General features: G+C 69.7%; 100 protein-coding genes, 3 tRNA genes and 1 pseudogene (2 of these 104 only partly in view). 46 read left to right on the forward strand and 58 right to left on the reverse strand.

Annotated features, from left to right (window positions below):
• The 3 genes from JJL56_RS06765 to JJL56_RS06775 all read left to right on the forward strand — a co-directional run.
• On the forward strand, positions 1-483 hold the end of the coding sequence (locus JJL56_RS06765; RefSeq protein WP_145622874.1) for a PAS domain-containing sensor histidine kinase. It extends 1,824 nt beyond the left edge of the window; 483 of the gene's 2,307 nt are visible here — the last part of the coding sequence; the start codon falls outside the window, past its left edge; its stop codon occupies positions 481-483.
• The gene (locus JJL56_RS06770) at positions 480-3,410 is read left to right on the forward strand and encodes a hybrid sensor histidine kinase/response regulator (protein WP_200484669.1); all 2,931 of its coding nucleotides are present in this window, start codon (positions 480-482) and stop codon (positions 3,408-3,410) included. Before JJL56_RS06765 ends, JJL56_RS06770 begins: the two co-directional genes overlap by 4 nt.
• A gap of 84 nt (positions 3,411-3,494) precedes the next feature.
• On the forward strand, positions 3,495-4,835 hold the full coding sequence (locus JJL56_RS06775; protein WP_200484671.1) for a DUF1329 domain-containing protein: 1,341 nt from the start codon (positions 3,495-3,497) through the stop codon (positions 4,833-4,835).
• 22 nt (positions 4,836-4,857) lie between these two features.
• Here JJL56_RS06775 and JJL56_RS06780 read toward each other — a convergent pair whose 3' ends face one another.
• Together JJL56_RS06780 and JJL56_RS06785 are read right to left on the reverse strand one after the other, a co-directional pair.
• Positions 4,858-5,073 (reverse strand): hypothetical protein, encoded by a 216-nt coding sequence (locus JJL56_RS06780; RefSeq protein WP_247889225.1) that lies wholly within the window; start codon positions 5,071-5,073, stop codon positions 4,858-4,860.
• Positions 5,074-5,078: 5 nt separating this feature from the next.
• Positions 5,079-5,549: a Fur family transcriptional regulator gene (locus tag JJL56_RS06785; protein WP_247889226.1), complete on the reverse strand. Its 471-nt coding sequence runs from the start codon at positions 5,547-5,549 to the stop codon at positions 5,079-5,081.
• Between the two features lie 462 nt (positions 5,550-6,011).
• On the opposite strand from JJL56_RS06785, the gene JJL56_RS06790 reads away from it, so the two are divergent.
• A complete protein-coding gene (locus JJL56_RS06790; protein WP_200484673.1) occupies positions 6,012-7,448 on the forward strand; it encodes a DEAD/DEAH box helicase in 1,437 nt (478 codons plus the stop codon).
• Positions 7,449-7,470: 22 nt separating this feature from the next.
• Here the strand turns inward: JJL56_RS06790 and JJL56_RS06795 are convergent, their stop codons facing one another.
• From JJL56_RS06795 to JJL56_RS06835, 9 genes are all read right to left on the reverse strand, one after another.
• Positions 7,471-7,980, reverse strand: a complete 510-nt coding sequence (locus JJL56_RS06795) for a hypothetical protein (RefSeq protein WP_200484675.1) — start codon at positions 7,978-7,980, stop codon at positions 7,471-7,473.
• A gap of 241 nt (positions 7,981-8,221) precedes the next feature.
• Positions 8,222-8,851 carry a calcium-binding protein gene (locus JJL56_RS06800; RefSeq protein ID WP_145622879.1) on the reverse strand — a complete coding sequence of 210 codons (630 nt, stop codon included), beginning with the start codon at positions 8,849-8,851 and terminating at the stop codon, positions 8,222-8,224.
• Positions 8,852-9,298: 447 nt separating this feature from the next.
• Positions 9,299-9,733, reverse strand: coding sequence for a VOC family protein (locus JJL56_RS06805; protein ID WP_145622880.1), 435 nt, complete (start codon positions 9,731-9,733; stop codon positions 9,299-9,301).
• Between the two features lie 48 nt (positions 9,734-9,781).
• Positions 9,782-10,855, reverse strand: a complete 1,074-nt coding sequence (locus tag JJL56_RS06810) for a sn-glycerol-3-phosphate import ATP-binding protein UgpC (RefSeq protein WP_145622881.1) — start codon at positions 10,853-10,855, stop codon at positions 9,782-9,784.
• A gap of 3 nt (positions 10,856-10,858) precedes the next feature.
• Positions 10,859-11,731, reverse strand: coding sequence for a sn-glycerol-3-phosphate ABC transporter permease UgpE (gene ugpE, locus JJL56_RS06815; protein ID WP_145622882.1), 873 nt, complete (start codon positions 11,729-11,731; stop codon positions 10,859-10,861).
• A complete protein-coding gene (gene ugpA / locus JJL56_RS06820) occupies positions 11,728-12,612 on the reverse strand; it encodes a sn-glycerol-3-phosphate ABC transporter permease UgpA (protein ID WP_145622883.1) in 885 nt (294 codons plus the stop codon). Before ugpA ends, ugpE begins: the two co-directional genes overlap by 4 nt.
• A gap of 200 nt (positions 12,613-12,812) precedes the next feature.
• On the reverse strand, positions 12,813-14,150 hold the full coding sequence (gene ugpB / locus JJL56_RS06825) for a sn-glycerol-3-phosphate ABC transporter substrate-binding protein UgpB (protein ID WP_145622885.1): 1,338 nt from the start codon (positions 14,148-14,150) through the stop codon (positions 12,813-12,815).
• Positions 14,151-14,464: 314 nt separating this feature from the next.
• Positions 14,465-14,857: a hypothetical protein gene (locus JJL56_RS06830; RefSeq protein ID WP_145622886.1), complete on the reverse strand. Its 393-nt coding sequence runs from the start codon at positions 14,855-14,857 to the stop codon at positions 14,465-14,467.
• 207 nt (positions 14,858-15,064) lie between these two features.
• The gene (locus JJL56_RS06835; RefSeq protein WP_200484677.1) at positions 15,065-16,195 is read right to left on the reverse strand and encodes a sensor histidine kinase; all 1,131 of its coding nucleotides are present in this window, start codon (positions 16,193-16,195) and stop codon (positions 15,065-15,067) included.
• 198 nt (positions 16,196-16,393) lie between these two features.
• Between JJL56_RS06835 and JJL56_RS06840 the strand changes: the two genes are divergently transcribed.
• Both JJL56_RS06840 and JJL56_RS06845 read left to right on the forward strand, forming a co-directional pair.
• Entirely contained in the window at positions 16,394-17,200 is an 807-nt protein-coding gene (locus JJL56_RS06840; protein WP_145622888.1) for a M48 family metallopeptidase, read from the forward strand.
• A 63-nt stretch (positions 17,201-17,263) separates the two neighbouring features.
• Entirely contained in the window at positions 17,264-18,448 is a 1,185-nt protein-coding gene (locus tag JJL56_RS06845) for a multidrug effflux MFS transporter (RefSeq protein WP_145622889.1), read from the forward strand.
• Here JJL56_RS06845 and JJL56_RS06850 read toward each other — a convergent pair.
• Positions 18,432-18,917 (reverse strand): MgtC/SapB family protein, encoded by a 486-nt coding sequence (locus JJL56_RS06850; RefSeq protein WP_145622890.1) that lies wholly within the window; start codon positions 18,915-18,917, stop codon positions 18,432-18,434. The genes JJL56_RS06845 and JJL56_RS06850 overlap by 17 nt on opposite strands.
• 442 nt (positions 18,918-19,359) lie before the next feature.
• Here JJL56_RS06850 and JJL56_RS06855 point away from each other — a divergent pair, with 442 nt between their 5' ends.
• Positions 19,360-20,496, forward strand: coding sequence for a type III PLP-dependent enzyme (locus JJL56_RS06855; protein ID WP_145622891.1), 1,137 nt, complete (start codon positions 19,360-19,362; stop codon positions 20,494-20,496).
• Positions 20,497-20,661: 165 nt separating this feature from the next.
• On the opposite strand, the gene JJL56_RS06860 is transcribed toward JJL56_RS06855, so the two are convergent.
• Positions 20,662-20,880 (reverse strand): DUF1127 domain-containing protein, encoded by a 219-nt coding sequence (locus JJL56_RS06860; protein ID WP_145622892.1) that lies wholly within the window; start codon positions 20,878-20,880, stop codon positions 20,662-20,664.
• 311 nt (positions 20,881-21,191) lie between these two features.
• Between JJL56_RS06860 and JJL56_RS06865 the strand changes: the two genes are divergently transcribed.
• Both JJL56_RS06865 and JJL56_RS06870 read left to right on the forward strand, forming a co-directional pair.
• A complete protein-coding gene (locus tag JJL56_RS06865) occupies positions 21,192-21,878 on the forward strand; it encodes an HAD family hydrolase (RefSeq protein ID WP_145622893.1) in 687 nt (228 codons plus the stop codon).
• 13 nt (positions 21,879-21,891) lie between these two features.
• Positions 21,892-22,248: a cupin domain-containing protein gene (locus JJL56_RS06870; protein WP_145622894.1), complete on the forward strand. Its 357-nt coding sequence runs from the start codon at positions 21,892-21,894 to the stop codon at positions 22,246-22,248.
• 7 nt (positions 22,249-22,255) lie between these two features.
• On the opposite strand, the gene JJL56_RS06875 is transcribed toward JJL56_RS06870, so the two are convergent.
• The 6 genes from JJL56_RS06875 to JJL56_RS06900 all read right to left on the reverse strand — a co-directional run bounded on the left by JJL56_RS06875 (position 22,256) and on the right by JJL56_RS06900 (position 25,828).
• The gene (locus tag JJL56_RS06875; protein ID WP_145622895.1) at positions 22,256-22,633 is read right to left on the reverse strand and encodes a hypothetical protein; all 378 of its coding nucleotides are present in this window, start codon (positions 22,631-22,633) and stop codon (positions 22,256-22,258) included.
• Between the two features lie 147 nt (positions 22,634-22,780).
• On the reverse strand, positions 22,781-23,185 hold the full coding sequence (locus JJL56_RS06880; RefSeq protein WP_145622896.1) for a gamma-butyrobetaine hydroxylase family protein: 405 nt from the start codon (positions 23,183-23,185) through the stop codon (positions 22,781-22,783).
• Positions 23,185-23,421 (reverse strand): Trm112 family protein, encoded by a 237-nt coding sequence (locus JJL56_RS06885; protein ID WP_145622897.1) that lies wholly within the window; start codon positions 23,419-23,421, stop codon positions 23,185-23,187. Before JJL56_RS06885 ends, JJL56_RS06880 begins: the two co-directional genes overlap by 1 nt.
• Before the next feature lie 48 nt (positions 23,422-23,469).
• The gene (locus tag JJL56_RS06890) at positions 23,470-24,159 is read right to left on the reverse strand and encodes an LON peptidase substrate-binding domain-containing protein (RefSeq protein ID WP_145622898.1); all 690 of its coding nucleotides are present in this window, start codon (positions 24,157-24,159) and stop codon (positions 23,470-23,472) included.
• Between the two features lie 97 nt (positions 24,160-24,256).
• Positions 24,257-25,207, reverse strand: a complete 951-nt coding sequence (locus JJL56_RS06895) for a thioredoxin family protein (protein WP_145622899.1) — start codon at positions 25,205-25,207, stop codon at positions 24,257-24,259.
• Between the two features lie 54 nt (positions 25,208-25,261).
• The gene (locus JJL56_RS06900) at positions 25,262-25,828 is read right to left on the reverse strand and encodes a prolyl-tRNA synthetase associated domain-containing protein (protein ID WP_145622900.1); all 567 of its coding nucleotides are present in this window, start codon (positions 25,826-25,828) and stop codon (positions 25,262-25,264) included.
• Positions 25,829-25,992: 164 nt separating this feature from the next.
• On the opposite strand from JJL56_RS06900, the gene JJL56_RS06905 reads away from it, so the two are divergent.
• The 5 genes from JJL56_RS06905 (at position 25,993) to JJL56_RS06925 (ending at position 31,765) form a co-directional block, all read left to right on the forward strand.
• Positions 25,993-26,067, forward strand: a tRNA-Gly gene (locus tag JJL56_RS06905).
• A 614-nt stretch (positions 26,068-26,681) separates the two neighbouring features.
• Positions 26,682-27,359 (forward strand): RraA family protein, encoded by a 678-nt coding sequence (locus JJL56_RS06910; RefSeq protein ID WP_200484679.1) that lies wholly within the window; start codon positions 26,682-26,684, stop codon positions 27,357-27,359.
• Between the two features lie 81 nt (positions 27,360-27,440).
• A complete protein-coding gene (locus tag JJL56_RS06915) occupies positions 27,441-28,370 on the forward strand; it encodes an AEC family transporter (protein WP_145622902.1) in 930 nt (309 codons plus the stop codon).
• Positions 28,371-28,915: 545 nt separating this feature from the next.
• Positions 28,916-29,899: a tripartite tricarboxylate transporter substrate binding protein gene (locus tag JJL56_RS06920; RefSeq protein WP_145622903.1), complete on the forward strand. Its 984-nt coding sequence runs from the start codon at positions 28,916-28,918 to the stop codon at positions 29,897-29,899.
• A 237-nt stretch (positions 29,900-30,136) separates the two neighbouring features.
• Complete coding sequence (locus JJL56_RS06925; RefSeq protein ID WP_247889227.1) at positions 30,137-31,765, forward strand: methyl-accepting chemotaxis protein; 1,629 nt, start codon at positions 30,137-30,139, stop codon at positions 31,763-31,765.
• Between the two features lie 118 nt (positions 31,766-31,883).
• Here the strand turns inward: JJL56_RS06925 and JJL56_RS06930 are convergent, their stop codons facing one another.
• Positions 31,884-32,855, reverse strand: coding sequence for a Bug family tripartite tricarboxylate transporter substrate binding protein (locus JJL56_RS06930; RefSeq protein ID WP_200484682.1), 972 nt, complete (start codon positions 32,853-32,855; stop codon positions 31,884-31,886).
• 247 nt (positions 32,856-33,102) lie between these two features.
• Positions 33,103-34,770 carry an HD-GYP domain-containing protein gene (locus JJL56_RS06935; protein WP_145622906.1) on the reverse strand — a complete coding sequence of 556 codons (1,668 nt, stop codon included), beginning with the start codon at positions 34,768-34,770 and terminating at the stop codon, positions 33,103-33,105.
• Between the two features lie 220 nt (positions 34,771-34,990).
• On the opposite strand from JJL56_RS06935, the gene JJL56_RS06940 reads away from it, so the two are divergent.
• The 5 genes from JJL56_RS06940 to JJL56_RS06960 all read left to right on the forward strand — a co-directional run bounded on the left by JJL56_RS06940 (position 34,991) and on the right by JJL56_RS06960 (position 43,550).
• Positions 34,991-39,847: an NAD-glutamate dehydrogenase gene (locus tag JJL56_RS06940; RefSeq protein ID WP_200484685.1), complete on the forward strand. Its 4,857-nt coding sequence runs from the start codon at positions 34,991-34,993 to the stop codon at positions 39,845-39,847.
• A gap of 128 nt (positions 39,848-39,975) precedes the next feature.
• Positions 39,976-41,610, forward strand: a complete 1,635-nt coding sequence (locus JJL56_RS06945; protein ID WP_145622908.1) for a tetratricopeptide repeat protein — start codon at positions 39,976-39,978, stop codon at positions 41,608-41,610.
• Between the two features lie 69 nt (positions 41,611-41,679).
• A complete protein-coding gene (locus tag JJL56_RS06950) occupies positions 41,680-41,895 on the forward strand; it encodes a hypothetical protein (RefSeq protein WP_145622909.1) in 216 nt (71 codons plus the stop codon).
• A gap of 8 nt (positions 41,896-41,903) precedes the next feature.
• Entirely contained in the window at positions 41,904-43,214 is a 1,311-nt protein-coding gene (locus tag JJL56_RS06955) for an MFS transporter (protein WP_145622910.1), read from the forward strand.
• An 81-nt stretch (positions 43,215-43,295) separates the two neighbouring features.
• A complete protein-coding gene (locus tag JJL56_RS06960; RefSeq protein ID WP_200484688.1) occupies positions 43,296-43,550 on the forward strand; it encodes a hypothetical protein in 255 nt (84 codons plus the stop codon).
• Positions 43,551-43,681: 131 nt separating this feature from the next.
• Here the strand turns inward: JJL56_RS06960 and purH are convergent, their stop codons facing one another.
• The 6 genes from purH to htpX all read right to left on the reverse strand — a co-directional run bounded on the left by purH (position 43,682) and on the right by htpX (position 51,577).
• Entirely contained in the window at positions 43,682-45,286 is a 1,605-nt protein-coding gene (purH, locus tag JJL56_RS06965; protein WP_145622912.1) for a bifunctional phosphoribosylaminoimidazolecarboxamide formyltransferase/IMP cyclohydrolase, read from the reverse strand.
• A gap of 219 nt (positions 45,287-45,505) precedes the next feature.
• Entirely contained in the window at positions 45,506-47,137 is a 1,632-nt protein-coding gene (locus JJL56_RS06970) for a heparinase II/III family protein (RefSeq protein WP_200484691.1), read from the reverse strand.
• Between the two features lie 148 nt (positions 47,138-47,285).
• Entirely contained in the window at positions 47,286-48,602 is a 1,317-nt protein-coding gene (locus JJL56_RS06975; RefSeq protein ID WP_200484694.1) for an RsmB/NOP family class I SAM-dependent RNA methyltransferase, read from the reverse strand.
• A gap of 87 nt (positions 48,603-48,689) precedes the next feature.
• Positions 48,690-49,439 carry a hypothetical protein gene (locus JJL56_RS06980; RefSeq protein WP_345772550.1) on the reverse strand — a complete coding sequence of 250 codons (750 nt, stop codon included), beginning with the start codon at positions 49,437-49,439 and terminating at the stop codon, positions 48,690-48,692.
• 8 nt (positions 49,440-49,447) lie between these two features.
• Positions 49,448-50,380, reverse strand: a complete 933-nt coding sequence (locus JJL56_RS06985; protein ID WP_145623338.1) for an exopolyphosphatase — start codon at positions 50,378-50,380, stop codon at positions 49,448-49,450.
• 306 nt (positions 50,381-50,686) lie between these two features.
• A complete protein-coding gene (gene htpX / locus JJL56_RS06990; RefSeq protein ID WP_200484696.1) occupies positions 50,687-51,577 on the reverse strand; it encodes a zinc metalloprotease HtpX in 891 nt (296 codons plus the stop codon).
• A 154-nt stretch (positions 51,578-51,731) separates the two neighbouring features.
• On the opposite strand from htpX, the gene JJL56_RS06995 reads away from it, so the two are divergent.
• The 3 genes from JJL56_RS06995 (at position 51,732) to JJL56_RS07005 (ending at position 53,046) form a co-directional block, all read left to right on the forward strand.
• Complete coding sequence (locus JJL56_RS06995) at positions 51,732-51,947, forward strand: DUF1674 domain-containing protein (protein WP_200484698.1); 216 nt, start codon at positions 51,732-51,734, stop codon at positions 51,945-51,947.
• Positions 51,948-52,171: 224 nt separating this feature from the next.
• Complete coding sequence (locus JJL56_RS07000) at positions 52,172-52,609, forward strand: thermonuclease family protein (protein WP_145622918.1); 438 nt, start codon at positions 52,172-52,174, stop codon at positions 52,607-52,609.
• Between the two features lie 80 nt (positions 52,610-52,689).
• Positions 52,690-53,046, forward strand: a complete 357-nt coding sequence (locus tag JJL56_RS07005; RefSeq protein ID WP_145622919.1) for a hypothetical protein — start codon at positions 52,690-52,692, stop codon at positions 53,044-53,046.
• Positions 53,047-53,115: 69 nt separating this feature from the next.
• Here the strand turns inward: JJL56_RS07005 and acs are convergent, their stop codons facing one another.
• Positions 53,116-55,056 (reverse strand): acetate--CoA ligase, encoded by a 1,941-nt coding sequence (gene acs / locus JJL56_RS07010; RefSeq protein ID WP_145622920.1) that lies wholly within the window; start codon positions 55,054-55,056, stop codon positions 53,116-53,118.
• 311 nt (positions 55,057-55,367) lie between these two features.
• Between acs and JJL56_RS07015 the strand changes: the two genes are divergently transcribed.
• On the forward strand, positions 55,368-55,703 hold the full coding sequence (locus tag JJL56_RS07015; RefSeq protein ID WP_145622922.1) for a hypothetical protein: 336 nt from the start codon (positions 55,368-55,370) through the stop codon (positions 55,701-55,703).
• Between the two features lie 42 nt (positions 55,704-55,745).
• On the opposite strand, the gene JJL56_RS07020 is transcribed toward JJL56_RS07015, so the two are convergent.
• The 5 genes from JJL56_RS07020 to tsaD form a co-directional block, all read right to left on the reverse strand.
• Entirely contained in the window at positions 55,746-56,159 is a 414-nt protein-coding gene (locus JJL56_RS07020) for an EVE domain-containing protein (RefSeq protein WP_137103966.1), read from the reverse strand.
• Between the two features lie 16 nt (positions 56,160-56,175).
• The gene (locus JJL56_RS07025) at positions 56,176-56,460 is read right to left on the reverse strand and encodes a YciI family protein (RefSeq protein ID WP_200484701.1); all 285 of its coding nucleotides are present in this window, start codon (positions 56,458-56,460) and stop codon (positions 56,176-56,178) included.
• A 379-nt stretch (positions 56,461-56,839) separates the two neighbouring features.
• Complete coding sequence (locus tag JJL56_RS07030; protein ID WP_145622924.1) at positions 56,840-57,850, reverse strand: NAD(P)H-dependent glycerol-3-phosphate dehydrogenase; 1,011 nt, start codon at positions 57,848-57,850, stop codon at positions 56,840-56,842.
• Between the two features lie 84 nt (positions 57,851-57,934).
• Positions 57,935-58,402, reverse strand: a complete 468-nt coding sequence (locus tag JJL56_RS07035; RefSeq protein ID WP_145622925.1) for a GNAT family N-acetyltransferase — start codon at positions 58,400-58,402, stop codon at positions 57,935-57,937.
• Positions 58,403-58,415: 13 nt separating this feature from the next.
• Positions 58,416-59,489, reverse strand: a complete 1,074-nt coding sequence (gene tsaD / locus JJL56_RS07040; protein ID WP_145622926.1) for a tRNA (adenosine(37)-N6)-threonylcarbamoyltransferase complex transferase subunit TsaD — start codon at positions 59,487-59,489, stop codon at positions 58,416-58,418.
• Positions 59,490-59,561: 72 nt separating this feature from the next.
• Here tsaD and JJL56_RS07045 point away from each other — a divergent pair, with 72 nt between their 5' ends.
• From JJL56_RS07045 to JJL56_RS07065, 5 genes are all read left to right on the forward strand, one after another.
• Positions 59,562-60,398, forward strand: coding sequence for a class I SAM-dependent methyltransferase (locus tag JJL56_RS07045; protein WP_200484704.1), 837 nt, complete (start codon positions 59,562-59,564; stop codon positions 60,396-60,398).
• Between the two features lie 87 nt (positions 60,399-60,485).
• On the forward strand, positions 60,486-61,412 hold the full coding sequence (gene hemC, locus JJL56_RS07050; protein WP_145622930.1) for a hydroxymethylbilane synthase: 927 nt from the start codon (positions 60,486-60,488) through the stop codon (positions 61,410-61,412).
• Between the two features lie 13 nt (positions 61,413-61,425).
• Complete coding sequence (locus JJL56_RS07055; RefSeq protein ID WP_145622932.1) at positions 61,426-62,181, forward strand: uroporphyrinogen-III synthase; 756 nt, start codon at positions 61,426-61,428, stop codon at positions 62,179-62,181.
• Positions 62,182-62,242: 61 nt separating this feature from the next.
• A complete protein-coding gene (locus JJL56_RS07060; RefSeq protein WP_145622933.1) occupies positions 62,243-64,102 on the forward strand; it encodes a COG4223 family protein in 1,860 nt (619 codons plus the stop codon).
• The gene (locus JJL56_RS07065) at positions 64,099-65,508 is read left to right on the forward strand and encodes a heme biosynthesis protein HemY (protein WP_145622935.1); all 1,410 of its coding nucleotides are present in this window, start codon (positions 64,099-64,101) and stop codon (positions 65,506-65,508) included. The genes JJL56_RS07060 and JJL56_RS07065 overlap by 4 nt, the downstream gene beginning before the upstream one ends.
• Before the next feature lie 85 nt (positions 65,509-65,593).
• On the opposite strand, the gene JJL56_RS07070 is transcribed toward JJL56_RS07065, so the two are convergent.
• Positions 65,594-66,832, reverse strand: coding sequence for a pentapeptide repeat-containing protein (locus tag JJL56_RS07070; protein WP_247890968.1), 1,239 nt, complete (start codon positions 66,830-66,832; stop codon positions 65,594-65,596).
• Between the two features lie 43 nt (positions 66,833-66,875).
• The gene (locus tag JJL56_RS07075) at positions 66,876-67,859 is read right to left on the reverse strand and encodes a protein phosphatase CheZ (RefSeq protein ID WP_145622939.1); all 984 of its coding nucleotides are present in this window, start codon (positions 67,857-67,859) and stop codon (positions 66,876-66,878) included.
• Positions 67,860-68,383: 524 nt separating this feature from the next.
• On the opposite strand from JJL56_RS07075, the gene JJL56_RS07080 reads away from it, so the two are divergent.
• Both JJL56_RS07080 and JJL56_RS07085 read left to right on the forward strand, forming a co-directional pair.
• Positions 68,384-69,433 (forward strand): Do family serine endopeptidase, encoded by a 1,050-nt coding sequence (locus JJL56_RS07080; protein ID WP_345772551.1) that lies wholly within the window; start codon positions 68,384-68,386, stop codon positions 69,431-69,433.
• A 34-nt stretch (positions 69,434-69,467) separates the two neighbouring features.
• Positions 69,468-70,205: a hypothetical protein gene (locus tag JJL56_RS07085; protein WP_247889230.1), complete on the forward strand. Its 738-nt coding sequence runs from the start codon at positions 69,468-69,470 to the stop codon at positions 70,203-70,205.
• Between the two features lie 10 nt (positions 70,206-70,215).
• Here JJL56_RS07085 and JJL56_RS07090 read toward each other — a convergent pair whose 3' ends face one another.
• Together JJL56_RS07090 and JJL56_RS07095 are read right to left on the reverse strand one after the other, a co-directional pair.
• Positions 70,216-70,485 carry a DUF2934 domain-containing protein gene (locus tag JJL56_RS07090; protein ID WP_137139772.1) on the reverse strand — a complete coding sequence of 90 codons (270 nt, stop codon included), beginning with the start codon at positions 70,483-70,485 and terminating at the stop codon, positions 70,216-70,218.
• A gap of 77 nt (positions 70,486-70,562) precedes the next feature.
• Complete coding sequence (locus JJL56_RS07095; RefSeq protein WP_145622942.1) at positions 70,563-71,228, reverse strand: NnrU family protein; 666 nt, start codon at positions 71,226-71,228, stop codon at positions 70,563-70,565.
• 220 nt (positions 71,229-71,448) lie between these two features.
• Between JJL56_RS07095 and JJL56_RS07100 the strand changes: the two genes are divergently transcribed.
• The 4 genes from JJL56_RS07100 to JJL56_RS07120 all read left to right on the forward strand — a co-directional run bounded on the left by JJL56_RS07100 (position 71,449) and on the right by JJL56_RS07120 (position 75,023).
• Positions 71,449-71,973, forward strand: coding sequence for a hypothetical protein (locus tag JJL56_RS07100; RefSeq protein WP_145622943.1), 525 nt, complete (start codon positions 71,449-71,451; stop codon positions 71,971-71,973).
• Positions 71,974-72,202: 229 nt separating this feature from the next.
• Positions 72,203-72,673, forward strand: a complete 471-nt coding sequence (locus JJL56_RS07105) for a DUF4398 domain-containing protein (protein WP_145622945.1) — start codon at positions 72,203-72,205, stop codon at positions 72,671-72,673.
• Between the two features lie 26 nt (positions 72,674-72,699).
• Positions 72,700-73,440, forward strand: a complete 741-nt coding sequence (locus tag JJL56_RS07110) for an OmpA family protein (protein ID WP_345772552.1) — start codon at positions 72,700-72,702, stop codon at positions 73,438-73,440.
• Positions 73,441-73,715: 275 nt separating this feature from the next.
• Positions 73,716-75,023 (forward strand): methyl-accepting chemotaxis protein, encoded by a 1,308-nt coding sequence (locus JJL56_RS07120; protein ID WP_247890969.1) that lies wholly within the window; start codon positions 73,716-73,718, stop codon positions 75,021-75,023.
• A 21-nt stretch (positions 75,024-75,044) separates the two neighbouring features.
• Here the strand turns inward: JJL56_RS07120 and JJL56_RS07125 are convergent, their stop codons facing one another.
• A complete protein-coding gene (locus JJL56_RS07125; protein WP_200484711.1) occupies positions 75,045-76,628 on the reverse strand; it encodes a phospholipase D-like domain-containing protein in 1,584 nt (527 codons plus the stop codon).
• A 317-nt stretch (positions 76,629-76,945) separates the two neighbouring features.
• Between JJL56_RS07125 and JJL56_RS07130 the strand changes: the two genes are divergently transcribed.
• Positions 76,946-77,383, forward strand: coding sequence for a hypothetical protein (locus tag JJL56_RS07130; protein WP_200484714.1), 438 nt, complete (start codon positions 76,946-76,948; stop codon positions 77,381-77,383).
• A 59-nt stretch (positions 77,384-77,442) separates the two neighbouring features.
• Here the strand turns inward: JJL56_RS07130 and JJL56_RS33900 are convergent, their stop codons facing one another.
• The 4 genes from JJL56_RS33900 to JJL56_RS07150 form a co-directional block, all read right to left on the reverse strand.
• A complete protein-coding gene (locus tag JJL56_RS33900) occupies positions 77,443-79,761 on the reverse strand; it encodes an ATP-binding protein (RefSeq protein WP_200484717.1) in 2,319 nt (772 codons plus the stop codon).
• A gap of 122 nt (positions 79,762-79,883) precedes the next feature.
• Positions 79,884-80,597, reverse strand: coding sequence for a gamma-glutamyl-gamma-aminobutyrate hydrolase family protein (locus JJL56_RS07140; protein ID WP_145622950.1), 714 nt, complete (start codon positions 80,595-80,597; stop codon positions 79,884-79,886).
• Positions 80,598-80,607: 10 nt separating this feature from the next.
• Positions 80,608-81,636 carry an amidoligase family protein gene (locus JJL56_RS07145; protein WP_200484719.1) on the reverse strand — a complete coding sequence of 343 codons (1,029 nt, stop codon included), beginning with the start codon at positions 81,634-81,636 and terminating at the stop codon, positions 80,608-80,610.
• A 65-nt stretch (positions 81,637-81,701) separates the two neighbouring features.
• Positions 81,702-83,381: an ATP-binding protein gene (locus tag JJL56_RS07150; protein ID WP_200484722.1), complete on the reverse strand. Its 1,680-nt coding sequence runs from the start codon at positions 83,379-83,381 to the stop codon at positions 81,702-81,704.
• A gap of 577 nt (positions 83,382-83,958) precedes the next feature.
• Here JJL56_RS07150 and JJL56_RS07155 point away from each other — a divergent pair.
• The gene (locus tag JJL56_RS07155) at positions 83,959-86,916 is read left to right on the forward strand and encodes a PAS domain-containing protein (RefSeq protein ID WP_200484725.1); all 2,958 of its coding nucleotides are present in this window, start codon (positions 83,959-83,961) and stop codon (positions 86,914-86,916) included.
• 24 nt (positions 86,917-86,940) lie between these two features.
• On the opposite strand, the gene JJL56_RS07160 is transcribed toward JJL56_RS07155, so the two are convergent.
• Positions 86,941-87,162, reverse strand: coding sequence for a hypothetical protein (locus JJL56_RS07160; protein WP_145622954.1), 222 nt, complete (start codon positions 87,160-87,162; stop codon positions 86,941-86,943).
• A 289-nt stretch (positions 87,163-87,451) separates the two neighbouring features.
• Between JJL56_RS07160 and JJL56_RS07165 the strand changes: the two genes are divergently transcribed.
• The 3 genes from JJL56_RS07165 to JJL56_RS07175 all read left to right on the forward strand — a co-directional run bounded on the left by JJL56_RS07165 (position 87,452) and on the right by JJL56_RS07175 (position 90,156).
• Positions 87,452-88,402, forward strand: coding sequence for an ABC transporter substrate-binding protein (locus JJL56_RS07165; RefSeq protein ID WP_145622955.1), 951 nt, complete (start codon positions 87,452-87,454; stop codon positions 88,400-88,402).
• A gap of 167 nt (positions 88,403-88,569) precedes the next feature.
• Positions 88,570-89,358 carry an ABC transporter permease gene (locus JJL56_RS07170; RefSeq protein ID WP_145622956.1) on the forward strand — a complete coding sequence of 263 codons (789 nt, stop codon included), beginning with the start codon at positions 88,570-88,572 and terminating at the stop codon, positions 89,356-89,358.
• Positions 89,359-89,367: 9 nt separating this feature from the next.
• Entirely contained in the window at positions 89,368-90,156 is a 789-nt protein-coding gene (locus JJL56_RS07175; RefSeq protein WP_200484728.1) for an ABC transporter ATP-binding protein, read from the forward strand.
• A gap of 92 nt (positions 90,157-90,248) precedes the next feature.
• Here the strand turns inward: JJL56_RS07175 and JJL56_RS07180 are convergent, their stop codons facing one another.
• Complete coding sequence (locus JJL56_RS07180; RefSeq protein WP_200484730.1) at positions 90,249-90,482, reverse strand: hypothetical protein; 234 nt, start codon at positions 90,480-90,482, stop codon at positions 90,249-90,251.
• Between the two features lie 576 nt (positions 90,483-91,058).
• On the opposite strand from JJL56_RS07180, the gene JJL56_RS07185 reads away from it, so the two are divergent.
• A complete protein-coding gene (locus JJL56_RS07185) occupies positions 91,059-91,286 on the forward strand; it encodes a YMGG-like glycine zipper-containing protein (protein WP_014238634.1) in 228 nt (75 codons plus the stop codon).
• Between the two features lie 112 nt (positions 91,287-91,398).
• Here JJL56_RS07185 and JJL56_RS07190 read toward each other — a convergent pair.
• Positions 91,399-91,472 (reverse strand) — tRNA-Gly (locus JJL56_RS07190).
• 35 nt (positions 91,473-91,507) lie between these two features.
• The gene (locus tag JJL56_RS07195) at positions 91,508-92,167 is read right to left on the reverse strand and encodes a GNAT family N-acetyltransferase (RefSeq protein ID WP_200484732.1); all 660 of its coding nucleotides are present in this window, start codon (positions 92,165-92,167) and stop codon (positions 91,508-91,510) included.
• Positions 92,168-92,583: 416 nt separating this feature from the next.
• On the opposite strand from JJL56_RS07195, the gene apaG reads away from it, so the two are divergent.
• A complete protein-coding gene (gene apaG, locus JJL56_RS07200; protein ID WP_014238636.1) occupies positions 92,584-92,976 on the forward strand; it encodes a Co2+/Mg2+ efflux protein ApaG in 393 nt (130 codons plus the stop codon).
• Between the two features lie 333 nt (positions 92,977-93,309).
• Positions 93,310-93,942: a GTP cyclohydrolase I FolE gene (gene folE, locus JJL56_RS07205; protein WP_186452795.1), complete on the forward strand. Its 633-nt coding sequence runs from the start codon at positions 93,310-93,312 to the stop codon at positions 93,940-93,942.
• Positions 93,943-93,954: 12 nt separating this feature from the next.
• On the opposite strand, the gene JJL56_RS32970 is transcribed toward folE (JJL56_RS07205), so the two are convergent.
• The gene (locus JJL56_RS32970; RefSeq protein ID WP_145622961.1) at positions 93,955-94,542 is read right to left on the reverse strand and encodes a helix-turn-helix domain-containing protein; all 588 of its coding nucleotides are present in this window, start codon (positions 94,540-94,542) and stop codon (positions 93,955-93,957) included.
• Between the two features lie 236 nt (positions 94,543-94,778).
• On the opposite strand from JJL56_RS32970, the gene ybaK reads away from it, so the two are divergent.
• The gene (gene ybaK, locus JJL56_RS07215) at positions 94,779-95,261 is read left to right on the forward strand and encodes a Cys-tRNA(Pro) deacylase (protein WP_200484735.1); all 483 of its coding nucleotides are present in this window, start codon (positions 94,779-94,781) and stop codon (positions 95,259-95,261) included.
• A gap of 50 nt (positions 95,262-95,311) precedes the next feature.
• Here the strand turns inward: ybaK and JJL56_RS07220 are convergent, their stop codons facing one another.
• From JJL56_RS07220 to JJL56_RS07235, 4 genes are all read right to left on the reverse strand, one after another.
• Entirely contained in the window at positions 95,312-96,226 is a 915-nt protein-coding gene (locus JJL56_RS07220) for a DMT family transporter (RefSeq protein WP_200484738.1), read from the reverse strand.
• The gene (folE, locus tag JJL56_RS07225; RefSeq protein WP_200484741.1) at positions 96,207-96,896 is read right to left on the reverse strand and encodes a GTP cyclohydrolase I; all 690 of its coding nucleotides are present in this window, start codon (positions 96,894-96,896) and stop codon (positions 96,207-96,209) included. Before folE (JJL56_RS07225) ends, JJL56_RS07220 begins: the two co-directional genes overlap by 20 nt.
• Before the next feature lie 72 nt (positions 96,897-96,968).
• On the reverse strand, positions 96,969-98,513 hold the full coding sequence (locus JJL56_RS33905; protein ID WP_200484743.1) for an ATP-binding protein: 1,545 nt from the start codon (positions 98,511-98,513) through the stop codon (positions 96,969-96,971).
• A gap of 11 nt (positions 98,514-98,524) precedes the next feature.
• Complete coding sequence (locus tag JJL56_RS07235) at positions 98,525-98,959, reverse strand: putative pterin-binding protein (protein WP_247890970.1); 435 nt, start codon at positions 98,957-98,959, stop codon at positions 98,525-98,527.
• Positions 98,960-99,266: 307 nt separating this feature from the next.
• Here JJL56_RS07235 and JJL56_RS32980 point away from each other — a divergent pair.
• A pseudogene (locus tag JJL56_RS32980) lies at positions 99,267-99,590 on the forward strand (2-amino-4-hydroxy-6-hydroxymethyldihydropteridine diphosphokinase); the annotation flags it as partial.
• A gap of 183 nt (positions 99,591-99,773) precedes the next feature.
• Here the strand turns inward: JJL56_RS32980 and JJL56_RS07240 are convergent.
• A complete protein-coding gene (locus JJL56_RS07240) occupies positions 99,774-100,502 on the reverse strand; it encodes an SDR family oxidoreductase (RefSeq protein WP_200484748.1) in 729 nt (242 codons plus the stop codon).
• Positions 100,503-100,549: 47 nt separating this feature from the next.
• Positions 100,550-100,626, reverse strand: a tRNA-Arg gene (locus JJL56_RS07245).
• A 161-nt stretch (positions 100,627-100,787) separates the two neighbouring features.
• Between JJL56_RS07245 and JJL56_RS07250 the strand changes: the two genes are divergently transcribed.
• Entirely contained in the window at positions 100,788-102,500 is a 1,713-nt protein-coding gene (locus JJL56_RS07250; protein WP_200484751.1) for a hypothetical protein, read from the forward strand.
• A 25-nt stretch (positions 102,501-102,525) separates the two neighbouring features.
• On the opposite strand, the gene JJL56_RS07255 is transcribed toward JJL56_RS07250, so the two are convergent.
• The 5 genes from JJL56_RS07255 to JJL56_RS07275 all read right to left on the reverse strand — a co-directional run bounded on the left by JJL56_RS07255 (position 102,526) and on the right by JJL56_RS07275 (position 108,171).
• Entirely contained in the window at positions 102,526-103,812 is a 1,287-nt protein-coding gene (locus tag JJL56_RS07255; protein ID WP_200484754.1) for a bifunctional folylpolyglutamate synthase/dihydrofolate synthase, read from the reverse strand.
• A 7-nt stretch (positions 103,813-103,819) separates the two neighbouring features.
• The gene (gene accD / locus JJL56_RS07260; RefSeq protein ID WP_145622971.1) at positions 103,820-104,815 is read right to left on the reverse strand and encodes an acetyl-CoA carboxylase, carboxyltransferase subunit beta; all 996 of its coding nucleotides are present in this window, start codon (positions 104,813-104,815) and stop codon (positions 103,820-103,822) included.
• Positions 104,816-104,850: 35 nt separating this feature from the next.
• Positions 104,851-105,705, reverse strand: coding sequence for a tryptophan synthase subunit alpha (gene trpA / locus JJL56_RS07265; RefSeq protein WP_145622972.1), 855 nt, complete (start codon positions 105,703-105,705; stop codon positions 104,851-104,853).
• Complete coding sequence (gene trpB / locus JJL56_RS07270; RefSeq protein WP_145622973.1) at positions 105,702-106,919, reverse strand: tryptophan synthase subunit beta; 1,218 nt, start codon at positions 106,917-106,919, stop codon at positions 105,702-105,704. Before trpB ends, trpA begins: the two co-directional genes overlap by 4 nt.
• Before the next feature lie 208 nt (positions 106,920-107,127).
• Entirely contained in the window at positions 107,128-108,171 is a 1,044-nt protein-coding gene (locus JJL56_RS07275) for an amino acid ABC transporter substrate-binding protein (protein ID WP_200484756.1), read from the reverse strand.
• A gap of 192 nt (positions 108,172-108,363) precedes the next feature.
• Between JJL56_RS07275 and JJL56_RS07280 the strand changes: the two genes are divergently transcribed.
• Positions 108,364-111,921 carry the 5' portion of an ATP-binding protein gene (locus tag JJL56_RS07280; RefSeq protein WP_200484759.1) on the forward strand. The gene runs 57 nt beyond the window's last position, so the window shows 3,558 of its 3,615 coding nt (coding positions 1-3,558); its start codon is at positions 108,364-108,366; its stop codon lies beyond the right edge, outside the window.

Consider the following 111,921-nt stretch of genomic DNA (forward strand, 5'->3'; position numbering starts at 1 on the left):
CTGGACGAGATCATCACCTCGCTGGGACCGCGCCTGCGCAAGAGCCCGCACCGCATGACCGTCGCCTGCCCGGACGGCATCACCATGGACGGCTATCCCGGCGCGCTCAGCCAGGTCATCACCAATCTGGTCATCAACGCGCTGACCCACGCCTTCCCCGACGGCCGCGAGGGCACGATGGCGCTGAGCGTGGAGGAGTTGCCGGACAGCGAGCTGGACATCCGCTTTTCCGACGACGGGGTCGGGATCGCCCCGGACAATCTGCCCAAGGTGTTCGAACCCTTCTTCACGACCAAGCGCGGCACCGGGGGCAGCGGCCTCGGCCTCCACATCGTCTTCAACCTCGTGACGCAGTCGCTGGGCGGCCGGATCTCGGTGGACAGCCCGGCCCCAAACTCTCCCATAGGCGGGGGCACCAGCTTCCTCCTGCGGGTTCCCGTGACGGCGCCCCGGATGGCCAGCGCCCCGGAGGACGCAGCATGACCGACGAGCTGATCGTGCCCGACTCGGATCCGGACACCGACGACGAGATCTTGTTCGCCGACGAGGAGGGCGAGGACGGGGACGAAACCCCGCCCTGGCCGATCCTGGTGGTCGACGACGAGGACGACGTCCATTCCATGACCGCCCTCCTGCTGGACGACGTGGAATTCCAGGGCCGCCGGCTGGAGCTGATCGGCTGCCGCTCCGCCGCCGAGGCCCGCGCCGTCCTGCGCGCCCGGCGGGACATCGCCGTCATCCTGCTGGACGTGGTGATGGAGGAGGACGACGCCGGGTTGACGCTGGTCCGTTGGATACGCGGCGTGCTGGGAAACCTCGACGTCCGCATCATCCTGCGCACCGGCCAGCCGGGGCAGGCGCCGCAGCGCGACGTGATCGTCGGCTGCGACATCAACGACTACAAGTCGAAGGCCGACCTGTCGGCGGAGGGGCTGTTCACCGCGGTGATCGCGGCGCTGCGCGCCTACGACCACATTCGCTTCATCGAGACCAAGGTGGCCGAACGCACGCACGAGCTGCGGCAGAGCCGCGAGCAGATGCGCGCCATCCTGGAATCGAGCCCGGTCGGCGTCTGCGCCTACACCCACGACGGCGTCCTCCTGACGTGCAACGACCGGCTTGTCCATCTGCTGGGCGTGCCGAAGGAGCGGCTGGTCGGCGTCTCCATCGCCGACCTGTTCATCGAGCCGGACAACACCGAGGCGCACGAGACGCACTGGACCTTCTTCCGGCGCTCGCTGCGCGACGCCGAGGTGCGGGTGCGGCGAGCCGACGGGTCCATCTTCTGGGCGCTGGTGTCGGTGGACCCGACGCTGCTCGACGGCCGCCCGGTCCATCTCGCCTGGGTCTACGACATCACGCGGCGCAAGCTGGCCGAGCGCCAGATGGAACGCGCCAAGGAGCAGGCGGAGCAGACGACCACCGCCAAGTCCGCCTTCCTCGCCACCATGAGCCACGAGATCCGCACCCCGATGAACGGCGTGCTTGGCATGCTGGAGTTGCTGGAGCGCACGCCGCTGGACGGCGGGCAGCGCGACACCGTGGCGACCATGCGGGAATCGGCGACCTCGCTCCTGCGGATCATCGACGACATCCTCGACTTCTCGAAGATCGAGGCTGGCAAGATGGACCTGGAGCAGGTGCCCGTCTCCGTCCCCGCCCTGGTCGAGGGGGTGGCCGACACGCTGGCCCCGGCGGCGCGGGCCAAGGGGCTGGCGCTGCTGACCTACGTGGAGCCGGCGATTCCGCCCTCGTTGATCGGCGATCCGGTGCGGCTGCGCCAGATCCTGTTCAACCTGTGCGGCAACGCCATCAAGTTCACCGAGCGCGGGCGCATCGTCGTGCAGGCCACCCTGGCCACAAGGACGGATGGCAACCGTCAGGGCGGCACCCGGCTGCGCATCGAGGTGGCGGACACCGGCATCGGCATTTCCGAGACGGCGCGCCGCCAGCTCTTCCAGCCCTTCACCCAGGCGGAAAGCTCGACCGCCCGGCGCTTCGGCGGCACCGGGCTGGGCCTGTCGATCAGCCGGCGGCTGGTCGCGCTGATGGGCGGGACGATCGGGGTGGACAGCGCGCCGGGGGCGGGTTCGACCTTCTGGGTGGAACTGACGCTGAGCGACGCGGCCGACCCCGCCCCGCCCGAACTCATGGCGGTACCGGAAGAGGCGGATCTCTCCGGCCTGACCGTCCTGGTCGGCCTGCCGGGCACGGAGGAGCGCCGGATCGTCGCCCGTTATCTGGAAGCCGCAGGGGCGCGCGTTCTGGCCGCCGGGGAACCGGACGCGCTGGCCGAACAGGCCCGCATGGCCCAAGCGGACCGCGGCGCGCTCAGCGTCGTGGTGGTGGACGAGGCGCTGCACACCCCCGCCGCCGCCCAGGCGCCGCAACTGCTGGGCCGCCGCGTCGGGGAAGCGCAAGTGCCGACGGTGCTGCTGCAGGACTCCCCGGCCATCGGCGGCCGCCCCGCCGACGGGTCGGTCCCGGTGAGCCGACCGGTCCGCCGCACGTCCCTGGTGCGCGCCGTGGCGGTGGCCGCCGGGCGCACCCTGACGGACGCCACGTCCTGCGAAGGTCGACCGCCCGCAGCCCCCTGCGCCCCGGCACCGCTGAGTCCGGAGCACGCCATCGCCGAGGCGGAGGCCCGCGGGCGGCTGATCCTGGTGGCGGAGGACAACGCCATCAACCGCAAGGTCCTGCAGATGCAGCTGACCTCGCTGGGCCACACGGCGGAGCTGACCACCGGAGGGGCGGAGGCCCTGGCCGCGCTGGGGCGGCGGCGCTACGCCCTGCTGCTGACCGACGTCCAGATGCCGGAGGTGGACGGGTTCGAGCTGACCCGGCGCATCCGCGCGGCGGAGCGCGCCACCGGCGCCCATCTGCCGATCGTCGCCCTGACCGCCAACGCCGCCCCGGCGGACATCGAGAGCTACCGCGCGGCCGGCATGGACGAGGCGTTGAGCAAGCCGCTGGATCTGGCGAAGCTCGACGCCGCGCTGTCCCGCTTCCTGCCGCCCGCGGTGGCGGACCCGGTGACGCCGCGCCCTTCCTCTCCACCGTCGGAAACCCCGCCCCCGATCAAGTTGGATGTGCTGCGCCAACTCTGCGGCGAAGACCAAGCGTTGATGGTCGAGTTGCTGAACGACTTCGTCGGCATCGGCCGCCACATCGCGGACGAGGTCGCCGACGCCGTCGCCGCGCGGAACGGAACGGCGATCCGCGCCGGCGCCCACAATCTGAAGGGCTGTTCCCGCAACGCCGGGGCGACACCGCTCGGCGATGCCGCGCAGGCGCTGGAGCAGGCGGTGATGCAGGACGCCCCCTGGGAGCGGGTGACCGAACTGGCCGCGGCGCTGGAGCAGGCGATACGGGAGGTCGAACGCTTCATCGCCGCGGCATCGGACCTCTGAACGTCCTCAAAACATCCTTTGTCCGTTCGAACCGGCGCGCGATTGGGGTATCGTCCCCGCGACCCGCCACGCCGCGAGACGCGCATGAACCGCCGCCAGTTCTCCAGCCTGCTGCTCTCCCTGCCGGTGCTTCCCTACGCCGCCCCGATCGCCGCGCAGGAGAAGGTTCCCGCCCTGGGGGAGGAGCTGACCCCCTTCGGCGCGGTGCGCGGCGCCAGCCGGACGCGGGCCATCCCGCCTTGGAAGGGGGGGCTGACCCGTGTTCCCAACGGCTGGAAGCCGGGCAGCCATCTGCCCGACCCCTACGACGAGGATGGGCGCTGGTTCACCGTGGGTCCCGCGGACATCGACCGTTACAAGGTCCGCCTGTCCGCCGGCCTCCAGGCGATGCTGACCAAGTATCCGTCCTTCGAGATCCCGGTCTTCCCCAGCAACCGCAGCGCCGCCGCTCCCCAGCGCGTCTACGACGAAACGATCGGGAACGCCAAACGCGCCAAGCTGGGCGAGAACGGTCTGGCGCTGAGCGGGGCGCGGGTGGGGGTGCCCTTCCCCATCCCGGCCAACGGCGTGCAGGCGATGTGGAACCACATCCTGCGCTGGCGCGGCAATTCCTTCAGCCGCACCGGCGCCACCGTCCTGCCGGAGGCCGGCGGCATCTACACCGCGGCGGTCTACCGCGAGGACTGGCAATCCAGCTACGCCGCCGGGATCGACGGCGGCCGTCCCTTCCACTACCGGCGCACCACCCTGATGCCCAAGGCGGAGGCCGGGACCACCCTGCTGCTGCACGGGACGCTGAACCCGATCCAGTCCGGCTTCGCCGCCTGGTTCCGGCAGGGAGAGACCGGCAAGCCGGTCCGCGCGTCCGACTTCGCCTACGACACGCCGGACCCGGCCAGCGGCGGCATCCGCACCGCCGACATGCTGGACATGTTCGGCGGCCCGCTGGACCGGTTCGATTTCGCCCTGGTGACGCGGCGGGAGATGTATGTGCCCTACAACGCCAGCCGGATGAACACGCCCGGTCTGGCGCCGGTGGATTTCCTATGGCTGGGCCACCCCAACCCGCAATTCCTGCGCTACGAGATGCACCGGGTGTGGATCGTCGAGGCGCGGTTGAAGTCCGGCTTCCGCCACGCCCTGCCGGAGCGCACCTATTATCTGGACGAGGATTCCTGGCAGATCGTCATGGCCGACCATTACGACGCCAAGGGCGATCTGGTCCGCTACGCGGAGGCGCACGGGATCGCCTATCCCCAGGTGCCCGTCTTCGCCCCGGCCTTGGAGATCACGTACGACCTCGCGGGCGACCGCTATGTGGTGAACGGCCTCGACAACCAGCTCGCCCCGCCGGACTTCGCCAAGCCCCTGCGCTCCGAGGACTTCGCCCCGGAAACGCTGGAACGCAAGCGCCGGCCCTGGTGAGAAGACGGGAGGAGGACGGCGGTCAGTGGCGGACCGGACCGGCCACCCACTGGCTGACGATGGTTTCCGCCTGGAAGGGCGGGGTTTCCGGATGGTGGTAGCGGAAGACGGTCACCGCCGCTTCCAGCGCGTAACGCTCCGGCTGGCCGCAGTCGCACAGGCCGGCGTAGCAGCGCTGGACCGCGTCGCGGCAATTCAGGGTCACCGCCGGGTAGGGGTCGATCGTCAACCAGCGCATGCTTTTCATCGACGCTCCCCGCCATCCGCAGCGTTGCCGTCCAGGGTGTTGCCGCCGTCGAGAGACTCGCCGTCGAGCGGAACGCCGTAGATTTCCAGCCGGTGACCGACGATGCGGTAGCCCAGCTCCCGCGCGATGCGCTCCTTCAGCGCCTCCAGCTCCGGGCTGGCGAATTCGATGATCCGCCCGCTGCGCGTGTCGATCAGGTGGTGGTGATGGTCGGTGGACGCCTCTTCATAGCGGGCGCGCCCGTCGCCCAGGTCCACCTTCTCGATCACCTGCGCGTCTTCGAGAAGGCGCATGGTCCGGTAGACCGTGGCGATGGAGATGCGCGGGTCGATCAGGACGGCGCGGCGGTGGACCTCCTCCACGTCGGGATGGTCCTCCGACTCCGACAGGACCTGGGAGATGACCCGGCGCTGGCCGGTCATCTTCAGTCCCTTTTCCAGGCACAAGGATTCGAGACGCGACGTCATTGCCCCACCGCCTTTGCCATCCGTTCCGGCACCGCCCCCCGCGATCCGGGGCGCCATGCTGCAGCGCCAACCATAATACTGAAATTCATTCGCAATCCTATACCCCGTTTTTTTGTCCGGGAATTCACGCGGCAAAAAGCCGCACTTCGTGCAAAGCGGCGCCCCCGCCCCCACTCTCCTCCGCCACGGCAGCCCGGCACAGGGACATTTCCGGTCCGAAACCCGGCCAAGGTCCTTGTTTGCTTGCCAAAAGCCGCCCCACCGCCTATGTGTGGTCGGTCGATTTTGCTTTGGGGCTGCCGGCTCCTCGTCGTCCCGGTACCGGCGCCGCTTGCGCCTTCCCACGGTGAATTGATGGCTCCGCGCACTCCCGCGGCGGAGCGCCCCAAGCCACGCCGCCCCGGCAATGTCCGGGCACGGCCCAGGTGCAGCCTCTGTTCACGTGACCAGGACCCTCCCCGTATGACCGAATTCAGTGGCCTCGGCCTGATCGAGCCCCTTCTGCGCGCCGTCGCCGAAGAGGGTTACCAGACCGCCACGCCGATCCAGGCCGGCGCCATCCCCGTTCTTCTGGAAGGCCGCGACGTGCTCGGCCTCGCCCAGACCGGCACCGGCAAGACCGCCGCCTTCACCCTGCCGATCCTCCAGCGGCTGTTCCAGAACAAGAAGCGGACGCAGGCCAAGGCGCCGCGCACGCTGATCCTGACGCCGACGCGCGAGCTGGCGCTGCAGATCGGCGAGAGCTTCCGCACCTATGGCCGGCACCTGCCGATCCGCCGCACGGTGATCCACGGCGGCGTCGGGCAGAGCCCGCAGGTCGCGGCACTCGCCCGCGGCATCGACGTGCTGGTGGCGACGCCGGGCCGCCTGCTGGACCTGATGGCCCAGAAGCAGTGCGTGCTCGACCAGGTCGAGATCTTCGTTCTCGACGAGGCCGACCGCATGCTCGACATGGGCTTCATCCGCGACGTGCGGAAGGTGGTCGCGGTCCTGCCGAAGCAGCGCCAGACCCTGCTGTTCTCCGCCACCATGCCGGAAGCCGTGGTCGAGCTGGCGCACAGCATCCTGACCGACGCCGAGCGGATCGAGGTGGCGCCGCAGTCCACCACGGTGGAGCGCATCGCCCAGCGCGTGCTGTTCGTGGACCGCGCCGACAAGCGCCGCCTGCTCGCCGACCTCCTCCAGGAGGGCGCCATGGAGCGGACGATCGTCTTCGCCCGCACCAAGCACGGCGCCGACCGCATCGCCGACCATCTGAAGAAGGCCGGCGTCCCGGCCGACGCGATCCACGGCGACAAGTCGCAGTCGGCCCGCGTGCGGGCGCTGGAGTCCTTCCGCAGCGGCGACCTGAAGGCGCTGGTGGCGACCGACATCGCGGCGCGCGGCATCGACATCGACGGCATCACGCACGTCATCAACTTCGACCTGCCGAACGAGCCGGAAAGCTACGTCCACCGCATCGGCCGCACCGCCCGCGCCGGCACCGACGGCAGCGCGGTGTCCTTCTGCGACGCGGAGGAGGTGGCCTATCTGAAGGCCATCGAGAAGACCATCCGCCAGCCGGTTCCGGCGGACCACGACCACCCCTACCACGCGTCGGTGGTCGCGGCGATCCACGCCTCCTCCGCCAAGCCGCCGAAGCCGGCGCCCAAGCAGCCCCGTCCGGGCCGCGGCCAGCCCCAGCAGCAGCCGGGTGGCGGCAAGCCGCAGGGCCAAAGGGCTCAGGCACCGAAGGCCCAGGGCGCGAAGCCGCAGGCGCCCCAGGGCGCGCGGGTTGCCGGCGCCACCGGCGACCAGCCGCTGAAGGCCAAGGTGTCGGCCAACCAGCAGAACCGCCACAACCGCCGCCCCGCCCCGCACGGCGGTCAGCCGGGCGGGAACAAGCGGTCCGCGGCCTGATCCTGCCGGGCGCGCGGCGGGGTCACCGCCCGCCGCGCGCCGTCCGATTCGCCGCGGCCTGCTCGTCGATCACCGCGCCACGGGTCGGCGCGGCGCCGCTGTCACCGTAGCGCTGGATCTGGGCGCTTCCTCCAAGCTGTTTCGCGATGGCAGCGGCGATCACATCCCGCCGCTGCGCTTCGGACAGGGCCGCGGTCTGCCGCTCCAGCGCGGTCCAGTCGAGCCGCGCCGCAAGCCCGTTGCTCATCTGCGTCTGCCCGTCCCGCCAGACGGCGGCGACGACCTGACCGCCCTGCCGGAACACGGTGTGGGCCTGCACGGCGCGGCTGCGGGCCGCGACCGCCGGGTCCACGGCGTTCGGGTCGCCGGCGATCCTCATCTGCTGCTGAAAGGCGGAATCGCCGACCCCGACCCGCGCCATCATGTCCGGCGTGGCCTTGGTCGCCGCCGAAAAGCGGGTGACCGCGCCACCGTTCAGTGCGTACGCGCCCGACGGACCATATCCCGGCGCGGAGACGGACAGGCTGCTCATGAAGCACTCCCTGGTTGATCTTCGATCCCTTTTCGACAACCTTCTCTGTAGCAGTTTCCATGCCATCCCCAGCGACGCCTGACCGCAGGCGCTCGCCGAAGCGGAAGGGGGAGGGGCGTGGGCCGAATTTTCCCGGCAAGGGTGAAGGAAATGCCGATGGCATCGAACCATTTCCTTGCCCATCGAACAAAAGCCGCCGCGATCGCCGCGGCGGCTTTGTCGTTTCGTGGCGATGGCCCGGTCAGAGCAGCGTCGTCAGATTGGCTGCGTAGGAGTCGGAGCTGTACAGATACTCGATGGTGTTGTTGCCACCCAGATAGAAGTCCTGGATGATCACGCCATCATTCAGATAGCCGTCGCTGAAATCGGCCACGCTGGAGATCCACAGGTCGTTGCTTCCCGTCGGGCGGAAGAAGGCGAGATTGGCCATCGTCACATCGGTGAAGTACACGACGTCGGACGTGCCGCCGCCGTAGCCTGGCATCCCGGCTTCCGACTTGTCGTCGTTGATGAGATCGACGCCGCCATTCGCCGAATGATAATAGACGTCGTTGCCCGCCCCGCCGTACAGCGTGTCGTCACCGGCTTCGCCCAGCAGGTGATCGTTCCCCGAGCTGGCCAGAAGGCTGTCGCTCCCGTTGCCGCCATACAGCGTGTCGTTGCCGTCGTCGCCGACCAGAATGTCGTTTCCGTTGAAGCCGTAGAGAAGATCGGCTCCGCTCCCGCCCTGGATCAGGTCGGGATAGCTGCTGCCATACACGGTGTCATTGCCGGCGCCCGCCGCGGAGCCGTTGGCGTTCTCGTACGGCCCAGGAACCAATCCCCGCAGATCGATCACTTCGGACGCGGACGTTCCATTGATAACGCTCATGTCGAATCCCCACTTATTTTATGCATCTTTCAATGAATGTCCGGAAAATTTCTTCATTTGACTGACCGCTGGTTTTCACCGGATCGGTCGATCATGGTCTCCGAACAGAGGCTTCCCAGCTTGCGCTCGGTTCTGCACACAACAGCACATGATTGAACACAATACGTGGAATGCTCTCCCTACGAGATCTGTCACGGGACAAATAAAGAGTCAACAACAATAAATTACACACAAGAGCACGAATTTCGTTACTTACCTATCTAATCAAAATCAAAATACGAAATCAGCGAAGAGAACAACATGCCTATGTCGGCGATTTTCATCCTGCTTTCTATTGATACACGAACGAAGCGAGGAACCGGCCGCGTGTCGACATGAAAAGGCCCTCCACCCGATGGGGAGGAGGGCCAGCGTTCCGTTGAAAGACGATAAATTCCTACGCGGCCATCACCGCGCGAAAATCTGCCCCATGTCCTGGAAGCTCTTGAATTCCAGGGCGTTCCCGCTCGGGTCGAGGAAGAACATGGTGGCTTGCTCGCCCACCTGGCCCTTGAAGCGGATCTGCGGCTCGATGAGGAATCGCACCCCCTCGGCCTTCAGCCTGTCGGCCAGCGCGTGCCAATCGTCCCAGTCCAGGATCACCCCGAAATGGCTGGCCGGCACCTCCTCGCCATCCACCGGGTTGGTGGCGCGGCTGCCGGCCTCCTCCGTCACATGAGCCACCACCTGATGGCCATAGAGGTCGAAGTCGATCCAGCGGTCGGATTCCCGCCCCACCCCGCAGCCCAGCAGGCCGGCGTAGAAGGCGCGCGCCTCCTCCTTGTCGCGGACGGGGAAGGCGAGGTGAAAGGGCGGAACGGGTTTGCGGTTGGTTGCGTTCATGCTCGTCGGGGCCTTCGCCCCCTCCCTGCTGGTGGTTCCCTAACCAACTCAATCCGCCAAACGCCGTCCCGTCTCGGCATCGAACAAGTGCAGGGCGTCGGGCGGCGCGCCGACGCGCAGGGTCTCGCCTTCGCGGCAGAACGGCAGACCGGCGACTCGGACCACCATTCCCTCCCCGTCCGGCAGGCGGCCGTAGACCACCGTGTCGGCGCCCAGCGCTTCCACCAGATCGACCGTGACGATCAGCGGCCCGTCGCCGGACGTGACGGCCAGATGCTCCGGCCGCACGCCCAGCTTGATCGGCCGCCCGGCCATGTCGGGCCGCGGGCGCGGCAGAAGGAAGGCGGTGCCGCCGGGCAGCGCCACCCCCTGCCCGGCGGCGTCGAAGCGCGCGTCCAGCACGTTCATCGGCGGCGACCCGATGAAGCCGGCCACGAACAGGCTGGCCGGGCGCTGGTAGACCTCCAGCGGCGTGCCGACCTGCTCCGCCACCCCGTGATTCATCACCAGGATGCGGTCGGCGAGCGTCATCGCCTCCACCTGATCGTGCGTCACATAGAGGCTGGTGATGCCCAGTCGGTCCTGGAGCCGCTTGATCTCGACGCGCATCTGGGTGCGCAGCTTGGCGTCCAGGTTGGACAGCGGCTCGTCGAACAGGAAGGCGGCGGGCTCGCGCACGATGGCGCGGCCCATGGCGACGCGCTGGCGCTGCCCGCCGGAGAGCTGGCTGGGCCGGCGGTCGAGGAAGCGGCCAAGCTCCAGGATCTCCGCGGCCTTCGCCACGCGCGCCTGGATCTCCGCCTTGGGCAGGCCGCGGATTTTCAGCCCGTAGGCCATGTTGTCGAACACGCTCATGTGCGGGTAGAGCGCGTAGTTCTGGAACACCATGGCGATGTCGCGGTCCTTGGGCTCCAGCCCGTTGACCACCCGCCCGCCGATGGCGATCTCGCCGCCGGTGATGCTCTCCAGCCCGGCGACCATGCGCAGCAGCGTGGATTTGCCGCAGCCCGAGGGGCCGAGCAGCACGAGGAACTCCCCGTCCGCGACGCCGATGTCGATGCCCTTGATGGCCTCGACGGCGCCGTAGGACTTGCGGACCCGATTCAGATCGACCGTTGCCATTTCTTATTTCTCGCTGTCCACAAGGCCTTTGACGAACCAGCGCTGCATCAGCACGACCACCGCCACCGGCGGCAGCATGGCCAGCACCGTCGTCGCCATGATGAGGTTCCAGTCGGTCGCGGCCTCGCCGTTGCCGATCATCTTGGTGATGCCGATGACCACCGTCTCCATCTCCGCGCTGTTGGTGATCAGCAGCGGCCACAGATACTGGTTCCAGCCGTAGATGAAGAGGATGACGAACAGCGCCGCGATGTTGGTGCGCGACAGCGGCAGCACCACGTCCACGAAGAAGCGCAGCGCCCCCGCCCCGTCGATCTTCGCGGCCTCCACCAGCTCGTCCGGGATGGTCAGGAAGAACTGCCGGAACAGCAGCGTCGCCGTGGCCGAGGCGATCAGCGGGATGGTCAGCCCGGCGTAGCTGTCGATCAGCCCGAGGTTGGCCACCACCTCGTAGGTCGGGATGATCCGCACCTCGACCGGCAGCATCAGCGTGATGAAGATCATCCAGAAGAAGACCATGCGCAACGGGAAGCGGAAGAAGGCCACCGCGTAGGCCGAGATGATCGAAATGGCGATCTTGCCCAGCGCGATGACCAGCGCCATGACGAGGCTGTTCCACATCATGATGCGCACGGGCGTGTGCATGACGCGGTTGCCCTGCGATTCGCTCCAGGCCGAGGCGTAGTTGTTCAGCATCTCCCCGCCCGGCGTCAGCGGCAGGTTGCCGCGCCCGATGGTGGCGGCGTCCCAGGTCGAACCGATGACCGTCACGTAGATCGGGAAGGCGAAGATCAGGACGCCCAGCATCAGGATCAGGTGCGGGACCATGTCCATCAGGCGCCCGCCGGAGCGCGGATTGGCGCGGTCGCGGGTCATGAGTAATGCACCTTGCGCTCGACGAAGCGGAACTGGATGGCGGTCAGCGCGATGACGATGACCATCAGGATCACCGACTGCGCCGAGGAGCCGCCCAGGTCGTGGTTGACGACGCCGTCCTGGTAGACGCGGAAGATCAGCGTCTCGGTCGCCTTGCCCGGCCCGCCGTGGGTCAGGGCGTGGATCGTGCCGAAGGTCTCGAAGAAGGCGTAGACGATGTTCACCACCAGCAGGAAGAAGGTGGTCGGCGACAGCAGCGGGAAGGTGATCGTCCAGAAGCGGCGCACCGCCCCCGCCCCGTCGATGCTCGCCGCCTCAAGGACGGAGCGCGGGATGGCCTGCAGCCCGGCCAGGAAGAAGATGAAGTTGTAGGAGACCTGCTTCCAGCTCGCCGCCAGGATGACCATGGTCAGCGCCTGCCCGTCGTTCAGCCGGTAGTCCCAGGCGTAGCCGAGGTTGTTCAGCGCGCGGCCCAGGATGCCGATGTCCGGGTTGAAGATGAACATCCACAGCACCGCCGCCACGGCGGGCGCCAGCGCGTAGGGCCAGATCAGCAGCGTCTTGTAGGCCGCCGCCGCCCGGATCTTCGCATCGGCCAGCACCGCCAGCCCCAGCGCGGAGGCCAGCGACAGGAGGGTCACCGACGCGCTGAAGACGATGGTGGTCTTGACCGTCTCCAGATAGTTCGGGTCGCTCAGCACCGCCTGGAAATTCTCCAGCCCGACGAACTGGCTGCGCAGGCCGAAGGCGTCCTGGAGGTGGACCGACTGCCACAGCGCCTGCGCCGCCGGCCAGATGAAGAAGATCAGCGTCACCGCCACCTGCGGCGCCAGCAGCAGGTAGGGCAACGCCCTGTTGTCGAAAATCACGCGACGTTGCATGGAATCCCTTTCAACCCTCTCCCCTCCGGGGAGAGGGTGGCCCGAAGGGCCGGTGAGGGGGTTGTGCATCGCGGAACGCCCGGCATAAGCACAAGCCCCTCACCCCTGCCCTCTCCCCGCTTTCGGCGGACCAAAGGTCCGCCTGTCGCGTCAGCGCAAACGGAGTTTGCGCGTGAGCGGAGCGGAGGGGGAGAGAACACTCAGTTCTTGTTGGCGCGCTCGAAGTTGCGCAGGACCGTGTCGCCACGCTTCACCGCGTTGTCCAGCGCCTGCTGGGCGGTCTGCTGGCCCTGGAACGCCCGCTCCATCTCCTCCTGGATGATGTTGCGGATCTCCGGCAGGTTGCCCAGCCGCAGGCCCATGGTGTTCTCCGTGGTGGCCGTGCGGGTCAGCTGCTCCGCCGGCACCTCGGCACCGGGGTTCTTGTCGTAGAAGCCTTCCTTCTTCGCCAGCTCGAAGCCCTGCAGCGTCACCGGGACGTAGCCGGTGTCCATGTGCCACTTGGCGTCCACCTCCGGACGGGCGAGGTAGCTGAAGAAGGCGGCGACGGCCTTGTACTCGTCGGCGGTGCGCTTGGGCGAGGTCATCACCCAGAAGGCGGCGCCGCCGATGATCGAGTTCTTCGGCGAGGCGATGGCGTCCGGCCAGTAGGGCAGCGGCGCCGCGCCCCAGGCGAACTTGGCCTCCTTGACGATGCGCCCGCGCAGGCCCGACGAGGCCTGGATCATCGCGCACTCACCCGACGGGAACAGCGAGTCCGCGGCGTTGTCGCGGCCGCCGTAGCGCAGCGCGCCTTCCTTCTGCAGGTCGATCAGCGTCTGGAGATGCTTCACGAAGAACGGGTCGTTGATCTTCAGCGTGGCGTTCAGCCCGCCGAAGCCGTTGGCCTCCGACGCGAAGGGCTTGTCGTGAAGCGCGCCGACCTGCTCGAACTGCGTCCAGGTCGGCCAGGAGAAGGTCATCGGGCAGGTCACGCCCGCCGCCTTCAGCTTGCGCGCCGCGTCGGCCACCTCCGGCCAGGTCGCCGGCGGCTTGTTGGGGTCGAGCCCGGCCTTCTGGAAGGCGTCCTTGTTGTAGAAGGTGATGGTGGTGGAGCTGTTGAACGGCAGGGCCATCATCTTGCCGTCCTTGGAGCTGTAATAGCCCCGGACCGCCGGGATGTAGGCCGCGGCGTCGAGCCCCGACCCCGTCTCGCTCATCAGCTGGTGCACCGGCTTGATGGCCGGGCCGGCGGACAGCATGGTGGCGGTGCCGACCTCGAACATCTGCACGACGTGCGGGGCGTTGCCGGCGCGGAAGGCGGCGATGGCCGCCTGCATCGTCTCCGGATAGCTGCCCTTGAAGGTCGGGTTGACCTGGACCTTGTCCTGGCTGTCGTTGAAGCCCTTCACCACCTGCTCGAGCTGGCCGCCGAGCGGCTGGGGCAGGCCGTGCCAGAATTCGACGACGGTCTTCTGCTGGGCGTAAGCGGCGCCGGTGAAACCGGCGGCGAGCGCGAAGGCGGCCGTCGAGACGGCGAGCTTGCGGCGGGTCAGCATGGTGGTCTCTCCCTGGAACCAATCGATTGCGTGATGTGCTGACATGCAGGGCGCGGGTTGCGGTCCCGCGACGGTCTTGTGAAGATTTGGTGACGTGTCCGGAACACGCGCGCAGGGGCGCGCCGCATCCGCTCCTCGCGGTTGCAACGTTGATCCTGCGTAAGGCATGGAACGGGACTTAAGGCGGTGGCGGATGTTGCGCCGGCATCGATGGTTTTCCTCCCCGCATGTGTGTTTCTTTTTTGCAAGCCTTAAGGACAGAGGGGGAGGCTGTCAATCAGCCGTACGTATCAGTACGGACTATCACCTTTACGTCATCTCTCGGGGTGCCATGTTTGGGCGAGCGCCCACAGCGCGGAGTCGTCCCGGCACAGGGACCCGGCCAGTTGCGACAGGCTGTCCCCCATCAGGCCGGAGGAGCGCAGCAGGCAGTAGGACCGGCTCGGCGCCGACAGATAGAGCGACGCCGTCGGGGCCGCGACCGGCGGCGCGGGATACAGCGCGGCGGGCGGCGGGCAGTAGTAGGGCTGCGCACCGGGGTTGTAGCCGGGCACCAGCCGGTCCAGGCCGGGCCGGGGACCGAAGACACAGCCGCGCTGGTCCCAGTCCAGGCTTGTCGTCTGCGCGGCGGCGGGCAGGACGACGAAGGCGGCCATCGTCATCCCCGCCAGACAACCGGCCAGCCGGCACCCTGCTTTGCGATGCATGCTTCCCTCCGATCCCAGGCCGCGCCCATGGCGCACCCAGACCATGACGCCGGGGCCGGCGGGCCGTGAACGGCCCCGGCCTTCGGAGGAAGTATGCGCGCTCCATCGACGCCCGGCGCGGCGCCGATGGACGGGTCGGCAAGCGCAAGCGAGGACGGCGCTCTCTGTTCGTTCGGTGGGAAGGAGGAAAGGCGGCTCCCCGCCCCGTCACGCCGCGCTGCTGTTCTCGACCGGCAGTTCCTCGGCGCTCTCCGCCGCCAGCGGGACTTCCACCGCGAAGACGGACCCCTTGCCGGGCACCGAGCGCAGCGAGACCGGCAGGCCCAGCAGAGTCGCCAGACGCCGGACGATGGCGAGGCCGAGCCCCAGCCCGTGCCGACGGTCGCGGTTCGGGTTGCCGAGCTGGCGGAAGTCGTCGAAGATCGCCGACTGGTCGGCGGGAGCGATGCCGATGCCGGTGTCCCACACCTCGATGCGCAGAGCCCCGCCGCGCCGCCGCGCCGCCAGCAGCACGCCGCCCGACTCGGTGAAGCGCAGGGCATTCGACAGGATCGGGCGCAGAAGCTGCTCCAGCAGCACCGGGTCGGTGCTCACCTCCGCGTCCGCGGGGCGGACGTTGAAGCGCAGGGCCTTGGCGTCGGCCTCCGGCGCGAACTCGTTGAGCAGGCGGCCCAGCGTCTCGTCGATGGGGAAGGTCTGCACCTGCCTCCGGACCAGCCCGGCCTCCAGCTTCGACACGTCCAGCAGGGCGCGCAGGAGCGCTTCCGCCGCCTCGATCGACATTTCCAGCTTCTCGCCCAGATCGCGCGCGCCGGGATCGGTCAGGCGCCCCATCAGCAGATGATGGAACAGGTGCATGGCCTGGAAGGGCTGGCGCAGGTCGTGACTGGCGGCGGACAGGAAGCGCCCGATGGCGGTCCGTCCCGTCTCGGCCTCCTCGCGGACCCGCTCGGTTTCGGCCTTCGCCCGCTCGGCCTCGGCGCGGGCGGCGGCCAGCGCGGCGGCGTTGGTGTCGGCGATGGCGGCGACCGCGGTGATCACCCCGTCCGCGTCGCGCACCGGGCTCAGCACCATTTCGCCGCGGGGAAGCAGGCCAAAGGCCGACACCGGGACCCCGGTGAGGACAACACGGCGGACCTGTGCCTCGACCTGGGAGACGATGGCCGCCGGAACACCCAGCTCGGTCAGTTCCCTGCCGTCCACCTCCTCCGGCAGGCAGCCGAAGGCAGCGGCGAAAGCCTGATTGACCACGAGAAGCCGCGCGTCCAGCCCAAGCAGAGCGTGAGCGGCGCCGTTGGCGGAGATCAGAGCCTCAAGCCAGATCGCACGATCCGTCATATGACTTTCGGTTGAGTTCTTACCGGTATACTCGCCCACGACTTCACCACTTACACTGAGATTTCAGCGCATTTATTCGGCCACTTGGCCTACGAAGTCAAATATCACATGCAAAACTCACTTGGGACAAATTCCGTTTGAATGTGAAGGACAACGGCCCCATTGGCCCCGGCCGGCCATGCGGGCTATAAGTCAGGTATGCTCTTCCGCCGCAAATCCCACCCCTCCAAAACCCAGGCCAAACCCCAGGCTCCCCGCGCGAAGGCCCCGCGCGCCCTGGCCGTCGCCGGCCTGCCCGTGCCGCTGGAGCTGCGGGAAAGCGCCCGCGCCCGCCGGATGACCCTGCGGGTGGACGCCGGACGCGGGCTGATCCAGGTGGTGATTCCGGTGGGTGTTCCGGAGGAGGAAGCGCTGCGCTTCGTCGGGCGGCACGACGGCTGGGTCCGGGCGCGGCTGGCCGCCCTGCCGCCGCAGCTTCCCTTCACCGACGGAGCGACGGTGCCCTATCTGGGAATCGACCACGTCATCCGGCACAGCCCCGACCTGCGCGGGGCGACGCGACGGGAGGACGGCGCGATCCTGGTCGGCGGCCGGGCGGAGCATGTCGCCCGCCGGGTGCGCGACTTTCTGATGGCGGAGGCGCGGCGCGAGCTGGCCGAACGCTCGCGCGCCAAGGCCGCGCTGATCGGCGCGCGGGTCGCCGCCGTCACCGTGCGCGACACCAAGAGCCGCTGGGGAAGCTGTTCCGCCACCGGGCGGCTCTCCTTCTCCTGGCGGCTGATCCTGACGCCGGAGGCGGTGCTGGATTACGTGGTGGGGCACGAGGTGGCGCATCTGCGCGAGATGAACCACTCCCAGCGCTTCTGGACGCTGTGCGCGCAGTTGACCGGCGATGTGCGCACGCCCCGCCTCTGGCTGAAGGCCAACGGCACGCGGCTGCTGCGGTATGGCGAGGGAGCGGAAATGGTTTCACCTGCAAATGACGGTCATGCCGAAACGCCGTGAGGGGGTCGCGCCGAGGCTCTGCTAGAGTGCGCCTCCCCCACCGTTCCCGGCCCGACCTCTTCCATGCCCCGTCCCGATTCCCTGACCGTCCGCGTGCTGCTGACGGCGCTCGTCGCCTTCGGCCCGCTGTCCACCGACCTCTATCTGCCGTCCCTGCCCACGCTGGTCACCGTGTTCGACACGGACATCGCCACGGTCCAGTTGACCCTGTCGGTCTTCCTCGCCGGTTTCGCGGTGTCGCAGCTCGTCTACGGGCCGGTGTCCGACCGGTTCGGGCGGCGGCCCGCCCTGCTCGGCGGCATCCTCATCTATCTGGTGGCGAGCGCCGCCTGCGCGCTGACCGACGACATCGAGACACTGATCGTCGCGCGCTTCTTCCAGGCGCTGGGCGCCTGCTGCGGCCCGGTGGTGGCGCGGGCGGTGGTGCGCGACGTCTTCGGGCGCGACCGGGCGGCCACCGTCCTGGCCTATATGGCGATGGCGATGACGCTGGCCCCCGCCGCCGGCCCCATCCTCGGCGGCGTCCTGACGGAGTGGTTCGGCTGGCGGAGCAATTTTCTGCTGCTGACCGGCTTCGCCGCCCTGATCCTGGCCGCCACCTGGGCCCTGATGGGCGAGACCAACGCCAACCGCGACGAGACGGCGCTGCAGCCCGGCCGGCTGCTCGCCAACTACTCACGCCTGCTGCGCGACCGCGGCTTCGTCGGGCAGATGCTGACCGTGGCCTTCGCCTACAGCGGCATCTTCGCCTTCATTTCCGGGTCCAGCTTCGTGCTGATCGGGCGGCTGCACCTGACGCCCGCGCAGTTCGGCGCGAGCTTCGGCGTGGTGGTGCTGGGCTACGCGGTGGGCTCCTTCCTCGCCGGGCGGCTGAGCGCGCGGCTGGGCGGGCCGCGGATGATCCGCACCGGCACGGCGGTTTCGCTTGCCGGCGGGCTGATGGGGGTGGGGCTGGCACTGGGCGGGGTGCTGCATCTGGCGGCGGTGGTGGCGCCCGTCTTCCTCTTCATGCTGGGGGCCGGGCTGACCCTGCCCAACGCCATGGCCGGGGCGGTCGGCCCCTACCCGATGATGGCCGGGCTGGCCTCTTCCCTGGTCGGCTTCGTGCAGATGACCGTTGCGGCGCTGATCGGCGTGGTGATCGGGCACACCCACGCGGACAGCCAGCTTCCCATGATGACGGCCATCGGGCTGGTCGCCCTGGGCGCCGCACTGTCCCACCGGCTTCTGGTCACTCCTCGCGCTTGACGGAGTCCGGTATCCAGCGCAGGGCGTAGGAGAAGACGATCGTGACGGCGAGGCAGAGCGCCAGCGCCATGCCCGCCAGCACGTAGAACCCTGCCCCGCAAGCGATGCCCAGCGCGCCCGCCATCCAGATCAGCGCCGCGGTGGTCGCCCCGCGCACCGTGGTCCCGGCGCGGAACATCACCCCGGCGCTGATGAAGCCGATGGCCTGGGCGATACCCTGGATGACGCGGGTGGGGTCCATGTCGCCCCCACCGCCCCCACCGCCGCCCCTATGCCCGGCCATGCCCCAATAGAGTTCCAGCGCGACCAGAGTCGTCACCGCCGCGCTGATCGCCACCAACGTGTGGGTGCGCAGCCCCGCCGCCTTGCCGCGGATCTCGCGGTCGAGTCCCAGCGCCGCCCCGCAAACCGCCGCCGCGGCCAGCCGGGCCGCCATGTCCCAGACCGGAATGGCCGTACTCAAGTCCATGTTATTCCTCCCTATTTTTACCTTTGCGTAACGCTTGCTACTTTTTTGCGCCCGGTCGCATTTTTCACTTTAAAAGGCGGCCCGTTCGATCTATGTAACCGCAACTCGCAAGCGCACGTGCCGCTGGCCCGCCCCTCGTCCTTTTCGAGATGTGGTTATGCAACGACGTAACGCGTGATCCCCGACCGTCCCTTAAGCAAGGCGGCGTCTTGGAGGTTACGATGGTTCATGTTGTTGTGGGTGGGCGCCGGCTCACCCGTCTCCGACTCTTTCCGGTTCTGTCCAGTTCGGCTCTTCCCCGCAAGGCGACGCGGCAGTCCAGTATGGGCGGCCTGAACGCCTGACCGTCTTTTCTTTCTGACCGGTCAGCAGCGTTCGGCCGCTCCGCCCCTGCTATTTCACAATTCGTCCGACACCTTCATCTTGCGTCCGGGAGACTGAGATGACCGAAAAGATTGCGCGCTTTTTCGAAGAGCAGCGCCCGCAGACCCCGTGCCTCGTCGTCGATCTGGACGTCGTGGAAGCGAACTACCACGACCTGGAGGAAGCGCTCCCGGACGCCCGGATCTTCTACGCCGTGAAGGCCAATCCGGCGCCGGAGATCCTCGGCCTGCTGACCCGTCTGGGCTCTGCCTTCGACACCGCCAGCGTCCCGGAAATCCAGATGGTGCTGGCCGCCGGCTGCGCGCCGGAGCGCATCTCCTACGGCAACACCATCAAGAAGGAAGCGGACATCCGCCGCGCCTTCGAGCTGGGCGTCCGCCTGTTCGCCTTCGACAGCGAGGCGGAGCTGGAGAAGATCGCCCGCGCCGCCCCCGGCGCCCGCGTCTTCTGCCGCATCCTGACCTCCGGCGAGGGCGCCGAGTGGCCGCTGTCGCGCAAGTTCGGCTGCGACCTCGCCATGGCGCGGGAGCTGCTGCTGAAGGCCAAGGGCATGAACGTCGTTCCCTACGGCGTGTCCTTCCACGTCGGCTCGCAGCAGAAGGACCTGATGCAGTGGGACCACGCCATCTTCCAGGTGGCGCAGCTGTTCCGCGAGCTTGAGGTGCTGGGCGTCGATCTCGGCATGATCAACCTGGGCGGCGGCTTCCCGACCCGCTACCGCACCGACGTGCCGGAGACCACCGCCTACGGCCAGGCCATCTTCGAGTCCCTGCGCACCCACTTCGGCAACCGCCTGCCGGAAGCCATCGTGGAGCCGGGCCGCAGCATGGTCGGCAACGCCGGCATCATCGAGAGCGAGGTCGTCCTCGTCTCCCGCAAGTCGGCCAACGACGTGAAGCGCTGGGTCTATCTGGACATCGGCAAGTTCAGCGGTCTCGCCGAGACGATGGACGAGGCGATCCAGTACCCGATCCAGGTGATGGGGGACGATGAGGAGGGCGACAGCGAGGCGGTCGTCCTGGCCGGCCCGACCTGCGACAGCGCCGACGTGCTCTACGAGCGCGCCGAGTACAAGCTGCCGATGGACCTGAAGGCCGGCGACCGCGTGCGCATCCACGCCACGGGCGCCTACACGACCACCTACTCGGCGGTCTGCTTCAACGGCTTCGCCCCGCTCCAGCAGATCTGCATCTGATCGAGCGGCGGTTGGGTTCAAGAAAAAGGCCCCTCTTCCTTCGGGAAGAGGGGCCTTTTCTTTTGGCCGCTCGCGAGAATACCAAGCCCCAGACGCGAAAAGGGCCGCTCCCTTAGACAGGGGCGGCCCTTTTCCTTGCGGTCTCCCGCAGCCGTGACGGCGGCATCAAGCCTTCCAGAACGGCTTGCTGATCTCGCCTTCGACGTCGATCTGGGAAATCCCGATGTCGTGCAGCATCCGGTCGTCCAGCCGAGCCAGCTCGCGGCGGGTGATGGTGCGCTGCCGCCACAGGGCGAACGTGTCCAGAACGCTGTCCAGCACATACGCCACCGGAGCAGGGCGCAGGGTACGGCCGACGGGGGCCGTGCGCAGAGCGATTGCCATGGTGGTCATCCTATCTTTGAAGGTCCCGAGGGGGCCTGCCGGAAGTGGCCGCCGCGCCCTCGCTTTGTGAGAAAGAATATTGCTCATCCCGCGCAAACCCGCCACCGCCATGTGGGTATGCGAGCCGTGTGCTTTCTCGATAGCTGTCGTAGGAATATCACCGATGCAGGAATAATGGGCCAATGCACAGTTTTTGGGCGTCACAAATTGTGCAGTTCACCAACAAACAGGGTTTAAAACAGAGCGCTGGACAGGCGTCGCGGTGCGTCCTACCTCTGGTTCCGACCGTCGTCCGACATCGAGTTCTTCCCATGATCGACACCATCGCCTTCGACGGCGACGACACGCTGTGGCACAACGAGTCCCTGTTCTCGATGACGCAGGACCGCTTCCGCGCGCTGCTCGCCAACCATTTGGCCGATCCCGCAGACATCGACCGGCGGCTGTTGCAGGCCGAGCGCGAGAATCTTCGCGTCTACGGATACGGCATCAAGGGCTTCGTCCTGTCGATGATCGAGACGGCGGTGGACCTGACCGACGGGCGCATCGGCGGGCGGGACATCCAGAGCCTCGTCGAGTTCGGCAAGGCGATGCTGGAACACCCGGTCGATCTGCTCGACGGGGTGCAGGAGGTGGTGGAGGGGCTGGCCGGGCGCTACCGGCTGCTGCTCGTCACCAAGGGCGACCTGTTCGACCAGGAAAGCAAGATCGCCCGCTCCGGCCTCGCCGAGCGGTTCGACGCCATCGAGATCGTCAGCGAGAAGGACCCGACCACCTACCGCCGCCTGCTCGACCGGCACGGGGTGGACCCGGCGCGCTTCGTCATGGTGGGCAATTCCGTGCGGTCGGACATCCTGCCCGTGCTGGCCGTCGGCGGCCACGCCGTCCATGTGCCCTACCATGTCACCTGGGCGCACGAGGTGGCCGAGCCGCCCACCGAGAACTACCGCCGCATCGACAGCCTGCACGGCCTGCCGCCGCTGCTCGCCGCCTGGTGAAAGGGAAACCGTGATGAGCTTCGCCCTGCTGACCGACCCCGCCCGCCCCGCCGTGGAACCCGAAACCGGCGGCCCGGCCGCCGACCGCGTCCTGTCCGGCGCCCCGGTCTTCACCACCTGGAACGAGTATGAATCGGCGGACGGCAAGCGCTTCGCCGGGGTCTGGCGCTCCACCCCCGGTTCCTGGCGGATCGTCTACGACGAGTGGGAATATTGCGAGATCCTGGAAGGGACCAGCGCCATCAGCCACGCCGACGGGCGCCGGTGGGAGGTTGGCCCCGGCGATCGCTTCACGCTGGAACCGGGTTTCGACGGTGTGTGGGAGGTGCTGGAGACCACGACGAAGCGCTATGTGGTCATCCTGCCCTGAGGGGCGCTCAGCCACGCTCCCCGAACAGGTGAACGGCGCCCAGGTCGGCGCGGTTCAGCACGACGACGGCCTTTCGCCCGATCTCCACCGCCAGCAGGCACAGCGCCATGATCGACACCACCAGGACGATCCGTGCGATGTCCCTCGCCCAGGCCCGCCGCTTGCGCCGTCGGGCGGCCAGATGCGTGGCCAGCTTCTGCCGCAAGGCGCTGCCGCGCCGCCCGTAGCCGCGCGTCCATCCACCCCAGCCACTCTCTATGGGCGGCGGATCATTCGGCGCGGGTGTCGTGGGAACGGGCAGTGCGGCGCCGCCCGCAGGCGGCGAATCGGCGTCAGGCGCGGTGGTCCGGCTGGCGGTCGCGCCGGGCGGGTCGGTCGCGGTCACGGCGGTCTTCCTGCGGCGGAGGAACGGTCGATGGGCCGTTATCTACGCCATTTTCATGAAAGCGCAACACGCCGCGCCCCGGCCCCCGGAAAGGACACGCGAAGGAAGCGGGGCCGCGGCGGATTGCCTCGCCCCGCCTCCACTGCGTCAGCGACGGCCGCGGGGATCGCGGCTCAGCCCCTTGGCCTCCAGCTCCGCCAGATACTCCGCCCACAGGCGGTCCTGGTCCTCGCCCAGCTCGTACAGCAGCTTCCAGGAGTAGATGCCGCTGTCGTGCAGGTCGTCGAAGACGATCCGCAGGGCGTAATGGCCGATGGCCTCCAGGCTCATGATGCCGACGTGGCGGCGGGCCGAGACGGTCTGCTTCTGGCCGGGACCGTGGCCCTGCACCTCGGCGCTGGGGCTGTGGACGCGCAGGAACTCCGCCGGATAGGAGAAGGTCCGGCCGTTGTCGAAATCGACCTCCAGCCGCTTCTCCTCCTTCTTCAGCCGGACTTCCACCGGCCAGTGCTTCGTGCCGAAGGCGTCCGACGCGAACCGCTCGTCGGACATCAGGCGGCCCCCGGCTTCCCGTCGAGGCTGCGGGCCTCGTCGATCAGCATGATCGGAATGCCGTCGCGGATCGGATAGGCCAGACCGGCGCGGTCGCTGATCAGCTCGGCGCGCTCGGCGTCGTAGCGCAGCGGCCCCTTGGTCAGCGGGCAGACGAGGATCTCCAGAAGCTTCGGATCGACGCGCGCCTGCGTCTTGCCGTCGGCGGGCGTGTTGTCGTGGGGGTGGGCGCTCATGGATCGGGCCTCGCAGTCGGAGAGTGCAACATCGTTTGCAGGAAACGGTCAGTGACGCAGAGCGCCGCCGCCGTCCCCCTCATGGCCGTCGAGAATGGCCATCTCGACCAGGGCGATCAAGAGCTTCGCGCGCTCCGGCAGATCCGGCGTCTCCAGAAGGGCCTGCTTTTCGCTGGGCGAGAAGGGGCAGATCATGGCCAGCGAGGTGACCAGCCGCTCGTCCGGCGTGCCGTCGATGGACTTCCAGTCGACCGACAGCCCCTGCATCCGGAAATAGCCCTTCAGCCCGGCCAGCAGACGCGGGCGATCCAGCCCGCAGCCGTCGGCCCCGCCGCGCTCCAGAGGGTCGATCAGGTCGCCGGAGAAGCGGTCCCAATCCGCGGCGACGCGGCGGTAGCCGCGCTGGCCCTCCAGTTCCCGCATGATGGCGAAGCGGCTGACCCCGGTCAGGGTGATGATGTAGCGGCCATCCTCGGTCTCGGCGAAGCTGGTGATCCGTCCGGCGCAGCCGGTGCCGTAGACCGCCGGCTCGCGCAAGCGGCAAGCCGGGTCGGTCGGCTGGACCATGCCGATCATGCGGTCGCCGGCCAGCGCGTCCTCGACCATCGCGAGGTAGCGCGGCTCGAAGATGTTCAGCGGGAGGCGCCCGCGCGGCAGCAGAAGGACCCCCGCAAGCGGGAAGATCGGAAGCTGCCGCGGGAAGCGGTCCGGTGACGGGTCGATGGGGTTCCGGCTCATGCGACGAATATAGAACCCCCGCGCACGGCGAACAGAGCGGCCTGGAACGGAACAGGCCGCGACCCGGAGTCGCCTCCGGCCCGCCGGCCCTCCGAAATCAGCGGAACAGGATCGACGACAGCTTGCGGCGGCTCTGCACCGTCAGCGGGTCGGTCGGACCGAAGGCCTCGAAGAACTTGACGAGCTGCTTGCGGGCGGCCTCGTCGTTCCAGGCGCGGTCGCGGCGCACCAGCTCCAGAAGCTCGTCCACCGCGGCCTCGCGCTTGCCGGCGGCGAACAGCGCGAGCGCGAGATCGAAGCGGGCCTCGTGGTCGTCGTGGTTGCGGGCGACCTTCTCCATCAGCTCCGGGATCGGGCCGGCGTTGGCGGCCTGCTCGGCGACCTCCAGGGCGCTGCGCACCGCGGCGATCTCCTTGTCCTTGGCGATCTGCTCCGGCACCTTGTCGAGCATCTGCTTGGCGCGGGCCAGCTCGTCGTTGACAATCAGGCAGCGGACCAGCCCGGCGTAGGCCACGGCGTTCAGGTTCTCCGGATCGGCCTGCAGGATCTCGCCGTAGATCTCCGACGCGGTCTGGGTGTCGCCGGCCTCCAGCGCCTCCTTGGCCTGGGCCAGAACCTCCTCCATGATGTCGCCCTCGCCACCGCCCGCGGCGCCGGCCAGCTTCACCAGCTTCTCCACGAAGGCCTTCACCTGAGACTCCGGCAGGGCGCCCATGAAGCCGTCCACCGGACGCCCCTGGAAGAAGGCGTAGACCGCCGGGATCGACTGCACGCGGAGCTGCGAGGCGATCATCGGGTCCTTGTCGGTGTCGATCTTGACCAGCCGCACCTTGCCCTTCGCGGCCAGCACCGTCTTTTCCAGGATCGGGCCGAGCTGCTTGCACGGGCCGCACCAGGGCGCCCAGAAATCGACGATCACCGGCACGGACTGCGACGCCTCGATGACGTCGGCCATGAAGGCGCGGTCGCTGCTGTCCTTGATCAGGTCACCGGCGGCGGGAGCGGCACCGGCGGTGGCGGGCTTGTTGGCGGGCGGAATGGAGAACATGGCGGTCACGTATCCCTTTGCGATCTCGCGTGATAGATGAGCGCACGGGGCGCGTTAAGCAAGCGCCGGCTGACAGTCCGGCGGCTCCTCCCCGAAGGGCACGATCAGTGGCTCGTGCCCGCCGGCCCGGAGGAAGCGCAGCAGGTCCGCGGCGGCGATCGCCGTTGTGCGGTCGTTCAGCAGCGGATGGTAGTTCAGCGGGTCGTGGGCCAGCATCTGTTCCTGCAGCACCACCCTCACCCGCCGCTCATGGTCGTTGACCAGCGCGAAGGGCGTGACCGAGCCGGGCCGCACGCCGAGATGCCGCCACAGCCGGTCGGCGGAGGCGAAGGACAGCCGCCCCGACCCGATCACCTTGTCGAAGCGGTTCAGCTCCACCCGCGCGTCCTCCAGCGCGACGACCAGCCAGTGCTGCTCCCTCTTGTCTTTCAGGAACAGGTTCTTGCAGTGGCCGCCGGGCAGCGCGCCGCGCAGCGCCTTGCTCTCCTCCACCGTGTGCAGCGGCGGGTGGCTGTGGGTCACGGTGCGGATGCCGAGCGCCGCGAGATGCTCCAGGAGCTGCTCCGGGCTCGTCGGCAGCGGCTCCTCGGCCCTGCCCTCGGGGGTGTCACGGGTGTCCATGGAGCCATCTTTAGCGGCGTGGGAAAAATTCGTCCGGGAAAATCTGTCCGGGCGCCCGAGAAAAGTGAAACATGACGCTTGCATTGCGCCGATCCATGAGTATAGTCCGCCGCACGCCGCCGGACGGCACCGACACAAGGGTCCGAACGGCAGCGAAACGGAGCGCGGGCGTAGCTCAGGGGTAGAGCACAACCTTGCCAAGGTTGGGGTCGAGGGTTCGAATCCCTTCGCCCGCTCCATTTTCCCGACGGAGGCGATGAACCTCCGCAAGGGAAGCAGGACAGTGGATGGAAAGGCTGGACCTTCGGGTGCCGGCCTTTTTCGTTTTTCCCTCCCGGCGATCCCGCTCCCCGCGCGTTGCGATTCCGCAACCGGCGCCTCACCCTCCCCGACTTCCCTCGCCCCGAATCAACGCAGCCATACAGGGCGCGCCGCCAAATGGCGCAATCGAAAGGTGCGAATCCCCGCAAAATTCATACTTTTGTAGGTCATTCCACGCGCACATATCCCATATGATCGCGTGAATAAATTTACTTATTGGCAACCTACTTGCGTATGACCCCCGGAAGGACTAAGCTTCAAATGCGAAACAAATAGAACTTCTATCCGTTTAGGGTTGTATGCACCATGGATGGTCCGGTCATGTCGGACGGGCTGAGCCCGTGATTTTCCCGGATAGGGCGCTTCTGTCCGGCCGGCGTCCGCCGCTCCGGCAACGCCGGTCCTCCCCCGCCTGATCGTCACCGGCTCCGCTGTCGTCGCGCTGCGACCGGCGGTGCCGCTGGTCGCGCTTCCAAGCCCCGCTTCGTACAGCCCAGACGGCAATCCGCCCAGACGACAAGAGGTCCTTCCCATGGCTATGCAACGCTACATCGTGAATTTTCCGCGCCTGTCGCCGGACATGCTGGATATCTGGAAAACGGTCCCCAGCAGCATCGCGTCCGACGTGCAGAACCGCTGCCAGAGCATGGACGCCCGGATCAAGCCCTGCGCCCCGGGCATGCGCCTCTGCGGGCAGGCCCGCACCGCCGTGTCGATGCCGGGCGACAACAGCATGCTGCTGACCGCCTGCAGCCTGGCTGAGCCGGGCGAGGTGGTGGTGGTCGCCGGTGCCGGCCTGGAGGAGGTGGCGCTGGCCGGCGAATGGGTGGTCCGCGGCTGCAAATCGCGCGGCCTGGGCGGGCTGGTGATCGACGGCTCCGTCCGCGACCTTCAGGAAATCCGGACCATCGGCTTCCCGGTCTTCGCCAAGGGCTCGGTCCCGCGCGGCCCGCACAAGTCCTTCGGCGGCAAGATGGACGTTCCGGCCGGTGTCGGCGGCATGGTGGTCAATCCGGGCGACCTCATCATCGGCGACGACGACGGGGTGACCGTGGTGCCGCTGGCCGTGATGGACGAGGTCCTGAGGCGCTGCCTGGACCTGATGGCCAAGGAGAAGGTCTGGTCGCAGCAGCTCGACGCCGGCAAGTCGCTGATGGAGGTTCTGGGCGTGCCGGAACCGGAGATCGTCGAGACGCCCACCCTGCGCTGACCCCCGGCGCCTCCGCCGGACCACGCGAGCCGGTGAACCGCACAGTCCCCCAAGCCGCCCCCAAGACCGGTTTCAGCCGCCATGACGCTCATCTTTCAAATCGTGCTGCCGATGTTCGTCCTGGTCGCGCTCGGCTTCTACGCCGGGAAATCGGGCAATTTCAGCAACACGGCGGCTCAGGGGCTGTCGCGATTTCTCGGCATTTACGCCCTGCCGGCGCTGCTGTTCGCGGCGATGGCCAAGGCGAAGATCCCCGATCCCATCGAATGGGGCTTCGTGGCGTCCTTCTTCGTCGCGGCCTTCATCATCTTCGGGCTGGGCGCCGCCTGGATGCTGTCCATCCGACGCAAGGACGAGGCGGCGATCGGCGGCTTCGCCCCCTCCTTCTCCTCCATCGGCCTGCTCGGCGCGCCGATCCTGATGGACGCCTACGGATCGTCGGTGGCCATCCCGGTGATGCTGCTGATCCTGTTCCAGTCGCCGCTCCTCTTCACCACGGCGACGATGATCGCCGAGGCGCAACGGACGGCGGGCGGGCGGCCGGTCGCCGCCGCGGTCAACGCCGTCAAGGCGACCCTGCTCAGCCCGATGATCCTGTCCATCGTCGTCGGCATGGGCTTCAACCTGACCGGCGTCCATGTGCCGGACGCGGTCATGAAGGCGGCGGACTACGCCGCGGCCACCGTCCTGCCCTGCGCCTGCTTCACGCTGGGCACCTCGCTGTCCTTCGGGAAGCTGTCTGGCAAGTTCGGCCAGGCGCTGGTCCTCGCGGTGATGAAGACGGTCCTGCACCCGGTGCTGACCTGGGTCCTGGCGGTGGAAGTCTTCCATCTGCCGCCGGACTGGCTGGCCCCCGCCGTGACCGCGGCGGCGCTGCCCATCGGCGTCAACGTCTACGCCTTCGCCGAGCGCTACCAGACGGGGCGGGAACTGGTTTCCATGTCGCTGCTGCTGTCCACGTTGATGTCCCCGATCTCGATTTCCGTCGCCTTCATGGTGGCGATGGGCTGATGCGGTCATTTCGCCGCATGCGACTTTCATTATGCGTCCATTTGACGCTCATCACGCACGCCATATCGCGCGGAACTCCAGGGAACCACGCCAGATAGAAAGCATTCGCCGAAAATTGCTGTAATTTCCGGATGCCCGATCCGGCAAGCACGATTGATACACGAATAACGACGTTGTATCTTCCACCTTGAAGCGTCTAAACCGCTTTCATCGGATCGATTTGACAGCGTTGGGTCCATGAACCGCTCCTTTTCGCGAGAACGACGACCGAACGCCGCCGGCATGCCGGCGACGGGATCGGCCGCCCACGAATACAGACATACCGAAGTATGCATCTGTTCTGCACAAATGCAGGATGGTTTTTCGTGTCGCTCCTGACCGACCGATTCAATGCCGTCAAAATCAATGACCGTCGATCTTTACGAGAATTTCAGAAAAGGAGGCCCAGCCTGTGTCCGCATCGGGACGGGCGGGATCTCCCGGGACCCCACCGCGCCCGCGGCCAAGGGGTCTTCCGCAATACCGCAGGAAAGAAGGGCATCCAGATGATCATTCGCAGCAAGTTCCTGGCGCTGGCGGCCGGGACCCTGGCGCTGGCCATGTCGACGACCGCTCTGTCGACGGCCCGGGCCGCCTATCCCGAGAAGCCGATCACCGTGGTCGTCGCCTACGACGCCGGCGGGTCGACCGACGTGACCGCGCGCCTGCTGGCTCCCTTCATCGAGAAGCATCTGGGCGGCACCCGGATCGAGGTGGTGAACAAGCCGGGCGCCGGCGGCGAGATCGGATTCGCGGCCATCGCCGACGCCGCGCCGGACGGCTACTCCATCGGCTTCTGCAACACGCCGAACATGGTGTCGATCCCGATCGAGCGTCAGGCCCGCTTCTCGGCGGACCGGCTGGACCCGCTGGTCAACGTCGTCGACGATCCGGGCGTGTGGAGCGTTCCCGGCGACAGCACCTTCAAGACGCTGAAGGACGTCGCGGAGCACGCCAAGGCCAACCCGAACACCGTCACCGTCGGCACCACCGGCGTGGGCTCGGACGACCAGCTCGCCATGCTGCTGGTGCAGCGCCAGGCGGGCGTGCAGTTCACCCACGTGCCCTTCTCCGGCTCCGCCGCCAATTACAAGGCGATGCTCGCCAAGAAGATCCAGATCAGCGGCCAGAACCTTGGCGAAGGGCTGCGCGGCCAGGCCTCCGACCAGATCCGCGTGCTGGGCGTGATGAGCAAGGAGCGCTGGAAGGCCGCCCCGGACATCCCGACCTTCGCGGAGCAGGGCTACCCGGTGCTGATGGCCTCGCTGCGCGGCGTCTGCGCGCCGAAGGGCCTGCCCGCCGACGTGCGCGCCAAGCTGGTGGACGCCGTCACCAAGGCCGCGACCGATCCGGAGTTCGTGGCGAAGGCCGAGGCCAAGGAAACCTTCCAGCCGCTGCGCGTCCTCGGCCCCGACGCCTTCGCGGCGGAACTGAAGCAGCTCGACGGCGAGCTGAAGTCGCTGTGGCAGTCGTCGCCCTGGCTGAAGTGATCCGGGGCTGAAGCGATCCGGGCGGGCTGGTCCGTCCGGGTCCGGCCCGTCCCCGAAACCGTCCGCCGCCGGCCGACCGGCCTGCGGCGGGTGCGGTTCCAGCCCCCATGACCATCCGGCTGACCATCCGGCGCCAACGGACCGGCCAATGGTTGAAGCAGGTGCTCCATGACTTTCCTCAATCACCTCCACATTCCCACCAAAATGGGAATCCCGGCGGCGACAGCGATTTTGGGCATGCTTGCCATCGCGTTGCTCGGCGGCTCCGCCATCACGGAACAGTCACGCCTGCTGGACACGCTGTTCAACCGCTCCTTCACGCGGGAAGCGGACGTCCAGGCGTTGACCGACACGCTGACCGTCGCCCACGCCGGCCTCTACCGGACGGTGATCCTCAGCACCGCCAACGCCTCCCCCAAGGCGGTCGAGGATGAATCGAAGGCCCTGACCGAACAGATCACCAAGCTGAAGGTCCAGGCGGACAAGATGAAGGGCCAGTCGGCCGCGACCGAGGAGGAGGGGCAGATCCTCCAGCGCTTCGGTTCCGACACCTCCGCCTATCAGGCGAAGGTGACCAGTTTCCTCGATCTTCTGAAGATGGGCGTCGATCCGCTCGACTTCCTGCAGGAGGTCCAGGCGGCCTATGGGCGCCTGAACGGCACCGCCCGCGATTACCTGACCTACCAGCGCCAGCAGTCGGCCGACGCCTACGCCAACGTGAACGCGTCGGTCGACGCGACCACCCAGGCCTTCGTCGCCGCCGCGATCGTCGCCCTGCTCATCACGGTGGGCGTGGCGCTGTTCATCGGCTTCAACATCGCCCGTCCGGTGGTCCGCCTGACCACGGTCATGGAACGGCTGGCCCAGGGCCGGCTGGAGGACGAGGTGCCCGCCGCCGAGCGCGGCGACGAGATCGGCCAGATGGCCCGCACCGTCCGCGTCTTCAAGGAGAACGCGCTGCGCGTCCAGGAGATGGCGCGCGAGCAGGAGGCCATGCGCGCCCGCGCCACGGAAGAGCAGCGCCGGGCCATGAACAGCCTCGCCGCCGACCTGGAGGCGTCGGTCAAGGCGATGATGGGCGAGGTGGTGCGCTCCGCCGACTCCATGCGCGGGGAAGCCAACGTCATGCTGGAGAACGCCCGCCAGACCAGCCACCACAGCGATTCGGTCGCCCATGCGGTGCAGGAGGCGACGAGCGAGGTGGAGAGCGTGGCCGCCGGGGCCGAACAGCTCCGCGCCTCCATCGACGAGATCACCCGCTCCATCACCCAGTCGACCCAGCTCGCCCGCGGCGCGGTGGACGAGGCGGGGCGGACCGACTCGATCGTCCAGGGCCTCAGCGAGGCCAGCCGGAAGATCGAGGAGGTGGTCGGCCTCATCAACAACATCGCCGGCCAGACCAACCTGCTGGCGCTGAACGCGACCATCGAGGCGGCCCGCGCCGGCGAGGCCGGCAAGGGCTTCGCCGTGGTGGCGCAGGAGGTCAAGAGCCTCGCCAACCAGACCGCCAAGGCCACCGACGAGATCGGCGCGGAAATCGCGGCGGTGCAGGCGGCGACCACCGCGGCGGTCAACGCCATCCGCGCCATCGTCAACACCATCCGGCAGGTCGACGAATCGCTCAGCACCGTCGCCGCGGCGGTGGAGGAGCAGGACGCCGCCACCCGCGACATCAGCGAGCGCTCCCAGCGCGCCGCCACCGATACGGTGGCCGTGCTCCAGGAAATGCGGCTGGTGCAGCAGGCGGCGGAGACCACCGGCCACTCCGCCGGCGCCGTCCAGACCACGACCGAGGAGCTGTCGCGCAGCTTCAACCGGCTGGACAACGAGATCGAAGCCTTCATCACCCGCATCACCGCGGCCTGACCCGTCAGGGCATCGCCCATGAAAAAGGCCCCTCTTCCATGTGGAAGAGGGGCCTTTCCTATGCGGCCTCGCCTGTTTGCTTTGCCCCGATCACTTCAGCCCAATCACTTCAACCCAATCACTTCAACCAGGGGAACTCGCGCCAGAGGTTGCGGAAATCGCCGTCCAGTTCCTTCAGTTCCGCGGAGAAGGCTTCCGAGTCGAGGATGCGCAGCGGCTGGTAGGTGTCGCGGGCCTTGCTCTGGAATTCCGGGTCGTTGGCGGCCTTGGTCACCGCCTCCACCAACTTGGTGCGGATCTCCGGCGGCAGGCCCTTCGGCGCGCCGACGCCGCGCAGCGACGCCATGGTGATGTTGTAGCCCAGTTCCTTGAAGGTCGGCAGGTCGGGCGCCATGTCCCAACGCTGCGTGCTCATCACGCCCAGGATGCGGATGTTGTCGCCGCCGGCCTTGCCGCGCAGCCCCTCCCCCAGGTTTTGGCCGCAGATCTGGGTGTGGCGGCCGAGCATGGAGCGGTAGTTCTCCGCGCTGCCGGGAAACGGCACATGGGTGAAGCGGACGTTCGCCTGGCGCTGGAGCAGCAGCATGCCCAGATGGTCGTCCGACCCGACGCCGGTGGAGCCCAGCGTGATGGTGTTCGGGTTGGCCTTGGCCTGGGCGACCAGATCCTCCACCGTCTTGTAGGGGCTGTCGCCATGGACCGTCATGATCCCCGGATCGTCGACGATGTTGACCAGCGGGTCCAGCCGGTCGAGCGTGAAGCGGGCGTTGCGCTCGATCGGGATGGTGACGACGTTCGGCGTGTTGATGAAGCCGATGGTGTAGCCGTCCGGCGTGGCGTCGGCGATGGCGGCGAAGCCGATCTCCCCCCCGGCGCCGCCGCGGTTCATCACCACGATCCGCGCGCCGCCGCCCAGATATTTTTCGATGAAGGGCGCCAGCATGCGCGCGGTCACGTCGGTCGATCCGCCGGCCCCATAGGCGACGATCATGGTGATCGGCTTTTCCGGGTAGGCGGCCTGGGCAGCCGTCGCGCCCAACATCAGGGCACAGGAGGTCAAAAGAGTGGAAAAGAAACGTCTGGCTTTCATGGTCGGCTCCGCCAAATGCTGCCGCAAGATCACCACAACGGAGCGCCGCCAAGGAGCGCCCCCGCGGTAACGGTTGCACAATTCATAGTAACACGATTTATCGTACACAATAGTATTTATGGCGCAACCAGAGTGAGAGAAATTGACACATTGCCGCGCCGGTCATCGTTACCCGAAGACCTCGGCAAAACGGCCTTTCCACCTGGGAAAGGCCGCTCGGTCCGTTTCCATCACGCGATGACGGAGGTCAGTTGATCGGTTCGGCCCGGTTGCCGAACAGGGCGCGCAGCTTGCGCCCGATCGCCGCGACCAGAAGACCCTGGTTGCCGCCCTCGGGCCTGGGGAACCAGTCCGGCTCCTCGGCCTGGATGCGGCGGACCACCGTCAGGAACGCCTCGACCACCAGCGGGTCGAAGTCCTTGCCCGCCCGTTCGGCGATCCAGGTGATGGCGTGCTCCACCCCCCACGCCTTGCGGTACTGGCGGTCGGTGATGAGGGCGTCGAACACGTCGGCCACGGCCATGATCCGCGCCGACACGGGAATGGCCCCGCCGCGCAGCCCCTCCATGTAGCCCGACCCGTCGTAGCGCTCGTGGTGGTAGCGGGCGATCTCCGCGGCGATGGACAGCAGGCTGCGCCCGCGCAGGGGCAGCGCCGCCTCGCTGAGGATGCGGTGGCCGATCACGGTGTGGCGCTGGATGGCCGCCATGTCGTTGTTCGCCAGCTCGCCGGGGATGCCCAGCGTCTCGTCCGACACGCTCAGCATGCCGACGTCGTGCAGCAGGGCGGCCAGCCCGACCTTCTCCACCAGTTCCTCGTCCAGCTCGTCGGCGAAGCGGCCGTGGACGCGCAGCTCGCGGGCGATGTCGCCGACCAGTCGCTCGATGCGCTGGAGATGGCCGGCGGCGGCGTTGTCCTTGTATTCGGCGAGCGACCCCATGGCCAGGACGGTGGCCTTCTGGGCGGTGTTCAGCTCCTCGAACAGCAGGGCGTTCTCGAAGGCGATGGAGCATTTGTTGCGGAACAGCTCCAGCAGCTGCCACTCGCGCGCGGTGCCCTCGTTGTTGTGGCCCTCGACGTAGATCATGCCGATGATTCCGCCGTGGGCGCGCAGCCGCAGGGCGCAGTAGCCCGGCTCCACGATGGTTTCGGAACTCGGGCTCAGCCGCTCCAGCGCGGCGGCGACGTTGGGCTCGCCCAGCTCGGCGACGTCCACATCCTTCCACTTGGCGAAGCGCCCGGTGGAGGCGCGCACGCGGATGCGGCGGTCGCGCGGCAGCGTGTCGCCCTGGATGCACAGCAGGGCGTGCCGCCCGATGCCCAGCAGCCCGACGACGCGCGGCAGGATGTTGGGGAACAGCACGTCCGGGGTGCGCATCTCCAGCAGGCCGGTGGTCGCCACCAGCATGCGGGCCAGCGCCTTGCGCCCGGCCGCCTGGGTCTGCAGGTTGATGAAGGCGCGCAGCCGCGGGACGACGGCGGTGCGCAGGGTGCGCGCCGTCAACCCGTCCTTCAGGCGGTAGTCGCTGACGTCGTGGCCCTCCACCACCGCCTCTTCCGGCGCCCGCTCGGGATGGGCGGTGCAGACCAGAATGCGGACGCGGCTGTTCCCCAGATCCTTGCGGATATGGTCGATGAAGGCGAGCCCTTCGGGCGGCCCATCCGCCGCGGGGTCCAACACCGGCTCCAGCAGGACGGCGGCGGTGTTGGGGTTGCGGTACAGCGCCTCCCGCGCCTCGGCGGCGGTCGCGGCGGTCAGCACCGACACCGGCGCCCCATCCAGCGCGAAGCCGTCGAGCGCGGCGCGCGTCAGCCCGGCCAGCGCCGGGTCGGGATCGACCACGAGCACATGCAGGCGGGGCTTGGCGGGCGGAACCGGGTTGGCCTCCGGCGGGCGGGCGTCGTCGTTGGGCATGATCGTCTCGGTGGTTGCGCGCCAGGAGCACGCCTGCACAAAAAATACGCCCACTTCCCGACTCATTCAACTTTCATCGATTTGGACACGAAGGGCTTCTCCGTAATGACCGCCTCTTCCGGTTACGCCCCTCCGCCTGTTGCCTGTCGCGGCAAATCGGCTACCCTCTTGCCTACAACGGCGGCCAACCGCCGCAAAAAATCAGGGAAGGATTGGAGCGATGGCTCTCAGGGCCGAACAGCTCAAGGACGAGCTGACCGAAGAGGTCGTGCGGCAGGTTCGCGAGCGGCTGGGCCGCACCCGCGCCGCACCGGCGGAGCGCTTCGTACGGCAGTTCTACGACAACGTCCCGCCCGACGACATCATCCAGGCTCCGGCGGAGCAGCTCTACGGCGCGGCGCTCGCCATGTGGCAATGGGGCCAGCAGCGCGAGGCGGCGGACCGCGCCAAGGTCCGCGTCTACAACCCGCGCGTCGAGGAGCATGGCTGGCAGTCCCACCGCACGGTGGTGGAGATCGTCAACGACGACATGCCCTTCCTGGTCGATTCGGTGACCGCGGAGCTGAACCGCCAGGGGCTGACCGTCCATCTGGTCATCCACCCCGTGGTGCGGGTCAAGCGCGACGCCGACGGCCAGCTCGTGGAGATGTACGAGCCCGCGGCGGCCCCCACCGACGCGGCCCCCGAATCCTTCATGCATGTCGAGGTCGGCGCGGTCACCGGCGCCGCCGCGCTGGACCAGGCCCGCGACGGGCTGGAGCGCGTGCTGGCCGACGTGCGCGCGGCCGTCGCCGACTGGCGGGCCATGCGCCAGCAGGTGCGCGCCGCCATCGTGGAGGCCGACTGCGCCCGCGCCGCCGTCCCGGCGATCATCCCGGACGACGAGGTGGACGAGGCCAAGGCCTTCCTGTCCTGGGCCGACGACGACCATTTCACCTTCCTCGGCTACCGCGAATACCGCTTCGAGAGCGGCGCCGACGGGGCGGACTCCTCGCTGGGACTGGTCGCCGGCAGCGGTCTGGGCATCCTGCGCGACGACTCCGTCACCGTCTTCGACGGGCTGCGCAACTACGCCACCCTGCCGCCCGACGTGCGCGACTTCCTGCGCAACCCGCGCGTCCTGATGGTGACCAAGGGCAACCGCCCCTCCCCCGTGCACCGTTCCGTCCCGATGGACGCCATCCTCGTCAAGCGCTTCAATGCCGAGGGGCGGATCGTCGGCGAGCGGCTGGTCGCCGGCCTCTTCACCTCCGTCGCCTACAACCGCAGCCCGCGCGAGATCCCCTACCTCCGCCGCAAGGTCGCGGAGGTGATGGAGCTGGCCGGCTTCGACCCGCAGGGCCATGACGGCAAGGCGCTTCTGCACATCCTGGAGACCTACCCGCGCGACGAGCTGTTCCAGATCCAGGTACCGGAGCTGCTCGACATCGCGGTCGGCATCCTGCACCTGCAGGAGCGGCAGCGGCTGGCCCTGTTCGTGCGCAAGGACCCGTTCGAGCGCTTCGCCTCCTGCCTCGTCTACGTGCCGCGCGACCGCTACGACACCACGCTGCGCCGGCGCATCCAGTCCATCCTGGAGGCCGCCTACGACGGCACCTGCACCGGCTTCACCACGCAGTTGACCGAAAGCGTTCTGGCCCGCCTGCATTTCATCATCCGGACCGAGCCGGGCCGCGTGCCCGCCGTCGACGCGACCGATCTGGAGGCGCGGCTGGTCCAGGCGTCGCGCGGCTGGGACGACCATCTGCGCGACGCGCTGGTCGAGGCCCATGGCGAGGAGCAGGGACGCACCCTGTTCCGCCGCTACGCCGACGCCTTCCCCACCGCCTACCGCGAGGAGTTCAACGCGGAGGCCGCCGTCTTCGACATCGACCGCATCGAGAAGGCGACGGCCCAGGGCACGCTGGGCATCAACCTCTACCGCCCGCTGGAGGCCGAAGGGGACGAGCTGCACGTCAAGATCTACCACGAAGGCCGCCCGGTGCCGCTGTCCGACGTGCTGCCCATGCTGGAGCACATGGACCTGAAGGTGATAACCGAGGCCCCCTTCGAGATCGCCATCGCCGGCCACGCCGCCCCGGTGTGGATTCACGACTTCACCGCGCGTTCGCAGAACGGGCTGCCCATCGACTGCGCGATGGTGAAGGAGAAGTTCCAGGACGCCTTCGCCGCCGTCTGGGACGGCCGGATGGAGGATGACGGCTTCAACCGCCTCGTCCTTCGCGCCGGCCTGACCGCGCGGGAGGTGACGGTGCTGCGCGCCTACGCCAAGTATCTGCGCCAAGCCCGTATCCCCTATGGGCAGGACGTGGTGGAAAGCACGCTGGCCGGCCATCCGGCCATCGCGCGCAAGCTGGTCGCCCTGTTCCACAGCCGCTTCGACCCGGCCCGCCGCCCGCAGAACGATCCGGGGCTGGCCGCGGAGATCGAACGCGCGCTCGACGGGGTGAGGAACCTGGACGAGGACCGCATCCTGCGGCGCTTCCTCAACCTGCTCTGCAACACGCTGCGCACCAACGCCTATCAGAACGGCGCGGACGGGCGGCCCAAGACCTACCTCTCCTTCAAGATCGACAGCCGCCACATCGACGACCTGCCGCTGCCCCGCCCGATGGTCGAGGTGTTCGTCTACAGCCCGCGGATGGAGGGCGTCCATCTGCGCGGCGGCAAGGTGGCGCGCGGCGGCATCCGCTGGTCCGACCGGCGCGAGGATTTCCGGACGGAGATCCTCGGGCTGATGAAGGCGCAGATGGTCAAGAACACCGTCATCGTGCCGGTCGGCTCGAAGGGCGGCTTCGTGGTGAAGCGCCCGCCGCCGCCGTCCGCCGGACGCGAGGCGGCGCTGGCCGAGGGCATCGAGTGCTACAAGACGCTGATGCGCGGCCTGCTGGACATCACCGACAACCTCGACGCCGAGGGGGCGGTGGTGCCGCCGCCCGAGGTGGTCCGCCACGATGAGGACGACCCCTATCTGGTGGTCGCCGCCGACAAGGGCACGGCCACCTTCTCCGACATCGCCAACTCGGTGTCGGTGGACCACGGCTTCTGGCTGGGCGACGCCTTCGCGTCCGGCGGCTCCGCCGGCTACGACCACAAGAAGATGGGCATCACCGCCCGCGGCGCCTGGGAATCGGTGAAGCGCCATTTCCGCGAGCTGGGGCACGACACCCAGACGCAGGACTTCACCGTCGTCGGCGTCGGCGACATGTCGGGCGACGTGTTCGGCAACGGCATGCTGCTGTCGAAGCACATCCGCCTGCTCGCCGCCTTCGACCACCGGCACATCTTCGTCGATCCCGACCCCGACGCCGCGCGGAGCTGGGAGGAGCGGCAGCGCCTGTTCGACCTGCCCCGCTCCTCCTGGGCGGACTACGATGCGTCGCTGCTGTCCGCGGGCGGCCGCGTCTTCGACCGCTCCGCCAAGTCGCTGGAGCTGACGCCGGAGATCCGCCAGCGCTTCGGCATCGCCAAGGACCACGTCACCCCGCTGGAGCTGATGCAGACCCTGCTGAAGGCCGAGGTGGACCTGCTGTGGTTCGGCGGCATCGGCACCTACCTGAAGGCGGCGGAGGAGACCAACGCCGAGGTCGGCGACAAGGCCAACGACGCGCTGCGCATCGACGGGCGCGACGTGCGGGCCAAGGTGATCGGCGAGGGCGCCAACCTGGGCGTCACCCAGCGCGGCCGCATCGAGGCGGCGCAGCACGGGGTGCGGCTGAACACCGACGCCATCGACAATTCGGCGGGCGTGGACACCTCCGACCATGAGGTGAACATCAAGATCCTGCTGAACGACGTGGTCGTCCGCGGCGACATGACGCTGAAGCAGCGCGACCAGCTGCTCGCCGCCATGACCGACGAGGTGGCCGGTCTGGTGCTGGCCGACAACTATCTGCAGAGCCAGGCGCTGACCGTCGCCCGCGCGCTGGGTCCCGACGCGCTGGAGGCGCAGGCCCGGCTGATCCGGTCGCTGGAGAAGGCGGGGCGGCTGAACCGCGCCATCGAGTATCTGCCCGACGAGGAGGAGCTGTCCGCCCGCATGGCCAACCGCGAGGGACTGACCCGGCCCGAGCTGGCGGTGCTGCTGGCCTACGCCAAGATCACGCTCTACGACGATCTGCTGGCGTCGGACCTGCCGGACGATCCCTTCATGGCCGACGACCTCACCCGCTACTTCCCCAAGCCGCTGCGCAAGGCCCATGCGGAGGCGGTGGGGCGGCACCGGCTGCGGCGGGAGATCATCGCGACCAGCGTCACCAACAGCCTCGTCAACCGCACCGGCCCGACCTTCGTCAAGGAGATGATGGAGAAGACCGGCATGGGGCCGGCGGACGTCGCCCGCGCCTACACCATCGTGCGCGACGCCTTCGGCCTGCGCTCGCTGTGGACGGGGATCGAGGATCTCGACACCGTCGTCCCGGCCGCGCTCCAGACCGGCATGATCCTGGAGACGGTCCGCCACATGGAGCGCGCCGCCGCCTGGTTCCTGGCAAGCTGCCCGCAGCCGCTGGACATCGCCCGCGAGACGGAGGCCTTCCGGCCCGGCATCGAAACGCTCCTGGCCGGTCTGGACAACGTGCTGGACGCCGAGGAGACGGCCCGCCTGACGGCCCGCGTCGCCTCCTACCAGGAGCAGGGCGTCCCCGCCGAGCTGGCCCGTCGCATGGCCGCCTTGCCGGTGCTGGCCGCCGCTCCCGACCTCGTCCGCATCGCCGGGCGCACCGGGCGGGGCGTCGCGGACGTCGCGGCGGTCTACTTCATGCTGGGCCGCCGCTTCGGCCTGGAATGGCTGCGCGACAAGGCCGCCGCGGCGAAGGCGGAGAACCATTGGCAGAAGCAGGCGGTGGCCGCCCTGGTGGACGACCTGTTCGCCCACCAGACCGCGCTGACCACCCGCGTTCTGGAGGCGGTGGACCAGCTTCCCGCGGAGGCTCCCGTTGAAGCCTGGATCGCCCACCGCCGCCCGGTGGTGGAACGGGTGGAGCAGCTGCTGTCCGAGTTGCGCACCCAGCCCAACGTCGACCTGTCGATGCTGGCGGTGGCGAACCGGCAGCTCCGCGGACTGACGGCGGGGTAAACGGCTTGAAACCCCTCGTCCGGCCCCCTTCGGGCGGGTCCGGACGAGGGTTTCCCATGCGTCCCGCCCGCTTTCCGGCTATGGTGCGGCCATTCCAAGGAATGTCCGCCCAACCGGAGCCCGCCGCGATGACCGACCCCCAGCCGACCCTGAACGACGCCATCCGCCTGCTGCGGACGAACGATCTGGGCGGGGCGGAGGCGGCCTGCCGGGCGATCCTGGCGACCGACCCGCACAACGCGCAGGCCTTGCACCTGTTGGGCGTCGTCGCCGCCCACACCGGCCATCCCGACGGCGCGCTCGACCTCTTCGCCCTGGCCATCGCCGAGGACGGCAAGGACCCGTCCTTCCATAACAGCCGCGGCAGCCTGCTCTTCCAGCTCGGCCGCGCCGCGGAGGCGGAGGCGGCGTTCCGCGCCGGCATCGCTCTCAATGACCGCCTGCCGGAGCTTCACGGCAACCTGGGCAACGCGCTGAAGGCGCTGGGCCGGCTGGAGGACGCCGAGGGCGCCTTCCGCGCCGCTCTGGCCCTGCGCGACGCCGCGCCGGAAATGCACAATTTCCTGGGCACCACCCTGCGCGAGCTGGGCCGGCTGGACGAGGCGGAGGCCGCCTTCCGCGCCGCGCTGGAACGGGCGCCGGAGTATCTGGAGGCCCGCTACAACCTCGCCGAGGCGCTGAGCACCCGCGGCGCCCTGGAGGAGGCCGAGGAGGCGTTCCGCGTGGTGATCGCGGCGGCGCCCCGCTTCGTCCCCGCCCATGTCGGCCTCGCCCACACGCTGCAGAGCCTCGACCGCGCCAACGAGGCGGTGGAGGCCATCGAGGCCGCCCGCGCCATCGCGCCGGACCACCCGCTGGTGCAGTTCACCCGCCGCCTGATCTATTCCAACGCCGTCCCCGGCTGGCATCTGCCGATGATCAACGATTTCGAGCGCAACGACGCCTATGAGGCGGCGCTGAAGCGCGCGGTGACCCCGGACTCGCTGGTCCTGGAGATCGGCACCGGCTCGGGCATCGTCGCCATGATGGCGGCGCGCGCCGGGGCGCGGAAGGTGGTGACCTGCGAGGTCAACCCGATCCTCGCCCGCATCGCCCGCGAGACCGTCGCCAACAACGGCTACGCCGACCGCATCGACGTGGTTCCGAAGCTGTCCACCCGCCTGTCGGTGGGCGAGGGCGGCGACCTGCCGGAGAAGGCCGACGTCTTCGTGTCGGAACTCATCAACATCGGCATGCTGGCGCCGCGCATGCTGTCGGTGCTGCAGCACGCGCGCACCCATCTGGTGAAGCCCGGCGGCGCGATCATCCCGCGCGCCTCGACCGTCTACGCCATGCTGGTGGAGACGCCGGAGTTGGCCCGCATCAACCCGGTGAAGCGCATCGGCGGCTTCGACATGTCGACGTTCGACGTGTTCCGCTCCCCCGGCTACCAGCAGATCGACCTCGGCGCCGACACCCACACGCCGCTGTCGGCCGCCTTCACCGCGCTCGATTTCGACTTCACCCGCAACATGCCCGAGGAGGGCGGCCACGAGATCGCCGTGGAGATCACGGCGGAGGGCACCTGCCACGGCGTCGCCTTCTGGTTCGACCTGCAGATGGACGAGGAGGTCACCTACCGCTCCGAAAGCCGGGCGCGGACGAACCACTGGAAGCAGGCGATGACCTATCTGGAAACGCCGATCCACGTGCGCCCCGGCGACCGGCTGACCATCGTCGCCCGCTACGACAACAACCAGATTTCGTTCGGCGTGGGCGGCTGAGCGAACGCGAGTCTTCGGGTTTTCCCGCGGGCCGAAGCCAGCCGATCGACGCCGAACCGGAGAGAACCCATGAGCACCGACGAGTCTTCCGAGCGCATCGCCACCGACATCGCCGTCCCGCTGCCGGACCTGTCGGATCTGGAACGGCAGAAGGCGGAGATCGAGGCGATCCAGGCGCAGATGACACGGTTGCGCGCCCGGATCGATCAACGCCTGGACGACCAGCGCCCCACCATCGACCTCGTCCCGGTCCACCTCGACGAACCACCGCCGGCCGTCGAGTAATCCGACCGATGACCACCGCCAACGACACGCCGAGCCGCCGTGCCATCGCGTCCTGGTGCCTCTACGACTGGGCGAACTCGTCGTACAACACCATCGTCACGACCTTCATCTTCTCCGTCTACTTCGCCCGCGGCGTGGTCGGGGACGAGGTGGCCGGGGCCTCGCGCTGGAGCGCGGCGCTGACCGTCGCCGGGCTGCTGATCGCCCTGCTCAGCCCCGTTCTGGGCGCGGTGGCCGACCGGACGGGGCGGCGCAAGCCGTGGATGGCGCTGTTCACCAGCCTGACCGTGGTCTTCTGCGCCGCCCTGTGGTGGGTGAAGCCCGACCCGTCCCACGCCCTGTTCGCCCTGGTCTGCGTGGTCATCGGCACCGTCGCCTTCGAGCTGGCGAACGTCTTCTACAACGCCAGCCTGACCGCGCTGGCGCCGCCGCGCATGCTCGGGCGGATCTCCGGCTGGGGTTGGGGCATCGGCTATTTCGGCGGGCTGGCCTGTCTGGTGGTCGCCCTGTTCGTCTTCGTGAAGTCCCCCGCCCCGCTGTTCGGCCTGCTCGACACGGCGGAGCAGGCGCCGGTGCGCGCCACCGCCCTTCTCGCCGCCGCTTGGTACGGGCTGTTCGCCATCCCCTTCTTCCTGTTCGTCCCGGACGTGCCGGCGACCGGCCTCGGCATCCGTCAGGCCGCGCGGGAGGGCATGGCGACGCTGCGCCGGACGCTGGCGGAGACGCGCAAATACCGCAACACGCTGCGCTTCCTGATCGCCAGCGCGATCTACCGCGACGGCATCAACACAATCACCGCCTTCGGCGGCATCTTCGCCGCCCACGCCTTCGGCATGAGTTTCGAGGAGATCCTGCTCTTCGCCATCGCGCTGAACGTGGTGGCCGGCGTCGGGGCCATCGGCTTCGCCTGGGTGGACGACCGGATGGGGGCCAAGCCGACCATCCTGGTCAGCCTGATCGGCCTGACCGCCTTCGGCGTGCCGCTGCTGCTGGCGACGGAGAAGGCGTGGTTCTGGGTGCTGGCCCTGGGGCTGGGCGCCTTCTTCGGGCCGGCGCAGGCCGCCGGGCGGTCGATGATGGCGCGGCTCGCCCCGCCGGGCATGGTGGGCGAGATGTTCGGGCTCTACAGCCTGACCGGCCGCATGGCCGGCTTCGTCGGGCCGCTCGCCTTCGGGCTGGCCACCGCTCTGTTCGAGAGCCAGCGGGCCGGCATGGCGAGCGTTGTGGCTTTCTTCGTGATCGGTTTTGGGCTTATGCTGGCGGTTCGGGAGCCGGCACCGGGCGATGCGAATACGGTGCGACAGTCCGCCGCGGCATGACGGCGGATTCACCCAGCGGAAGCTGCTAACTTGCCTTTTGCTGCGACGCACAACGAACTTGGCGCGGAGGGCGGAACGGACATGTTGCACATCAAGGACATCGAGGCCTTCGCGCACATCAACGAGGCGCTGGCCCGCGACCACGCCGCGGCGCGTGGGGAGAGCGATTCGGCGGGGCATCCTTCGCCCCATCATCCCGCGATGCACCCGGCGATGCTCATCGCCATGGCGGCGACCGGACGTCTGAAGCCGGAAGACGGTGCGGACGGGAAAACGTCGCAGTCCGACGCCGCCGCCTTGCTGGCGCGGCTGATGGGCGCGCGGCGGGGTTCGTAAACGCGCTGGGGGTGTCGGCGTGATGCCCCCACCCCGGCCCTCCCCCGCTTCGCAGGGGAGGGAGAATGGTCCCCTCCCCTGCGCAGCGGGGGAGGGTTAGGGAGGGGGCAATGGATGAGCCCCCACCCGCCTCAGTGCCGGAAGTGGCGCATCCCGGTCAGCACCATCGCCAGACCCTTCTCGTCGGCGGCGGCGATGACGTCGTTGTCGCGGATCGAGCCGCCGGGCTGGATCACCGCCGTCACGCCGGCTTCCGCCGCGGCCAGCAGGCCGTCCGCGAAGGGGAAGAAGGCGTCCGAGGCGACCACCGAGCCCTTGGTCAGCGGCTCGCTCAGGCCGGCGGCCTTGGCGGCCTCCGCCGACTTGATGGCGGCGATGCGGGCCGAGTCGACGCGGCTCATCTGGCCGGCGCCGACGCCCACCGTGGCGCCGTTCTTCGCGTAGACGATGGCGTTCGACTTCACATGCTTGGCGACGCGGAAGGCGAAGAGCAGGTCGGCCAGTTCCTGCTCGGTCGGCGCGCGCTTGGTCACCACCTTCAGGTCGTCAAGGGTGATGCGGCCGTTGTCGCGGTTCTGCAGCAGGAAGCCGCCGGAGAGCTGCTTCACCATCATCCCCGGCTCGGCCGGGTTCGGTACGTCCTTGGTCAGCAGGACGCGCAGGTTCTTCTTGGTGGCGAGCAGGGCGCGGGCCGCGTCGTCGGCGTCCGGGGCGATCACCACCTCGGCGAACAGCTTGGCGATTTCCTCCGCCGTGGCGGCGTCCAGCGGGCGGTTGACGGCGATGATGCCGCCAAAGGCGCTGACCGGGTCGCACAGCAGGGCCTGCTTGTAGGCCTCCAGCAGGTTCGCTCCCTCGGCCACGCCGCAGGGGTTGGCGTGCTTGATGATGGCGACGGCCGGGCGCTCGAATTCGGCGACCAGCTCGAAGGCGGCGTCGGTGTCGTTCAGGTTGTTGTAGGACAGCTCCTTGCCCTGGAGCTGGATCGCCGTCGCGACACCCGGACGCTGCTCGCCGGTGACGTAGAAGGCCGCCTGCTGGTGCGGGTTCTCGCCATAGCGCAGGGTCTGGCTGAGCTTGCCCGACAGGGTGGTGCGCGGCGGGAAGGTCTCACCGAGCTGGCCGGCCAGCCAGGAGGAGATGGCCGCGTCGTAGGACGCCGTGCGGGCGTAGGCGCGCTGGGCCAGCGTGCGGCGGAGCGTCAGCGTGACGGCGCCGTCATGGGTCGCCAGCTCGTCCAGCACCGCCTCGTAATCCTCGGGGTCGGTGACGACGGTGACGAAGTCGTGGTTCTTGGCGGCGGCGCGGATCATCGCCGGGCCGCCGATGTCGATGTTCTCCACGCAGTTGGCGTAGTCGGCGCCCTTCGACACCGTCGCCTCGAACGGGTAGAGGTTCACCACCACGAGGTCGATCGGCGGGATGTCGTGGGTGGTCATCGCCTCGGCGTGGATGTCGCGGCGGGCCAGGATGCCGCCGTGCACGCGCGGGTGCAGCGTCTTGACGCGCCCGTCCATGATCTCCGGGAAGCCGGTGTGGTCGGAGACCTCCTTCACCGGGATGCCGGCCTCGGCCAGCCGCTGGGCGGAGCCGCCGGTGGACAGGATCTCCACGCCCTTGGCCGCCAGCGCCTGGCCGAGCGCGACGAGGCCCGTCTTGTCGGACACGGAGATCAGCGCGCGCGTGATGCGGACGAGATCGGGGGCGGGCGAGTGGGCGACGTTCGGCGGGCTCATCGGGGCATCCTGGCTGTCATGGAACCGGCTGCGGCGAACCGGGCATGGGAAGACGGGACCTGAGCCGTCGGGGACCTGACCGATCCGGAAAAGCGAAACACCCCGCTTCGTCACCCCCGCCCGGGCGGGGATCACGGTCGCAGGGCGAACACTCCACAGACTCTCGAAACAGGCACCGATCCGTATTCCCACGGCCTGTCCGCCGCGGATGCGCGCGGTTTACCCCCCCTTGCGCTCGCGGCGCAAGGCCCATTTCACCGTCTTGATGGCGGAGCCGGTATGTCCGGAGACGGCGATCTGGGTGGTCCGCCGCGGCTCGTCGCCGCTGCCCAGATAAATGCTCTCCTCCAGCTCCAGCGTGCCGCCCGACGCGCGCAGCCGCCAGGCGGCGCCGCTCGGCAGCTTCAGCTGCACCTGCCCGCCCTGGACGAGGGTCGCCTGGACCGCGGGGTGCAGGTGGAAGCGGATGGTGAAGGGCCGCGGCTCCGGCGTGGCGCCGATCACCGGCTCCAGCATGTCCTCGCCGCGCAGGTCCTCGCCGTTCTCCGCCAGATAGACGCGGCGGCGGTGCAGATAGCCGAAGTTGCGGCTGTAGCCGTTGTGGGTGGCGACGACCAGCACCGCCCCGTCGTTCTCCTGCCGCTCGCAGCCGACATGGGAGGGGCGGCGGCCCAACCCGCCCTGCTCGATCACCTCCGACGAGTTGGTCTCGGCCAGCACGACGGTGGAATGGGCGGCGGTGCCGGCCAGCGCGGCGCGCCAGGGACCGGTCTTCACCGGATGGGCGCCGCAATTGACGATCAGCCGCTCCTTGCCGACCGACATCTCCAGCGACAGGGTGCCGGCGTGGGCGGTGGCGTCCAGCCCGGTGACCGGCGGCACGCCGGTGTCCATCAGCACCATGGTCCGCCCGGCGATCAGCCGCTCGAAGCCGGTGTGCGGCGCGCTCTTCAGCGGGCGCCCGCGGGCGTCGGCCTGGGCCAGCACCGTGTCGACCAGCGCCGCATCCTCCTCCCGCCCGCCGTTGAACAGGGCGAGGCCGCCGTCGCCGTGGCGGAAAAAGCGCAGGGCCGGGGTCATGCGGTCGATGGCGTGCTGCAAAGCCTCCGGCACGTCGGCGCGGGCGCTGCGCAGGACCGACCGCATGTCGATCAGGTCGCGCAGGATGCGCAGCTGAACGGAGGGGCAGCGCTCGACATGGCCGCCGTCCGGCAGGATCTGGCGCGGCAGCTCCCGCTCCAGCAGCTTCAGCGCGTCCTGGCCGGCGCGCTCATACTCCGGCAGGCAGAATCCGCCATAGACGAGGCCCTTGGCCGCGGTGACCAGCGCCTTGCCGTCCAGTGCGCCGGGCACCACGCGGGTCAAATGCTTGACCTGTCGGGCGAGGCTGTCGAAGACCGCGGCGCGGAACTCGTCGTCGGCGGAGGCGCAGTAGAAGTCGTGCAGGCCGATCCAGGCGGCGATGCGGGCGCCCAGCACCTCCGGCGCCCAGGTCTGGGCGTTCCAGCCGCCGTTGTGGTCCAGCCAGGACAGCACCAGCGAACGGGCGCGCCGCCGCGCCGTGTCGCCGCCGACCGCCCGCAGGTCGCGCAGCCATTCGAAGCCGTGCAGGGCGTCCTGCCAGACGGCGACGCCGGCCCGCCAGTTCGGCGCGCCGTGGGCGTCGGCCGCCGCGGCCTGCCCGCCGAAGCGGAAGACGCCGGCCAGGATCGCCGAGCCCTCCCCGGCGTCGCCCGGCCAGGGGTCCGGCGGCACGGCGGACAGGGCGGTCGGCGCGCGGCCGCCCAAGGTCAGCTTGTAGATCGGGTTGCCGAAGGCGATCTGCGCGACGCCGTCCCGCAAGCGGCCCATTTTCCCACGCCCGGCGCTCATCGGCTCACCCCGTCACGCGGCAGGGGGAGGCGATGGCCGGCGCTTCGCTGAAGGCAATCGGGCGATCGGGGGGATGCATCCTGTTGTCGTATCAAATTCGCCTCGACCCCCGCAAGCCGGTGGTGCCCTAATCGTGCAGCCGTCGCAGCCGTGCCACGAAGAACCCGTCGATCCCGCCGAGGTCCCCGAGCATGCCCGGCAGGGATCGTACCTCACCGCGCTCGTTGATCAACTCGGCCAAATTGCCATCCCCCGCATGACCGCTGCTTAGGTCTTCAAGCGTGATGGGCAGGCGCTCGACGCGCCGGTCGCGGGTCAGGATGCGGTCGATCTGCGCCTCGCCCTCCTCCGGCTGGATGGAGCAGGTGCAGTAGATCAATGTTCCGCCGGGCTTCACCAGATCGACGGCGTGGGCCAGCAGGCGGCTCTGCGCCTTGGCCAGCTTGGCGATGTCCTCCGGCGACTTGACGCGCAGGATGTCGGGATGGCGGCGGATCGCCCCGGTGGCGGAGCAGGGGGCGTCGAGCAGCACCGCGTCGGCGGGCTGGTCCGGGGTCCAGGTGGCGGCGTCGGCCGCCAGCACCTCCGCCGACAGGTTCAGACGGGCCAGATTGTCCCGCACGCGCTCCAGCCGCTTGGCGGAGCGGTCGACCGCCGTCACCTGCGCGCCCTGCGCGACGAGCTGCGCGGTCTTGCCGCCGGGGGCGGCGCACAGGTCGTAGACGCGCTTGCCCGCCAGATCGCCGAACAGCTTGGCCGGCAGCGAGGCGGCGAGGTCCTGCACCCACCACGCGCCCTCGGCGAAGCCCGGCAGCTCCGTGATGCTGCCGCCGGCGGCGCGGCGCAGCGTGCCGGTGGGCAGCAGCGTGGCCTCCAGCCGCTCCGCCCAGGCCGCGGGATCGGCCTTGACGGTGATGTCCAGCGGCGCCTCGTGCAGGTGCGCCTCGACGATGCCGCGGGTGCGGCCGATGCCGTAGGACTGCCGCCAGGCCAGCCACAGCCAATCCGGCGTGTTCAGGCGCCCGGCGTCCTGCTGGGCGGCCAGTTCCACCCCCTCGCGCCCGATGCGGCGCAGGACGGCGTTGATCAGGCCCTTGTAGGGTTCGGCCCCCCTGGCCGCGGCCAGCTCCACCGCGGTGTCGACGGCGGCGTGGGCGGGCGTGCCGAGGAAGACGAGCTGGGCCGCGCCAAGCCGCAGGATGTCGTGCACGGTCGCCTTGGGCAGGCCCGGCTTGGCGAGGCTGCCCTGGATCAGCGCGTCGATCTGGCCGAGCCGGCGCAGCACGGTGGCGGTCAGGAGCCGCACGAAGCCGCGGTCGCGCGGGTCGAGCCCGCGCAACTCCGGATGCGCGTCGAACGCATCGTCGAAGGGAATGGATTTGCGCAGCACATCGCGCAGAAGGTCGAGGGCGGCGGAGCGCGCGGCGAGGGAGGCGTCGGACATGCCGCTGGATGTAGCGCGCCGGACGGCGGGTGTCGAGTAGCCGCTGCGCAGGGCCGAGCGGATTCGGATTCTTCTCAGCGGGCCGCCTCAGCGGGCCAGCGCGCCGCGCCGTCCGCCTTCGTGGTCGGGATAGGGGCCGACGTCCTCGACGAAGAAGCAGGCGACGCCCCGCAGCTGGCCCCGGCGCAGGATGAAACGATTGCCGTTGCCGGCCTTCATCGCCCACAGCCCCGTCCCCTCCAGCCCTGCCCCCTCCAGCGGGCTCAGCTCCAGCTCCGGCGGCACCGGGTCCTCGCCCAGCCGCTTGAGGAAACGGTCGGCGCGCACGCGGTCGTCCGGCGGCAGGCTGCGCGCCGAACGGGCGTCGTAGCGGTCGCTCTTGACGTAGCGGGTCCCGGTTCCCTGGATGGGGCTGGACGGCCCGCCGGGATCGGCGGCGGCGCGTTCCAGCATCAGCGCCCAGCGCGCGTCCCGCGCAACGGCCAGGGCGCGGCGGTGGATGGCGCGGCAATGCTCGGCCAGTTCGTGGAAGCGGGGCATCAGGTCGCGCCTGCGGAAGCCGACCTCCATCATGACGCGCTCCACCGCCCCGTCCGCCGCAGCGCCGGAGGCTGGGAGGCCGCGCGTCTCCAGCGCCAGCAGGGCGTCGATGCGCCGGTCGCGGTCCGCCGCCGCGATGCCCTGCGTCAGCGTCCGCCCGAGTCGCTCCAGCGCCGCCTCGGCGCGGCGTTCGGCCTCGGCGATGCAGAGGAGCACGTCATCGCGGCTGGTGGCGGCGGAAACGCTCAGCCACCCCGAATCGAACAGCGGGGTCTTGTCGAGAAACAGGTCCGGCACGATTCCCGTCAGCCGTCGGCGCGCATGCGCCCGACGATCTCCTCCAGCACCGCTTCGGCCTTGTCGTTGCCCACCTGGCAGGTGCCCGCCGCCTCGTGCCCGCCGCCGCCATACTCCAGCATCAGCGGGCCGATGTTGGTTTTGGAGCTGCGGTTGATGATCGACTTGCCGCAGGCCAGCACCGTGTTCTGCTGCTTCAGCCCCCACAGAACGTGGATCGACACGTTGGATTCCGGGTACATGGCGTAGATCATGAAGCGGTTGCCGGCGAAGATGGTTTCCTCCCGCCGCAGGTCGATGATCACGACGTTGCCGCGGATCGTGCTGCAGCGGGCGAGCTGGTCGGAGAACTTCGCCTCATGCTCGGTGTAGAGGTCCACCCGCTCCTTCACGTCGGGCAGGGCGAGGATCTCGTCGATGCCGTGGCTGCGGCAATAGTCGATCAGCTCCATCATCAGCTGGTAGTTGGAGATCCGGAAGTCGCGGAAGCGGCCAAGGCCGGTGCGCGCGTCCATGATGAAGTTCAGCAGGGTCCAGCCCTGCGGCTTCAGGATGTCCTCGATGCCGTACTGGGCGGAGTCGGCCTGATCGACCGCGGCCATCATCTCGTCGGAGATGGTCGGGAAGCGCTCCTTGCCACCGTAGTAATTGTAGACGACGCGGGCGGCGGAGGGGGCGTCGGCCTCGATGATGTGGTTGTCGCGCTTGCCGACGCGGATCGTCTCCGACAGATGGTGGTCGAAGGCGAGATGGACGCCGGGCACATAGGGCAGGTTGGTGGTGATGTCGCGGTCGGAGATTTCGACCTTGCCGTCCTGCATGTCCTTGGGATGCACGAACTTGATCTCGTCGAGGATGCCAAGCTCCTTCAGGAGCACGGCGCAGACCAGCCCGTCGAAGTCGGACCGGGTGACGAGGCGGTATTTCGTGACGTCGGACATGCGGTTCCCCCTGATCGCCCCACAATCGGCAAGCGGAGCGAAGGTAGACGCACGTCTTTCGGCGTGCAACCGCGAACCGTCCGGGCCAGAAAAGCCCGCCTGAACGCAGCACCCGGCAAACGCAGGCAAAGATCGACACGGATTTCACGGATCAAAACCGGATTTCACGGAGCTGTTCGGCCCGGTGCGGCTGGACTGAGGCACGGATCGAGGATTCCGTGAAATCCGTGCCCAAATCCGTGAAATCCGTGTCGATCTTGTTCCCAACCTCGCGGCACATCCCGTCGAGCGATGGGCTTGGCAGATTCACCCCCAGGGGCTGCGCGGCATGAAGGAGGGGCCGGTCATGCCGCGCAGGCGGCGGACCCGTTCCTCCATGTTCGGATGGGTGGAGAACAGGCTGTCGAGGCTGCGCCCGTGCAGCGGGTTGGCGATGAACAGATGCGCCGTGGCCGGGTTGGATTCCGCCGCGTAATTCGGGATCTGGTGGGCGTAGGTGTGGATGCGGGTCAGCGCGTCGGCCAGCCACAGCGGGCGCCCGCAGATCTCCGCGCCGATGCGGTCGGCCTCGTACTCGCGGGTGCGGCTGATCGCCATCTGGACGATCATCGCGGCGAAGGGCGCCAGGATGGCAACCAGGATGCCGCCGATCAGCCCCAGCGGGTTGCCACCCTGCCCGTTCTGGCTGTTGCCCTGCGACGCGCCGAAGAACATGCCGACGTTGGCGAGCATGGAAATGGCGCCCGCGATGGTCGCGGTGATCGTCATGATCAGCGTGTCGCGGTTCTTCACGTGGGCCAGCTCATGGGCCATGACGCCGGCGACCTCCTCCGGGCTCAGCAGGCGCAGCAGGCCGGTGGTGGCGGCGACCGCGGCGTTTTCCGGGTTGCGCCCGGTGGCGAAGGCGTTGGGCTGGTCGTTCTCCATGATGTAGACGCGCGGCATCGGCAGGCCGGCGCGCTCGGCCAGCTGCTGGACGATGCCGTAATATTCGGGGGCGGTGTAGGCGTCGACCTCCCGCGCGCCGTACATGGACAGCACCATGTCGCCGGAGTTCCAGTAGCTGAACAGGTTCATGCCCAGCGCCATGACGAAGGCGATCATCATGCCGCCCTTGCCGCCGATCAGATAGCCGATGCCCATGAACAGGGCGGTCAGGCCGGCGAGGAGGATGGTGGTCTTCACATAGCTGGTCATGGCGATGTTCCGGGCGATCTTCTGGACGGTTTCACTGTTGGTTGGACGAGACGGCCCCGGCGGGGCTTTCCGCCGGGCTCGTCTGGTGATATGGGCTTGGCGGAAGGCATCGTTCAAGATGGCCCGGCACCGCACCCGACCCCAGAGGACGGCCATGACCGAAACGAAGACCACCGGCGCGACACCGCAGGACGCCGCGACGCCCGCCTCCCCGGCGACCGGAGCGGACGAAAGCCGGACCCCGGACGCCAAGGCCGGAGAGGCGGCCAAGGGACCCGAGCAGATGCCCGGCGAGATCGGCGGTCCGAAGGGACCGGAGCCGACCCGCTTCGGCGATTGGGAGTTCAAGGGCCGCTGCTCGGACTTCTAAGCCGACCACCCTTAGGACCGATTGCCTGAACACCCCTGCTCCGAAATTGAATACATACGCAACCAGGACACTATGCCTAGGTTGTGCTTGATCCGTTCTTGTTCGCGCGCTACTCTGTAACCGGTTCGCCCCATCGCGAACCGGTACCCGGGAGAGTTCGCGCTATGGGATCGCACAGGCCCGTCAGCCCATGTCGGCCCCGCACTACCGGGATATGGGCCGGGATGTCGCTCGCCACTCTGTGCATTTCGCTGGCCGGCACCGTCCAGGCCGCTCCGCCCGCCCTGCCCGGCCCGATCCCGGCGGAGGTTCTGGAGATTCTGGACGGCGACACGCTGCTGGTGCGCGCCACCATCTGGCTGGGTCAGGTGGTGGAAACCCATGTCCGGGTGGAGGGGCTGGATGCGCCGGAGATGCGCGCCCGCTGCCCCCGTGAGCGGGAACTGGCGGAGTCCGCCCGCGACCACGCGCGCCGTCTGATCGGGGCCGCCCCGGTGCGGCTGCTCGACGTCCAGCCCGACAAGTATGGCGGGCGGGTGCGCGCCCGCGTGCTGACCGGCGGGGGCGCCGACCTGTCGGCCGCGCTGATCGAGGCGGGACTCGCCCGCCCCTATCACGGCGAACGGCGCCAGCCCTGGTGCGACGGGACGGGCATGGGCTAACCCGGTTCCACCAAAGGACGAATCGGGAACCCGTCGTCTCGCTCCGCTGTTGCCCCTCCCACCAAGGAGGAGAGCGAACCATGACGACCCAAGTCTCGGCTTACGTCCCCGGCGCCATCGCCTTGCTGGCCGCCAGCCTCGCCCTGTCCAGCGGTGCCGCCGCACAGGACGCCAAGACGATGGAGGGCGGTCTCGGCGCCGCCCCGCCGTCCCAGGGCGAAGCCTGGATGGAATCGACCGGCGCCCAGGACCCGACTCTGGGCGAGCGCCGCACCGACAAGCAGAGGAACGCGGCGGAGTCCCGCGCGCAGGGCCGCATCGGCTCCGTCCCTGACGCGGCGAGCGGCGAGTCCGGCCTGAAGCCCGGCACCGCCGAAGCCGTGAAGTCCCAGTCCGGCAGCGGCTCGTCCGACGGATCGGACTCCACGCCCAAGTAACGGTCCAAAAAAGAAAACCGGGGGCCACGAAGGCCCCCGGTCCGTAACAGGTTCCGATAAACGCCGCGATCAGGCGTTGTTCATGCGGTTCTCGATCAGGTCGGTCACGACGGTCGGATCGGCCAGCGTCGAGGTGTCGCCCAGGCTGTCGTGCTCGTTCGCGGCGATCTTGCGCAGGATGCGGCGCATGATCTTGCCCGAACGGGTCTTCGGCAGGCCCGGCGACCACTGGATCAGATCCGGCGAGGCGATCGGGCCGATCTCCTTGCGGACCCAGGCCACCAGCTCCTTGCGCAGCTCCTCCGTCGGGCTTTCCCCGGCGTTGAGCGTGACGTAGGCGTAGATGCCCTGGCCCTTGAGGTCGTGCGGGTAGCCGACGACGGCGGCCTCGGCCACCTTCGGATGGGCGACCAGCGCGCTTTCCACTTCCGCCGTGCCCATGCGGTGGCCCGACACGTTGATCACGTCGTCCACGCGGCCGGTGATCCAGTAATAGCCGTCCGCGTCGCGGCGGCAGCCGTCACCGGTGAAGTAATAGCCCGCGAAGGTCGAGAAGTAGGTCTGGACGAAGCGCTCGTGGTCGCCGAACACCGTGCGCATCTGGCCCGGCCACGAGTCGGAGATGCAGAGGTTGCCTTCCGTCTCGCCTTCCAGCTCCTTGCCGTCGTTGTCCACGACGACCGGCTTCACGCCGAAGAAGGGCTTGGTCGCCGAACCCGGCTTCTGGCCGATGGCGCCCGGCAGCGGGGTGATCAGGATGCCGCCGGTCTCGGTCTGCCACCAGGTGTCCACGATCGGGCAACGGCCGTCGCCGACCACGTTGTAGTACCACAGCCAGGCTTCCGGATTGATCGGCTCGCCCACCGAACCCAGGATGCGCAGCGAGGAGCGGGAGGTCTTCTTCACCGGCCCCTCACCCTCGCGCATCAGCGAGCGGATGGCGGTCGGGGCGGTGTAGAAGATGTTGACCTTGTGCTTGTCAACCACCTGCCAGAAGCGGGAGATGTCCGGATAGGTCGGCACGCCCTCGAACATCAGCGTGGTGGCGCCGTTGGCCAGCGGGCCGTAGACGATGTAGCTGTGGCCGGTGACCCAGCCCACGTCGGCGGTGCACCAGTAGACCTCGCCGTCCTTGTAGTCGAAGACGTACTGGTGCGTCATCGACGCATAGACGAGATAGCCGCCGGTGGTGTGCAGCACGCCCTTCGGCTTGCCGGTCGAGCCCGAGGTGTAGAGGATGAACAGCGGGTCTTCCGCGCTCATCTCCTCCGGCGGGCAATCGGCGGACACCGACGCGATCTCCTCGTGGTACCAGAGGTCGCGGCCCTCGGTCCAGGCGACGTTGCCGCCGGTGTGCTTGACGACCAGCACGTGCTGGACACCCGGCGCCGCGGCGACGGCCTTGTCGGCGTTCGCCTTCAGCGGAACCTTGCGGCCGCCGCGCAGACCCTCGTCGGAGGTGATGACGAAGTGGCTGTCGCAGTCGACGATGCGGTCCTTCAGGCTGTCCGGCGAGAAGCCGCCGAACACGATGGAGTGGATGGCGCCGACGCGCGCGCAGGCCAGCATGGCGTAGGCGGCCTCGGGGATCATCGGCAGGTAGATGGTGACGCGGTCGCCCTTCTTGACGCCGTTCTTCTTCAGAACGTTGGCGAGGCGGCAGACCTGCTCGTGCAGTTCCTTGTAGGTGATGTGCTTGGAAACGCCCGGATCGTCGCCTTCGAAGATGATGGCGGTCTGGTCGCCGCGCGTCGCCAGGTGACGGTCGACGCAGTTGGCCGAGACGTTCAGCGTGCCGTCGTAGAACCACTTGATGTGGACATCGCCGGTGTAGCTGACGTCCTTCACCTTGCTGTAGGGCTTGATCCAGTCGATGCGCTTGCCCTGCTCACCCCAGAAGGCTTCCGGATCGTTGATCGATTGCTCGTACAGGCGGGCGTAGGCGGCTTCGTCCACGTAAGCGGTCTTGGCGATTTCCGGCTTAACAGGAAAAAACGAATTGTCGGACATTGGCTCGCGATTCCCCCGTAGTGCTTCTGGTTACGCCCTGAAGGGCTGTTGGGGAGCGGTTTCCGGCCGCCCCTGTTGCGGGACATTATCCACACAAGTTCCCGTCTCTACAAGCAGAACGGCTGATTGTCCGCCCCCTCCATCGGGGCTTTCCGTTCCACTTTGTTGCAGCGCATCGCCCGTTCTTTTGATTTCACCGGCATCTGGGACGACACGACAGCGCGACTATTTGTCGCGCATAGCACGAAAGCATGAGGACGCCCTTCGGGCGGCCGCTTAACCCGGCCTTAACCACCGCATCGTTAGCGTGCATGCTGTTCACCCAACAGCAGGGCACCGGGATGGCCAGCACGACCAACGCGGACGGCACCACCGGAAACGGCACGACCGGCGGCAGCGCCGGGCCTGGCATCGAACTGGCCGGGCGCCTGTCCGAGATGGGCAGCCGCACCAGCCTGATGGTGATCGACGCGGCTCTGCGTACGGCGTCGCTGGCCGAGTTGGAGGCGTCCGGTTCCGCCGCCCTGGCGCCGTTCGGGGAAGACGCGGGCTTCGCCGGAGCCGCGGCGGAGATGCAGGCGCTGGCCCGCCGGATGCTTCAGGCCACGCAGGATTTCCAGGCGGCCATCTGCGAACCGGCGGAATAACCGCCGCCGCAGACAGCCTCCCTCAACAAGTCCAAAGAGCCGTCACGCCTCGATCCCGGCCAGCGCGCAGACATGCGCCCATTCGGCGTCCGACACCGGGCAAACCGACAGGCGCGACTGCTTGACCAGGGCCATGCCCTGAAGCAGCGGGTCGGCCTTCATCGTCTTCAGCGTGACCGGCGTCTTCACGGGCAGCAGCGCCCGCACGTCGACCATGCCGAAGCGGCCCGCCTCGTCGCTCGGGTCCGGGTAGTATTCCCGCGCGATCTCGACGACCCCGACCACCTCCAGCCCCTCGTTCGAGTGGTAGAAGAAGGCGCGGTCGCCGATCTTCATGGCCTTCAGGTTGTTCGACGCCTGATGGTTGCGCACGCCGTCCCAATGGGTGGTGCCGTCGGCGACCATGCGCTCCCACGAATATTTGAAGGGCTCCGACTTCAGAAGCCAGCGGGCCATCGTCGTCCGCCCCCGCTCAGGACTTCGGGTAGACCCGGCGCCACGCCCGGATCTCCACGCTCTCGAACAGCCCGGCCTGGGCGTAGGGGTCGCTGGCGGCGAAGTCCTTCGCGGCGGCCTCGTCGGCGCACTCCACGATCAGCAGGCTCCCGGCCATGCCCTGACCGTCGTCGGACAGCAGCGGGCCGGCGGCGAACAGGCGGTCGGCGTGCGCCTCCAGATAGGCCAGATGGGCGGGGCGGTTGTCGGCCCGCACCTGGGCGGCGCCGGCCTTGTCGGTGCAATGGAACATGTACAGCATGGGGAACCCCTTCCGTTCGGTCGGGCGGGAGCCTAGCGCAGCCGCGACCGCTGCGGAAGGTGCCGCGACGCGCGCCCTTCCGCAGACGCGGGGTGCCTCAGCGGTGCAACCAGAGGAAGGGCGCGCGCAGCGGCGGCGGACGCCCGGGACGCGCGGGACCGCCGTCGCAGCGGTGTCGCTCAGGCGCCGCGCTGTTTTCGCCCGTCCCCGCTCCGTCGGGCGGCGATCGTCCGCCCGGCGTCAAGCAGTGCGACGGCGCGGAGCGCCAGCAGGGCGAGCGGGTGCGGCGGGGCGAACATGGAACGGACTCCGATTGTGACGGCGCGAAGCCTCGCAAAACCCATCCGATCTTGCAACCATTCCGTAGACGGCCGCCCCCTCAGCGCCCCTCTTCGCGGAACGGCCGCGACAGCAGCCCGTCGATCGTCGCGTCCAGCCCGGCGCCGTGGTTCAGGATGGCGTCCACGGCGGCGCACAGCGGCATGTCGACGCCCTTCTCCCCGGCCAGCCCGACCACCGCGGCGGCGGTGTAGACGCCCTCGGCGACGGAGCGGCGCTCCGCCAGCACCTCGGCCAGCGTCCGGCCGGCGCCCAGGGCGGCGCCCAGCGACATGTTGCGCGATTGCAGGCTGGAGCAGGTCAGCGTCAGGTCGCCCAGCCCCGACAGCCCCATCAGCGTCTCCGGCCGCCCGCCGAGCGCCAGGGCCAGCCGGGTGATCTCGGCCAGCCCGCGGGTGATCAGCGCCGCCCGCGCGTTGTCGCCCAGCTTGCGGCCCTCCACCACGCCGCAGGCGATGGCCAGCACGTTCTTCACCGCCCCACCGATCTGCGAGCCCACCACATCGTCGGACAGGTAGGGGCGGAAGGTGCGGCTGCCCAGCGCCTCGACCAGGCGGGCGCCCAGCGCGGCGTCGGCGCAGGCCAGCGTCACCGCGGTCGGCAGGCCGCGCGCCACCTCCGCCGCGAAGGTCGGGCCCGACAGCACGGCCAGCGGGGTCCCCGCCGGCAGCGCGGCGGCGGCCGCCTCGCTCATCAGGGCGTGGCTGTCCAGCTCGATCCCCTTGGCGCAGATGACCAGCGGGGTGCCCGGCCGCAGATGGGCGGCGAGGCCGGCGCAGGCGCTGCGCAGATGCTGGGCCGGGGTGACAAGCAGGATGGCGTCGCAGGCGGCAACCTCGCCCAGATCGCCGGTCGCGCGCAACTCGGCGGGCAGGGTCACGCCCGGCAGATAGTCGCGGTTCTCCCGCGCGGCGTTGACCGACTCGACCACCGCCGGCTCGCGCGCCCACAGCAGGGCCTCCCGTCCGGCGCGCAGGGCGGCCAGAGCCAGCGCCGTGCCCCAGGCCCCGCCGCCAATCACGCCGATGCGCCGGAAGTCCGTTGCCGCCATGGATGCCCCCCGATTGTAAGATGTGCCTTGTAAGGTTTTGCCGGCCTGTTTAGGCGGAGCGCCCTCGGTCCGCAACCCGGACGGTCACGCCTCCGGCGTCAGCAGAAGCTTCATCCCGACATGGCTCGCCCGGAAACCCAGCCGCTCGTAAAAGCGGTGGGCGTCGGTGCGCCGGGTCTGGCTGGTCAGCTGCACCATCACGCAGCCCTCGGCGCGGGCCAGCGCGATGGCGTGCCGCATCATGGCGCTGCCGATCCCCTGGCCGCGCAACGCGCCGTCCACCTTCACCGCCTCCACCGTCGCCCGCGCCGCCCCCCGGCGGGCCAGCCCGTGGGTGACGGTGAACTGGAAGCAGCCGACGATCCGCCCGTCCTGCTCCGCCAGCACGATGGAATTGCCCGGCTGGGCGGCCATACGGTCGAAGGCGTCCCAATAGAGCGGGTCCAGCGGCTCGCCATAGACATCGCCGCCAGTGGACAGGGCGTCGTCGGCGGTCAGCCGGACGATCTCCGGCACGTCGTCGCGCCCGGCGGTGCGGAAGGTCAGGGCCATGCCGAAATCATCCTCACGCCTTCACGCCGGAGCCGACCCCGGCCTTGCCGATGGCGGGCTTCGCGGTCGGATCGAGCGGCCAGCGCGGGCGCGGGGCGAAGTCCAGCGGGTCGGTCTGGCCCAGCCGCAAGCGTTCGATCCCCGCCCAGGCGATCATCGCTGCGTTGTCGGTGCACAGCCGCAGCGGCGGCGCCACGAAGGGCATGCCCTCGCGGTCGGCCAGCTTTTGCAGGCGGGCGCGCAGCGTCCTGTTGGCCGCCACGCCACCGGCCACCACCAGGGCGCCGCCCTGCGGGTGAATCTCCTTGAACTGGCGCATGGCGCGGGCGCAGCGGTCGGCCATCACCTCGGCCACCGTGTTCTGGAAGGCGGCGGCGAGGTCGGCCTGATCCTCCCCTGACAGGGGCGTCCCCAGCTCCTCGACATGGCGCCGCACCGCGGTCTTCAGGCCGGAGAAGGAGAAATCACAGCCGGGGCGCCCGACCATCGGACGCGGCAGGTCGAAGCGGCCCGGATTCGTCGCCAGCGCCGCCGCCTTCTCCAGCAGCGGCCCGCCAGGATAGCCGAGGCCGAGCAGCTTGGCCGTCTTGTCGAACGCCTCCCCCACCGCGTCGTCGATGGTGGTGCCGAGCCGCCGGTACCGGCCCACCCCCTCGACCACCAGAAGCTGGCAGTGCCCGCCGGACACCAGCAGCAACAGGTAGGGGAAGGGCACGTTGTCGGTCAGCCGGGCGGTCAGCGCGTGGCCTTCCAGATGGTTCACCGCGACGAAGGGCAGCCCGCGCGCCGCGGCGATGGCCTTGGCGGTCATCACCCCGACGATCACCCCGCCGATCAGCCCCGGCCCGCCGGTCGCCGCCACGGCGTCGATGTCGGCGAAGCCCAGCCCGGACTCCGCCATGGCGCGGCGGATCAGCCCGTCCAGATGCTCCAGATGGGCGCGCGCGGCGATTTCCGGCACCACCCCGCCATAGGGCGTGTGGTCGTCCAGCTGCGAGAGCACCACGTCGGCGCGGATCTCCCGCGCGTCGGTCACGATGGCCGCCGCCGTCTCGTCGCAGCTCGTTTCGATTCCAAGAACGATCATGACCGCCAAACTAGCCGTCTCCTCCGCTCTGGTATAGGGTCTTGGCCCGGATTTCTCAGGGTTTCGCCCTCCATGAACAAAGACGTCCCCGACGACGACGCCAGCATCGTCTATTACGACGGCGACTATCCGTCGCTGGAGATCGGGGAGGCGCGGGCGGAGCACGCCGCGACGCTGGCCCGGCTCGGCATGCTGGGCGACGTGCCCTTCTACAAGGAGCGCGCAGCGGAGGCCGGCGGCCCGGTTCTGGAGATTGGCTGCGGCACCGGGCGCCTGACCATCCCGCTGGCCCGCGCCGGTCACGAGGTGTGGGCGGTCGACGTCTCCGCCGCCATGCTCGACCAGCTCCGCGCGAAGCTGGCGCGCGAGGCGCCGGAGGTGCAGGCCCGCGTCCATCCGGTGCGGCAGGACGCCACGGCGCTCGATCTGCCGGTGCGGAATTTCCGGCTCGCCGCCATTCCCTTCAACGTGCTGATGCTGATTCCCGATCTGGCGGCGGAACGACGCGCGCTGGCCGCCGCCGCCGCACATCTGGCGCCGGGCGGCACGCTGGCGCTGGACGTGATGAACCCGCTGACGCTGCCGATGGACGCCGAGACGAAGCCCAGCCCGTCGGAGCCGCGGCGCAGCCCGCACAACGGCAACAGCTACATCCGCAACACGATGGCCTCCCGCCTGGACGAGGGGCAGTGCCAGCGCATCCACGGCTGGTACGACGAGCTGTTGCCCGACGGCAAGATCGCGGTGACCGAGTACGGTTTCACCTGGCGGATGATCTTCCGCTACGAGCTGGAGCTGATGCTGGAAAGCGCCGGATTCGCGATCGAACGGCTGGCCGGCGATTTCGAGGACGCCGCCTGGACGGTGGACAGCCGCCGCATGGTCGTCACGGCGCGGCGCGCATCCTGAGACGCGCGGCGACATGTTTCACCAAAGAGTAGCACGCCCGTCACCAGGGCTTGCAAACCGCGGTGGATCGCCTAGAACACTGGCCTCATGACCCAACCGCTCCGCATCGGCACGCGCGGCAGCCCGCTGGCGCTGGCGCAGGCCCACGAGACCCGCGACCGGCTGATCGCGGCGCACCCGCATCTGGCCGCCCCCGGCGCCATCGAGATCGTCGTCTTCAAGACGACCGGCGACCGCATCCTGGACCGCACGCTGGCCGAGGCCGGCGGCAAGGGCCTGTTCACCAAGGAACTGGAGGACGCGCTGCTCGACGGCGGCGCCGACCTCGCCGTCCATTCGATGAAGGACGTGCCGACCTGGATGCCGGAGGGGCTGGAGATTTCCACGCTCCTGCCGCGCGAGGACACGCGCGACGCCTTCTTCTCGCGCGGCGGACACACGGTGGACACGCTGCCCGCCGGCTCCGTCGTCGGCACCGCCGGATTGCGCCGTCAGGCCCAGATCCTGGAACGGCGGCCCGACCTCAAGGTCGTGCCCTTCCGCGGCAACGTGCAGACGCGCCTCGCCAAGCTGGAGGCCGGGGAGGTCGACGCCACCCTGCTGGCGCTCGCCGGGCTGCGTCGTCTCGGCCTGACCGACCGCATCACCGCCGTGCTGGAGCATGACGAAATGCTGCCCGCCGTCGCCCAGGGCGCCATCGGCATCGAGATCCGCAGCGCCGACGACGCCACCCGCGCCTTGCTCGCCCCGCTGAACTGCGCCGCCACCGCGGCCCGCGTCACGGCGGAGCGCGCGTTGCTCGCCATGCTCGACGGCTCCTGCCGCACCCCGATCGCCGCTCTGTCCACGCTGGACGGCGACCGGCTGCACCTGAAGGCCAAGGTGCTGTCCAACGACGGGCGGCAGGTCTTCCGGGCGGAGCGCAGCGGCAACGCCGGCGATGCCGCCGCCATCGGCGCGGACGCCGGTGCGGAGATCAAGGCGGTTCTGCCGCCCGACTTCTTCAAGAGCTGACGGGCGGCAGGCGATGGCGGGTCCCCACCTCCTGGTCACCCGTCCGGCTGAGGATTCCGAGCCGCTGGCGGCCCGTCTCCGAGCGCTGGGATTCGCCGTGTCGGTGGAGCCGATGCTGGACATCCGCTGGCTGGACGGGCCGGAGCCGGACATCGGGAACGTACAGGCCCTCCTCTTCACCAGCGCAAACGGCGTACGGGGCTACACCAGACGTACGAGCCGGCTTGACCGTCCGGTCTATGCGGTCGGCGACGCCACCGCGACCGCCGCCCGCGAGGCTGGTTTCACGCAGGTCGAAAGCGCGTCCGGCGACGTGTACGCTCTGGCCGATCTGGTGCGCCGACGCTGCGCTGCAGCGGCGGGTCCGCTACTTCATGTCGCAGGAAGCAAGCTCGCCGGCGACCTGTCGGCCATGCTGGGCGAGGCCGGATTTTCCATCCTGCGGGAAACGCTGTACGACGCCGTTCCGAGCGCGCGGCTGTCGGATGGCACGGCGGCGCTGCTGCGTACGGGAACACTGGACGCTGTGTTGTTTTTCTCTCCCCGTACCGCCCGTTCGTTTGTTAGGCTTGTCGCCGAGGCCGGGCTCATCGACCGCTGTCGTACAGTGGACGCGCTCTGCCTCAGCCCCGCGGTCGCGGAGGCCGCCCGCGCGTACGGTGAGCTGGGAGTGACACCGTGGCAGAACGTACGGGTGGCGCCACGGCCGGAGCAGGACTCTCTGCTCGGCCTGCTGCCGGAAGCATCCGGCGGCACGGGCCGGGCTTGAGCGCATCCGCTTGGGGCTTGTGTGGCGTTCGTTGAGAACAACTGCGACCAGAAGGCACCCAATGACCTCTCGCCCAGGCTCCGAACACGAGGCAGACCCGAACGGCCACACGCCGTCCGACCAGAACCAGACGCCCGGCGGCCCCGCCGTCGAACGCATCATCGAACGCTTCGGCGGCATCCGCCCGATGGCCCACAAGCTGGACATCCCGGTTACCACGGTGCAGGGCTGGAAGAAGCGCGGCGCCATCCCGCTGGCCCGCCATGCCGACCTCCGCGTCTCCGCCGCCAAGCACCGGATCAAGCTGAGCGAAGCCGACCTGGAAGCCGCCACGCCGAGCGAGGACCGCAACGCTCCCGACGCCGCCGATTCGGTGACGCCGCTGCCGCCGGACGCCGCCATCATCGCCTCCGCCGCTCCCCTCCCCGGAAGCGCCGAACCGTTCAAGACCGAGCCCGCCCAAACCGAGTCCAACAAGACTGAGGACACCCTGCCGGGCGCCGACACGCTGCCGGGCGGTGGCCCGGTCCCGGCCACGGACCTGCCCCCCTCCACCCTGCCGCCTGTTGCGGACACGCTGCCCGGCGGTGACGTGAAGGCCGAGACGATCAAGAGCGAGGAGATCCGGGCCGAAGAGATCAAGGGCGAAGAAATCAAGGTCGAGGAGACCCGGATCGAAGAGGCCAAGGCCGATTCCTTCACGTCCGACTCGTTCAAGGCCGACCCCTTCAAGGCCGACGCGGTCAAGAGCGAGACGCCGCCCCCGGTAGAGCCCCCCGCCCCCGCCTACACCGCCTCCTCCTACGAGCCGCCGCGTTACGAGGCGCCGCGCGAGGAGCGCAAGTCCGGGGCCGGCTTCGCCACCGCCGTGTCGCTGATCGCCCTGCTGGTCGGCGCCGCCGCCCTGTCGCAGCCCTGGTGGGGCCCGCGCGTCCCTGGCTGGCCCACCGCTGGCGGCCCCGCCGCTCCGGTCGCCACGGCGCCCGCGCCGCAGCCCGACCCGGCCCTGCGCAACCAGATCCAGCAGCTGTCCGAGCGCCTCGCCACGCTGGAGCAGCGCCCCGCCGCCCCGGCCGAGGGCAACGCGGCCGCCACCGGCATCGATCAGCAGACGCTGGACAATGCCGTCGGCCAGCTCGCCACCCGCATCCAGCAACTTGAGGAACGTCCGCAGGCTGCCGCCGCCGCCCCGGCCGAGCCCGATCCGCGCATCGCCCAGTTGACCGAGCAGCTCGGCCAAGTCCAGCAGCGCGTCGACGCGGTGGGCAGCGAGGTCCAGGCCGCCGGGCAGATCCGCCAGGACGTGGACGCGCTGAAGCAGGAGCTGTCCACCGTCAACCAGGCCGTGGAATCCCGCCGCGACGCCGCCACCGCCGCCCAGGCGCTGGTGCTCGCCGCCGGGCAGCTCCGCTCCGCGCTGGCCGCCGGGCAGCCGTTCCAGCAGGAACTCCAGTCCGTCCGCGCCGTGGCGTCGGGCGACGCGCAGGTGACCCAGCCGCTGGAGGCCGTGGCCGGCTACGCCGCCAAGGGCGTGCCGACGCAGCCGCAGCTCACCGACCGCTTCACCGCCATGGCGTCCGACATCGTGCGCGCCGACAACCAGGGCGAGGGCAACGACTGGGTGGAGCAGGTCACCGGCAAGATCGCCACGCTGGTCACCGTCCGCCGCGCGGGCGGCGACGCGGTCGGCGACGGCGCCTCGGCGGTGGTCGCCCGCGCCGAAGCCGCGCTGCAGGCCGGCAATCTCGGCGGCGCGGTCAACGAGCTGGCGGCCCTGAAGGGTCCGGCGGCGCAGGTCGCCGCCCCGTGGATCGCCGACGCCAAGGCCCGTCTGGCCGCCAACGAGGCCGGGCAGCAGCTCACCAACCGCGCCATCGGCCTGCTGTCGCAGTCCGCCGGGGTCAAGGGAGCGGCCCAATGACACGCGCCATCTGGTTCATCATCAAGGTCGCCATCGTCGTCGCGATCGCGGTCTGGCTGGCCAACCACCCCGGCACCGTCGCCATCAACTGGCAGGGCTACGTCGTCGAGACCGGCTTCGGCATCGCCATCCTGATCGGCGTCGCCGCCCTGATGGCGGGCATCGTCCTGTACCGGCTGGCCCGCGCCATCCTCGGCGCGCCGCGCAACTTCGGCCGCTACCGCCGGTCGCGCCGGCGCGAGCGCGGCTATCAGGCACTGACCCGCGGTATGGTCGCCGTCGCCGCCGGCGACGCCACGACCGCCCGCAAGATGGCCCGCAAGGCCGATGGGCTGCTGAACGAGCCGCCGCTGACCATGCTGCTGTCGGCCCAGGCCGCCCAGCTCCAGGGCGACGACCGCGCGGCGAAGGAATACTTCACCGCCATGCTCGACCGGCCGGAGACCGCCTTCCTCGGCCTGCGCGGCCTGCTGACGCAGTCGCTGAAGGCCGGTGACCGGGTGGAGGCGCTGCAGCTCGCCCGCCGCGCCCAGTCGCTCCAGCCCAACACGCCCTGGCTGCTCGGCACGCTGTACGACCTGGAAGCCCGCTCGGGCGAGTGGGCGGCGGCGGAGGGCACGCTGCAGCAGGCCGTGCAGGCCGGCGCCATCAACCCCGACGACGGCCGTCGCCACCGCGCCACCCTGCTTCTGGAGCGCAGCTTCGAGGCGGAGCGCCGCGGCCGCTCCGACTCGGCCCTGTCGCACGCCCAGGCGGCGCACGATCTGCTGTCCGGCTTCGTCCCGGCGGCGGCCCGCGCGGCCCGGCTGCAGATGGCCATCGGCAAGCACAAGAACGCCGCCAAGACCATCGAGCGCTGCTGGCGCGTCAACCCGCACCCGGACCTGACCTCGGCCTACCGCGAGGTGGTGTCGAGCTACGACCCGATGACCCGCGTCAAGCTGTTCGAGAAGCTGCGCAACCACGCCCCCAACGACGTGGAGTCGCTGCTCGCCGTGGCCCGCGCCGCCCTCGACGCCCAGCTGTGGGGCGAGGCCCGCGCCCATCTGACCAAGGCCCTGGAGATGCGGCCCTCCCGCCGCGTCTTCCAGCTCCTGGCCGAGCTGGAACGGGCGGAGCGGCAGGACGAGGAGGCGGCGCGCGCCTGGCTGGCCCAGGCGGCGAACGCCCCGGCCGACGCGGCCTGGACCTGCACCGCCTGCAACGCGGTCAGCCCGAGCTGGGGCGGCCTGTGCGGCCATTGCGGCGCCTTCGACAGCCTGGAATGGAAGGCCCCGACCGTCAGCATGTCGCTGATGAGCCCGGAAGCCGCGCCGACGGTCATCACCCATCAGGCGACGGAGCCCGTCACCGGACAGCCGGGCGTCGCACCCGGAGGCCAGATCGCCCCGCAGGGAGCTACCTAGCCCCACGTCGGTCGCAGCAAGAAAAAAGCCCCTTCCCGGTCCGCCGGGGAGGGGCTTTTTCTTTGCGGTGAAGCGGCTCCGAACCCTACGCGTTGCCCAGCCGGGCGCCGTCCAGGATGGCCTCGTCGAAGATCGCGCCGCTGCGGTCGCAGCCGGTCAGGTCGGCCAGAGTCAGGTCGCAGCCCTTCATGTTCGTCGCGCTGAGCGAGGCGCCGGCCATGCGGGCGCGCACCAGCGAGGCGCGCATCACCTTCGCTCCGGCGCTGATCAGCAGCATCCCCAGATTGGCCCCGTCCAGGCAGCCGTCGATGAGGATCGCGCGGTCCAGCTTCGCACCGCGCAGGTCGGCGCCGCGCAGATCGGCGGAACGCAGATCGGCGCCGTCGAACTGGGCCGCCTGGAGCTGCGCGCCGTTCAGCCGGGCGTGGCGCAGCCGGACGCCGGAGCCCTTGGCGAGCGTCAGAACCTTGCCCGACAGGTCCGCCCCGTCCAGGTTCAGGCCGGTCAGGTCGAGCTGGCGCCCCTTCTGGCCGCTGGTGCCGAGCCACAGCAGGTGCTGGTGCAGAAGAACCTCGATGTCCGCCGCCGGGATCGCCGGATGGGCGGGCTCCGCCGCCGGGTCCTCGTCCGGCTCCGGGATGGGCTGGGGCGTCTGGGCGGCGACTGCGGCCTCCTCGTCCGTGCGGATGGAGGTGACGAGGTCCAGCTCCGACACCTTGGCGCCGTCCAGCTTTGCCCCGCGCAGGTCGGCGCCGTTCAGGTCCGCCCCTTGGAGGTCGGCGCCGGAGAAGTTGCAGTCGCGCAGATCGGTGCGCTGAAGCCGCGCCCCCGACAGACGGGAGTTGGTGAAGTCCGCCGCCCGCGCGAAGCTGCCCGACAGCTTGGCCCGCGCCATGTCGGCGTTGGTCAGTTTGGCCGAGGCCATGTCCGCCGGTCCCGGCTCGAAGCCGACCACCTTCAGCTCGCCGGAGGCGCTGCGGTTGGCGACGCTGCCGTCGCGCAGGTCGACCTCCACCATCACCGCGCCGTCCAGGATGGCGCCGCGCACGTTCGCCCCGCGCATGTCGGTGCGGTAGAGCCGCGCCTCCGACAGGTCGGCGCCGCGCAGGTCCGCGCCGTAGAGGTCGGCGTGGTCGAGGATGGTTCCCCGCATCCTGGCGTCGCGCAGGATGGCGCCCGACAAATGCGCGCCGGTCAGGTTGCGGCCCGACAGGTCGAGCCCGGTCAGGTCGAAGAAGGGCAGGTTGGCGCGGGCGCCGTTGGGCCGCCCCTCGGTGAAGCGGACATGGCGCTCGCACACCCGGTCCAGCTGCTCCTGGCTCAAGCGTATCCGGGACTTGTGGGAGCCGTCGTTCGCCATCGGCGCCTCAGGCGAACAGCGCGTCGATGTCGGCCTGCGAAATCTCGCTGCCGCCGCCCGTCGGTTCGGGCGCCGGGGCGGCGGGACGCGGGGCCGGCTTCGCAGCGGCGGGCGGGGGAGGCGGCGGCGGAGAGGGCGGCGGCGGTGCGGGCGCCTCGGCCGGCTCGGCCCGCTCCAGTACCTGGGGGATCTGCGTGGCCAGCGTGTCGAACAGGGCGTCGATGTCGTCCTGGCTAACCTCCGGTCCGCCGAGCTGCGGGCCGTTCAGCAGATGCGCGTCGGGCCGGGTGTCGCCCAGCTTGCGGTGGGACGCCCCCTCGCCCATGGACGCGGTTTCCGAGGCGGTGGCGATGCGGTCGACGCCCCAGATCTCGATCATCGTGTTCACGCGCTGCTCGATGTAGCGCAGCGTGTTGACCACCTTGGTGGTGCGTTGACCGGTGATGTCCTGGAAGGCGCAGGCGGTCATGATCTCGATGCTCCAGGCGTCGATGGCGTCGACCATCTCCGCGATGTCGGGATCGGTGCGCGGGATGCCCTGGGTGATCTCCTGGATCTTCTCAGTGGCGTTCAGGATGTCGGTGGTCGCCCGCTCGGTCGCCGCGACGATCTCGTCCAGCTCGCCGGTCGCCGCCTCGATGCGGTTCGACCCGGTGTCGGCGGGGCGCAGTGCTGCGATGTCGCTGCGCGTCTCGCGCACCACCTGGGTGATCGACATCAGCTCCTGCTGAAGCTGCAGGCCATCCCCCAAACCGGCACCCATGCCGCCGCCCGGCGCCGGGCGGGGCAAGGCGCCGTGCTCCACCCCGCGCAGCCGGTTGATCTGCTGCTCCAGCGCGCCGGTCAGCCGGTGGAACTCGTCCACCGCGACCACGCGGGATCGTCGGTCGCGCATGCGCAGGAACGCGCGGCCGCGCGCGGTCTGCGACAGCGCCTCTTCCATCTGGAGGTAGTCATGCTCGGTCAGTTCCATCAGAGGAACATCGCTCATCGTCGTCACCGTCGGCGGGCCGCTGTTGAGAATCCGCCATGGAGAAAAGCACGTCTTGGGAAAACTGAGGTTACACCAGACATGGCCTGGATTTCAGGCAAATCCTTCACACCTCTGCCTCGCAGATCCCGCTGAACAAAGTCTTAATGAAGTCATGGGCGGAGCGCGATGACGCACCCCGCCGTCACGCAACCATTCATGGAGGACGCGCATGGAGGTCAATCATCGGATGAGGCCGGGAAAGAAGGCCGCGTCGCGGCATTGAGGATTCTCCCGCCGCCGCCGCTGCCCTATACTCCGCTGCTCCGACGCGGCGCGCGGTGGGGCAAAGGGCGCGCAGGCTTGACCCGAGGGCGCCGTTTGCCCACATCAGCCGCGCCAAGCCCGGCACGCCAAGCCCGGCATGCCAAGCCCGGACGGGCACAAACCGCAGGAGCGCGGTTCGGAACAACAGGAACGGGGACAAAATGCCGATGAGGACGACGCTTCGGTTCGCGGCGCTTCGGTTTGCGAGTGCGGCGTGCGTGGCCGGGCTTTTGGGGATCGGCGTTCCGGGCGCCGGGCTGGCCCCCGCGTCGGCGGCCCTGCCCGCCGGGGTCACCGGGGTGACGACCATCGCGCCGATGCTGGAGCAGGTCACCCCCGCCGTCGTCAACATCGCCGTCCTGTCGCGGGCGCCGCAGGCCGAGAATCCGCTGCTGCGCGACCCCTTCTTCCGCCGCTTCTTCAACGTCCCCGAACAGCAGGCCCGCCCGCAGGTCAGCGCCGGGTCGGGCGTCATCGTGGACGCGCGGCGCGGCTACGTCATCACCAACGCCCATGTGGTGGAGAACGCGCAGGAGATCGCCGTCACCCTGAAGGACCGGCGCCGCCTGCGCGCCAAGCTGGTCGGGCGGGACGCGGCGACCGACATCGCGCTGCTGAAGATCGAGGCGGAGAAGCTGACCGCCCTGACCTGGGGCGATTCGGACCAGTTGAAGGTCGGCGACTTCCTGGTCGCCATCGGCAACCCCTTCGGGCTGGGCCAGACGGTGACCTCCGGCATCGTCTCGGCGCTCGGCCGCAGCGGGCTGAAAATCGAGGGGTACGAGGACTTCATCCAGACCGACGCCTCGATCAACCCCGGCAACTCCGGCGGCGCTCTGGTGAACTTCAACGGGGAGCTGGTCGGCATCAACACCGCCATCATCGGCCCGGCGGGCGGGTCGGTCGGCATCGGCTTCGCCGTGCCGGTCAGCATCGTCCGCTCGGTGATGGAGCAGCTGGTCGAGTATGGCGAGGTGCGGCGCGGCCGGCTGGGCGTCGCCATCCAGGACCTGACCCCCGATCTGGCGGACAGCATGAATCTGGCCGGCGACGCCGGGGCGGTCATCGCCCAGGTCGAGCGCGGGTCCGCCGCCGACCGCGCCGGCTTCCGCAGCGGCGACGTGGTGACCGCGGTGAACGGGCGGCCGGTGCGCAGCGCCACCGACTTCCGCAACCGCATGGGTCTGGTGCGGGCCGGCACGCCCCTGCAGGTGACCGTCCTGCGCGGTGGCAGCGAACGGGTGCTGAACGTCCGCACGGCGAACTAGACCCGGCGAACCGGATCAGGATAACCATGGTCTGATGATCGGCCGCCCCTCCCCTCCCCGCCGGCAGGCACCGCCCGCCCCCATGGTCAGTGCGGCCCAGCGCCAGCGCGAGGTCGCCCGCATGCTGATGCGGCTCGACGACATGCTGAAGACGTGCGCGGAACTGGCGACGGCGGCGCGGGAGCGCGTGTCGGTCGGCGGGATGGGCCGCTACCGCAAATTCTCCCGCAAGGTGCGCGACTTCTTCTCGCTGGCCGCGGTGACCCAGGAACGGTTGGACGCCGCCCCGTCGGAGATGGAGGAGCTGATCGGCCCGATGACCACCGCGCTGGAGCGCCTGCACGCCCGCATGGTGATCCTGTTCGTGGAGGAGAGCCTCGGCTTCTTCAACACCTTCGCGCGGGTCAAGGCGCTGCCCATCGGCACCCACGAGACGGTGGGGGTGGAGTACCGCGCGCTGATGGAGATCCGCAAGTTCCTCGACGACCCGCTCTATGAGGGGGAGCGCGGGCAGGGCCTGCGCAAGCAGACGGACCGCGTCGCCGTCCTGATGCGCGCGGTGATGGACCGCTGCCCGCCCCTGCCCGACTTCGGCGACGAGCCGAGCATCGGACCGCGGGGGGCGGTGAACAAGCCGCTGCGCCCGGCCCGCCCCGCGCCGCCGCCCGTCGCGGGCCGGGCTGCGGAGCCGCGCCCGCTGCCGCAACCCAGTTCCCAACGGCCCGATCCCCGGTTGGAAGTCCGCCAGCTGTCCCTGGACGACGAGGACTGACGGGCCGCCGTCAGCCTTCCGCCGGAGACGATTGGCGGTGGTGGCTGTGCGCGTCCACGCCGCGCAGATGCTCGGCGGCCTCGTGCAGGGCGCGCTCGCTGGCGCTGTCGGGGGTCTGGAGGCCGGATTCCGGGCCGGGGACGGCGTCCTCTTCGGCGATCTCGCGGGCGGCCTGCTGCCAATGCTCGATGTGGCGCCCCTCGGGACGCCCTTCCCGCTCCCAGATGGCGTGGGCGCGCTCGCGGACGCGGGGGTCGTCGGGGCCGGTGTGATGCTCCATGGCGCTGTCCCTCCTCGGCGGTCTGTTCTCATGACCGTCAACAGGCGGAGCGGCGCGGCGTGCCGCAAACCTTCCCGCTACAGCCAATAGAGCGGGCTGACTCCGAACAGCCAGGGATGCACGGCGATCATCGCGGCATAGGCGGCGAGCGCGCCCAGAACACGGCCCCAGCCGATCTCTCCGGGCCGGAAGCGCTGGCGTCCGGCCAGGATGGCGGCGAGGGGCAGCGCGGAAGTCTCCGCGCGGTAGTCCCGTCCGGCAGCACCACGCCGCAGCAGCCAGTCGTTCTTGACCATGGCGAACAGGGCGATGGCGGCCATCGCGACGAACAGCACGACCCGCCGCCCGTCTCCGGTGGCTTGCAGGTGCAGCAGCGCCCACAGCAGCAGCCCCATGCTGCCGGGAAAGCGGGTGATCCGGTAGATGCCCCGCGGCGGGTTGGGGGCGTCGGGCTCGCCAGCCTTGCTGGTGAGGCGGGCGGCGATCAGCAGGAAGGACAACGGCATCAGCGCGACGACGAGCGGCGCCGCCCATCCGGCGGGAACGAACAGCGGCTCCCCGCCCCCGGCCTCGCGGTAGGCCCAGACGAACAGCCCGAGCGCCAGCAGCGAGCCCAACGAATGCAGGGCGACGAATCCGCCCCGCCCCATCCGGGCGATCAGCCACGGCCGCACCCCCGGCCAGGACGGCACGGCGTGGGTGGCGAACAGGAACAGGGCGGCGAGGAGAAGGTCGGTGGTCATGGGGACGGAGAAAACACCGCTTTGCCGGATGGAGTCTTGATGAACGTCAAATATGCGGCGCTGAAAGCAAACCGCACCCGAGTGTGGCGCAGGCCACAGCGGGGATGGGCGGCGGGGCGTACTGTCCGGTCATCGAACAGGCCGGGCCCCGACGCAGACGGAACCGGCAGCCAACTCCCCCAGAAGCCAACTCCCCCAGACACCGGAAGGAAACCACACCATGCGCCGCACCACCCTGATCGCCGCCGCCGCCGTCCTGCTCTGCTCCGCCCCGGCCTTCGCCGGCGACCTGATGACCGGCGGCATCCCGCTCGGCAACGCCAGCAACCTGGGCGTCATCTCCAACACCGCCGCGGGCATCCAGAACAAGGCGCAGCAGCAGGTGATGGGCGTGCAGGCCGGCGGCGGGCTGGCCGGTCCCTTCGGCACCGCCTCCAACCTGGGCAACGTCTCCAACCTCGCCGCCGGGGTCGGCAACAAGGCCAAGCAGCAGGTCTTCGGCGTCCAGACGGGCGGGATGGGCGGCGGGGTGAAGGCGCCCTTCGCTCTGGGCGGCTTCAACAGCAACGCCGGCACCGTCAGCAACAGCGCGGTCGGCATCGGCAACACCGCCCAGCAGCAGGTCAAGGCCATGCAGTTCGGCGCGCCGGGCGCCCTGTTCAATCAGAACCTCGGCACCGTCTCCAACCTCTCCGCCGGCATCGGCAACAAGGCCCAGCAGCAGGTCATCGGCATCCAGAAGTAAGCCCCTCCCCATCCACCCTCCCATCCAGGCAGACCTTGCGGCCGGGGCACTCCCCCGGCCGTCTTCTTGCGCGCAGGCGGGGCGTTTCCCGGCGCGGATGTGCGGACAAGGAACTTTCCACCCGGCGGCGCGTTGGAGCGGCGTTCACTCTCCCGCGGCCGTGCGCCGCGGTCATTCGGGAAGCCGCAGCATGAACCGCAACAGCACTTCGACATTCGGATGGCCCAGGGTGGGATGGAGGGCCGCTGTCATCCTGTCGGCGTCGGTCGGTCTGGCCGCCTGCGCCGGCAGCGTGCCGCCGCCGACCGCCCAGCTCGGAGCCTCGGCGCAGGCCATCCAGCAGGCCGAACGGGCTGGCGCCCTCCAGCACGCCCCCGCGGAGTTCCAGTCCGCCCGCGAGAAGCTGGCCGCCGCCGACGCCGCCATGCGCGAGGACGAGCGGACCCAGGCCCGCCGCCTCGCCGAGCAGGCGCAGGCCGACGCCGAACTCGCCACCGTGCGCTCGCAGCGCGCGACGGCGCAGCAGGCCGCCAGCGCGGTGCGCACGCTCGCCAACCCCAACGCCGGCCTGCCCAACACCGGTATGCCGGGCGCTGCAGGCCGGACACCCGCCGCGTCCGCCACCGCTCCCCTGGCCCCGTCGGGCATGAGCGGAACCTCGACCTGGGACTCCCCGCGCACGCTGGAGGGCACGCCGTGATGCACACCACAAGGAAGGCCCAAACGGTGAGGAAAAGCTTGGCCCTGGCCTCGCTCGGCGTGGTCGCTTTGTCGCTCGGCGCCTGTGCCACCCCGGACGACACCCCGGCCCTGGCCCAGGCGCGCCAGTCCTATTCCGGCGCCGCCGCCAACCCGCAGCTGGCGAGCAACGCCACGCTGGAGCTGCGCCGCGCCGAAGAGGCGCTGCAGCGCGGCGAGCAGGCGCGCAGCGACGGCAACACGGCGGAGATGGACCATCAGGCCTATCTCGCCAACCGGCAGCTCCAGATCGCCCAGGACGTGGCGGCGATGAAGGGGGCGCAGCAGGTCGTCGCCAACGCCGAGACCTACCGCCTCCAGGACCAGATCCGCGCCCTCCAGGCGGAGCGGACGGAGCGCGGGCTGGTGATGTCGCTGGGCGACGTGCTGTTCGCCACCGGCAGCGCCCGGCTGACCTCCGGCGCCGACGCGCGGCTGGGGGAACTCGCCAACTTCCTCCAGCGCAACCCGGAACGGACCGTGCGGATCGAGGGCTACACCGACACCACCGGCTCGTCGGCCACCAACCTGCGCCTGTCCGAGGAGCGGGCCATGGCGGTGCGCGACGCGCTGACCGCGCGCGGCGTCAACCCCAGCCGCATCGCCGCCCAGGGGCTGGGGTCGGCCCAGCCGGTCGCCTCCAACAGCACGGAGTCGGGACGCCAGCAGAACCGGCGGGTGGACATCGTGATCTCCGAGCCGGGCGCGGTGGCGGAGACGCGCTCCTGACAGGCCATACTGCCATTTGACGCACATCGCGCATGACCAGGAACGGGCGGGCTGGAAACGGCTCGCCCGCTTCGATTCCGGCCCGATTTCAGGCCGTTTTTCCCGAACTGATTTGCCCGTGCCGCACCGCCATTACGGCCGAGCCTCGGCTCTCCGAGAAAAATTGTCTCGAATGCAAGGCAAACTCAATCTTTCTTTACCTTTTATGGTGTGTGGTTTTACCATGCGCGAACACAAATGGCCGAAGCGTCCTTTTGATTGCGCGGGGATTTGGAATGACCACTGGACAGGGTGACGAGGGGGCGATGCTCAGCAAGGGATTCCTGAAGGCGCAGGCTTTGCTTCTTCTCATCATCGGCCTTCCGGTGATCCTGGTGGTGGTTCTCCTCAACCCGCTGTGGAACGCCACGCTGCACCGTTTCGGCGTGCCCGAGGGGCCGGCGGCGGCGCTCGGCATGATCGTCACCATCATGGTGGTGATGGTCGTCCAGTATTGGGTGCTGGAAACGCGGCGGACCATGGTCACCTCGCTTTTCAACTTCATCCCGCACGAGCGTCTGACCTTCGACGGCGAGACGCTGACGACGGACGAGGCCAACCGCCTGTTCGTCACCCTGCACCGGGATTCGGAGGATTGGCGTCGCCTGCTGCGCGACAACGGCATGGACGGCCCGCTGGACGAGTTCGGCAGCCTGTGCGCCGCCCGGCTGGCCTTCGCGCGCCGCCCCCAGGGCATCCCGCCGGAGGCGGAGCGCGCCATCGCCGAGGTGCCGCAGGCGGTGGAACTGGCCAAGGCCCGCGTCGGCGCGGCGCTCGACCAGGCGGAGCGGGAGGTGCAGGCCCTGCGCGGCCGGCTGTCCGACACGCAGGACGCGGTGGCCGCTCTGCTCGGTTTCATCCGCGACAGCGGGATGCAGATCGCCGGCCGCCATGACGACGCTCAGCGTGGCGCGACGGAGAACCGCGCGCTTCTCGCCAACCTTCAGGAGCATCTGGACCGCCGCCGGGCGGAGGCGACCTCCGACCTGACGCGGTTCGAGCAGATCGTCGCGGAATCCCGCGCGTTGGAGGATTCGGTGAACGCCATCACCCGCATCATGTCCGCCACCAACATGCTGGCGCTGAACGCCGCCATCGAGGCGACGCGGGCCGGGGAATACGGCCACGGCTTCCGCGTGGTGGCGAACGAGGTGCGCGATCTGGCCCGCCAGTCGAACGAGGCCATCCAGGTGATCCAGAAGGGCATCGACCGCATGCAGCAGGCGATCGCCCAGCAGATCGCCGGGCAGGACGCCCAGGCGAAGGTGGCCGCCGAGCACGCGCTGCTGTCCGATCTGGCGGACCGCCTGCAAAGCCTCAGCGCCGGCCAGCAGGACGTCGCCGGTCACGAGCGGCGGCTGATGGGCGAGTTGGACCGGCTGGGCGACACGCTGGCCGACACCCTGTCCGGTTTCGCCGGCGACCTGCGCGTGCCCGAGGGGCTGCGGCGGGAGCTGGACGCGATCAGCGGCGGGCTGGCACGGCTGAACGGGCTGGAGGAGGATCTGCGCGGCCTGTCCGACGGCCGTAAGCGCGCCGCCTGACCGACATTTGCGGCACTCCGCTCAGCGGTCGCCGCGCTCGGTCTCGACCATCGCCCGCGCGACGGCGTAGACCCCGGCGATCGCCCCGGCGGTGAACAGGGCCGCCCCCACCGCGCGGGTCAGGGAGCGGGCGGGCGCCGGGGCCGGGGGCATGCGTTTCCACACGGCCCAAGCCTCTTCCGGACGGTCGGGATCGGCGATGCGCAGGGCGGCGAAGGCCTGCTCGGTCAGGCCGGGGTCGGTGTCGGGCAGCGGCGCCAACCGGCGCCCGGACGGCTTGTTCAGCCGGTCGATGGCGGCCACCAGACGGCCGGTGGCACGGACGGCGGCGGTCACCTCCGACGGGTCCACGCCCATATGCTCGGCCAGCAGGCGGTTGCGGACAGCACCGATGGCGTTGGCGGTGCTGCGGTCGCCCGGTGGGGCCTCCACCGCCAGATCGCATTCGGTGTCGTAGCCCATGGAGCGGTTGTTCAGGTTGCTCGACCCGATGCGCAGCAGCCGGTCGTCCACCACCATCAGCTTGGAATGCACGACGATGCCGTTGCCGCCCTTGGTCAGCGGGGTCATGGCGCGCAGCCGTCCATGACGGTCGGCGGCGCGCAGCTCTTGAAGCACCACGCCGCGCGGTGTGTCCATGGCCATGCGGTCGAACCAGCTCGGGCTTTCCATGGGGACGACGACCACCACCTCCGGCCCGTCCGGCTCGCGCAGCCGCCGGGCCAGCGCCTCGGCCACCCGGAAGGAGGCGAAATACTGGTTCTCCAGATAGATGCTGTGGCGTGCCTCGGCGATGGCGGCGAAGGTCAGCGCCTCGTTCTCGCGGACCGGGCGGCCGGCCAGACAGTCGGGAAGCGTGCGGGCGATGCCCACCGCCGCGTCGGTGATCAGCGGGTGCAGCCCCTCCGGCCAGGGGTCGGCGCTCCCGTCCGAAAAGCCCTCCGGCGGCGGAGGCGGCAGGGCTTGGCCGGTGGCGTGGCCCCAGCGCTCGCGCGCCATCAGCCCCAGCGCGCGGGCGGCGGGTCCGTCCACCGCCATCATCACGTCGTGGCGCGGCGCGTGAAGCTCCCCGGTCGGCCAGCGGCGGCGCGGGTCGTTGTCGCGATGCTCCGGCGTGTCCCAGCGGTCGCCGGCCAGATCGATGCCGCCGCAGAAGGCCAGCGCGTCGTCGACCACCACCAGCTTCTGGTGCTGCGCCGCGCCCACCGGCAGGGCGTCGTCCAGCTCCAGCGTCAGCCGCGGTCCGGTGCGCCGGTTCAGCCGCTCCAGCGGCCCGTGCGGGTGCTCCAGCGAGATGGGGAACGGCATGTCCCATTTCAGCGCATGGATCTGCAGCGACGGGCGGTGATGGATCAGGCGGGAGAGGAAATCACCCAGCGTTTCCGGGTCGTGGGGGTCGAGGCGCATCCGCGGATCGATGTCCCAGCCGAGCAGGATCACCGATCGCCGCGCCCGCAGCAGGGCGGCGCGCACCGCGGCGAAGAAGGCGGCGCCGTCGACCAGCACGGCCACCCGGTCCGCGCGTTCGGTCCGCCAGCAGGTGGCGCCGGGGCGCAGGATGGGCCGCGCCCCGGCAAGCTCCGCCGCATCCCGATGTTCGCTCATTCCTGCCTCGACGTGACGTAGCGGTGCTTGCCTCAACTCTTCTGGCGGCGACCTGTTCCGCGGGGCGCCCGGCTGCTCCGGAATCGTCGGTTCCCGGCCTCTGATTGGGCACCCGGCCGCGTTGGGCGAAGGCCGTCCCGCTCGCCGAAAGATCGGGATGACCGTCCGGTTTTTCCGAAACAATGCGCCGGGCCTCCTGTTGGGGATGGGCGAATGGGGGACGGGCGCGCCGCAGGGCGCCGGACTGAATCCCCGCCCGAACCCCCGCCAGGAGGGCGCCCGGCCAAAGGGCGCCACCACCAGATGGAGAGATGAGGATGCGTACCCTTTTGATCGCCGCCGCGTCGGTCCTCGCCCTGATGACCGGCTCCGCCGTCGCCCAGTCGGGCGGCACCGCCGTGAGCCCGACCGTTCCCAGCACCACCACCTCGCCGTCCACCGGCCTGAGCACCTCCGGCCCAGGCTCCACGCCGGGCAGCGTCACCACGCCGGGCACCGCCGGCTCGTCCGGCACCATGAACACCATGCCGGGGACCACCATGCCCGGTTCGTCGGGCAGCACCATGGGCAATGGCACCATGGGCAGCGGCACCATGGGCAGCGGCTCTTCGGGCGGCACCTGGCAGGGCCAGACCACGGCGCCGTCGGGTATGGGCAGCGCCACCAGCAGCAACCCGGCCCGCGACAACCAGACCGCGACCGGCACCCATTGCCCGCCGGGCACCCCGAACTGCGGCCCGGACGGCAGCAAGTAACCGCCTTCAAGGTTTGCCGCGAAGGGCGCGCCGGGACCTCCGGCGCGCCCGTTTCCGTTTCAGGCCACCGGCTCCGGCCTGACCGCCGCCGGTCCGCCGGTGTCCACGGCCGGAGGGGCCTCGGCGGGAAAGCGCAGGACGAAGCAGGTGCCGCCGCTGTCCTGGCCGCCCTCCCGGCTTTCCACCCGGATGCTGCCGCGCAGGCGGGTGGTCACGATGTTGTAGACGATGTGCAGGCCGAGCCCGCTGCCCCCTTCGCCGCGCCGCGTCGTGAAGAAGGGATCGAAGACGCGCCCCAGATGGGCGGCGGGAATGCCGCAGCCGTCGTCCGAAAAGCGCAGCTCGACCTCCTGCGGGCCGGGGCGGGTCACGGCGACGGTCAGCGTGCCGGCCCGCCCGTCCGGATAGGCATGGACCACCGCGTTCATCGTCAGGTTGGTCAGCACCTGGAACAGCGCGCCGGGATAGCTGTCCACCCACAGGCCCGCCGGGCAGTCCACCACCACCCGATGGGGGGTCTGCTTCAGCCGCGGGTGCAGGCTGGTCAGCACGTCGTCCAGATAGGCGGCCAGATCGACGCGGCGCCGCTCCTCGCTGGTCTGGTCCACCGCCGTCTGCTTGAAGCTCTGGATCAGCTCGGCGGCGCGGTTCAGGTTGGTCTCGATCAGCCGGCACGCCTCCCCCGCGGTGGTCAGATAGCCGGTGAAGTCGGCGCGGCGCAGCGTGTTGGCCTCGACCCCGCGGACGACCTTGCGGGTCTGGTCGGCCAGGTGGGTGATGCCGGTCAGGGCGATGCCCACCGGCGTGTTCACCTCGTGCGCCACCCCCGCCACCATCCCGCCGAGCGAGGCCATCTTCTCCGCCTGGATCAGGTGGGCCTGGGTGTCGCGCAGGTCGGCCAGGGCACCCTCGGCGCGCTGCTTGGCGGCCTCCGTCTCCTCCTCCGACCGCTTGCGCAGGGTGATGTCGTTGACGGCGATGAGAATCGCCGGCTCGTCCACGTCGCGAATCTCCACGGCGGAGATCATCGCCCAGAAAGGCCGGCCCCCGGCGGTGCGCATCTCCATCTCCAAGTCGCTCGCCGCCCCCTGTTCGGCCACCAGACGGGACAGCCGGGCGGCGTCGGACGGGTGGGCGAAGAAGCGCGCGTTGCGCGTCAGCGCCAGCCGCGGCCCCTCGGTCCCGAACAACGCCTCGGCCTGCGGGTTGGCGAACAAGACGGAATCGTCCGACCGCCGCGCGATCACGGTGGGAAAGGGCGAGGCCGCCAGGATCGCGCGCATCCGTTCCTCCCCCGCCTTCAGTGCCTCGGCGTAGGCGTGGGTTTCCACCAGCGCCGTGCCGAACCGCTCCACGCTGGTGGAGATCGCCTGAAGCTCCGCGAACAGGGCGGACGGCAGGCGGACGGTCCGGCGTTCCCGCTGCACCATCGCCAGCGCCTGCGAGGCGCGGCGGATCGGGCGGACCACATGGACGCGCAGCAGCACGTAGAGCACCGTCTGCACCGCCGAGGCGATGCCCAGCCCGATCAGCACGATCCACAGACCGCTGCGCGCCTGATCGGTCAGGGTGTCGGCGATGCGCCGGGTGTTGGTCGCGGCGGCGTCGGTCAGGCTGCCGCTGAGATCGTTCAGCACGCCGTGGGCGATTTCCGTTTCCAGCCCCATCAGCCCCGCCTCCGACAGGATGGTCCGGCGCAGGGTGAACAACTCGCCCAGCCCGTCCAGGTCGCGCGCGGCGCGGGCCAGCGGCGCCCGTTCCCCCGGTTCCAGCGGGATCAGCGCGTTCACCACCTCGGCGGCGTGCTCGTGAAAGCGGGCGACCTCCCGGGCGAGCCGCACCGTGTCCGCCGCGATCAGCCCCGCGGCCAGCGCCTCCAGCGCGCGGTGGTAAGGTTCCTGCACCGCCAGGGGCGCACCGGAGCGCAGCAGGCTGAGGAACGCCTCGTCCCCCTTTTGCTGCAGGGCGATGGCCTGGGCCGCCAGGGTGTCGATGGCATCGGCCCGCTCCGCGGTGCGGCGCACCGCCTGGATGGCCTGTTCGAGCCGTTGCAGCAGCTCCGGGGCCGCCGCATCCGCCGCGAAGCGCTGCGACACCCCCTCCACCTCGGCCAGGGCGCCGGCGCGCTCCTCCGGCGAGCGGGAGCGCAGGACGGCCTCGGCGAGCTGGCCCATGCGGGCGGCGAAGACGGCGTATTGGTGCTGGCGGGCGATCTGGGGGACGATGGCGCGGTCCGCCTCTTCCGCAAGGTCGAGCACCCGGACGAAGGCGCCGCCCACCCCGAGGGTCAGCCCGGCCATCAGAAACGCCGTGGCCAGCGCGGTGAGCATCGTCACCGTGTGCAGCCGAAGCCGCCGGCCCGCCTGTTTCTCCGTCACGCCCGTGCCCCTCCGCCGTTGCGGCGTCCCGATCGTTAGGCCCGATCGTTAGGATAGCCGCTTCCGCGCGCGAGGGAAATGGTGGCACAACGAACAGTTAAGGGGGACAGTCAAGGAGACGGTTACAGGGTGGCGGCGTCCTCCAGGCTGGCGGTTCCGGCGGCGGTGGCGGCCAGAGTGCGGAACAGCGCCTGCTGGCGCGGGTCGGCGACCAGATATTCGGGATGCCACTGCACCCCGATCAGGAAGGGGTGGCGGATCGCCTCGATCCCCTGGACGATCCCCACCGATTCACGCGCCACCACGCGCAGACCGTCGCCCAGCCGGTCCACCGCCTGATGGTGCAGCGCGTTGACCCGGCATTCGGCGATGCCCAGGATGCGGTAGAGATGGCTGCGCGGGTCAATGCGGACGCGCTTGCGCGGCAGGACGGTGCGCAGGCGCGGCGCCTCCTCGTACACCTCGTGGATGTCGGTGAGCAGCGAGCCGCCGCGGTGAACGTTGATCATCTGCGAGCCCCGGCAGATGCCCAGCACGGGAAGCCGCCGGGCCGCCGCGCCGTCCAGCGCGCACAGCTCCAGCCGGTCGCGCTCCGGGTCGATGCGCATCTTCGGGCGGGCGGTCTCGCCATACAGGGCGGCGTCGATGTCGTCGCCGCCGCCGACCACCAGCCCGTCCAGCCGCTCGATGGGAAAGGGATCGCGCGCCGTGATGCGCACCGCCCGCGCCCCGGCACGGCGCAGTGCCAGACGGTTCGCCCACCAGGCGATGCGGCTGCCGTGCACCGACGCGGTGACTCCGATCAGGGGGCGTCCCCGTGCGATGAAGGCGGCCATGTCGCCCCCGTCAGACGGCGAGCCGCCGGCCCGCCTCGGCGGCCCACCCGTCCAGCGCCTTGCGCGCCGCGAAGGCGCGGAAATCCGCCCCCAGCGCGTCGAGCCGGTCGCGGTCCGCCGCCAGCTCCTCCACCGCCACCCAGCGGTTCCAATCCTGGGCCAGGCTCCAGTCCGGGTCGCCCAGCCGGGCGTTCGGCAGCCGGTAATGGAAGGTCGGGCGGGGCCGCACATGCGGGTCGTTCAGCTTGGCCGCCATCGTCTCCGGGGCGAGATGGGCGAACAGCGGGAACAGGTCCAGCTCGCGGTTGCGGGTCGGGTTGGCCTCCAGATAGTCGCCGATCAGCCCGTCGAGATCCGGACGGTAGGCGGGATCGACGACCTTCACCGCGTACTCCACCGGGAAGGCGGCGATGAAGCCGGTCAGGCGCCGGGTCGGATCGACGCGGATCTCGCGGCGCAGCCAGGGGGCCAGCAGCAGGAAGGCCTTCAGATGGTCCAGCACATACTCCCCGTCGGTGCGCGCCACCTGCGGGTTCAGATGCAGGCCGAAGGCGAACAGCGGGCTGGCGTCCGTGCCGGCGGCCCCCTGCGCGCTCAGGGCGGCGAACAGGGGTTCCAACTCGGCCAGCCGGGCGAGGGGAATGGGCGGGGCGGCGATCTCGAAGGGCATGACGAGGCTGCCGATGTTGCCCCACCAGGGGCGCAGCGCCTCCACCGCGCCGTCCACCGCCTTGCCCACCGCCTTCTTCAGCGCTCCGGGTTCATCGTCCTGCGCCTTGCCGGCTTCCGACTTTTCGGCCTCCGCCTTGCTGGGATGCGCGGAGCGCATGTCCAGCTCCACCGCGAAATCGCCCAGCCGCGTGCCGGTCACCCGGCAGCGGTGCGGGCTTTCCGGTTCCAGCGCGCCGCCGTAAAGACGGTGCACCACCGCCGCCGCGGACGGGGCGTCGAGGTTGGCGAATTCGACCTCCACGCCGACCGTGCGCGGGGCGCCGTCCGTCGTGGTGGAATGGGGGGGCGTGCGGAATGCGATGTCCATGGCGCCCGTTCAACACGGCGCGCCGCGGGGCGGTTCCCGCGCCGCCCCGATTCACCGCGGCCGCGTCAGTGAGACGGGGGGGCGCCTTCGCAGGCCCGCGGCAGATAGAGCGTCACGGTGGTGCCGGACCCGACGGTGCTGGTCACCGTGACCGTCCCGCCCGACTGCCGGGCGAAGCCGAAGACCTGGCTGAGCCCCAACCCGGTTCCCTTCCCCTCCGGCTTGGTGGTGAAGAACGGTTCGAAGATGCGGCGCAGATGCTCCGGCGGGATGCCGGTTCCGGTGTCGCGGACGGCCAGCGCCACGAAATCGCCGGACAGCCCTGTGTCGTCGCCCCGCCGGCCCGGCAGGCCACGGTTTTCCGCCATGACGGTCAGCGTGCCGCCGTCCGTCATGGCGTCGCGCGCGTTCACCGCCAGATTGAGCAGCGCCACCTCCATGGCGTCCGGATCGGCCAGGATGGACCAGAGGTCGTCCGGAACGATCAGCGCGGTGTCCACCGCGCTGCCGGCGGAGCGCGCCAGAAGGGCTTCCAGCGACGCCTTGCGGTCCTGAAGACGGAAGGGCACCGGCTCGTAGACGCTGCGGCGGCCGAAGGCGGCCATCTGCCGCATCAGCGCCTGCCCGCGCGCCACCGCACCCTCGATCTCGGGCAGCACGCGGGCGATGCGCTCCGGGTCGTTGGGACGGCTGCGGATGGCGGCGAGGCCGCTCATCACGACGGTCAGCAGATTGGCGATGTCGTGGGCGACGCCGCCAGTCATGCGGCCCAGAGCCTCCAACCGCAGGCTTTCCTCCCGTGCCGCCTCCTGGCGGCGGCGCAGCCGCAATTCGCGGACGAGGAGCCACAGGAAGGCGCCGGCCATCGTCAGGCTGGCCAGCACCCCCGCCCCGGCCAGCCACAGCGCGTTGGAGACCGGCGCCCGATAGGCGTCCAACGGAATGGCGAAGTGAACCGACCATCCATAGTCGGGCAGCGTGCGGAAGGCGACCACCGTCGGCGTGCCCTCCAGGCTCATCCCGTCGTAGACGCCGCTGTCGGCGGCGCGGCGGGCGCGGAGCGCGTTTTCGCTGGCCTGCCGCCCGATCATATCCGGATCGCCGCCGGCCCGCGCCACCACACGCCCTTCGGCGTCGATGATGGCGGCGATCCAGCCCGGTGGCAGGCTGTTGCCGAACAGCAGGCTCTGGAATCCTTCCGGCATCACCACCGCCGACAGCACGGCGAACGGCGCGCCGTTGCGCGTCACCGGAACGCGGATGGGGAAGGCATGACTGCCGCGCGGACCGCGCAGGATCGTGCCGACCGCCGGCTTGCCCGTCTCCACCACGCGCCGGTGGCTGTCCATGTCCAGCACCTTGCCCCTGACACCACCCACCAGGAAGGGGGCGTCGACCAGCCGGTTTCCCTGGACATCGCTGAGAACGATGGTCGTCCACAGCGGAAGCGCGCCCTGCACCCGTTCGGCGTATTCGAAGAAGGCCACGGCATCAACTTCACCGTCGGCGGCCAAGCCGTCCAGAAGGGGCGACGCCGCCACCGCCTTCAACGCGTCCATCTGCGCGGACAGTTCCCGGTTCACCAGGGCGGAGAGACGGTCCACCAGCGCAATGGCGTTGGCCTCCATCGCGCTCTGCTGCCCCCGCAGCCAAGCGCCGCCGAGAGCCGCGGACAGGACAACCAGCGGCAGCAGCGCGGCCAGCACCAGAAGAACCAGCGGACGATGATGGGACTTCGACGGCAAGCGGGCGTTCCGGAGCGGCGGGCGGAGCAGCGGGGTGCGCACTGTAGCACGCCCGTCCTCCGCTGGAAGCGGGCGATCCGGCTCGGGGATGCCGCGCGTTCCGCATTGACCGTGGATTGTGGCGGAGGATTCCATCCACCCAAGGTTAACATTCGCCAAGGGGTTGTGAGAAATATTTTAGGGAATCCGCTCAGGAGTCGCCACGGGCGGCGCGGGTGGTCCGCCGGACGCGATGAAGGACACCATGGGCAACCTGCCGCAGGGGTTGCAATCCGGCGACCGGTCGGCACCCGGTACCGACCGGCATCCGCCCGTCAATCGAAGGTGTTGGTGATTACCTCCTTCGATAGCAGGAAACCCAAAAATTTTAGGAGAAATGCAGAAGTAAATCGTCAGCTTTCCAGCCAAGCTACCCCTTTATTGCCAGCGAAAACCCAGCAAGTTTCCGGTCCGAAAGGAAATAAACACCCGGCATTAACTGCGATTTAACCATGCAAAGGTTATTCGGAACACAGGCGAAACGATAGCGGACTTTTGGTTCCGGCTGCTTTCCCGCCCGATGGGAGCCTGTGACACGATGACCTTGCTGGCCCGCCTTTTCCTGCTGGTGCTTCTGGCCGTCCTGCCGGCCCTGGGCATCCAGGCCTACAGCGTGTTCCAATTCCGTGCGGAACGCGCCGAGGAAGTCGCGGCCCAGGCCCAACGCCTGCTGCATCTGGTCGAGGGAGAGCAGGCGCGGATCGTCGACGGCGCGCGGCTGATGGTCACCTCCATCGCGGAATCGGCCACCCTGCGCTCCGGCGACCACGCCCAATGCCAGGCCCATCTGATCCGGCTGGCCCAACGCGCTCCCGAATACCGCAACCTGACCGTCCTGGACCGCGACGGCGCCGTTCTGTGCAGCGCGACACCCCACAGCGCCCCAGCCGCCGCCGACCTTCCCTACGTCCGCCGCGCGCTGAAGGAAGGCCGCTTCGTCGTCGGCGAATGGACGACCCCCGGCCCGGCGGCGGAGCCCGGCACGGCCATGCTGCCCTTTGCCGTTCCCTTCCGCGACGAGTCCGGCGCGGTCGCCGGGGTGGTGACGCTCGGCCTCGACCTGCCCTGGCTGGCCACCAACTTCGCCGCGCGCCCCCTGCCCGAGAACGCCAGCCTGCTGGTCACCGACCGCAACGGCACCATCCTGGTCAAGCTGCCAAACGGCATCGCCCAACGCGGCGAGCGCGTGCCTCGGCCCTATCTGGACCTGCTGGGCGAACCGCGCGGCGGGGTCACCACCCTGCCGGGGATGGACGGGGTGGCGCGGGTGCTGGCCTATTCGCCGTCCCGCCAGGGCACGCGCGACCTGTTCATCAGCGTCGGGCTCGACCACACCGCCGTGGCCGGCACCATCGACCGCGCTACCCGCCAGGGCCTGCTGATGACGTTGACCGGGCTGCTGGTCGCCATCCTGGCCGCCTGGATCGGCGGCACCCTGTTCATCCGCCGCCCGGTCGAGGCGCTGATCCGCGCCACCCAGGGGTGGAGCGCCGGCAATTCCAGCGCGCGGGCCGGTCTGGTGGACCGCAAGTCGGAGATCGGCCAGCTCGGCCGCGCCTTCGACGCCATGGCCGAGACGCTGGAGGCCCGCGAGCGCGCGTTGCGCGGCTCGGAGGAGCATCTGCGCGCCGTCCTGGACGCGCTGCCGACCTTCATCGGCGTGCTGAGCCCGGCGGGCGACGTGCTTCAGGTCAACCAGACCGCCGTCCAGGCCGCCGGCCTGCCGGTCGAGCAGATCGTCGGTCACCCCTTCCACGAGGCCTGCCGGCGCGCCTTCGCCGGCGCCGCGGGCGACCGCCTGCGCACGGCGGTGGAGCGCGCCGCCGATGGCGACTCCGCGCGCTTCGACGCGCCGGTGCGCATCGCCGGGGACCGCGCGGCGATCATGGAGATGCGGGTCACCCCGATGCGCGGACCCGACGGCCGGATCACCCACCTGATCGTCTCCGGCATCGACATCACCGAGCGCAAGTCCACCGAGGAGGCGCTGCGCGTCGCCAACGAGCGCTTCCGCACGGCGCTGCGCAACTCCGGCGTCGTGGTCTTCAACCAGGATTGCGCCCTGCGCTACACCTGGATGCACAACCCCGCCCTTGGCTACACGGCGGAGCGCGTCGTCGGGAAGACGGATTTCGAGGTGTTCGAGGACGCCGCCGACGCCGAAGCCCTGACCGCCATCAAGCGCCGGGCGCTGGAGACCGGCGAGGGCGTGCGCGAGGAAGTCCGCATCCGCCACGCCGGGCAGGAACACTTCTACGACATAACCATCGACCCGCTGCGCGGCCCGGACGGCGCGCTGGCCGGCATCACCTGCGCCGCCGTGGACGTGACCGGCCGCAAGCAGGCCGAGGCCGACCTGCGCCGCGCGCGGGAGGAGGCGGAGCACGCCGCCGCCGGCAAGTCGAAGTTCCTGGCCGTCGCCAGCCACGACCTGCGCCAGCCCGTGCAGTCGCTCTACCTCTTCGCCGCCGCTCTGGGCGACCGCCTGCAGGGCCACCCCAGCCTGCCGCTGCTCGACAACATGCGCCAGGCGCTGGACACGTTGAAGGGTCTGCTGGACGGCCTCCTCGACATGTCGCGGCTGGAATCCGGCAAGATCGCCGCCAACCCGGTGGAGGTCCGGTTGGGACAGGTCCTGGGCCGTCTGGTCGCCGAATACGCGCCGCGGGCCGCCCAGAAGGGGCTGGAGTTGCGCGCCGTCCCGACGCGGGCCTGGGTGCGCACCGACCCGTCGCATCTGGAGCGCATCCTGCGCAACCTGATCGAGAACGCGCTGCGCTACACCCGCCAGGGCCGCATCCTGATCGGCTGCCGCCGCAGCGGCCCCGACCGGCTGCGCGTCGAGGTGTGGGACAGCGGCGTCGGCATCCCCGCCGACCGGCTGGAGGACATCTTCGAGGAGTTCACCCAGATCCAGGGCAGCGGCGACCGCGGTCTGGGCCTCGGCCTCGCCATCGTCAAGCGCCTGTCGAAGCTGCTCGACCACCGCGTGCGCGTGCGCTCGAAGGAGGGGATCGGTTCCGTCTTCTCGGTGGAGATGCCGCGCGTCGTCGTGGAGAGGCCACGCGCCGCCGTCCCGCCGCCCGCGATGGACCTCTTCCGGCAGGCCGCCAACGACTGCGCGACCAAGGGCATGGTGCTGGTCATCGACGACGAGGCGATCATCCTGCTCGGCCTGAAGGCGATGCTGGAGGGCTGGGGCTACAGCGTGCTGACCGCACGGTCGGGGGATCAGGCGCTGGAACGGCTGCGCGCCGACGGGCGCCGCCCACAGATCGTGCTGGCCGATTATCAACTCCAGCAGGGGCGGACCGGGCCGGAAGCCCTGGCCGCGGTGCAGGGTCTGGTCGGCAAGGACGTGCCGGGCATCATCCTGACCGGCGACACCGCCCCGGAACGGCTGGACGAGGCCCGCCGCAACGGCTTCAGCATCCTGCACAAGCCGGTCTTCCCCAACGACCTGCGCAAGATGATGGCAAGCGCCGGGGCGGCGTAAACAGAGGAAGACAGTGCGGCGGCGTCAGCGCCGCCGGACGATCCGCCGCCACAGCGGCACCGGGCGCTCCTCCTCGGCTTTCTCCGCCAGCCATTGGTCGGCCAGTTCGCGCACCTGCCAGCCGCCCAGGTAACGGTCGCAGTCGATGGCGCTGTACAGCCGCACCTTGTCCCGGCCGAGTCGTTCGAAATAGTCCAGCGTCCGCTGGCGGTCCGTCGAGTTCATCGGCGGGTTCATCGGGTCCATGGAGCGCATCCTGTCCGGCCTCCCCTCTGTGGTGCCCAAAAGAACGGCATACACCCGTCGCGGTTTGTTCAGTTGGTATATGGATTGGGCACGCAAGCATCCCAATAAGCCATTGGTTGCAAGGGTTTCCATTCGCACCATCCGACGAAGGTCAGGTCTGCGGCCAAGGTGGTGCCCATCCCTTCCCACCCACCCCACAGGCGTGCACAATGCGGCACACGGATGCGTGGGCGGCGGGCCGCCGCCCGGCGCGATCAAAAGACACCTTCAGAACCGGGAGCGGGGGATCATGAGGAAGACGTCGTGGATGGCCGGAGCCCTGGCGGCGGCCGTCGCCGGGCTGTGCGCGGTTTCGGCCTCGGCGCAGACCAAGGTGACCGTGGCGATGAGCGGCTGGACCGGCTTCGCGCCGATCACGCTGGCCAAGGAAACCGGCATCTTCAAGAAGAACGGCATCGAGGTCGAGATCAAGAAGATGCCGACCTCCAACCGCCACCAGGCGATGGCGGCGGGCGAGGTGCAGGCGATCACCACCACGGTGGACACGCACCTGCTCTACGCCTCCTCCGGCGTGGACGTGACGCAGGTGCTGGTGCTCGACAGCTCGCACGGCGGCGACGGCATCGTCGTGCGCGACGCGGTCAACGGCCTCGCCGACCTGAAGGGCAAGCAGGTGGCCGTGCAGTATGGCGGCGTGCCGCAGTTCTGGCTGGCCTATGTGCTGAAGAAGAACGGCCTGTCGATCGGCGAGGTGCAGACCGTCAACCTCCAGCCGTCCGACGCCGCCAACGCCTTCGTCGCCGGCCAGTTCGACGCCGCCGTGACCTATGAGCCGTACCTGTCCAAGGTGCGCGAGGCCAACGGCAAGATCATCGTCACGTCGGACCAGACGCCGGGCGTCATCATCGACACGCTGGCCTTCCAGCCCGACTACATCCAGAAGAACCCGAAGGTCGTGAAGGCTTTCGTCGACAGCTGGTTCGAGGCGCTGGACGAGATCAAGAAGGACGAGAAGAAGGCCTTCGAGATCATGGCCCGCGACGTCAACCAGACGCCGGAACAGTTCGCCACCTCCGCCAAGACCGTGCTCTGGTACGACAAGGCCGGCAACGTCGAGTATCTGACCAAGACCATGCCGACCTTCATCAAGGAGGTTCAGGACGTGATGCTGGAGGCCAAGCTGATCCGCAAGGCCCCGCCGAGCCTGGACAGCATGACCGACGCATCCTTCGTGAAGTAGAACGGTCCTTCCTGATTACCCCCACCCTTCCCATGCTGCGCATGGGTCCCTTCCCTCCCCCGCCTTCGGCAAGGGAGGGAGAATTGTCCCCTCCCCCGCCCAGCGGGGGAGGGTCAGGGAGGGGGCCAGTGTTTTCATAAGTCACCGACAATGGTCCATCCAATCCCATGTCCCCCCTCTTCACTCCCCTGAAGCCGGTCGCTCCGACGCTGCGCACGGTGCTGGGCATCGCCTGCTTCGTGCTGTTCTTCCTGGGCTGGGGCATCGCCACCTACGGCGGCTTCGTAAAGCCGCTGTTCCTGGCCTCGCCCGGCGATACGCTGACGGCGGGCGTCGCGCTGTTCCGGGAGTTCGGCTTCGCCGAGGACATCGCCGTCACCGTCTGGCGCGTCTTCGCCGGCTTCGTCATGGCCGCCGCGCTGGCGGTGCCGCTGGGCATCCTGATGGGGGCCTTCAAGCCGGTGGAGGCCTTCTTCGAAGCCTTCGTGTCCTTCGCCCGCTACCTGCCGGCCTCGGCCTTCATCCCGCTGCTGATCCTGTGGGCGGGCGTGGGCGAGTTGCAGAAGATCCTGGTGATCTTCATCGGCTCGGTCTTCCAGCTCGTCATCATGGTGACGGTCATCGTGTCGGGCATCCGCAGCGATCTGGTGGAGGCCGCCTACACGCTGGGCGCCAAGCGCGACGGCGTGGTGCTGCGCGTCCTGCTGCCCGCCGCCTCACCGCAGATCTTCGAGGCGCTGCGCCTCGTGCTCGGCTGGGCCTGGACCTACGTGATCGTGGCGGAGCTGGTGGGCGCATCGCGCGGCATCGGCCACATGATCATCGACGCCCAGCGCTTTCTCGACACCGGCCAGATGATCTTCGGCATCTTCATCATCGGCGTGATCGGCCTGATCACCGACCTGCTGTTCCGGGCGCTCAACGCCCGTCTCTTCCCGTGGGCCAGAGGACGATAAGCGCCGGCCATGAGCAAGCTGTCCATCCGCAACGTCGAGAAGACCTTCCCCGGCCGCACCAGCACGGCGCCGACCCGCGCGCTGGTGCCGACGAGCCTGGAGGTTGCCGACAACGACTTCATCACCATCCTGGGGCCGTCGGGCTGCGGCAAGTCCACGCTGCTGCGCATCGTCGCCGGGCTGGAGACGCCGAGCGCCGGCGAGGTGCTGCTGGAGGACAAGGCGGTGTCCGGCCCCGGCCCGGACCGTGGCATGGTCTTCCAGTCCTACACGCTGTTCCCCTGGCTGACCGTGCGCGACAACGTCTGCTTCGGCCTGCGCGAGCGCGGCCTGCCGCGGGCGGAGCAGTTGGCGATCGCCGACCGCTTTTTGGCCCAGGTCGGGCTGAAGGGTTTCGAGAACCATCACCCGGCCCAACTGTCCGGCGGTATGCAGCAGCGCACGGCGCTGGCCCGCGCGCTGGCCAACGACCCGAAGATGCTGCTGCTCGACGAGCCCTTCGGCGCGCTGGACCACCAGACGCGCGAGCTGATGCAGGAGCTGCTGCTGGGCATCTGGGAGGCTGACCGCAAGACGGTGATGTTCGTCACCCACGACATCGACGAGGCCATCTTCATGGCCAGCCGCGTGGTGGTGATGTCGGCCCGCCCCGGCCGCATCAAGTGCGACATCCCCATCGAGCTGCCGCACCCCCGCTCCTACAAGGTCAAGACCACCCCGGAATTCGCCGCCTACAAGGAGCGGCTGACCGAGGAGATCCGTGTCGAGACCATCAAGGCCGTGACGATGGAGCGCTGACGCGGCTCCCTTCCGGACCGGAACATGCAAAAGAGCGGCGTTTGCGGGCGCCGCTCTTTTTGTTTTTCACCGCTTTTCCTTTTACCGCCGGATCAGGACTGGCGGCCGGTGTTCATGACCAGATCGGACAGGGCGACGCCGGCGCGCTCCGCGTCCGACGCGAGGGAGCGCGGACAGCTCCAATGCATCCGTCCCTCGATTTCGAGCATCCGGCCCTGGCGCTTCACCACCCACACGCCGGTGGTCGCCATGTGGATGACGCGGGCCAGCGGCTCCCCGCCGGAGACTGGGCGGGGCTGGGACGTGGATTGGAAAACCGCCGGCACCGCTGCCGGAACCGCCGGATGAATCGCCGCATCCGAACGTTCAAAGGCCGGCGCGCAAGGATGGCCGCTGACCGGCTGCAACGGGTGCCGTTCGCGGCGGTCTCTCGGGCGGCTCGCAGGGAGGACGGCAAGGGCCTGCAGCCTGGAAAGATGCAGCATGGGGGGCATCCTGGGACGTTTCCGATGAGCCTGCGCCTACCATGTGACGCAGATCGTTAGAAGACTGAACTTTCCATGCAACTTTGGTGATGTAAAGAGGAAACGCGCCCAAATCAGTGCAACGTGTCAACGCGGCATGATGGTAAACAAGCAATAACCAGAAAATTATTACAGTTTTTCATTGGAGCCTGCATGCCGTTTCCATTGGCTTTGCTGAACGACCCTGCACACCCATCTTAGGGAGAGGGAGAGAAGGAGAAATCACCCTCTTAGGGATGGTTTTGATGCCTTCCGTCCCGGAATAGTCACACGCAGACGTGTGTTCATTCCGTAAGCATGCGTCACAAGCGCAGGCTTGGCCGCCGGCCTTCCCGGCTGGTGCCACCCAAGAATGCAGGGAAGAAAACGGGTAGGATCATGGTGAAGAAACTGGCAGTGATCGTGGTTGGCGGCCTTGTTCTGACGGGCTGCTCGAACCTCAGCCACCGGGAACAGCGCACGCTCTCCGGCGGTGCCATCGGCGCCGCGGGCGGTGCCGCGGTCGGCGCTCTGACGGGGGGCAGCGCCGTGATGGGCGGCGTGATCGGCGGTGCGGCTGGCGCCGCGGTGGGGGCCCTGACCTCCAACAACGGCAAGCACCGGTAAACACAGGCTTCAGAACGGGGATCAGGCCGCCGGACCAATGTCCGCGGCCACCCCGACCCTCCGCGCGCCTTGAACGAAGGCCTCAGCAGACTTCTGATTTTCAAGGAGATGTTGGAGCGGGTGAAGGGAATCGAACCCTCGTCGTAAGCTTGGGAAGCTTCTGCTCTACCATTGAGCTACACCCGCGCGCCGCATGTTTATAGGCGACGCTTTCGCCGCTTTCAAGCGGTTCGAGCACGCCACAGGCGGGAATCGGAAAGTTCCCGCGGGGAAGCGGCAAAAACCGACACCAAGGGCGAGATCAGTCGCGGAAACAAGGCGGTGCCGCCGGCCACCGGCCGCGCATCCTCATTCGCAGGCACCCCGAAGCCCTCATCCGCCACCGGGGCGGTCACCATGCCAGCGGCGCCGGCCAGGGCGCCGGAGACCAGCTCCAGCCCCAGGAAGCGGTCGAGATCCACCGGACCCGGCAGGGCCATGTCCAGCGTCAGGTCCCGCGTGAAGCCGAACCGCGCGTAATAGGGCGCATCACCGACCAGGATCACCGCCCGGTGGCCCAGCGCCGCCGCCTTGTTCAGGCTCATCCGGATCAGCTTGCTGCCCAGCCCGCCGCCCTGCAGCCGGTCCGACACGGCGATCGGGCCAAGCAGGAGCGCCGGCACCGTGCCGCCGATGGTCACCGGCCAGTAGCGGATCGTGCCCTCCAGGATCTCGTTGCCCAATTCGTCGTGCTCGATGGCGACGAAGCCGAGTTCCGGGATCGGGGCGACGCCCTCGCGCAGCTTGTAGGCGGTCTTCTTGAAACGATCCGGGCCGAAGGACCGGTCGAGCAGGGCTTCGATCGCCGCGTCGTGCCGCGGCTCTTCCAGGGAGATCATCATGTCAGGGGCTTCCCGGCAAAAGGACTGTGGTCGGAGGCGGACCGCGCCGCCGCGCCGGGGGAGCGCCGGATCAGTGCCGGCGGAGACCCGAAGCGTCCGCACGCGACCCAAGGACGGCCGCAACCGCGCGCAGCGCGGTGTGGCGTCGTCGTCGGATGCTGATGCTGTGCGGACGAGACATGGGCAAGGCTCTTCGGCCGTTGCAGGGACCTCGCATATATCATCGGCTGACAGGGGGTTCAAGCGATCGTGAATGGGCCGGAACCGCCCCCCTGCGCATGGCTTCCCGGTGTGTCCTGCATGCATCGCCGCGACACCCGTCCCACCGCTTCGGGGCACCCGGAGGGGGTGTCCCCCGCTCCGCCACTGGACAGGCGCTTTCCCCCGCCCCTATTCTCTGGGCCGGGAGTGCCGCCATGTACACGAAAGTCACCCGCGCGATCCGCGTCACCGTCCAGCCGGTCTTTCTCGACGAGCAGTCCATGCCCGCCGAAAGCCGCTATGTCTGGGCCTATCACGTCCGGATCGAGAACGAAGGCCAGGAAACCGTCCGGCTGCGCACACGCTATTGGCACATCACCGACGCGCTGGGGCGCGTGCAGGAGGTCCGCGGGCCGGGCGTGGTCGGCGAACAGCCGGTGCTGGAGCCCGGCGGCAGCTTCGAATACACCAGCGGAACACCGCTTCCAACGCCGTCCGGCATCATGGTCGGCTCCTACCGGTTCGAAACGGGCGGTGGCGAGGCCTTCGACGTGGCGGTCCCCGCCTTCTCGCTGGACAGCCCGCACCAGCCCCGCCAGCTGAACTGACGCCGGTCGCGCAGCGGTCGCCGGTGAACGTCTGCCCGCCCCGTGCAACCAACCCGCCGCTGCGCGGGCTGAAAGACGGAGCCCGGCGCCTTGATTGTGAGGCGTCCGAACCCACTTGCGCCATATCCCGCCCTGCTGCCTGCCACCTTCGCGAAGACCCCGGTGATCCGGGCGCGCTGCGGGTCGTATTCATACCTGACAGGCCAGCTCCGGCATTGCATGTCGCGGCGACGGGCCGCATGTGACAGGAACCTGTTTGACCGCGACCTGTCTGACCAGGAAATCGAAAGGCTTCGCCCCGTGACGGCTTCCAAGACTCCGCACGCCGACAACATCCTCCGTGGCCCCGGCCACCCCGTCGGCACCAGCCACAGCGAGACCGCGCGCCCCACCCGTGCCGAGGCCGAGGATGCCGTCCGCACGCTGATCCGCTGGGCCGGGGACGATCCGGCGCGCGAGGGCCTGGTCGGCACGCCGGACCGGGTGGTCCGCTCCTACGAGGAGTTCTTCGCCGGTTACGCCATCGACCCCGAGGACATCCTCGCGCGCACGTTCGAGGAGACCGACGGTTACGACGAGATGGTCGTCCTGCGCGACATCCGGCTGGAATCCTACTGCGAGCACCACATGGTGCCGATCATCGGCAAGGCGCACGTCGCCTACCTGCCCCGCCAACGGGTCGTCGGCATCTCCAAGCTGGCGCGGCTCGTCGAGGCCTACGCCAAGCGCCTGCAAATCCAGGAGAAGATGACGGCGCAGATCGCCAACACCATCGATCAGGTGCTCCAGCCCGAAGGCGTCGCCGTGGTGATCGAGGCGCAGCACCAGTGCATGACCACCCGCGGCGTGCACAAGACCGGCGTGACCATGGTAACCAGCCGGATGCTGGGCGCCTTCCGCAGCGACCCGTCCACCCGGCGCGAGTTCCTGTCGATGATCGGCAACCCAGGCTCCCGCGCGGAGTGAGCCAAGTCCGCCTTAATCCGCGCGGATGCCGTGCTGGCGCAGCAGGCTGTAGAGAGTCGGGCGGCTGACCCCGAGCAGGCGAGCCGTCGCCGACAGGTTGCCACCGGAGCGGGCCAGCGTGTCGAGCAGGGCGCGCCGCTCCGTCTCGTCGCGCAGGACGCGCAGCGTCGGCGGGGCGTCCCCAGTGGCCAGCCGGCGCCCTTCCAGCTCCAGGTCGGCGCGCTGGAAGGCGCGCTGCACCACCCCGGCCAGTTCCTGCGCGTCGATCGGCTTGCTGCACACCTCATGGGCGCCGCGGGCCACCGCGCGCACCGCCAACACCCGCTGGTCACGCGGGGCGAGCGCGATGACCTTGATCGACGGCGCCTCGCCCAGGATCAGCGACAGGGCGTCCAGGCCGTGGCCGCTCCCATTCGGCGGCTCGGTCAGTTGCGCCAGATCGACCGACAGGGCCACCACCGGGGGCCGGTGCGCCCGCACCGCCTCCAGCGCGTCCGTCACGCCGCCCGCGGCGACGATCCGGCACACCGGCAGGGCGTCCTGGACCCGGCCTTCCAGGGTGGGATCGTCATCGACGACAAGCAGCGTGCGTGGGACCATGATTCTCCAACTCTCCGACCTGGAAGCGGGACGGCGGTCAGAATCGCGGCAGGCGGCCCGTCTGTCCAAGGCGCGTTGGCATGAACACGGACGCAATTTGGGAAAAATTGCATCGTCGAAAGGGGTGCACCGCGGCGGTGCGTCCTCCCCTCCGTCCCCCTCTCCCCCTCGCCGGGGCGATCTGCTAAGCTCCCGGCGTGAAAGGGCGAATCCGCGCCCGGGGGAGCAAGGCCGAGATGGCGGCGAAGGTCACACCGGCGGTGAACGCCACGAAGGCGGCGGGGATTGCCCACCGCCTGATGGAGTATGAGTACGACCCCTCGGCGGACGCCATCGGCCTGCACGCGGCGGCGGCCATGGGGCTGGACCCGGCGGTGGTCTACAAGACGCTGATCGTCCAGCTGGAACCGAAGGCGCTGGCCTGCGTCGTCATCCCCGTCGCGGCGAAGCTGGACCTGAAGGCGCTCGCCGCCGCCGCCGGGGCCAAGAAGGCCGATCTCGCCGACCCCACCCTGGCCGAGCGGACCACCGGCTACATGGTCGGCGGCATCAGCCCGCTGGGCCAGCGCAAGGCCTTGCCCACATTCATCGATTCCAGCGCCGACACCCTGCCGGAGATGGTCGTCAACGGCGGGCGCCGTGGTCTGCAAATCGCCCTGGCCCCGGCGGATCTGGCCCGCGCGACGAAGGCGGTGGTGCGGCGGATCGTCGTGCAGTAGGCGAAACGGGCTGAAGCCGTCACGCCGCCCGCCAAGCCGTCGCCCCCCGGTCAACCGGCCGGCCGCCGCGCGCCCGCCCACAGGGTGCCCAGCCCGGCGGCGGCGATCAGCACCCCGCCCAGCAGCACCGCGGGCGCCGGGCGTTCGCCCCACCACAGGAAGCCGATGGCCGCCGAGGCCGCGATCCCCAGATAATCGATGGGCGCCAGCACCGCCGCGGGCGCCCGGCGGAAGGCGGCGGCGTTCAGCAGAATGGCCGCCCCCGCGGCGAGGCCCAGCAGCAGGAAGGCCGGCAGGTCGGCCGCATCAGGCATCCGGAAGCCGGTCAGCAGGGCCGCCGGGGCGGTCAGCAGGCACCCCGCCACCACGAAGACCAGCCCGGTGGCCGCCGGCCCGTCGGCCTGGGCCGTCCGCCGGGTCGCCAGGATGCAGACCGCGTTCAGAAAGGCCATGGCGAGCATGGCGAGGCTCCACGGCTCCAGCCGTGTCGGCGGGGCGATCAGGAACACCCCGGCCAGCCCCAGCGCCACGCAGACGGCGGAGGCCGCCCCCGCCCGCTCGCCGATGGCCGGACCGGACAGCAGCACCACGAACAGCGGGGCCGCGTAGGACAGGGCGACCAGATCGGCGAAGGGCAGATGCTGGGTCGCCGCGTAGAAGATCAGCGCGGCCCCGACGCCGCTCAGCGCCCGCACCGCGTGGCCGCCGGGCCGGGTGACCGACAGGGCGCGCCGCCCGGCCATCGCGACGGCGGCCGGAGCGACCACCGGCAGCGACAGCACGAAGCGCAGGAACAGCACCTCCGCCGCGCCGTAGCGGGCGCCCAGGTCGCGGGCCAGCGCCCCGGCGGTCAGCACCAGGGCGAGCGACGCCGCCATCAGCAGCGCCGCCCCCGCGATGCCGGAGCGCCGTTCAGCATCCTCCGGGGCAGGCAGAACGGTCCGCTCAGCGGGCGGAACGCTCAAGCGCCGTGCACTCGCTCAGGAACTCCTCGCGCAGGTCGCGCGACTCCAGCATCTCGCCGTGGAAGGAGCTGTTGACCATGCGGCTGTCGTGGCCGGCGCGCACGCCGCGGTGGGTCTTGCACATGTGCACGGCGCTGATCCGCACGGCCAGCCCGCGGGGCCGGGTGGCCTCGACGATGAAGTTGCCGATCTGCTTGACCAACTCCTCCTGGATCTGGAAGCGGGCGGCGAAATGGTCGACGATCCGGTCGTACTTGGACAGGCCGAGGATGTTGCCGCCCTTGGCCGGCAGGATGCCGATGAAGGCGGTGCCGTAGATCGGCATCAGATGGTGCGCGCAGGTGGAGCGCACGGCGATCGGGCCGGTGACGATCAGATGATCGAACTCCTCGGCGTTGCGGAACTCGGTCAGTTCGGGCGGCGCCGTGAAGCGGCCCTTGAGAAGCTCGCGCACCAGCATCTTGGCGACGCGGCGCGGCGTGTCGCGGGTGTTGTGGTCGTTGCGGTGGTCGATCCGCAGCACGTCGAGCAGTTCTTCGACCTTCCGCGCCGCGGCGTCGATCATGGCCGCCTCGCCCGCGGCGTCCAGCGGCGTGTCGAGCGCCTCGTTCGACCGGCGCGCCTCCATCGCCTCCTGCACGAGGGCGAGAACATTTGCCTGCACCGTCATAAAACCCGATCCCTTCTTTGCTTTGCTTATTCCCGGCAAGGCCGACGCCGCTCGATCTCAAATCTGGCTTGCTCAAACCTGGCTTGCCGGGTCCGGACGCGGCGCCGGCCCGCCGACCCGTTCCGCCGGAAAATGGAGGGAGGCCCGCAGGCCGGCCCCCGCCGCGCCTTCCAGCAGCAGCCGGCCGCCGTGCGCCTCCATCAGGCTCTTCACGATGCTGAGCCCCAGCCCCGACCCCTGGAAACGGCGGGTCGCGCCGTCCTCCGCCTGATAGAACGGTTGGGCGGCCTTTTCAATCTGCTCCGACGTCATGCCGATGCCCTGGTCCTGCACGGCGATGACGAAGCCCCCCTGCGGGTCCAGCCACGCCTGGACCTCGATCACCGACGGGGCGGTGCTGAACTTCACGGCGTTGGACAGCAGGTTCAGCAGCATCTGCCGCACCGCCCGCTCGTCGGCCTGAAGCACCGGCCAGACCGCCCCCGCCGCCGTCCGGATCGTGCGGCCCCGCCCGGCCTGGGTGCCCAGCACCGTGGCGATGGCGGTGCCCACCACCTTGCGCGGGTCCACCGAATCGAAAGTCAGGTTGGCATGGCCCGCCTCCATCTGGGCGACGGTCAGGATGTCGATGACCAGGCCCAGCATGTGCCGGGCGCTGGTCAGGATGTAGCCCGCATACTGGGTGTGCTCCCGGCGGGACGTTTCCCTGGCGCTTTCCTTCGTGCTTCCGGGCGGGGCGCTGCCGCTGGAACGACCGCCGCCATGGATCTCGCCGTCGTCGCGGATCAGCTCCGAAAAGCCGATGATGGCGTTCAGCGGGGTGCGCAGCTCGTGGCTCATGGTCGCCAGGAAGCGGGTCTTGGCCTGGCTGGCCTCCTCCGCCTGGGCGATGGCCGTTTGCAGGGCGTCGGCCATCGCCTCCATCCGGTCGTGCGCCCGCCGGATCGCCCGGTTCTGGATCAGCAGCACCGTGATGAACAGAACGCCGCTGACCGCCAGCCCAACGGCCAGCGTGGAGAACAACCCATGCAGATAGAGCAGATGGTCGTGTCCCTCGTCCACCAGTTCCCCGCCGAACTGCGAGGCGACGGAGGCGAATGCGTTCAGTTCGCGGTCGACGGGCTCCAGCACCGCCAGGGCGGCCAGAGCCTTGTCCGCCGCCGGCAGCGGTCCGACCAGGATCGTGCCGACGGTGTTCAGCGCCTCCTCCAGCCGGGCCACCGTGCGGCGATGCTGCGGGTAGCGGTCCATGAAGAGGGAGGCCTGCCCCTGCCCCAGCACGGCGATGCGGTTGCGCACGATGTCCAGGCGGAGCTGCACCTCCTCCGCATCGACCTTGGCGCCCGGAAGGGCGCTGGCCAGGATGCGCTGCTCCAGCCGCGTCACCTCGCCCACCGTCTGGCCGGCCGCCCAGGCGAAGTTGTAGGGGGCGGCGCCGCGCAGCGCCTCGCCGTAATTCACCACCAGCAGCGAGAGATAGGCGGCGGCCAGGCCGAATGCGCCGGTCAGGATCGCCAGCCAGAACCCAATCCGGCGCGTGCGGTCCTCCGACGCCCAGCCCAGCAGGCGGGACAGCCGCGATCTCCCTTTCGGCGCGGTCTCGGTCGGCGGAGTCACGGGGAGTGCCTTCACTTCACGGTCAGACGGGCGACCTGCCAGACCGAGCGTCCGAAATACTTCTGCCGGTTGGCGTCCGGATCATGGTCGAAATCATAGACGATGAACAGCGGCCCCTTGTCGCTGACCGGCATGTAGGCCCCGTCGCGCTTCAGCGCCAGGATCACCTTGCGGTTGCGGACGTCGTCCATGGGGATCTCGCCGGTGTAGTCGTTCAGCGCCGTCGCGGTCAGCGTCTCGCCGCGCGCCTCCACACGCTCCATAAGGCGGGCGAGAGGCACGCCTTCGAAGGTCACCGGTTCCTTGTACCAGGGGGTGGCGGTGGTGAAGGACACCATGCCGAGCGCTTCCAGCATGGGACGGTCGAAGACCGCCGCACCGTCGCGGTTGGTCGCCCCGATCTGTCCCGAAACGATCAGGATCGGCTTCTCCGTCGGTTCCGGCAACGTCCCGGCACTGGCCGTACCGGCAAGTACAAACAACGCCAAAGCGATAAGACGGCAAGCAACTCTATCCACCATATCGGTTAACCGTCCGCTATTCGGTCATGCAACCTTTATCATGATTGCATTCTACGAACGATCCAACGAAAATTCTGTAAAAATCAGCCCTCGAATTTTTACATACGGAAAGATGCATCGAAATTCACTCATATTTAACTCGTGAAACGACCACGCGGCAACAGTCCGACATCATCGTTTCCGCCCGGATTTTCACATCTTTCCCATGCACATCCCTCCCGACGGAACGCTTATGGACGCCTTGATTCCGGTCCCTTCCGCCCCGCCGCCGGGCGGCTACATCCTGGGAATCGGCACGAACGTGGAAACCGATCTGAACGCGGCGCGGATCGCCATCCGTCTGGCCGACCTGTTCGGCTCCGTCCTGCTCAGCCGCTTCTACCGCACGGCCCCGGTCGGCATGGCGAGCGCCCATTCCTTCGTCAACTACTGCGCCTACGTGCCGAGCGCGCTGGAGCCGGCTTGCTGCAAGGGGCTGTGCGTGGGAATCGAACTGGCGCTGGGCCGCGACCGCGCGCACCCCAGCTGCAAGACGCGCGACCGCCCCGCCGACATCGACCTGATCGGCCGGGTCGGCCGCCCGATCGCGGCGGACGGCTTGGCGGCCCTGCGCCCGGACGCCTATCTGGCCGCCCCCTTCGCGGAAATCGCCGCGCTGCTGACCGGGAGGCCCGTCCCACCGCCGCGGGGCGAGCTGTGCACCGCCGCCCTGCCGGGTTGCCGCGGCGGCTCACCCCGGTTAGGCGAGACGCCGACCACCGTCCACCGCGATGACGGCGCCGGTCTGATAGTGGTTCTGCAGGATGGACTCCACCGCCATGCCGATGGCCTCCACCCCGCCCTCCTCGCCGAGCAGCGTCTCTGACAGCACCCGCGCCCGCGCCTCGGGGCCGTGCCAGTCCTTGAACAGGATCGGCCCCGGCTGGACGACGTTGACCTTCACCTTGGGGGCCAGCCGCTTGGCGAAGGACAGCGCGAGGTTCTGAAGCCCGGCCTTGCTGGCGCAATAGGCGTCGAAGGCCGGGTTGGGGTTGTCGGCGTAGATGTCGGTGATGTGGACGATGTCGGCCCGCCGCGCCGAACAGGCGCCCAGCAGCGGCGCCAGTTCGCGGTTCAGCGCGAAGGGCGCGCGGACATGAACGGCGTGGAAGACATCCAGCTGCCGCAGCGCGTCCCCGGTGCCCGCCGCCGTCGCCGCGAAGGCCGAGGCGTTGTGGATCACCGCCCGCAGGCTGCCCGCCACGGCCCGCACCGCCCCGGCCAGCCGCAGGCCGCCGTCCGGATCGGCCAGATCGCCGTGCAGGCAGACCGCCCCGGCGGCGCGCAGCCGCTCCACGTCGTCGGTGGGCGTGCGGTAATGGGCGAGGACGGGGTGTCCCAGCGCCATCATCCGCTCGGCCAGATGCAGACCGACGCGGCGGCCGGCGCCGGTGATGAGAACGGCGTCGTGCAACAGGGGTGCGGTCATGGGAAGACCCCTCGGCAGACTGCGGAACCGGTCGCGGAAGGAGGAAGTGGTGACCCCGGCTGGACTCGAACCAGCTGCCTACGGTTTAGGAAACCGTCGCTCTATCCAGATGAGCTACGGGGCCACGGCGCAGAACATAGCGGCTCCGCCGCGACTTGCCAACCATCCGTCTCCGGCGGCCCATCAGGCCGGCATACCGAAAAGGTTACCGACGGCCGCCGCGCGGCGCGCGGCTCGGCCGGCGAATCCGCTGGGCATGGCCACGCCGCTGCGTATACTGCGCCCATGGCACGCATGCTTTACCTGCGCGACATCGAGGTCGATGTGCACGTCCGCTGCCGCGCCTGCGGCCACGAGGGCGTGTTGCCGCGCGCGGACATGAACCGGCGGTTCGGCCCCAACTATCCCGTCCTGTCCATCGCCCCCCATTACCGCTGCTCGCGCTGCAGTTCCCGCGACACCGAAAGCCGCCCGGCGCCCCCGCCCTTCGCGACGTCCGTGGAGGAGGAATCCCCGTCCTTCGCCGGGCCGCTGGCCGCCCTGCAAGGGCTGCTCGACGCGATGCGGACCCGCAGCGACCCGATGGACGAGGCGGAGGACGCGGCCCCGGCCATGCGGGCGGCCATGCCGCCCCCCATTCCCACGCCGGCCGCCGCTCGGCTTGACCCCGACACGCTGGATCTGGAGTTGGAACGGCTGATCGCGGACGGCGCCGCCGCTCCCGAGTCGGGCCGGCGCCCGCTGTGGGAGCCGGTGTCGCTTGCCGACCTTGCCGGCCACGACGATGACGCCACGGACACCGCCGAGCGCGACGACCCAACGGATTTCGACGACGACGAGGATTGGAGCCCGCGCCGCTGGACTCTTCTGGACCCGGACGCCGATCAGGATGACGGTGAGGACGACGAAGCGGATCGGGTCGAGGCCACCGCCCCACCGCCGGCACCGCCCATCCGGTCGAGCCACCCGGCGGTTGCAGACGATCCGGACGACGCTTCCCGTTCCTTCGACCGCACCATCGCGGCGCTGCGCAGCATCCTGGACGGCCGCGGCGACGGCGCCCGCGCCGAGGAGGCTGCGTCGCCGCCGCCCCTCCCTCAGCCCCTCCCGCCGCCGGCTTTCTCGATCAAGGACGCCATCGGCGCCCCGCAGGACGGCAATCCGGATGAAGACGTCCCCGACGACGACTCCAGCGACGACCCCGAGCCCTCCAACGACGACATCCTGGGCTTCGCCATCCGCGACCCGGACAAGGCCCCGCCCCCGTGGGAGCGCCCGCCCGCCCCCGCCCCCGCCGGCAGCGAACCGCTGGACCGCACCATCGCCGCCCTGCGCAGCATGGTCCAGAAGGCCGCCGCCGACCGCGACGAGGAGGACGGCGACCGTGATGGCGGCGTGGTGACTCCGCTGTTCGGCCGGCCGCGCAAACCGCTCTTCGACAGCGACGATGGTCCGGAGGAGGTCGAAGCGGAGGAACGGAAAACCGCCGCTGACACCGCCACCGACGACGATGACGACGACTTCTGGAACCGCGAAGACGCGGACGATGACGCGGACCGCAACGCAGATGGGGAGGACGAGCCGGAAGAGGACGGCGCCCCCGTGCTGCGCAAGTCCGCCCAGGAACAGGAGATGGAGGAGGCGCTGCGCGCCCTGCGCGCGCTCGTCGAGGCGGAAAGCGACCTGGACGACCCGCCCCATCCTGCTTGGAAAAGCGAAGCGCCCACCCGCCCCGACGCGGACGCCTTGCCCGGCTTCAAGCCGCTGCCGCGCCGCGCCGCGGAGCCGGAAGCGGAACCGGACGATGCCGACGAGCCTCTGGACCTCGTTGAGCCGGTCCCGGTGAACAAGCCGGAAAAGCCCAAGCCCGACGCCGTCAGGCAAGCGGAAGGCAGCGAGTCCGGAAGGAAAACCGCCAAGGACGATTCGAGCGCGCTCGGCAAAACCCTCGCCGCGCTGCGCAACATGCTGGAACTGGACGGCAAGCAGGGGCGCTGAAGCCCCGCTTGTCCATCCTTCAAATTCAGCCGTTTTCCGCCAGGACCATGCCCGCCAGATAGAGCGAACCGCAGATCAGCACGCGGGCCGGTCCAGCGACCCGTCCCCTCAGACTTTGCAGCGCACTTGCCACATCCGCCGCCGCCGCGCTCTCGGCGATGCCGCAGGCGCGGGTGGCCGCGGCGGTGTCCTCGGCCGTCAGCGACGCCTCCTCGCCGGGGATGGCGACGGTGCGGGCGGCGGTGACGAAAGGCGCCAGCGGTCCCAGGAACTCACGTGGCTCCTTGCTCGCCAGCATGCCGTAGACCAGAAGCAGGGGCCGCTCCGGCTCCTCCTCCACCCAGCGCCCAGCCTGGACGGCCAGCACCTCACCCGCCGAATCGTTGTGGCCGCCGTCCAGCCACAGGTCCCAACCCGCGGGAAGCGCGTCGACCAGAGGACCGCGGGTCAGCCGCTGCAGGCGGGCGGGCCACTCCACGGCGGCGAGGCCGCGGCGTACCGCCGCGTCGTCCACCACGACCGGCAAATGGTCCAGGCAGGCCAGCGCCACCCCGGCGTTGACGATCTGGTGCGCCCCGGACAGCCCCGGCAGCGGCAGCTCGATGCGGCGGCGGGCGCTTTCGAAGCGGAAGCCGCCATCGGTCGGGGTGACCAACCAGCCGTGAACCGGCGCGCCGATCACCTCGGCCCGCGCTGCCAGGGTGCGGGCAGCCTCCTCCGCGGGCTGCGGGAAGATCACGGCGGGGACGCCCGGCTTGAAGATGCCGGCCTTCTCGCCCGCGATGGCCTCCAGCGTGTCGCCGAGGAACTGGCGATGGTCGTAGGAGATGCGCGTGATCGCGGTGACCGCCGGGCGGTCCACCACGTTGGTGGCGTCCAGCCGCCCGCCCAGCCCGGTTTCCAGCAGGACCACGTCCGCCGGCTCCCGCGCGAAGGCGAGCAGGGCGGCGACCGTCGTCACCTCGAAGAAGGTGATCGGCCCACCGCCGTTGGCGACCTCGCATTCCTCCAGCAGGGCGGCCAGCCGGTCGTCGTCGATCAGCGTGCCGGCCAGCCGGATGCGCTCGTGGAAGCGCACGAGGTGCGGCGAGGTGTAGACATGCACCCGCAGCCCCGCAGCCTCCAGCATCGCCCGCAGGAAGGCGAGCGTCGAGCCCTTGCCGTTGGTGCCCGCCACATGGACCACCGGCGGCAGGCGCCGCTCCGGATGGCCCAGCGCGGCGAGCAGCCGGTGCACGCGGTCCAGCGACAGATCGATGACCTTGGGGTGCAGCCCCTTCAGCCGGTCGAGAACCGGATCGGCGAGCGACATCGCGGGATCAGGCCGGCTGCTCGGAGCCGGTCCTCTCGGCGCCCGCCCTTTCGGCGCCAGCTTGCGACGGCGTCTCGTCGGCGGCCTCCGCCTGGCTGCGCGGCTCCTCCGCCTGGACAGCCGCGACCGGCAGCGCTTCCGACGCGACGGCCAGGACTGGCTGCATCAGCAGGGTCAGGACGCGCGACAGGGTCGGGCGCAGGTCGCGGCGATGGACGACCATGTCCACCATGCCGTGCTCCTGGAGATACTCGGAGCGCTGGAAGCCCTCCGGCAGGGTCTCGCGGATCGTGCTCTCGATCACGCGGGCGCCGGCGAAGCCGATCTGCGCGCCCTTCTCGGCGATGTGGATGTCGCCGATCATCGCGAAGGAAGCGGTGACGCCGCCGGTCGTCGGGTCGGTCAGCACCACGATGTAGGGCAGGCCCGCTTCCTTGACCATCTCCACCGCGATGGTGGTGCGCGGCATCTGCATCAGCGACAGGATGCCTTCCTGCATGCGCGCGCCGCCCGAGGCCGGAACGACGATCAGCGCCGCCTTCTGGGCGATGGCGGTGCGGGCGGCGGCCAGGATGCCCTCGCCCACCGCGATGCCCATCGAGCCGCCCATGAAGCCGAAGTCGAAGGCCGCGACGACCGCCGGCTGCCCGCCGATCAGGCCGGAGCCGACGACGATGGCGTCATGCCGGCCCGTCTTGGTCTGGGCTTCCTTCAGGCGGTCGGTGTAGCGCTTCTGGTCGCGGAACTTCAGCGGATCGACCACCGACTTGGGCAGCTCGACCGACTGGTAATCGCCCTCGTCGAACATCGAGGCCAGCCGCTTGATCGGGTCCAGCCGCATGTGGAAGCCGCAGTGCTGGCAGACGTTGAGGTTCTCCTCCAGATCGCGGTGGAAGAGCATCGCCTCGCAGCTCGGGCACTTGTGCCAGAGGTTGTCGGGAACCTCCTTGCGGGCATAGAGGGCGCGGATCTTGGGACGGACGTAGTTGGTAAGCCAGTTCATCGAATTCTTCCTGATATCCCGCTCAGCCGACGCACTCAGACGCGCGCGCCGCGCACGCCGCCGGCCAGTTCCCGGACAAAGCCCAGCACATCCTCGGCCAACCCCGGACGGGCCTTGCCCTGCGCGTCCAGCCCGCCGGCCAGCCGCGTGACGATGGCCGAGCCGACCACCGCCGCGTCGGCGACGCGGGCGACGTCGGCCGCCTGCTCCGGCGTCTTGATGCCGAAGCCGACCGCCACCGGCAGGTCGGTGTGGCGCTTCAGACGCTCCACCGCGGCGCCCACCGCGGCGTTGTCGGCGCTGGCCGCGCCGGTGATGCCGGCGATCGACACGTAATAGACGAAGCCCGAGGTGTTCTGGAGAACCGTCGGCAGGCGCTTGTCGTCGGTGGTCGGCGTCGCCAGACGGATGAAGTTCACCCCGGCCTTCAACGCCGGGATGCACAGCTCCTCGTCCTCTTCGGGCGGCAGGTCGACGACGATCAGCCCGTCCACCCCGGCCTCGATCGCGTCGGCCAGGAAGCGGTCCACCCCATAGGCGTGGATCGGGTTGTAATAGCCCATCAGGATGACCGGCGTGTCGGCGTCCGTCGCGCGGAAGCCGCGCACGAGGTCCAGCGTCTTGCGCGCCGTCGTCCCGGCGTGGAGCGCGCGCAGGCTGGCCGCCTGGATCGCCGGGCCGTCGGCCATCGGGTCGGAGAAGGGCAGCCCCAGCTCGATCAGGTCGGCGCCCGCGGCGGGCAGGCCGTGCAGGACGGCGCGGCAGGTTTCCAGATCCGGGTCGCCCGCGGTGATGAAGGTGACGAGGCCGGCGCGGCCCTCCGCCTTCAGCGCGGCGAACCGCCGGGCGATGCGGCCGTTGTCGACGGCCTTGTCGTTGAGGGCGCTCACAGCTTCACTCCCAGATGCTGGGCGACGGAGAAGATGTCCTTGTCGCCGCGGCCCGACAGGCAGAGCACCATCAGGTGGTCCTTGGGCAGTTTCGGGGCGCGCTTCACGATCTCCGCCAGCGCGTGCGCCGATTCCAGCGCGGGGATGATGCCCTCGGTGCGGGCGCAGAGCTGGAAGGCGTCCAGCGTCTCCTGGTCGGTGGCCGAGACATACTCGACGCGCCCGATGTCGTGCAGCCAGCTGTGCTCCGGCCCGACGCCCGGATAGTCGAGGCCGGCGGAGATGGAGTGGCCCTCCAGGATCTGCCCGTCCTCATCCTGGAGCAGGTAGGTGCGGTTGCCGTGCAGGACGCCGGGGCGCCCGCCGGTGATCGAGGCGGCGTGGGCCAGCGGCCCCTTCTCGATGCCGTGGCCGGCGGCCTCGACCGCGACCATCTGCACCGACGGGTCGTCGAGGAAGGGATGGAACAGGCCGATGGCGTTGGAGCCGCCGCCGACGCAGGCGACGAGGCTGTCCGGAAGGCGGCCCTCCAGCTCCTGCATCTGGACGCGCACCTCGTCGCCGATCACCGACTGGAAATCGCGGACCATGGCGGGGTACGGGTGCGGGCCGGCGGCGGTGCCGATCAGGTAGTAGGTGTCGGCGACGTTGGTCACCCAGTCGCGCAGCGCCTCGTTCATCGCGTCCTTCAGCGTCCGCGCGCCGGAGGTCACCGGAACCACCTCGGCCCCCAGCAGCTTCATGCGGAAGACGTTGGGCTGCTGGCGGGCGATGTCGGTCTCGCCCATGTAGATGACGCAGGGCATGTCGAACAGCGCGCAGACCGTGGCGGTCGCCACACCATGCTGGCCGGCGCCCGTCTCGGCGATGATCCGCTTCTTGCCCATGCGGCGGGCGAGCAGGATCTGGCCGATGCAGTTGTTGATCTTGTGCGCGCCGGTGTGGTTCAGCTCCTCGCGCTTGAAGTAGATCTTCGCGCCGCCGAGCTTCTCCGTCAGGCGTTCGGCGTAATAGAGCGGGTTCGGGCGGCCGACATACTGCTTGAGCTGCTCGCGGATCGCGCCCTCGAAGGCGGGATCGGCCCGGGCCTCGCGGTAGGCTTTCTCCACCTCAAGGATCAGGGGCATCAGCGTCTCGGCGACGAAGCGTCCGCCATAGATGCCGAAATGCCCGCGCTCGTCGGGACCGGAACGGTAGGTGTTGGGTCTGGTCATGGCCTGGGAAACTGCCTGAAGCGGGCCGCGCGGCGCCCGGAAGGCGCCACCATAGCGGCGGATCGCCCGGATTTGAAGCGTTCGCCGAACCTTTCGCCGAACATGCCCACAACATGGGAAAAGCCGCGGCGAAGGCAATGAGGCAATGCGGCATGGCCGGCCAAGCGGCATGGCGGAGCGCCGCCGCCCGCCCCCCGCTCACCCGCCCTCATCCCCCAAGCGGCGGGGCGTAGTGCAGGCCGCCGTTCATCCACAGCCCGTTCATCCCGCGGTCGATGCCCAGCGGCGAGGCGGCGCCCAGATGGCGATCGAAAATCTCGCCATAGTTCCCGACCTGCGTGACCACGCGGAAGGCCCAGTCGTCGTCCAGCCCCAGCCCCCAGCCGACCCCGGTGGCGGCCCCGAGGAAGCGGCGCACCTCCGGGTCCTGCGCCTCCTCCTTCAGGCGGGCGGCGTTCGTGGCGGTGATGCCCTTCTCCTCGGCCAGGACGGTGGCCAGGAACACCCAGCGCACGACGTCGAACCACCGCCGCTCGTCCGGGCGCACCATCGGGCCCAGCGGCTCCTTGGAGATCGCCTCCGGCAGGATGACGTAGTCGTCGCGCTCGGGCGCCTTCAGCAGACGCTGGGCGTGCAGGCCGATGCGGTCGCTGGTGTAGAGGTCGCAATGGTGGTTGAAGAAGGCCGACAGCGCCCCTTCGGTCGAGCGCACCCGTTTCAGACGGAAGCGCACGCCGGTGCGGGCCATCCAGTCCTCCAGGTTGCGCAGGGTGGTGGTCTGCTCGATCACGCAGACGGAAGCGCCGGGCGGCAGGTCGGACAGGCGGGCGACGCCCTGGGCGCGGTGGGCGATGAATCCCTGGCCGTCGAACAGGTAGACCGCCGGGAAATCGATGCCGAAGGTGGCGTCGCGCTGCAGGGTCCAGGTGGTCCCCTCCATCACCACGTCCACCTCGCCGTTGCGCAGGATGGCGAAGCGGTTCTCGGAGTTGGTTTCGACGAATTCCACGCGGTCGGCCTTGCCGGCGACGGCGGCGGCCAGCGCCCGGCACATGTCCACGAAGAAGCCGCGCCAGTTGCCGCTGTCGTCCACCGCCGCCAGACCGGCCCCGCTGGACGAGACGCCGCAGCGCAGCAGCCCGCGCTCCCGCACATCCTCCATGGTTTCGGCGCGCGGCCCGCCGGTTGGCGCGGCCAACGCCGCCGCTAGGACCGCGACGATCATTGCGGCGCGCGCGAAAGACCGGACCAAGCCCATCGGCCACTCCCCCCTCTGCCACCTGCGGTCAGCTTTGGTCCGGCAACCGGCGCGGGTCAAGCCCGCCCGGCGCTCCCTTGCCCAGCGCCCCATTGCCCAGCGTGCGATTGCGGCACGGGGGTGTGAATTGCGCCCGGTCGATTGCCCGTGTTATCTCAAGCGGACGACAAGAATCGAGGGACGGGCATGCGGCTTCCCCGGCTGGGCGTGGCGTTTCGCATCCTGGCGGGTCTGACCGTGATCGCCGGCCTGACCGCCGCCACCGGCGTGGTGGCCGTCTCCCTCTTCGGCCGCTTCCATCAGGGGTTCGAGCAGATCGCCACGGCCAAGGTGCCGGGCCTCGTCAACGCCTCGCAGCTGGCCCAGCAGAGCGGCACGCTGGCCGCCAACGCCCCGGCCCTGGTGGCGGTGCAGAGCCAGTCGGTGCGCGAATCGGTGATGGCCCGGCTGAGCGACCAGATCGCCCTGCTGGAAGACCTGATGAACCGGCTGCGCGACCGCGGCACCGACGTGGCCGACGTGGCCGAGCTGCAGCGCCGCAAGAACGAGCTGATCGCCAACCTGATGACCCTGAACACCCAGGTGGAGCGCCAGCTCGCCGCCGCCGCGGAGACGGGCGGGCTGGTCGGCCGCCTGATGCAGCTGGCCGAGCGCATCCGCGACGCCGAGGAATCGCTGCGGGACAAGACCCCGGCCCCCCGGACCCAGGCGGAGTGGGAGGAGGCCCAGGGCGTCGAACGGCGGGTCGACCTGTGGACGGCGGAGGCGCAGCACGCCATCCTGCTGATGCTCGCCGCCTCCCGCGCCGACCACGAGGCGCGGGTGGACCGGCTGCGGCAGGACTACCGCGCCGCGATGGACCGCGCGGCGGAGGTGGTGGCCGGCCTGCCCCCCGGCGCCGCCTTCGACCTGGAGCCGCTGTACCGGGAGCTGGAGGCGCTGGGGCTCGGGGAACACAATCTGTTCAACAGCCGCCTGACGGAAATCGGGCTGGCCCGCGCCATCAAGGGCTCCATCGCGCGCAACCAGAACGTCTCCGACCGGCTGGTCGGCGCGGTGTCGGACCATTTCCTGGCCATCGAGCGGGACATCGCCGCCCGCTCCGGCGAGTTCGAGCGGGTGATCCGCGACGGCAAGAACGCCATCCTGACGATGGCCGTGGTCTCCATCCTCGGCGCTCTCGGCATCTTCCTCTACATCCACCGCAACGTGGTGCGGCGGCTGCGCGGGCTGCAGACGGCCATGGCCGCGTCGGCCGCCGGGCGGTCCGTCGCCATTCCCACCCACGGGCAGGACGAGATCGCCGACATGGCGCGCGCCCTGCACTATTTCGTCGCCACCATCCGCTCGCGCGAGCACGCCCTGTCGGACAGCGAGCGCCGCCTGCGCGCGATCCTGGAAGAGAGCCCGGTCGGCGTGTCGATCGGGCGGCCCGACGGCTCCGTGGCCTTCGCCAACGCCCGCGCCGCTGAACTGGCCGGGCTGCCGCCCGACGCCTTCGTCGGGCGCCGCCACGCGCTGGCCCTGCCCGGCGCCACCCTGCGGGGACGCACACCCCCGCAGGACGGAGCCGGGCTGGTCGCCCGCGACGTCGAGGTGGCGGTGGACCGGCCCGACGGCAGCCGCGTCTGGGCGCTCCAGACGCTTCAGCGCACGGAGTTCGAGGGCGAGCCGGCGATCCTCGCCTGGAGCTACGACATCACCGGCCGCAAGCGCGCCGAGGAGGATCTGCGCCACGCCAAGGAGCAGGCGGAGGTCGCCGCCCGGTCCAAGTCGGAGTTCCTGGCGACCATGAGCCACGAGATCCGCACCCCGATGAACGGCGTGCTGGGCATGCTGGAGCTGATCGCCCTGAGCCCGCTGGACGCGGAGCAGACCGAACTCGTCACCACCGTGCGCGACAGCGCGACGGCGCTGCTGCGGATCATCGACGACATCCTGGACCTGTCCAAGATCGAGGCGGGCAAGCTCGACCTCGACGAGATGGACCTCGACCCGCGCGAGCTGGTGGAGGGGGTGGCGGAGCTGCTGGCCCCGCAGGCCCATCAGAAGGCGCTGCTTCTCGTCTGCGACCTCGACCGCAAGGTGCCCGCGGCGGTGCGCGGCGACCCCGGACGGCTGCGCCAGATCCTGTTCAACCTGACGGGCAACGCCATCAAGTTCACCGACGCGGGCCGGGTCGTCCTGCGCACCCGGCTGGAGCCGTCCGACGCCGGGTCGGACCGGCTGCGCCTGCGCTTCTCGGTGGAGGACACCGGCATCGGCATCAGCGGCGCCGGCCAGGCCCGCCTGTTCCAGCCCTTCAGCCAGGCCGACAGCTCCACCACCCGCCGCTTCGGCGGCACCGGGCTGGGGCTGGCCATCTGCGCCCGCCTCGTGGAGATGATGGGCGGACGCATCGGCGTCGAGTCGGCGCCGGGCTGCGGTTCCACCTTCTGGTTCACGGTCGATCTGGCGCCGGGCGATCCGCGAACGGTCCCCGGCGACGACACCGACCTGAGCGGCCTGTCCATCATCGTGGCGGACCCGGACCCGGTGCAGCGCTCCGTCCTGATCCGCGCGCTGGAGGACAAGCGCGCCGCCGTCGCCGACGCCACGACGGCGGACGAGGCGGTGGAGTTGCTGACGATGGCCGATGCCGACCTGCTGGTCCTCTCCGACGGCCTGCTGGAGCACCATCCCGACGACGCGCCCGGCGCGCCCAACCCGCGGCTGTCGGCGCCGGCGGTGCTGGCCCGCGTCGTCGCCGCCGGGGTCCGCCCGCCGCCCACGCTGCATCTGGTGGACGGGCGGGAGCAGGCCGGCGACTGCCCGTCGGATACCGACGAGGACGGCGCACCGCCCGCCGGTCAGCCGCCGCGCCACGACCATCTCGGCCGCCCGATCCGCCGCGACGCCCTGTTCCGCCGTCTGGCCACCCTCGCCGGGCGCGCCGTTCCGCCGGACCGCCACGCCGACTCCCCGCTGGCCATGGCGGACGGTGGTCCGGCGGCCATCAACCCGGTGATCAACCCGGCGGCGCCCCCGCCGACGATCCTGGTGGCGGAGGACCACCCGACGAACCAGCAGGTGATCCTGCGCCAGCTCCGCCAGCTCGGCTTCGAGGCCGACCTGAGCGGCGACGGGCTGGAGGCGCTGACCGCCTGGAGGGCGCGGCCCTACCGCCTGCTGATCACCGATTGCCACATGCCGCGCATGGACGGCTACGAGCTGTCGCGCCAGATCCGCAGCGCCGAATCGGCTCCCGGTCCCCGCCCGCGCACCGCCATCATCGCCATGACCGCCAACGCCCTGGCCGGGGAGATGGAGCGCTGCACCGCCGCGGGAATGGACGACTACATCGCCAAGCCGGTGACCCTGAAGCAGCTCGCCGCCGCCCTGAACCGGGCGCTGGGCGAAGGCAGCGTCATGCCCCCCGACGAGCCGCCCGCGGCGGAGGGCGTCGGGACGGCGGAGCAGACGCTGGACCTCGACCATGTCCGCACCACCTTCGGCGGATTCGACGCGGCGTCGCTGGACATGCTGGATTTCTTTCTGGAAACCACCCGCCCGCTGCTGGACGAGGCCGCCGCCGCCCTGGAGCGGAGCGACCTGGAGGCCGTCCGCGGCACCGCCCACACGCTGGCCGGGGCGGCGCGCACGGCGGGGGCCAACCGGCTGGGCCGCGCCGCGTCCGCCCTGGAACTCGCCGCCCATCGCGGCGATCAGGACGGGGCCGGGCACGCCCTGACGGCGGTGCGCACC

The organism is Azospirillum aestuarii, assembly GCF_016632405.1.
GTDB lineage: Bacteria > Pseudomonadota > Alphaproteobacteria > Azospirillales > Azospirillaceae > Azospirillum > Azospirillum aestuarii.

What these genes read in the sequence shown, in the direction of transcription:
- apaG (WP_014238636.1), top strand. Translation starts at nt 92,584, where the DNA reads ATGTACACGAAAGTCACCCGCGCGATCCGCGTCACCGTCCAGCCGGTC.
- acs (WP_145622920.1), bottom strand. Translation starts at nt 55,056, where the DNA reads ATGTCCGACAATTCGTTTTTTCCTGTTAAGCCGGAAATCGCCAAGACC.
- hemC (WP_145622930.1), top strand. Translation starts at nt 60,486, where the DNA reads ATGACCCAACCGCTCCGCATCGGCACGCGCGGCAGCCCGCTGGCGCTG.
- JJL56_RS07160 (WP_145622954.1), bottom strand. Translation starts at nt 87,162, where the DNA reads ATGGACCCGATGAACCCGCCGATGAACTCGACGGACCGCCAGCGGACG.
- JJL56_RS06895 (WP_145622899.1), bottom strand. Translation starts at nt 25,207, where the DNA reads ATGTTCTCCATTCCGCCCGCCAACAAGCCCGCCACCGCCGGTGCCGCT.
- JJL56_RS07165 (WP_145622955.1), top strand. Translation starts at nt 87,452, where the DNA reads ATGAGGAAGACGTCGTGGATGGCCGGAGCCCTGGCGGCGGCCGTCGCC.
- JJL56_RS06805 (WP_145622880.1), bottom strand. Translation starts at nt 9,733, where the DNA reads ATGAACGCAACCAACCGCAAACCCGTTCCGCCCTTTCACCTCGCCTTC.
- JJL56_RS07005 (WP_145622919.1), top strand. Translation starts at nt 52,690, where the DNA reads ATGACGACCCAAGTCTCGGCTTACGTCCCCGGCGCCATCGCCTTGCTG.
- JJL56_RS06870 (WP_145622894.1), top strand. Translation starts at nt 21,892, where the DNA reads ATGAGCTTCGCCCTGCTGACCGACCCCGCCCGCCCCGCCGTGGAACCC.
- JJL56_RS06780 (WP_247889225.1), bottom strand. Translation starts at nt 5,073, where the DNA reads ATGCGCTGGTTGACGATCGACCCCTACCCGGCGGTGACCCTGAATTGC.
- JJL56_RS06995 (WP_200484698.1), top strand. Translation starts at nt 51,732, where the DNA reads ATGACCGAAACGAAGACCACCGGCGCGACACCGCAGGACGCCGCGACG.
- JJL56_RS07015 (WP_145622922.1), top strand. Translation starts at nt 55,368, where the DNA reads ATGCTGTTCACCCAACAGCAGGGCACCGGGATGGCCAGCACGACCAAC.
- JJL56_RS06910 (WP_200484679.1), top strand. Translation starts at nt 26,682, where the DNA reads ATGGCTATGCAACGCTACATCGTGAATTTTCCGCGCCTGTCGCCGGAC.
- JJL56_RS06855 (WP_145622891.1), top strand. Translation starts at nt 19,360, where the DNA reads ATGACCGAAAAGATTGCGCGCTTTTTCGAAGAGCAGCGCCCGCAGACC.
- JJL56_RS07100 (WP_145622943.1), top strand. Translation starts at nt 71,449, where the DNA reads ATGCGCCGCACCACCCTGATCGCCGCCGCCGCCGTCCTGCTCTGCTCC.
- JJL56_RS06970 (WP_200484691.1), bottom strand. Translation starts at nt 47,137, where the DNA reads ATGGGCCGCTTGCGGGACGGCGTCGCGCAGATCGCCTTCGGCAACCCG.
- JJL56_RS06800 (WP_145622879.1), bottom strand. Translation starts at nt 8,851, where the DNA reads ATGAGCGTTATCAATGGAACGTCCGCGTCCGAAGTGATCGATCTGCGG.
- JJL56_RS07195 (WP_200484732.1), bottom strand. Translation starts at nt 92,167, where the DNA reads ATGATGATCTCCCTGGAAGAGCCGCGGCACGACGCGGCGATCGAAGCC.
- ugpE (WP_145622882.1), bottom strand. Translation starts at nt 11,731, where the DNA reads ATGACCCGCGACCGCGCCAATCCGCGCTCCGGCGGGCGCCTGATGGAC.
- ybaK (WP_200484735.1), top strand. Translation starts at nt 94,779, where the DNA reads ATGGCGGCGAAGGTCACACCGGCGGTGAACGCCACGAAGGCGGCGGGG.
- JJL56_RS07120 (WP_247890969.1), top strand. Translation starts at nt 73,716, where the DNA reads ATGACCACTGGACAGGGTGACGAGGGGGCGATGCTCAGCAAGGGATTC.
- tsaD (WP_145622926.1), bottom strand. Translation starts at nt 59,489, where the DNA reads ATGATCGTTCTTGGAATCGAAACGAGCTGCGACGAGACGGCGGCGGCC.
- JJL56_RS07250 (WP_200484751.1), top strand. Translation starts at nt 100,788, where the DNA reads ATGGCACGCATGCTTTACCTGCGCGACATCGAGGTCGATGTGCACGTC.
- JJL56_RS07075 (WP_145622939.1), bottom strand. Translation starts at nt 67,859, where the DNA reads ATGAGCGATGTTCCTCTGATGGAACTGACCGAGCATGACTACCTCCAG.
- JJL56_RS06915 (WP_145622902.1), top strand. Translation starts at nt 27,441, where the DNA reads ATGACGCTCATCTTTCAAATCGTGCTGCCGATGTTCGTCCTGGTCGCG.
- JJL56_RS07170 (WP_145622956.1), top strand. Translation starts at nt 88,570, where the DNA reads ATGTCCCCCCTCTTCACTCCCCTGAAGCCGGTCGCTCCGACGCTGCGC.
- trpB (WP_145622973.1), bottom strand. Translation starts at nt 106,919, where the DNA reads ATGACCAGACCCAACACCTACCGTTCCGGTCCCGACGAGCGCGGGCAT.
- JJL56_RS07175 (WP_200484728.1), top strand. Translation starts at nt 89,368, where the DNA reads ATGAGCAAGCTGTCCATCCGCAACGTCGAGAAGACCTTCCCCGGCCGC.
- JJL56_RS06890 (WP_145622898.1), bottom strand. Translation starts at nt 24,159, where the DNA reads ATGAGCCGGAACCCCATCGACCCGTCACCGGACCGCTTCCCGCGGCAG.
- JJL56_RS06830 (WP_145622886.1), bottom strand. Translation starts at nt 14,857, where the DNA reads ATGCATCGCAAAGCAGGGTGCCGGCTGGCCGGTTGTCTGGCGGGGATG.
- JJL56_RS06925 (WP_247889227.1), top strand. Translation starts at nt 30,137, where the DNA reads ATGCTTGCCATCGCGTTGCTCGGCGGCTCCGCCATCACGGAACAGTCA.
- JJL56_RS06770 (WP_200484669.1), top strand. Translation starts at nt 480, where the DNA reads ATGACCGACGAGCTGATCGTGCCCGACTCGGATCCGGACACCGACGAC.
- JJL56_RS06945 (WP_145622908.1), top strand. Translation starts at nt 39,976, where the DNA reads ATGACCGACCCCCAGCCGACCCTGAACGACGCCATCCGCCTGCTGCGG.
- JJL56_RS07145 (WP_200484719.1), bottom strand. Translation starts at nt 81,636, where the DNA reads ATGGACATCGCATTCCGCACGCCCCCCCATTCCACCACGACGGACGGC.
- JJL56_RS06950 (WP_145622909.1), top strand. Translation starts at nt 41,680, where the DNA reads ATGAGCACCGACGAGTCTTCCGAGCGCATCGCCACCGACATCGCCGTC.
- JJL56_RS06850 (WP_145622890.1), bottom strand. Translation starts at nt 18,917, where the DNA reads ATGGACTTGAGTACGGCCATTCCGGTCTGGGACATGGCGGCCCGGCTG.
- JJL56_RS07185 (WP_014238634.1), top strand. Translation starts at nt 91,059, where the DNA reads ATGGTGAAGAAACTGGCAGTGATCGTGGTTGGCGGCCTTGTTCTGACG.
- folE (WP_200484741.1), bottom strand. Translation starts at nt 96,896, where the DNA reads ATGACGGTGCAGGCAAATGTTCTCGCCCTCGTGCAGGAGGCGATGGAG.
- htpX (WP_200484696.1), bottom strand. Translation starts at nt 51,577, where the DNA reads ATGACCAGCTATGTGAAGACCACCATCCTCCTCGCCGGCCTGACCGCC.
- JJL56_RS32970 (WP_145622961.1), bottom strand. Translation starts at nt 94,542, where the DNA reads ATGGTCCCACGCACGCTGCTTGTCGTCGATGACGATCCCACCCTGGAA.
- JJL56_RS07045 (WP_200484704.1), top strand. Translation starts at nt 59,562, where the DNA reads ATGAACAAAGACGTCCCCGACGACGACGCCAGCATCGTCTATTACGAC.
- JJL56_RS06865 (WP_145622893.1), top strand. Translation starts at nt 21,192, where the DNA reads ATGATCGACACCATCGCCTTCGACGGCGACGACACGCTGTGGCACAAC.
- JJL56_RS06880 (WP_145622896.1), bottom strand. Translation starts at nt 23,185, where the DNA reads ATGTCCGACGAGCGGTTCGCGTCGGACGCCTTCGGCACGAAGCACTGG.
- JJL56_RS06975 (WP_200484694.1), bottom strand. Translation starts at nt 48,602, where the DNA reads ATGTCCGACGCCTCCCTCGCCGCGCGCTCCGCCGCCCTCGACCTTCTG.
- JJL56_RS07125 (WP_200484711.1), bottom strand. Translation starts at nt 76,628, where the DNA reads ATGAGCGAACATCGGGATGCGGCGGAGCTTGCCGGGGCGCGGCCCATC.
- JJL56_RS06920 (WP_145622903.1), top strand. Translation starts at nt 28,916, where the DNA reads ATGATCATTCGCAGCAAGTTCCTGGCGCTGGCGGCCGGGACCCTGGCG.
- JJL56_RS07140 (WP_145622950.1), bottom strand. Translation starts at nt 80,597, where the DNA reads ATGGCCGCCTTCATCGCACGGGGACGCCCCCTGATCGGAGTCACCGCG.
- JJL56_RS06845 (WP_145622889.1), top strand. Translation starts at nt 17,264, where the DNA reads ATGCCCCGTCCCGATTCCCTGACCGTCCGCGTGCTGCTGACGGCGCTC.
- purH (WP_145622912.1), bottom strand. Translation starts at nt 45,286, where the DNA reads ATGAGCCCGCCGAACGTCGCCCACTCGCCCGCCCCCGATCTCGTCCGC.
- JJL56_RS06935 (WP_145622906.1), bottom strand. Translation starts at nt 34,770, where the DNA reads ATGCCCAACGACGACGCCCGCCCGCCGGAGGCCAACCCGGTTCCGCCC.
- JJL56_RS06985 (WP_145623338.1), bottom strand. Translation starts at nt 50,380, where the DNA reads ATGTCCGACGTCACGAAATACCGCCTCGTCACCCGGTCCGACTTCGAC.
- JJL56_RS07025 (WP_200484701.1), bottom strand. Translation starts at nt 56,460, where the DNA reads ATGCTGTACATGTTCCATTGCACCGACAAGGCCGGCGCCGCCCAGGTG.
- ugpA (WP_145622883.1), bottom strand. Translation starts at nt 12,612, where the DNA reads ATGCAACGTCGCGTGATTTTCGACAACAGGGCGTTGCCCTACCTGCTG.
- JJL56_RS07035 (WP_145622925.1), bottom strand. Translation starts at nt 58,402, where the DNA reads ATGGCCCTGACCTTCCGCACCGCCGGGCGCGACGACGTGCCGGAGATC.
- JJL56_RS07065 (WP_145622935.1), top strand. Translation starts at nt 64,099, where the DNA reads ATGACACGCGCCATCTGGTTCATCATCAAGGTCGCCATCGTCGTCGCG.
- JJL56_RS07020 (WP_137103966.1), bottom strand. Translation starts at nt 56,159, where the DNA reads ATGGCCCGCTGGCTTCTGAAGTCGGAGCCCTTCAAATATTCGTGGGAG.
- JJL56_RS06960 (WP_200484688.1), top strand. Translation starts at nt 43,296, where the DNA reads ATGTTGCACATCAAGGACATCGAGGCCTTCGCGCACATCAACGAGGCG.
- JJL56_RS07030 (WP_145622924.1), bottom strand. Translation starts at nt 57,850, where the DNA reads ATGGCGGCAACGGACTTCCGGCGCATCGGCGTGATTGGCGGCGGGGCC.
- JJL56_RS06790 (WP_200484673.1), top strand. Translation starts at nt 6,012, where the DNA reads ATGACCGAATTCAGTGGCCTCGGCCTGATCGAGCCCCTTCTGCGCGCC.
- JJL56_RS06810 (WP_145622881.1), bottom strand. Translation starts at nt 10,855, where the DNA reads ATGGCAACGGTCGATCTGAATCGGGTCCGCAAGTCCTACGGCGCCGTC.
- JJL56_RS06955 (WP_145622910.1), top strand. Translation starts at nt 41,904, where the DNA reads ATGACCACCGCCAACGACACGCCGAGCCGCCGTGCCATCGCGTCCTGG.
- JJL56_RS06900 (WP_145622900.1), bottom strand. Translation starts at nt 25,828, where the DNA reads ATGGACACCCGTGACACCCCCGAGGGCAGGGCCGAGGAGCCGCTGCCG.
- JJL56_RS07090 (WP_137139772.1), bottom strand. Translation starts at nt 70,485, where the DNA reads ATGGAGCATCACACCGGCCCCGACGACCCCCGCGTCCGCGAGCGCGCC.
- JJL56_RS07085 (WP_247889230.1), top strand. Translation starts at nt 69,468, where the DNA reads ATGATCGGCCGCCCCTCCCCTCCCCGCCGGCAGGCACCGCCCGCCCCC.
- JJL56_RS06785 (WP_247889226.1), bottom strand. Translation starts at nt 5,549, where the DNA reads ATGACGTCGCGTCTCGAATCCTTGTGCCTGGAAAAGGGACTGAAGATG.
- JJL56_RS07055 (WP_145622932.1), top strand. Translation starts at nt 61,426, where the DNA reads ATGGCGGGTCCCCACCTCCTGGTCACCCGTCCGGCTGAGGATTCCGAG.
- JJL56_RS06885 (WP_145622897.1), bottom strand. Translation starts at nt 23,421, where the DNA reads ATGAGCGCCCACCCCCACGACAACACGCCCGCCGACGGCAAGACGCAG.
- JJL56_RS06835 (WP_200484677.1), bottom strand. Translation starts at nt 16,195, where the DNA reads ATGACGGATCGTGCGATCTGGCTTGAGGCTCTGATCTCCGCCAACGGC.
- JJL56_RS07000 (WP_145622918.1), top strand. Translation starts at nt 52,172, where the DNA reads ATGTCGCTCGCCACTCTGTGCATTTCGCTGGCCGGCACCGTCCAGGCC.
- JJL56_RS06840 (WP_145622888.1), top strand. Translation starts at nt 16,394, where the DNA reads ATGCTCTTCCGCCGCAAATCCCACCCCTCCAAAACCCAGGCCAAACCC.
- JJL56_RS07240 (WP_200484748.1), bottom strand. Translation starts at nt 100,502, where the DNA reads ATGACCGCACCCCTGTTGCACGACGCCGTTCTCATCACCGGCGCCGGC.
- accD (WP_145622971.1), bottom strand. Translation starts at nt 104,815, where the DNA reads ATGAACTGGCTTACCAACTACGTCCGTCCCAAGATCCGCGCCCTCTAT.
- JJL56_RS06940 (WP_200484685.1), top strand. Translation starts at nt 34,991, where the DNA reads ATGGCTCTCAGGGCCGAACAGCTCAAGGACGAGCTGACCGAAGAGGTC.
- ugpB (WP_145622885.1), bottom strand. Translation starts at nt 14,150, where the DNA reads ATGCTGACCCGCCGCAAGCTCGCCGTCTCGACGGCCGCCTTCGCGCTC.
- JJL56_RS06860 (WP_145622892.1), bottom strand. Translation starts at nt 20,880, where the DNA reads ATGGCAATCGCTCTGCGCACGGCCCCCGTCGGCCGTACCCTGCGCCCT.
- JJL56_RS06930 (WP_200484682.1), bottom strand. Translation starts at nt 32,855, where the DNA reads ATGAAAGCCAGACGTTTCTTTTCCACTCTTTTGACCTCCTGTGCCCTG.
- JJL56_RS07130 (WP_200484714.1), top strand. Translation starts at nt 76,946, where the DNA reads ATGCGTACCCTTTTGATCGCCGCCGCGTCGGTCCTCGCCCTGATGACC.
- JJL56_RS06775 (WP_200484671.1), top strand. Translation starts at nt 3,495, where the DNA reads ATGAACCGCCGCCAGTTCTCCAGCCTGCTGCTCTCCCTGCCGGTGCTT.
- JJL56_RS07155 (WP_200484725.1), top strand. Translation starts at nt 83,959, where the DNA reads ATGACCTTGCTGGCCCGCCTTTTCCTGCTGGTGCTTCTGGCCGTCCTG.
- JJL56_RS06795 (WP_200484675.1), bottom strand. Translation starts at nt 7,980, where the DNA reads ATGAGCAGCCTGTCCGTCTCCGCGCCGGGATATGGTCCGTCGGGCGCG.
- JJL56_RS07095 (WP_145622942.1), bottom strand. Translation starts at nt 71,228, where the DNA reads ATGACCACCGACCTTCTCCTCGCCGCCCTGTTCCTGTTCGCCACCCAC.
- JJL56_RS07255 (WP_200484754.1), bottom strand. Translation starts at nt 103,812, where the DNA reads ATGTCGCTCGCCGATCCGGTTCTCGACCGGCTGAAGGGGCTGCACCCC.
- JJL56_RS07060 (WP_145622933.1), top strand. Translation starts at nt 62,243, where the DNA reads ATGACCTCTCGCCCAGGCTCCGAACACGAGGCAGACCCGAACGGCCAC.